This is a genomic window from Bradyrhizobium jicamae (assembly GCF_001440395.1).
Taxonomy (GTDB): Bacteria; Pseudomonadota; Alphaproteobacteria; order Rhizobiales; family Xanthobacteraceae; genus Bradyrhizobium; species Bradyrhizobium jicamae.
This window is the reverse complement of record NZ_LLXZ01000215.1, coordinates 57,672-172,623: the sequence shown is the minus strand read 5'-3', so window position 1 is coordinate 172,623 and position 114,952 is coordinate 57,672. Positions and strand designations below refer to the sequence as shown.

General features: G+C 61.5%; 105 protein-coding genes and 4 pseudogenes (1 of these 109 running past the window's edge). 46 read left to right on the top strand and 63 right to left on the bottom strand.

The features are described 5' to 3' along the window. The 4 genes in view from CQ12_RS37895 to CQ12_RS37880 are tightly spaced (at most 60 nt apart) and all read right to left on the bottom strand, a layout consistent with a single transcriptional unit that may run on beyond the window. Positions 1–604 carry the beginning of a tripartite tricarboxylate transporter permease gene (locus tag CQ12_RS37895; RefSeq protein ID WP_057840312.1) on the bottom strand. 908 nt of this gene lie to the left of the window's left edge, so the window shows 604 of its 1,512 coding nt (coding positions 1–604); its start codon is at positions 602–604; the stop codon falls past the left edge of the window. Between the two features lie 22 nt (positions 605–626). Then, positions 627–1,169, bottom strand: coding sequence for a tripartite tricarboxylate transporter TctB family protein (locus tag CQ12_RS37890; protein WP_057840311.1), 543 nt, complete (start codon positions 1,167–1,169; stop codon positions 627–629). Between the two features lie 60 nt (positions 1,170–1,229). Then, positions 1,230–2,333 (bottom strand): S-methyl-5-thioribose-1-phosphate isomerase, encoded by a 1,104-nt coding sequence (gene mtnA / locus CQ12_RS37885; protein ID WP_057840310.1) that lies wholly within the window; start codon positions 2,331–2,333, stop codon positions 1,230–1,232. Beyond that, a complete protein-coding gene (locus CQ12_RS37880; protein WP_057840309.1) occupies positions 2,330–3,205 on the bottom strand; it encodes an S-methyl-5'-thioadenosine phosphorylase in 876 nt (291 codons plus the stop codon). The genes mtnA and CQ12_RS37880 overlap by 4 nt, the downstream gene beginning before the upstream one ends. Positions 3,206–3,295: 90 nt before the next feature. Between CQ12_RS37880 and CQ12_RS37875 the strand changes: the two genes are divergently transcribed. After that, the gene (locus CQ12_RS37875; protein ID WP_057840308.1) at positions 3,296–3,946 is read left to right on the top strand and encodes a class II aldolase/adducin family protein; all 651 of its coding nucleotides are present in this window, start codon (positions 3,296–3,298) and stop codon (positions 3,944–3,946) included. A gap of 72 nt (positions 3,947–4,018) precedes the next feature. Here the strand turns inward: CQ12_RS37875 and CQ12_RS37870 are convergent, their stop codons facing one another. After that, positions 4,019–4,975 carry a Bug family tripartite tricarboxylate transporter substrate binding protein gene (locus CQ12_RS37870; RefSeq protein WP_245310325.1) on the bottom strand — a complete coding sequence of 319 codons (957 nt, stop codon included), beginning with the start codon at positions 4,973–4,975 and terminating at the stop codon, positions 4,019–4,021. Positions 4,976–6,168: 1,193 nt separating this feature from the next. Here CQ12_RS37870 and CQ12_RS37865 point away from each other — a divergent pair. Then, the gene (locus CQ12_RS37865) at positions 6,169–6,555 is read left to right on the top strand and encodes a hypothetical protein (RefSeq protein ID WP_157088735.1); all 387 of its coding nucleotides are present in this window, start codon (positions 6,169–6,171) and stop codon (positions 6,553–6,555) included. A gap of 409 nt (positions 6,556–6,964) precedes the next feature. Here the strand turns inward: CQ12_RS37865 and CQ12_RS37860 are convergent, their stop codons facing one another. The 3 genes from CQ12_RS37860 to CQ12_RS37850 all read right to left on the bottom strand — a co-directional run bounded on the left by CQ12_RS37860 (position 6,965) and on the right by CQ12_RS37850 (position 10,364). After that, a complete protein-coding gene (locus tag CQ12_RS37860) occupies positions 6,965–7,762 on the bottom strand; it encodes an enoyl-CoA hydratase/isomerase family protein (protein ID WP_057840306.1) in 798 nt (265 codons plus the stop codon). A gap of 35 nt (positions 7,763–7,797) precedes the next feature. Continuing rightward, positions 7,798–9,000, bottom strand: coding sequence for a pyridoxal-phosphate-dependent aminotransferase family protein (locus CQ12_RS37855; protein WP_057840305.1), 1,203 nt, complete (start codon positions 8,998–9,000; stop codon positions 7,798–7,800). A 161-nt stretch (positions 9,001–9,161) separates the two neighbouring features. Further along, positions 9,162–10,364, bottom strand: coding sequence for a pyridoxal-phosphate-dependent aminotransferase family protein (locus tag CQ12_RS37850; protein WP_057840304.1), 1,203 nt, complete (start codon positions 10,362–10,364; stop codon positions 9,162–9,164). 120 nt (positions 10,365–10,484) lie between these two features. Between CQ12_RS37850 and CQ12_RS37845 the strand changes: the two genes are divergently transcribed. The 3 genes and pseudogenes from CQ12_RS37845 (at position 10,485) to CQ12_RS37835 (ending at position 14,737) form a co-directional block, all read left to right on the top strand. Continuing rightward, complete coding sequence (locus tag CQ12_RS37845; RefSeq protein WP_083519655.1) at positions 10,485–11,231, top strand: GntR family transcriptional regulator; 747 nt, start codon at positions 10,485–10,487, stop codon at positions 11,229–11,231. A 105-nt stretch (positions 11,232–11,336) separates the two neighbouring features. Further along, positions 11,337–14,316 (top strand): annotated as a pseudogene (locus CQ12_RS37840) (FAD-binding and (Fe-S)-binding domain-containing protein). Further along, complete coding sequence (locus CQ12_RS37835) at positions 14,309–14,737, top strand: GlcG/HbpS family heme-binding protein (RefSeq protein ID WP_057840302.1); 429 nt, start codon at positions 14,309–14,311, stop codon at positions 14,735–14,737. The pseudogene CQ12_RS37840 and the gene CQ12_RS37835 overlap by 8 nt, the downstream one beginning before the upstream one ends. Positions 14,738–15,188: 451 nt before the next feature. On the opposite strand, the gene CQ12_RS37830 is transcribed toward CQ12_RS37835, so the two are convergent. After that, the gene (locus CQ12_RS37830; RefSeq protein ID WP_057840336.1) at positions 15,189–15,941 is read right to left on the bottom strand and encodes an SDR family NAD(P)-dependent oxidoreductase; all 753 of its coding nucleotides are present in this window, start codon (positions 15,939–15,941) and stop codon (positions 15,189–15,191) included. A 323-nt stretch (positions 15,942–16,264) separates the two neighbouring features. On the opposite strand from CQ12_RS37830, the gene CQ12_RS37825 reads away from it, so the two are divergent. Beyond that, positions 16,265–17,158: a LysR family transcriptional regulator gene (locus CQ12_RS37825; RefSeq protein WP_057840301.1), complete on the top strand. Its 894-nt coding sequence runs from the start codon at positions 16,265–16,267 to the stop codon at positions 17,156–17,158. A 296-nt stretch (positions 17,159–17,454) separates the two neighbouring features. Here CQ12_RS37825 and CQ12_RS37820 read toward each other — a convergent pair. Together CQ12_RS37820 and pabB are read right to left on the bottom strand one after the other, a co-directional pair. Beyond that, positions 17,455–18,023: pseudogene (locus CQ12_RS37820) on the bottom strand (anthranilate synthase component II). Further along, positions 18,020–18,856 (bottom strand): annotated as a pseudogene (pabB, locus tag CQ12_RS37815) (aminodeoxychorismate synthase component I); the annotation flags it as partial. The pseudogenes pabB and CQ12_RS37820, both read right to left, overlap by 4 nt. Here pabB and CQ12_RS37810 point away from each other — a divergent pair. Beyond that, on the top strand, positions 18,856–19,311 hold the full coding sequence (locus tag CQ12_RS37810) for a site-specific integrase (RefSeq protein WP_157088734.1): 456 nt from the start codon (positions 18,856–18,858) through the stop codon (positions 19,309–19,311). The pseudogene pabB and the gene CQ12_RS37810 overlap by 1 nt on opposite strands. Positions 19,312–19,385: 74 nt before the next feature. Here CQ12_RS37810 and CQ12_RS37805 read toward each other — a convergent pair whose 3' ends face one another. The 9 genes and pseudogenes from CQ12_RS37805 to CQ12_RS37765 form a co-directional block, all read right to left on the bottom strand. Then, positions 19,386–20,168 (bottom strand): enoyl-CoA hydratase/isomerase family protein, encoded by a 783-nt coding sequence (locus tag CQ12_RS37805; RefSeq protein ID WP_057840299.1) that lies wholly within the window; start codon positions 20,166–20,168, stop codon positions 19,386–19,388. Positions 20,169–20,239: 71 nt separating this feature from the next. After that, positions 20,240–22,348: a molybdopterin-dependent oxidoreductase gene (locus tag CQ12_RS37800; RefSeq protein WP_057840298.1), complete on the bottom strand. Its 2,109-nt coding sequence runs from the start codon at positions 22,346–22,348 to the stop codon at positions 20,240–20,242. Between the two features lie 84 nt (positions 22,349–22,432). Next, positions 22,433–23,185 carry a 3-oxoacyl-ACP reductase family protein gene (locus tag CQ12_RS37795; protein ID WP_057840297.1) on the bottom strand — a complete coding sequence of 251 codons (753 nt, stop codon included), beginning with the start codon at positions 23,183–23,185 and terminating at the stop codon, positions 22,433–22,435. A 6-nt stretch (positions 23,186–23,191) separates the two neighbouring features. Beyond that, positions 23,192–24,565 (bottom strand): MmgE/PrpD family protein, encoded by a 1,374-nt coding sequence (locus tag CQ12_RS37790; protein WP_057840296.1) that lies wholly within the window; start codon positions 24,563–24,565, stop codon positions 23,192–23,194. Positions 24,566–24,570: 5 nt separating this feature from the next. Beyond that, the gene (locus CQ12_RS37785; RefSeq protein ID WP_057840295.1) at positions 24,571–25,638 is read right to left on the bottom strand and encodes an ABC transporter substrate-binding protein; all 1,068 of its coding nucleotides are present in this window, start codon (positions 25,636–25,638) and stop codon (positions 24,571–24,573) included. A 119-nt stretch (positions 25,639–25,757) separates the two neighbouring features. Beyond that, positions 25,758–26,375 carry an Isoquinoline 1-oxidoreductase subunit gene (locus CQ12_RS37780; protein WP_083519653.1) on the bottom strand — a complete coding sequence of 206 codons (618 nt, stop codon included), beginning with the start codon at positions 26,373–26,375 and terminating at the stop codon, positions 25,758–25,760. A 22-nt stretch (positions 26,376–26,397) separates the two neighbouring features. Further along, on the bottom strand, positions 26,398–26,922 hold the full coding sequence (locus tag CQ12_RS37775; RefSeq protein ID WP_057840294.1) for a (2Fe-2S)-binding protein: 525 nt from the start codon (positions 26,920–26,922) through the stop codon (positions 26,398–26,400). Then, positions 26,919–29,692 (bottom strand): annotated as a pseudogene (locus CQ12_RS37770) (xanthine dehydrogenase family protein molybdopterin-binding subunit). The gene CQ12_RS37775 and the pseudogene CQ12_RS37770 overlap by 4 nt, the downstream one beginning before the upstream one ends. A gap of 21 nt (positions 29,693–29,713) precedes the next feature. Next, the gene (locus CQ12_RS37765) at positions 29,714–30,799 is read right to left on the bottom strand and encodes a hypothetical protein (protein WP_057840293.1); all 1,086 of its coding nucleotides are present in this window, start codon (positions 30,797–30,799) and stop codon (positions 29,714–29,716) included. Positions 30,800–30,956: 157 nt separating this feature from the next. Here CQ12_RS37765 and CQ12_RS37760 point away from each other — a divergent pair, with 157 nt between their 5' ends. From CQ12_RS37760 to CQ12_RS37695, 14 genes are all read left to right on the top strand, one after another. After that, entirely contained in the window at positions 30,957–31,934 is a 978-nt protein-coding gene (locus CQ12_RS37760) for a Bug family tripartite tricarboxylate transporter substrate binding protein (protein ID WP_057840292.1), read from the top strand. Between the two features lie 27 nt (positions 31,935–31,961). Next, a complete protein-coding gene (locus CQ12_RS37755) occupies positions 31,962–32,432 on the top strand; it encodes a (2Fe-2S)-binding protein (protein WP_057840291.1) in 471 nt (156 codons plus the stop codon). Then, complete coding sequence (locus CQ12_RS37750; protein WP_057840290.1) at positions 32,429–34,570, top strand: xanthine dehydrogenase family protein molybdopterin-binding subunit; 2,142 nt, start codon at positions 32,429–32,431, stop codon at positions 34,568–34,570. Before CQ12_RS37755 ends, CQ12_RS37750 begins: the two co-directional genes overlap by 4 nt. Next, on the top strand, positions 34,567–35,265 hold the full coding sequence (locus CQ12_RS37745) for a molybdate ABC transporter substrate-binding protein (RefSeq protein WP_057840289.1): 699 nt from the start codon (positions 34,567–34,569) through the stop codon (positions 35,263–35,265). Before CQ12_RS37750 ends, CQ12_RS37745 begins: the two co-directional genes overlap by 4 nt. A gap of 115 nt (positions 35,266–35,380) precedes the next feature. Continuing rightward, positions 35,381–36,124: a GntR family transcriptional regulator gene (locus CQ12_RS37740; protein WP_057840288.1), complete on the top strand. Its 744-nt coding sequence runs from the start codon at positions 35,381–35,383 to the stop codon at positions 36,122–36,124. A gap of 46 nt (positions 36,125–36,170) precedes the next feature. After that, positions 36,171–37,172: a TRAP transporter substrate-binding protein DctP gene (gene dctP, locus CQ12_RS37735; RefSeq protein WP_057840287.1), complete on the top strand. Its 1,002-nt coding sequence runs from the start codon at positions 36,171–36,173 to the stop codon at positions 37,170–37,172. 96 nt (positions 37,173–37,268) lie between these two features. Next, positions 37,269–37,790: a TRAP transporter small permease gene (locus CQ12_RS37730; protein ID WP_057840286.1), complete on the top strand. Its 522-nt coding sequence runs from the start codon at positions 37,269–37,271 to the stop codon at positions 37,788–37,790. A 5-nt stretch (positions 37,791–37,795) separates the two neighbouring features. After that, a complete protein-coding gene (locus CQ12_RS37725) occupies positions 37,796–39,085 on the top strand; it encodes a TRAP transporter large permease (protein WP_057840285.1) in 1,290 nt (429 codons plus the stop codon). A gap of 37 nt (positions 39,086–39,122) precedes the next feature. Continuing rightward, positions 39,123–39,809, top strand: coding sequence for a cyclase family protein (locus CQ12_RS37720; protein ID WP_057840284.1), 687 nt, complete (start codon positions 39,123–39,125; stop codon positions 39,807–39,809). Between the two features lie 182 nt (positions 39,810–39,991). Then, on the top strand, positions 39,992–41,299 hold the full coding sequence (locus tag CQ12_RS37715; protein ID WP_057840283.1) for an ABC transporter substrate-binding protein: 1,308 nt from the start codon (positions 39,992–39,994) through the stop codon (positions 41,297–41,299). 95 nt (positions 41,300–41,394) lie between these two features. Continuing rightward, complete coding sequence (locus tag CQ12_RS37710) at positions 41,395–42,291, top strand: branched-chain amino acid ABC transporter permease (protein WP_057840282.1); 897 nt, start codon at positions 41,395–41,397, stop codon at positions 42,289–42,291. Beyond that, a complete protein-coding gene (locus CQ12_RS37705; protein WP_057840281.1) occupies positions 42,291–43,283 on the top strand; it encodes a branched-chain amino acid ABC transporter permease in 993 nt (330 codons plus the stop codon). The genes CQ12_RS37710 and CQ12_RS37705 overlap by 1 nt, the downstream gene beginning before the upstream one ends. Further along, entirely contained in the window at positions 43,280–44,026 is a 747-nt protein-coding gene (locus tag CQ12_RS37700; protein WP_057840280.1) for an ABC transporter ATP-binding protein, read from the top strand. The genes CQ12_RS37705 and CQ12_RS37700 overlap by 4 nt, the downstream gene beginning before the upstream one ends. Further along, positions 44,023–44,685, top strand: a complete 663-nt coding sequence (locus CQ12_RS37695; protein WP_057840279.1) for an ATP-binding cassette domain-containing protein — start codon at positions 44,023–44,025, stop codon at positions 44,683–44,685. The genes CQ12_RS37700 and CQ12_RS37695 overlap by 4 nt, the downstream gene beginning before the upstream one ends. 45 nt (positions 44,686–44,730) lie before the next feature. Here the strand turns inward: CQ12_RS37695 and CQ12_RS37690 are convergent, their stop codons facing one another. The 4 genes from CQ12_RS37690 to CQ12_RS37675 form a co-directional block, all read right to left on the bottom strand. Continuing rightward, entirely contained in the window at positions 44,731–45,465 is a 735-nt protein-coding gene (locus CQ12_RS37690; RefSeq protein ID WP_057840278.1) for a Crp/Fnr family transcriptional regulator, read from the bottom strand. A gap of 234 nt (positions 45,466–45,699) precedes the next feature. Further along, positions 45,700–46,119 carry a hypothetical protein gene (locus CQ12_RS37685; protein WP_157088732.1) on the bottom strand — a complete coding sequence of 140 codons (420 nt, stop codon included), beginning with the start codon at positions 46,117–46,119 and terminating at the stop codon, positions 45,700–45,702. Between the two features lie 58 nt (positions 46,120–46,177). Then, a complete protein-coding gene (locus CQ12_RS37680; protein WP_057840276.1) occupies positions 46,178–47,575 on the bottom strand; it encodes an ATP-binding protein in 1,398 nt (465 codons plus the stop codon). Beyond that, complete coding sequence (locus CQ12_RS37675) at positions 47,554–49,374, bottom strand: ATP-binding protein (protein ID WP_083519652.1); 1,821 nt, start codon at positions 49,372–49,374, stop codon at positions 47,554–47,556. Before CQ12_RS37675 ends, CQ12_RS37680 begins: the two co-directional genes overlap by 22 nt. A gap of 347 nt (positions 49,375–49,721) precedes the next feature. Here CQ12_RS37675 and CQ12_RS37670 point away from each other — a divergent pair, with 347 nt between their 5' ends. Further along, a complete protein-coding gene (locus CQ12_RS37670) occupies positions 49,722–49,994 on the top strand; it encodes a hypothetical protein (protein WP_057840274.1) in 273 nt (90 codons plus the stop codon). A 44-nt stretch (positions 49,995–50,038) separates the two neighbouring features. On the opposite strand, the gene CQ12_RS37665 is transcribed toward CQ12_RS37670, so the two are convergent. The 6 genes from CQ12_RS37665 to CQ12_RS37640 form a co-directional block, all read right to left on the bottom strand. Next, on the bottom strand, positions 50,039–50,914 hold the full coding sequence (locus CQ12_RS37665) for a Bug family tripartite tricarboxylate transporter substrate binding protein (RefSeq protein ID WP_083519657.1): 876 nt from the start codon (positions 50,912–50,914) through the stop codon (positions 50,039–50,041). 229 nt (positions 50,915–51,143) lie between these two features. Next, positions 51,144–51,983 (bottom strand): phosphodiesterase, encoded by an 840-nt coding sequence (locus CQ12_RS37660; protein WP_057840273.1) that lies wholly within the window; start codon positions 51,981–51,983, stop codon positions 51,144–51,146. Between the two features lie 8 nt (positions 51,984–51,991). Continuing rightward, entirely contained in the window at positions 51,992–53,053 is a 1,062-nt protein-coding gene (locus CQ12_RS37655; protein WP_057840272.1) for an ABC transporter ATP-binding protein, read from the bottom strand. Further along, on the bottom strand, positions 53,050–53,835 hold the full coding sequence (locus tag CQ12_RS37650) for an ABC transporter permease (RefSeq protein ID WP_057840333.1): 786 nt from the start codon (positions 53,833–53,835) through the stop codon (positions 53,050–53,052). Before CQ12_RS37650 ends, CQ12_RS37655 begins: the two co-directional genes overlap by 4 nt. Positions 53,836–53,839: 4 nt before the next feature. Beyond that, entirely contained in the window at positions 53,840–54,655 is an 816-nt protein-coding gene (locus CQ12_RS37645) for an ABC transporter permease (protein ID WP_057840271.1), read from the bottom strand. A 37-nt stretch (positions 54,656–54,692) separates the two neighbouring features. After that, positions 54,693–55,700, bottom strand: coding sequence for an ABC transporter substrate-binding protein (locus CQ12_RS37640; protein ID WP_057840270.1), 1,008 nt, complete (start codon positions 55,698–55,700; stop codon positions 54,693–54,695). Between the two features lie 181 nt (positions 55,701–55,881). On the opposite strand from CQ12_RS37640, the gene CQ12_RS37635 reads away from it, so the two are divergent. Both CQ12_RS37635 and CQ12_RS47080 read left to right on the top strand, forming a co-directional pair. Further along, positions 55,882–56,781: a zinc-dependent alcohol dehydrogenase gene (locus CQ12_RS37635; RefSeq protein ID WP_245310322.1), complete on the top strand. Its 900-nt coding sequence runs from the start codon at positions 55,882–55,884 to the stop codon at positions 56,779–56,781. Then, on the top strand, positions 56,778–57,035 hold the full coding sequence (locus CQ12_RS47080) for an MDR/zinc-dependent alcohol dehydrogenase-like family protein (protein WP_245310321.1): 258 nt from the start codon (positions 56,778–56,780) through the stop codon (positions 57,033–57,035). The genes CQ12_RS37635 and CQ12_RS47080 overlap by 4 nt, the downstream gene beginning before the upstream one ends. 16 nt (positions 57,036–57,051) lie before the next feature. On the opposite strand, the gene CQ12_RS37630 is transcribed toward CQ12_RS47080, so the two are convergent. The 4 genes from CQ12_RS37630 to CQ12_RS37615 are packed head-to-tail and all read right to left on the bottom strand — an operon-like array spanning position 57,052 to position 61,658. Beyond that, positions 57,052–57,867, bottom strand: a complete 816-nt coding sequence (locus CQ12_RS37630; protein ID WP_057840269.1) for an enoyl-CoA hydratase/isomerase family protein — start codon at positions 57,865–57,867, stop codon at positions 57,052–57,054. Between the two features lie 37 nt (positions 57,868–57,904). Next, positions 57,905–60,298 (bottom strand): xanthine dehydrogenase family protein molybdopterin-binding subunit, encoded by a 2,394-nt coding sequence (locus CQ12_RS37625; RefSeq protein WP_057840268.1) that lies wholly within the window; start codon positions 60,296–60,298, stop codon positions 57,905–57,907. Continuing rightward, positions 60,295–60,780: a (2Fe-2S)-binding protein gene (locus tag CQ12_RS37620; protein WP_057840267.1), complete on the bottom strand. Its 486-nt coding sequence runs from the start codon at positions 60,778–60,780 to the stop codon at positions 60,295–60,297. Before CQ12_RS37620 ends, CQ12_RS37625 begins: the two co-directional genes overlap by 4 nt. Then, complete coding sequence (locus tag CQ12_RS37615; protein ID WP_057840266.1) at positions 60,777–61,658, bottom strand: FAD binding domain-containing protein; 882 nt, start codon at positions 61,656–61,658, stop codon at positions 60,777–60,779. Before CQ12_RS37615 ends, CQ12_RS37620 begins: the two co-directional genes overlap by 4 nt. 170 nt (positions 61,659–61,828) lie before the next feature. Here CQ12_RS37615 and CQ12_RS37610 point away from each other — a divergent pair, with 170 nt between their 5' ends. Both CQ12_RS37610 and CQ12_RS37605 read left to right on the top strand, forming a co-directional pair. Beyond that, positions 61,829–62,935: an LLM class flavin-dependent oxidoreductase gene (locus CQ12_RS37610; protein WP_057840265.1), complete on the top strand. Its 1,107-nt coding sequence runs from the start codon at positions 61,829–61,831 to the stop codon at positions 62,933–62,935. A gap of 19 nt (positions 62,936–62,954) precedes the next feature. Beyond that, positions 62,955–63,830, top strand: a complete 876-nt coding sequence (locus CQ12_RS37605) for a polysaccharide deacetylase family protein (RefSeq protein WP_057840264.1) — start codon at positions 62,955–62,957, stop codon at positions 63,828–63,830. 54 nt (positions 63,831–63,884) lie between these two features. On the opposite strand, the gene CQ12_RS37600 is transcribed toward CQ12_RS37605, so the two are convergent. Together CQ12_RS37600 and CQ12_RS37595 are read right to left on the bottom strand one after the other, a co-directional pair. Continuing rightward, entirely contained in the window at positions 63,885–64,439 is a 555-nt protein-coding gene (locus tag CQ12_RS37600; protein ID WP_057840263.1) for a flavin reductase family protein, read from the bottom strand. A gap of 10 nt (positions 64,440–64,449) precedes the next feature. Next, positions 64,450–65,676, bottom strand: a complete 1,227-nt coding sequence (locus tag CQ12_RS37595; RefSeq protein WP_057840262.1) for an acyl-CoA dehydrogenase family protein — start codon at positions 65,674–65,676, stop codon at positions 64,450–64,452. A 983-nt stretch (positions 65,677–66,659) separates the two neighbouring features. Between CQ12_RS37595 and CQ12_RS37590 the strand changes: the two genes are divergently transcribed. After that, entirely contained in the window at positions 66,660–66,845 is a 186-nt protein-coding gene (locus tag CQ12_RS37590) for a hypothetical protein (protein ID WP_057840332.1), read from the top strand. Positions 66,846–66,925: 80 nt separating this feature from the next. On the opposite strand, the gene CQ12_RS37585 is transcribed toward CQ12_RS37590, so the two are convergent. Beyond that, positions 66,926–67,222, bottom strand: coding sequence for a hypothetical protein (locus CQ12_RS37585; protein WP_245310320.1), 297 nt, complete (start codon positions 67,220–67,222; stop codon positions 66,926–66,928). A gap of 194 nt (positions 67,223–67,416) precedes the next feature. On the opposite strand from CQ12_RS37585, the gene CQ12_RS37580 reads away from it, so the two are divergent. Next, a complete protein-coding gene (locus CQ12_RS37580; RefSeq protein ID WP_057840261.1) occupies positions 67,417–67,638 on the top strand; it encodes a hypothetical protein in 222 nt (73 codons plus the stop codon). A 9-nt stretch (positions 67,639–67,647) separates the two neighbouring features. On the opposite strand, the gene CQ12_RS37575 is transcribed toward CQ12_RS37580, so the two are convergent. The 6 genes from CQ12_RS37575 to mddA all read right to left on the bottom strand — a co-directional run bounded on the left by CQ12_RS37575 (position 67,648) and on the right by mddA (position 72,923). Next, on the bottom strand, positions 67,648–68,001 hold the full coding sequence (locus CQ12_RS37575) for a phasin (protein ID WP_057840260.1): 354 nt from the start codon (positions 67,999–68,001) through the stop codon (positions 67,648–67,650). 459 nt (positions 68,002–68,460) lie between these two features. Further along, the gene (locus CQ12_RS37570) at positions 68,461–68,667 is read right to left on the bottom strand and encodes a hypothetical protein (RefSeq protein WP_057840259.1); all 207 of its coding nucleotides are present in this window, start codon (positions 68,665–68,667) and stop codon (positions 68,461–68,463) included. Positions 68,668–68,827: 160 nt separating this feature from the next. Further along, positions 68,828–69,961 (bottom strand): alpha-hydroxy acid oxidase, encoded by a 1,134-nt coding sequence (locus CQ12_RS37565; protein ID WP_057840258.1) that lies wholly within the window; start codon positions 69,959–69,961, stop codon positions 68,828–68,830. Positions 69,962–70,102: 141 nt separating this feature from the next. After that, on the bottom strand, positions 70,103–71,365 hold the full coding sequence (locus tag CQ12_RS37560) for a CaiB/BaiF CoA transferase family protein (protein WP_057840257.1): 1,263 nt from the start codon (positions 71,363–71,365) through the stop codon (positions 70,103–70,105). Positions 71,366–71,687: 322 nt separating this feature from the next. Next, positions 71,688–72,110: a GFA family protein gene (locus CQ12_RS37555; protein ID WP_057840256.1), complete on the bottom strand. Its 423-nt coding sequence runs from the start codon at positions 72,108–72,110 to the stop codon at positions 71,688–71,690. Positions 72,111–72,146: 36 nt separating this feature from the next. Further along, the gene (mddA, locus tag CQ12_RS37550) at positions 72,147–72,923 is read right to left on the bottom strand and encodes a methanethiol S-methyltransferase (RefSeq protein ID WP_057840255.1); all 777 of its coding nucleotides are present in this window, start codon (positions 72,921–72,923) and stop codon (positions 72,147–72,149) included. A 141-nt stretch (positions 72,924–73,064) separates the two neighbouring features. Here mddA and CQ12_RS37545 point away from each other — a divergent pair, with 141 nt between their 5' ends. Then, positions 73,065–74,621, top strand: coding sequence for a winged helix-turn-helix domain-containing tetratricopeptide repeat protein (locus tag CQ12_RS37545; RefSeq protein WP_057840330.1), 1,557 nt, complete (start codon positions 73,065–73,067; stop codon positions 74,619–74,621). Positions 74,622–74,642: 21 nt separating this feature from the next. Here the strand turns inward: CQ12_RS37545 and CQ12_RS37540 are convergent, their stop codons facing one another. Continuing rightward, positions 74,643–75,695: a hypothetical protein gene (locus tag CQ12_RS37540; RefSeq protein ID WP_057840329.1), complete on the bottom strand. Its 1,053-nt coding sequence runs from the start codon at positions 75,693–75,695 to the stop codon at positions 74,643–74,645. Positions 75,696–76,021: 326 nt separating this feature from the next. On the opposite strand from CQ12_RS37540, the gene bamA reads away from it, so the two are divergent. Beyond that, a complete protein-coding gene (bamA, locus tag CQ12_RS37535; protein WP_057840254.1) occupies positions 76,022–78,286 on the top strand; it encodes an outer membrane protein assembly factor BamA in 2,265 nt (754 codons plus the stop codon). Here the strand turns inward: bamA and CQ12_RS37530 are convergent. Both CQ12_RS37530 and CQ12_RS37525 read right to left on the bottom strand, forming a co-directional pair. Continuing rightward, positions 78,267–78,842 carry a DUF6456 domain-containing protein gene (locus CQ12_RS37530; RefSeq protein WP_057840253.1) on the bottom strand — a complete coding sequence of 192 codons (576 nt, stop codon included), beginning with the start codon at positions 78,840–78,842 and terminating at the stop codon, positions 78,267–78,269. The genes bamA and CQ12_RS37530 overlap by 20 nt on opposite strands. Positions 78,843–78,889: 47 nt before the next feature. After that, positions 78,890–79,591: a GcrA family cell cycle regulator gene (locus CQ12_RS37525; protein WP_057840252.1), complete on the bottom strand. Its 702-nt coding sequence runs from the start codon at positions 79,589–79,591 to the stop codon at positions 78,890–78,892. Positions 79,592–79,722: 131 nt separating this feature from the next. Between CQ12_RS37525 and CQ12_RS37520 the strand changes: the two genes are divergently transcribed. The 3 genes from CQ12_RS37520 (at position 79,723) to CQ12_RS37510 (ending at position 82,148) form a co-directional block, all read left to right on the top strand. After that, positions 79,723–80,361 carry a S24 family peptidase gene (locus tag CQ12_RS37520; RefSeq protein WP_057840328.1) on the top strand — a complete coding sequence of 213 codons (639 nt, stop codon included), beginning with the start codon at positions 79,723–79,725 and terminating at the stop codon, positions 80,359–80,361. A gap of 167 nt (positions 80,362–80,528) precedes the next feature. Then, positions 80,529–80,804 (top strand): hypothetical protein, encoded by a 276-nt coding sequence (locus tag CQ12_RS37515; RefSeq protein WP_057840251.1) that lies wholly within the window; start codon positions 80,529–80,531, stop codon positions 80,802–80,804. A 156-nt stretch (positions 80,805–80,960) separates the two neighbouring features. Continuing rightward, a complete protein-coding gene (locus tag CQ12_RS37510) occupies positions 80,961–82,148 on the top strand; it encodes an OpgC domain-containing protein (protein ID WP_057840250.1) in 1,188 nt (395 codons plus the stop codon). 31 nt (positions 82,149–82,179) lie between these two features. On the opposite strand, the gene CQ12_RS37505 is transcribed toward CQ12_RS37510, so the two are convergent. Next, entirely contained in the window at positions 82,180–83,481 is a 1,302-nt protein-coding gene (locus CQ12_RS37505; protein ID WP_057840249.1) for a glycoside hydrolase family 3 N-terminal domain-containing protein, read from the bottom strand. Between the two features lie 296 nt (positions 83,482–83,777). On the opposite strand from CQ12_RS37505, the gene CQ12_RS37500 reads away from it, so the two are divergent. The 3 genes from CQ12_RS37500 to CQ12_RS37490 are packed head-to-tail and all read left to right on the top strand — an operon-like array spanning position 83,778 to position 87,596. After that, a complete protein-coding gene (locus CQ12_RS37500; protein ID WP_057840248.1) occupies positions 83,778–85,268 on the top strand; it encodes a DUF4153 domain-containing protein in 1,491 nt (496 codons plus the stop codon). Between the two features lie 34 nt (positions 85,269–85,302). Continuing rightward, positions 85,303–86,007 carry a response regulator transcription factor gene (locus CQ12_RS37495; protein WP_057840247.1) on the top strand — a complete coding sequence of 235 codons (705 nt, stop codon included), beginning with the start codon at positions 85,303–85,305 and terminating at the stop codon, positions 86,005–86,007. Further along, positions 86,007–87,596 (top strand): ATP-binding protein, encoded by a 1,590-nt coding sequence (locus tag CQ12_RS37490; protein WP_057840327.1) that lies wholly within the window; start codon positions 86,007–86,009, stop codon positions 87,594–87,596. The genes CQ12_RS37495 and CQ12_RS37490 overlap by 1 nt, the downstream gene beginning before the upstream one ends. A 7-nt stretch (positions 87,597–87,603) precedes the next feature. Here CQ12_RS37490 and CQ12_RS37485 read toward each other — a convergent pair whose 3' ends face one another. From CQ12_RS37485 to CQ12_RS37440, 10 genes are all read right to left on the bottom strand, one after another. Beyond that, a complete protein-coding gene (locus CQ12_RS37485; RefSeq protein WP_057840326.1) occupies positions 87,604–88,836 on the bottom strand; it encodes an acetyl-CoA C-acetyltransferase in 1,233 nt (410 codons plus the stop codon). A 148-nt stretch (positions 88,837–88,984) separates the two neighbouring features. Then, positions 88,985–89,842, bottom strand: a complete 858-nt coding sequence (locus CQ12_RS37480) for an HpcH/HpaI aldolase/citrate lyase family protein (protein ID WP_057840246.1) — start codon at positions 89,840–89,842, stop codon at positions 88,985–88,987. 4 nt (positions 89,843–89,846) lie between these two features. Continuing rightward, on the bottom strand, positions 89,847–90,302 hold the full coding sequence (locus CQ12_RS37475; RefSeq protein ID WP_057840245.1) for a MaoC family dehydratase: 456 nt from the start codon (positions 90,300–90,302) through the stop codon (positions 89,847–89,849). Further along, positions 90,302–91,078 carry an enoyl-CoA hydratase/isomerase family protein gene (locus CQ12_RS37470; RefSeq protein WP_057840244.1) on the bottom strand — a complete coding sequence of 259 codons (777 nt, stop codon included), beginning with the start codon at positions 91,076–91,078 and terminating at the stop codon, positions 90,302–90,304. Before CQ12_RS37470 ends, CQ12_RS37475 begins: the two co-directional genes overlap by 1 nt. Beyond that, on the bottom strand, positions 91,075–92,289 hold the full coding sequence (locus CQ12_RS37465) for a CaiB/BaiF CoA transferase family protein (protein WP_057840243.1): 1,215 nt from the start codon (positions 92,287–92,289) through the stop codon (positions 91,075–91,077). Before CQ12_RS37465 ends, CQ12_RS37470 begins: the two co-directional genes overlap by 4 nt. A 25-nt stretch (positions 92,290–92,314) precedes the next feature. After that, the gene (locus CQ12_RS37460) at positions 92,315–93,031 is read right to left on the bottom strand and encodes an ABC transporter ATP-binding protein (RefSeq protein ID WP_057840242.1); all 717 of its coding nucleotides are present in this window, start codon (positions 93,029–93,031) and stop codon (positions 92,315–92,317) included. Further along, positions 93,028–93,786 (bottom strand): ABC transporter ATP-binding protein, encoded by a 759-nt coding sequence (locus CQ12_RS37455; protein WP_057840241.1) that lies wholly within the window; start codon positions 93,784–93,786, stop codon positions 93,028–93,030. Before CQ12_RS37455 ends, CQ12_RS37460 begins: the two co-directional genes overlap by 4 nt. A gap of 2 nt (positions 93,787–93,788) precedes the next feature. After that, positions 93,789–94,808: a branched-chain amino acid ABC transporter permease gene (locus CQ12_RS37450; RefSeq protein WP_057840240.1), complete on the bottom strand. Its 1,020-nt coding sequence runs from the start codon at positions 94,806–94,808 to the stop codon at positions 93,789–93,791. Next, complete coding sequence (locus tag CQ12_RS37445; protein WP_057840325.1) at positions 94,805–95,707, bottom strand: branched-chain amino acid ABC transporter permease; 903 nt, start codon at positions 95,705–95,707, stop codon at positions 94,805–94,807. The genes CQ12_RS37450 and CQ12_RS37445 overlap by 4 nt, the downstream gene beginning before the upstream one ends. Positions 95,708–95,806: 99 nt before the next feature. Next, the gene (locus CQ12_RS37440; RefSeq protein ID WP_057840239.1) at positions 95,807–97,066 is read right to left on the bottom strand and encodes an ABC transporter substrate-binding protein; all 1,260 of its coding nucleotides are present in this window, start codon (positions 97,064–97,066) and stop codon (positions 95,807–95,809) included. Positions 97,067–97,235: 169 nt separating this feature from the next. On the opposite strand from CQ12_RS37440, the gene CQ12_RS37435 reads away from it, so the two are divergent. The 7 genes from CQ12_RS37435 to CQ12_RS37405 all read left to right on the top strand — a co-directional run bounded on the left by CQ12_RS37435 (position 97,236) and on the right by CQ12_RS37405 (position 105,381). Further along, on the top strand, positions 97,236–98,732 hold the full coding sequence (locus CQ12_RS37435; RefSeq protein WP_057840238.1) for an AMP-binding protein: 1,497 nt from the start codon (positions 97,236–97,238) through the stop codon (positions 98,730–98,732). Further along, positions 98,729–99,385, top strand: a complete 657-nt coding sequence (locus tag CQ12_RS37430; RefSeq protein WP_057840237.1) for a TetR/AcrR family transcriptional regulator — start codon at positions 98,729–98,731, stop codon at positions 99,383–99,385. The genes CQ12_RS37435 and CQ12_RS37430 overlap by 4 nt, the downstream gene beginning before the upstream one ends. Next, positions 99,375–100,148, top strand: coding sequence for an SDR family NAD(P)-dependent oxidoreductase (locus CQ12_RS37425; RefSeq protein WP_057840236.1), 774 nt, complete (start codon positions 99,375–99,377; stop codon positions 100,146–100,148). Before CQ12_RS37430 ends, CQ12_RS37425 begins: the two co-directional genes overlap by 11 nt. Positions 100,149–100,162: 14 nt before the next feature. Next, on the top strand, positions 100,163–102,067 hold the full coding sequence (locus CQ12_RS37420) for a flavin-containing monooxygenase (protein ID WP_057840235.1): 1,905 nt from the start codon (positions 100,163–100,165) through the stop codon (positions 102,065–102,067). Positions 102,068–102,597: 530 nt separating this feature from the next. Continuing rightward, positions 102,598–103,227, top strand: a complete 630-nt coding sequence (locus tag CQ12_RS37415; protein WP_057840324.1) for a 2-hydroxychromene-2-carboxylate isomerase — start codon at positions 102,598–102,600, stop codon at positions 103,225–103,227. Positions 103,228–103,526: 299 nt separating this feature from the next. Beyond that, a complete protein-coding gene (locus tag CQ12_RS37410; protein ID WP_057840234.1) occupies positions 103,527–104,321 on the top strand; it encodes a class II aldolase/adducin family protein in 795 nt (264 codons plus the stop codon). 118 nt (positions 104,322–104,439) lie between these two features. Further along, positions 104,440–105,381 (top strand): GAF domain-containing protein, encoded by a 942-nt coding sequence (locus CQ12_RS37405; protein WP_057840233.1) that lies wholly within the window; start codon positions 104,440–104,442, stop codon positions 105,379–105,381. Between the two features lie 25 nt (positions 105,382–105,406). On the opposite strand, the gene CQ12_RS37400 is transcribed toward CQ12_RS37405, so the two are convergent. Then, on the bottom strand, positions 105,407–106,564 hold the full coding sequence (locus CQ12_RS37400) for an epoxide hydrolase family protein (RefSeq protein WP_057840232.1): 1,158 nt from the start codon (positions 106,562–106,564) through the stop codon (positions 105,407–105,409). A 238-nt stretch (positions 106,565–106,802) separates the two neighbouring features. Between CQ12_RS37400 and CQ12_RS44670 the strand changes: the two genes are divergently transcribed. Beyond that, the gene (locus CQ12_RS44670) at positions 106,803–107,228 is read left to right on the top strand and encodes a hypothetical protein (protein WP_157088730.1); all 426 of its coding nucleotides are present in this window, start codon (positions 106,803–106,805) and stop codon (positions 107,226–107,228) included. Positions 107,229–107,672: 444 nt separating this feature from the next. Here CQ12_RS44670 and CQ12_RS37390 read toward each other — a convergent pair whose 3' ends face one another. Next, entirely contained in the window at positions 107,673–107,948 is a 276-nt protein-coding gene (locus CQ12_RS37390) for a hypothetical protein (RefSeq protein ID WP_057840230.1), read from the bottom strand. A gap of 153 nt (positions 107,949–108,101) precedes the next feature. Here CQ12_RS37390 and CQ12_RS44665 point away from each other — a divergent pair, with 153 nt between their 5' ends. Beyond that, complete coding sequence (locus CQ12_RS44665; protein ID WP_157088729.1) at positions 108,102–108,248, top strand: hypothetical protein; 147 nt, start codon at positions 108,102–108,104, stop codon at positions 108,246–108,248. A 517-nt stretch (positions 108,249–108,765) separates the two neighbouring features. Beyond that, a complete protein-coding gene (locus CQ12_RS37385) occupies positions 108,766–111,372 on the top strand; it encodes a bacteriophage N4 adsorption protein A (RefSeq protein WP_057840229.1) in 2,607 nt (868 codons plus the stop codon). A gap of 126 nt (positions 111,373–111,498) precedes the next feature. Here the strand turns inward: CQ12_RS37385 and CQ12_RS37380 are convergent, their stop codons facing one another. The 4 genes from CQ12_RS37380 to CQ12_RS37370 all read right to left on the bottom strand — a co-directional run bounded on the left by CQ12_RS37380 (position 111,499) and on the right by CQ12_RS37370 (position 114,295). Continuing rightward, positions 111,499–112,335, bottom strand: a complete 837-nt coding sequence (locus CQ12_RS37380; protein WP_057840228.1) for a PEP-CTERM sorting domain-containing protein — start codon at positions 112,333–112,335, stop codon at positions 111,499–111,501. Positions 112,336–112,754: 419 nt separating this feature from the next. Then, positions 112,755–113,066, bottom strand: a complete 312-nt coding sequence (locus tag CQ12_RS37375; protein WP_057840227.1) for a hypothetical protein — start codon at positions 113,064–113,066, stop codon at positions 112,755–112,757. Between the two features lie 47 nt (positions 113,067–113,113). Continuing rightward, positions 113,114–113,290 (bottom strand): hypothetical protein, encoded by a 177-nt coding sequence (locus tag CQ12_RS44660; RefSeq protein WP_157088728.1) that lies wholly within the window; start codon positions 113,288–113,290, stop codon positions 113,114–113,116. Positions 113,291–113,620: 330 nt separating this feature from the next. Further along, the gene (locus tag CQ12_RS37370; protein ID WP_057840226.1) at positions 113,621–114,295 is read right to left on the bottom strand and encodes a choice-of-anchor C family protein; all 675 of its coding nucleotides are present in this window, start codon (positions 114,293–114,295) and stop codon (positions 113,621–113,623) included. Between the last annotated feature and the right edge of the window lie 657 nt (positions 114,296–114,952).

The window sequence follows — 114,952 nt, the reverse complement described above, 5'->3', positions numbered from 1 at the left end:
GGAGCAGCTCGGCCGAACCGAACGTCATGCGCAACTGGCCCGACACGGTGTCCATGCCGATGCCGGCCAGCAGCAGGCCGAGCGACATCGAAATGACCGTCTTGTGCTTGGCCTCACGGCCAAGCCCCACGAAAGAGCAGAAGGTAAGCAGATAGACCGCGAAGAACTCCGGTGGTCCGAACTTGAGCGCGAACGAGGAGATCATCGGCGCCAGGAAGGTGATCAGCATCACCGCGACCAGCGAACCGATGAAGGACGAAGTGAAGGCCGCCGTCAGCGCTTCCGCCGCCCTGCCCTGTTGCGCCATCGGATAGCCGTCGAAGGTGGTCGCGACCGACCAGGCCTCGCCGGGGATATTGAACAGGATCGAGGTGATGGCGCCACCGAACAGCGCGCCCCAATAGATGCAGGACAGCATCACGATGGCCGAGGTCGGATCCATCGTAAACGTCAGCGGCAACAGGATCGCGACGCCATTGGGGCCGCCGAGCCCCGGCAACACGCCGACGAAGATGCCGAGCACCAGCCCGGTCATCATCAAGAGCAGCGTCTTCCAGGTCAGCAGCACGGCAAAACCGTGCATCAAGAGGCCGATGGCTTCCATGGCGTTAGTCCCACCGAACCTGTTAGCGGCCGAGCGCCGCTTCGAGCGGGCCCTTTGGCATGATGACATCGAAGGCGACGTCGAAGGTCACGAACATCGCGGCGGTGAAAATGAAGGCGGTGAGCAGCGACTTCCACAGCGCGATCTTGCCGACCAGGCGCATGAAGCCGGAGATCAGAAGGAAGCTCGCGACATAGAGCCCCAGAAATTGCGTGGCGAGGCAGAACAGCACCGTCGGCACAAACACCGCCATGACGCGGCGAAGCTGCGCCCGCGTTACGAAGGTTTCAGTGGCCTCCGTGCGCGACAGGAAAGCGGCGACCAACCCGTAGAGACTGGCGCCACCGAGGATGATCGAGAGGTAGAACGGGAAGTAGCCGGGTTGCGGACCGGTGGATTCCCAGCCGGCGCCAGCGCGCCAGTTATCAAGACCGAGCGTGATTGCAAGTGCGAGCAGCAGCAGCGAGACGACGACGTCGACGACGCGAACGCTCACCACTTGAGGCGAGTTGGCCTCCGGCGCGGTCGGATCCTCGACGACGATTTCGATGTCGGTGTTGGACATGGAGACGGTGAACCCCGATACGACAGACGCAAACGGGGATACGTGCCGACGCCGCTGGCGTCAATGTCCGGCGCTGCGCTCCGGGAATGCGCTCGCAAGTGCAGCACGATCGGGCCGCAGCAGGCCACGCTCCGTGATCAATCCCGTGACCAGCCGCGCCGGCGTGACGTCGAACGCGTAGTTGGCCACCGGTGAGCCGTCGGGAACCACGCGCACGGTCTCGACACGCCCGTCCGCGGTGCGGCCGGACATGGTCGCCACTTCGTCGGCGCTGCGCTGCTCGATCGGGATCTGCCTAAGACCGTCATCGATACTAAAGTCGATGGTCGGCGACGGCAGTGCAACATAGAACGGCACGCCATTGTCGTGCGCGGCCAGCGCCTTCAAGTAGGTACCGATCTTGTTGCAGACGTCGCCATTGGCCGCCACCCGATCGGTGCCGACGATGGCGAGATCGACCATGCGGTGCTGCATCAGATGGCCACCAGTGTTGTCGGGGATTACCGTGTGCGGGACGCCGTGGTGGCCGAGTTCCCATGCGGTCAGCGAAGCACCCTGATTGCGCGGCCGGGTCTCGTCGACCCAGACATGTACCTTCACGCCGCGATCATGGGCGAGATAGATCGGCGCCGTCGCCGTGCCCCAATCCACTGTGGCGAGCCAACCGGCGTTGCAATGCGTCAGGACGTTGACCACCTCACCCGGCTTCTTCCCCGCCGCGATCTGCTCGATCAGCGCCAGACCGTGCCGGCCGATCCCCTGGTTGAGCGCGACGTCCTCGTTCGCGATTTCGACCGCGCGCCGGTAGGCCGCGGCAACCCGCTCCGACGCCAGCAACGGCCGGAGCAGACGCGCCATCTCGTCGAGCGCCCATTTCAGGTTGATCGCCGTCGGCCGGGCCGCCAGCAGCAGGGCATAGGCGCGATCGAGCGCTGCATCAGAAGCGTCGGTGCGCATCGCGAGCGCCATGCCAAAAGCCGCGGTAGCGCCGATCAGCGGGGCGCCGCGCACCAGCATGGAGCGGATGGCCTCGGTCGCATCCTCGGCGGTGGTGATACGCGCCACCACGAATTCATGCGGCAACCGGCGCTGGTCGATCGCGCCGACGGTCCAGCCGTCGCCCTCGAGCCAGATACTGCGAAAATGCCGGCCGTCGACCTTCATGACTTTAGTACCCTGCCCGCGACAGCATCGAGCTTGGCGAGCAATTTTGCGTCGCGCGCTTCCGGCGCCGTGATCATGGCGGTGTCGAGCGCCTTGTCCGAACCGATCGGACACGGCTCATGCTCGCGGGGAAAATCCCTGGCGAGGCGTGCGACCAGTGCCTTGGCCTTGCCGGCATTCGAGTTCAGCACGCGAATGATATCCTGCACGGTGACGGCGTCATGATGCGGATGCCAGCAATCGTAATCGGTGACCATCGCCACGCTGGCGTAGCAGATCTCGGCCTCGCGCGCGAGCTTGGCCTCGGGCATGTTGGTCATGCCGATCACGGCATAGCCCTGCGCCTTGTAGGTCAGGCTCTCGGCGAGGCTGGAGAATTGCGGGCCCTCCATGCAGACATAGGTACCGCCCTGCACCGGCGCGATGCCTTCAGCCTTGGCGGCGGCGGCGAGATGCACGTGCAACCGCGGCGACACCGGATGGGCCATCGAGACGTGGGCGACGCAGCCCTTGCCGAAGAACGAAGTCTCGCGCTTGTAGGTGCGGTCGACGAACTGATCGACCAGCACGAAGGCACCGGGCGACAGTTCCTCCTTGAACGAACCGCAGGCCGAGAGCGAAACCAGGTCGGTCACCCCCGCCCGCTTCAGCACGTCGATATTGGCGCGGTAGTTGATGTCGGAAGGCGACAGCGCATGCCCCTTGCCGTGCCGCGGCAGGAACACGATCGGCAAGCCGGCGATCACGCCGCGCGTCAGCGGCGCGGACGGCTCGCCCCAGGGGCTCTCGATGATCTCCTCGCGGACGTCTTCCAGCCCCGGCAGGTCATAGATGCCGGATCCACCGATGATGCCAAGCACGGCGCGCGTCATGAGTTCTCCACTCAGCTATTCCAGAGACATGTTCGACTATACTGCGCCGCAATAATCAAGCATTGTCCATCCCCTTCAAGAGGGCTTGACATGCCGAGCACCAAGGACCGGGACAAACGCCAGTCGATCATCGACGCCTGCCTGCGCATGAATGCGCTCGGCATCAACCAGGGGACGTCAGGCAATATCAGCCTGCGCCATGGCGATGGCATGCTGATCACGCCGACCAGCACGCCCTACGAGGCGATGAAGCCCGACCAGATCGTCTACATGCATCTCGACGGCAACCACGATCCCTCGCAGCGGCCGTCGAGCGAATGGCGATTTCACCGCGACATCCTCAAGGCCCGTCCGGAGGTGCAGGCGATTGTGCACACCCATCCGCCCTACTCGACCATGCTGGCGATCATGGGTATGGAGATTCCGCCCGTGCATTACATGGTCGCCGTTGCCGGCGGCGACACCATTCGCTGCGCACCTTACGCAACCTTCGGCACCCAGGAACTGTCAGAACATGCCGTAAAGGCGCTGGAGGGACGGCTGGCCTGCCTGCTCGAGCATCACGGCATGATCGCGGTCGGGCCTTCGCTGTCGAAGGCAATGTGGCTAGCAGTCGAGGTCGAGACGCTGGCACGGCAATATCACGGCTGCCTGCAGATCGGCACGCCGCCACTCCTCTCAAAGGAGGAAATCGAGAAGGTCCGTCTCCGCATGGCCGGGTATGGCCACGCGGAGGAGTAGCGACGTAGCGTTTTCGAGCGAAGTGGACGCCGGTTCGCGTGAAGAAAACGCGTTAAAAAAGAACCTGGCGCGTTATTTCGCGACGAAGCCCGCTTCGTTCATGAGCTGCGAGTTCAGCTTGTCGTCCTCTTCGAGGAACTTCAGCATGTCCTTGCCGGTGAGGAAGATCGGCTTCAGCGCCTGCTTCTCCATATAGTCCTTGTACTCAGGCGTCTGCGTCACCTTCTGGAACAGGTCGACATAGAACGCCTGCTGGTCCGGCGTCACCTTGCCGGGCAGGAACATCGCGCGCAGCATCAGATACTGCACGTCGAGCCCCTCCTCCTTGCAGGTCGGGATGTCGTTCCAGGATTGCGTTTCCGTGACCTTGGTCTTGTAGGAGATGCGCTCCTTGTCGAACACGCAAAGCGCGCGAACCTGACCGGCGCGCCAGACCTCGAGATTCTCGGAAGGATTATTGACGTTGGATTCGGTGTGCTTGCCGACCAGCTGCGTCGCCGCCTCGCCGCCGGACTTGTACGGCAGATAGGAGAATTTCGCGCCGGTCTTCTGCTCCATGAACACGGTGAGCACGTGGTCCTCGCGCTTGGAGCCGGTGCCGCCCATCTTGAACGGCGAACTCGCCGCTTTGGCGGCGGCGATAAAATCCTTCACCGTCTTGGGACCCTCGGCGTTGTCCCACAGCACGAATTGATCGAGGGCAACGACCGACACCGGCGTCAGATCGCGCCAGTTGAACGGGATCTTCGCCGACAGCGGCAGCATGTAGATCAGCGAATAGGCGATCAGCACCTTGTTGGCGTCGCCGTCGCTGGACTTCATGTACATCAGCGCCTCGGCGCCGGACGCACCGCCCTTCAGCGACACCACCATCGGCTGCTTCATCAGATTGTTCTTCTGGATCGCCGCCTGCATCATCCGCGCCATCTGGTCCGACGCACCGCCCGCGCCGGCTGCGACCACGATTTCGACCGGCTTGGTCGGCTCCCAGGCGGCAAGCGCTGGAGTGGTTGCGATCATGACCGTCATGGCGGCCGCGGCTTTGAGGATATGTCCCACGAGTTTCATCCCTATGTGATTGTTGTATTTAGAAAAATTATCATTGCCCGCTACGCCATTGTGCGGGCGAACCGGCGACAGTTCAAGCTGCACTGCAAGGTGCTGCCTATGACTTTCGCATGAGGTGCAAACCCTTGCGGCAACAGACTCGTAACTGGAAGCCGCTTCAAGCCCGCGGCTTTTTCGTTGCATGGCTGCGAGTGGGCCCATCTAATGCACGTTACAAGGACAATGAGGAGGACCAACGGAATGAGAAGGATTTTGATAACTGCCCTCATGGGCGCGACGGTGACCCTCGCCGGGTGTGGACGGGATCCAGGACCGAAAGGGGATGCCGGCCCGCAAGGACCAGCCGGCCCGCAAGGCGCGCAGGGCCTGCAAGGCGTGCCCGGCGCCCAAGGGCAGCAGGGCGCTCAAGGGCCACAGGGTCCCCAAGGGCCACAAGGACCGCAGGGGGCGCCCGGCGCAAAGGGCGATCCGGGACCGGCAGCCGCTTCCATCAGGTCGGTTCAGGCCAACGGCGAGGTCAGCTGCGATGCAAGTGAAAACCTAGTGTCAGTGTTCTGTCCGTCTGGCGGTGCAGCCGACGGCGCCAAGTGCGGCAGCGGTCTGGCCATTGGTCTTTGTCTCAAAAAGTAGCCGTCCTACTGCGCTACGATCCAACACATGAGGGTCTGGACCAACCGCAAAAAGAATGCGGTCGTCAAAGGAAGCTTTGAATCCTGGCTGATTGGATTCATCAGCGGCCTGAACATCAACGGCGAGCGGGACATGGTTGGTGGCGGCGACCTCGACGCGATCATCACGTGGATGGATCGCCGCTGCCTCGCCCCTCAGACAGGCAAGCAGGCTGCGCTCGATCCAGGTCCGCCACCCACCGCTTGTTGGAGGGCGCTCCACTCGCGCTCGCCTACCATCGCAGCCGTCCTTCGCCGTCGTCTTCCTACCCGGTCGCTTCGCTTTCTCGGCCGGTTTCCGCTTTGTCGCGGTAGTTCTCGTGGCCATGTTACCTCTCCGGTTGGCAGGCAAATCACCCCGCTGCAGGGAGAGAATCACGACGGGTTCGGTCAAATCCTAATGTCCGGGAATGGGCCGTTATCGGACACCAGTCTTATCCAAGCGCGACGGACCGACTAAGATACCGTCTGTGCAGGGAACTGGTCATGTTCGAAGCGATCAGGACATATTGGGCCGAAGCTAGACGAGGAGTTGTCATCTCCCGGCAGGTCAACAATATCCTGAGCCGGTATCGGCGCATGAACGACGGCAACAAGTATTGGGTCCGTTCCGCTTTCGTTACGGTTCGCGACGACCTTGAAAACCAGTTCGGCTCAATCGGAGAATGGCCGATTGATCGGAAAAAGACCATCGCGGGCCAGATAATGAAAGCTGCCAAGACTGCGGGCAACAACCTAGCGGCCGAAACCACACGCATCGGTGCTAATGGCAGCGCACTGCTTTCGCTCTATCTGGAGGCGAAAGCATTGCCCGGAGCAAAGGCGCTCGAGGCAGCTGAGGCCGTAGAACAGTGGCTGGCGGATGAAAGCTAAGTGCATCCGTGAATCCAGCGCTATCATCGAACCAGTGGCGATCGTAGATCTTCAGCTGTATCCACCTTTTCAAGACCATCGCAGACCTGAAGGATTTCACCCCGGTTTGATGAAATCTACTTGCGCGCGCCGTCGGCGCGGAACAGCATCGGCATGGCCGAACTCGGACTGAAGACGAAGAAGTGAAACGCTGGAAGATAGCGATTTCTTGCCGCCATGGCAGCCCGCACCGCCAATTGTACAAAGTCCACATGGTCGGACGCCGAAATAGACAAGCTAATATGCACGAGCGTGCTGAATGATTTCCGCGCCGGCAGTCGCTATGAAAGTGGCGATCGGATTACATGGCGCTACATTGGCAAGAACCTCGTGCTTGTCGCAGGCGGGTTCGTTCTGGTCTTCTGTTGCCCTACTTGCCCTTCCAGTTCGGCGAGCGCTTGTTGAGGAACGCGTCCATTCCCTCGCGGAAATCCTCGCTCATATAGGCGCGCAGGATCAGGTCCTCGCCTTCGTCGCGCGTCAGGGTCCGCCTGATACGGCGCACCGCTTCCTTGGTGACCTCGAGCGTGATCGGCGCGTGGCTGGCAACGAGTTTTGCGGTCTCGTCGGCGCGGCGCTGCAGGGCCTCGACATCGGGCACGACTTCGTTGAGCAAACCCAGCGCCAGCGCTTCCGGCGCCTCGACCAGTCTCGCCCTAAAGATCAGGTCCTTGGTCCGCGCCGGACCGACCAGCGAAACTAGCCTGGAGATGTTGGACATGGACAAGCAGTTGCCGAGCGTGCGCGCGATCGGAAAACCCATCCGCGTCGTTTCGGTGCCGATACGGATGTCGCAGCACGCCGCGATGCCGGCGCCGCCACCGGTGCACGCGCCGGCAATCGCCGCGATCGTCGGCACCCGGCACGCTTCCAGCGCGCCGAGCACGCGGTCGATGCGGGCCTCGTAGTCGAGCGCATCCTGTGCGGTCTTGAAGGCGCGGAACTGCGAGATATCGGTGCCCGACGCGAACGCCTTGTCGCCCGCGCCGGTCAGGATCATCGCCTTGATCGAGCGGTCGTTGTTGATGGTCTCGCAGATCGCCGCCATCTGCTCGTACATGGCAAAGGTCAGCGCGTTGCGCGCTTGCGGACGGTTGAACGTCAGCCGGGCAATCCCGTCCTCGACGGAATAGATCAGGTCTTCAGTCGATGTTACCGGCGCGTTCATCGCGGCTCTCTCTTGTTGTTTTCGATCAAGCAGGCTCAGGCGAGGGCAGCAGCCTTCGGCATCGCCACGACGTCGCGTCCCTTCAGCACTTCCATCGCCGCCAGCACGCCGCCGCTGCGATGCGGCACCTTGGCGAGGTCGAGTCCCATCTCGACGCCCGACAGCGTGCCCATCAGCATCAGGTCGTTGAAGTGGCCGATATGGCCGATCCGGAACACCTTGCCCTTGATCTTGTTGAGGCCAGTGCCGAGCGACATGTCGAAATTTTCCAGCACGACCTTGCGGAAGTTGTCGGCATCATGGCCTTCCGCCATGACGACGCCGGTCAGCGCGGGCGAATGCGCGCCCTGCTCCTGACATTGCGTATCCAGGCCCCAGACCTTGATGGCCGCGCGCGTCGCGGCGCTGTGGCGCTTGTGGCGGGCGAAGACGTTCTCCAGCCCCTCCTCCTCGAGCATCTTGACCGCTTCGCGCAAGCCGAACAGCAGGTTGGTTGCCGGCGTATACGGCCAGGTGCCGGCCTTGTTGATGGCGATGACTTCCTGCCAGTCCCAATAGGAGCGCATCGCCGGATTGGCCTTCGCCACCGCGAGCGCCTTCTCCGAGATGGCATTGAAGCCGAGACCCGGCGGCAGCATCAGGCCCTTCTGCGAGCCCGCGACCGAGACGTCGATGCCCCAGGCGTCGTGCTCATATTCGAGCGATCCGAGACCGGAGATGGTGTCGACCATCAGCAGCGCGGGATGATTGACGCGATCGAGAATCTTGCGGACGTCCTGCGGATGGGTGACGCAGCCCGTGGACGTCTCGTTGTGAACCACGCACACGGCCTTGATCTTGTGCGCCTTGTCGGCCGACAGCCGGGCCTCGATCTGCTCGAGGTCGGCGCCGTGGCGCCAGTCGCCAGGCAGGAAATCCACTTCGAGCTTGAACTTGTCGGCGATACCGCGCCACAGCACTGCGAACTGGCCGGTCTCCGCCATCAGCACCTTGTCGCCGGGCTGCAGCGTGTTGACGATGGCCGCCTCCCAGGCGCCGGTGCCCGACGACGGGTAGATGATCACCGGCTGCTTGGTGCGAAACACCCGCTGCATGGCCGCCAGCGCGGCGTACCCGACCTCGGCAAATTCCGGACCCCGGTGGTCCATGGTCGGCATATCCATGGCGCGCAGCACCCGGTCCGGCACGTTGGTCGGTCCCGGAATCTGCAGAAAATGCCGTCCAGTATGCACAGTCATGGGCGTCCTTCCCGGTCTAGCCTTAGCGTTTCGAGCCTTAGCGTTTCGAGCCGCTCGAATATCACCATTTGGCGGGCTTGTCGCCCGCCGGACGCAGCCCGTCAATGCATAAGGAGCAGGCTTGGAGCGGCGCGCCCCGTGGGCAAGCGCGAGCTGTCGGCTTAGCTACCGACGACCTTGAGATGCGCCGGGGAATTGCCTTGCGGGCGCTGCTCCAGATACGTCATCGCGGCATCGACGCCGCCGGCCCGGTACGGAATACCGGCGACCGACAGCCCCATCTCCACGCCGGTCAGCGCAGCGAGCAAGGTCAGTTCGTTGCACTCGCCGAGATGACCGATGCGGAATACCTTGCCTGCCACCTTCGACAGCCCGGAGCCGAGCGACATGTTGAAGTTGTCGAGCACCACCTTGCGGAACTGGTCCGCGTCATGCCCCGGCGGCATCAGAACGGCGGTGAGAACAGGTGAGAAGTCCTTTGGCTCCTGGCAGAGCACCTCGAGTCCCCAGTGATTGACGGCCACACGCGTCGCAGCGGCAAGCCGCTGATGGCGCGCGAAGACCTGGTCCAGCCCCTCGTCAAGCAGCATCGCGATGGCCTCGCGCAGGCCGTAGAGCAGATTGGTTGCCGGCGTGTACGGGAAGAAGCCGTTTGCATTCGGCTTCAGCATTTCCTCCCAATCCCAATACGACCGCGGCATTTTGTTGGTCTTGGCGGCAGCGCGGGCCTTCTCCGAGATCGCGTTGAAGCCCAGACCGGGCGGCAGCATGAACCCTTTCTGCGAGCAGCTCACGCTGACGTCGACCTTCCATTCGTCGTGCCGGTAGTCGGCCGATCCCAGCGAGGAGATGGTGTCGACCATCAGCAAGGCCGGATGACCGGCCCGGTCCATCGCGGCGCGGATCTCGCCGATCCGGCTGGTGGCACCGGTCGAGGTTTCGTTGTGAACGACCATCACTGCCTTGAGCGCATGCGATGTGTCGCGCGCCAGCCGCTCTTCGATGACCGCTGGGTCTGCGCCGCGGCGCCAGTCGCCGGGCAGGAAGTCGACGTCAATTCCCCAGCGCGCAACCATCTGGCGCCACAGGGTGGCGAAGTGACCGGTCTCCACCATCAACACCTTGTCGCCCGGCGACAGGGTGTTGACGATCGCAGCTTCCCAGGCGCCGGTGCCCGACGAAGGGAAAATCATGACCGGTCCTGAGGTTTGGAAAACCTTCTGGGCACCCTCCAGGACCGTGCGCCCGAGCTGGCCGAACTCGGCGCTTCGGTGATCGATGACCGGCATGTCCATCGCGCGAAGAATGCGGTCGGGGACAGGGCTCGGGCCCGGAATCTGCAGAAAATGCCGTCCTTGCCGCATGATGACCTCCCGTCGTCGCCCCTCCGATCATTTTGCATTCATTTTTTGGTTTGTAAAATGATATTTTACATGCATTATCGGTCGTCGACGTTGATGGCTCCGCAAACTACCGTTGCAACTATGAAATCAACGATTCCCGAATCCGGGGTGCCAATCGCCAAACCCGCCGACAACGGCGCGGAGCGCACTGAGCCTTCGCTCCACGGCGAAATCCTGTCGCGGCTTCGCGACTACGTGGTCGAAGGCAACATTCCGGACGGCGGGCGCGTTCCCGAGCGGCAGCTCTGCGAAATGTTCGGAATTTCCCGCACCCCCCTGCGCGAAGCCCTCAAGGTACTGGCCGCCGAAGGACTGATCGACCTGCTGCCTAACCGCGGCGCACGCGTGCGCCAGCTTGGCAAGCGCGATCTGGAGGAGCTTTTCGACGTGATGGGCGGCCTGGAGAGCCTCGCTGGGCGGCTCGCATGTGAAACCATTACCGATGAAGAAATCGCCGAGATCGAGCGGCTGCACTACGAAATGTATGGCCACTACCTGCATCGCAACATGCACAATTACTTTCAGGCCAACCAGCGCATCCATGAAAGGATCGTGGCGGCATCCCGCAACGAGACGCTGCGCACCATCTACGCCAACCTGGCCGGCCGGATCCGCCGCGTTCGTTATTCCGCCAACTTCGCGCGCGAACGACAGCGCTGGACCGAGGCGATGCGCGAGCACGAAGCGATCCTGGATGCGTTGCGGCGCCGGGCCGGCAGCGAGCTCGCCGACACCCTGTTCCAGCACCTGCGCAACAAGCGGACTGCGGCGGTCGAACACCTCGGCGGGATGCCGGAGGGGGCGATCGCCGAGACCACAGGGCGCTAGCCCTCCAATACATTATGAATTCACAATTGACGCCGCCCCAAGATAAATTGCATCTGTTTCCTTGAGAGATTGCCGAAACAATCCTCCTGGACGATAGGATTTGGGATGAAGAACGCGTCATCACTTGAGCGCCGGCTACGATCAAATATTACCGGCGACGTCCTGTTCGACCGATTTAGCCGCGGCCGCTACGCGACCGATGCCTCGTTCTACCAGATCCTGCCCCTTGGCGTGGTGGTTCCCAGGACCATGGACGAGGCCCTGCGGGCGCTTTCGATCGCCCGGGACGAGGGACGAATCGTCACCCCGCGCGGCGGCGGTACCTCGCAGTGCGGCCAGACCGTCAACGAGGGGTTAGTCGTCGACTTTTCGAAGCACCTGAACCGGCTGCTCTCGCTCGATGTCGAGAACCGCACCTGTGTGGTCGAACCCGGAATCGTGCTCGACGATCTCAACCGCCAGCTCAGGAAGCACGGGCTGTGGTTTCCGGTCGACGTCTCCACCGCCTCGCGCGCCACCATTGGCGGCATGGCCGGCAACAATTCCTGCGGCGGCCGTTCGCTGCGCTACGGCACCATGCGTGACAACACGCTATCGATGGATGCGGCGCTGGCCGACGGCACGCTGCTCCATTTCGGCGAGGTGCCGCGGGATCTGGCGCGGGTGAACTCGCCGCAGAGTGGGCTCGAACTATTCCGTGACATGCTCGATCTCGGCGAGCGCGAGGCCGCCGAGGTCGCTGAGCGTTTCCCGAAAGTGCAGCGCCGTGTCGGCGGCTACAATCTCGATGCGCTGGTGCCGCGCAATGCACCGAACAATTTGGCGCATCTGCTGGTCGGCTCCGAGGGCACGCTGGCGTTCACGACGCAGGTCGAACTGAAGCTGTGGCCCGTCATCGGCAACAAGGTGCTCGGCGTCTGCCATTTCGGCAGCTTCTATGAGGCGATGGATGCGGCGCAGCATCTGGTGAAGCTGCGGCCGATCGCCGTTGAACTGGTCGACCGCACCATGATCGCGCTCGGGCGCGACATCGCGATGTTCAAGCCCGTGATCGAGGCGACCGTGCGCGGCGATCCGGATGCGCTGCTGATCGTCGAATTTGCGGAAGAGGATCGGGCCGACAATCTGCAAAAGCTGAAGCAGCTTTCCGAATTGATGGCGGACCTCGGCTTCGGCTGGAGCCATCCGCAGCGCAAATGGGGCGGCGTGGTCGACGTCATCGAGCCAGCGACGCAGACGGCCATCGCGGATTTCCGCACCTCCGGCCTCAACGTCATGATGTCGATGAAGCAGGAGGGCAAGCCGGTCTCCTTCGTCGAGGACTGCGCCGTGCCGCTGCCGCATCTCGCCGACTACACCGAGCGGCTCAACGCCATCTTCGCCAGGCACGGCACGCGCGGCACGATGTATGCGCACGCCTCCGAAGGCTGCCTGCACGTTCGGCCCGTTCTCAATTTGAAACTGGAGAAGGACGTCAAGGCGATGCGCGCCATCGCCGAAGAGGCGTTCGAGATGGTGCGCGAATACAAGGGATCGCATTCCGGCGAGCATGGCGACGGGCTGGTTCGCTCCGAGTTTCACGAAGCGATGTTCGGTGCGCGCATCGTCGCGGATTTCCGCGAGGTCAAGCAGCGCTTCGACCCTGACAATCTGCTCAATCCCGGCAAGATCGTCGACCCGCCCAAAATGGACGACCGCAGCCTGTTCCGCTATCGGCCGGATTATCGCATCGGTGAACTGAAGACCGTGCTCGACTGGTCGGCCTATCCCGGCGCCGGCGGCGGCTTTCAGGGCGCGGTCGAGATGTGCAACAACAACGGCGCCTGCCGGAAGCTCGAGGGCGGCGTGATGTGCCCGTCCTATCGCGCCACCCGCAATGAGAAGGACGTCACGCGCGGCCGCGCCAATACCCTGCGGCTGGCGATCTCGGGTCAGCTCGGGCCGCACGCCCTGGCTTCGGATGAGATGATGGAGACGCTGAAACTCTGCGTATCCTGCAAGGCCTGTCGCCATGAATGCCCGACTGGCGTCGACATGGCCAAGATGAAGATCGAGGTGCTGGCCGCTCGCGCGGAGAAGCATGGCCTTTCGCTACGCGACCGGCTGGTCGGCTATCTCCCACGCTATGCGAACCTCGCATCACGCTTCGCGCCGCTCGCCAACTGGCGCAACAGCAGCCCGTTGCTGCGTGCACTGTTCGAGAAATTTGCCGGCATCAGCGCCAAACGAGCCCTGCCCGCGTTCCGTCGCGACGTGTTCAGACCCGATGCCGAGACGTACGGCCCGTCGGATGGCCGCGAAGTCGTGCTGTTCGCCGATACGTTCAATCGCGCCTATGAGCGTGAAAATCTCGACGCCGCCCTGCGGGTGCTGGTCGAGGCTGGATATCGCGTCCACATCCCGCGGCCTGCGGATCGCGCCCGGCCGCTGTGTTGCGGGCGGACGTTCCTCTCGGCGGGACTGGTCGACCAGGCCCGCAGCGAATTGAACCGGCTGGTCACCACCTATGCACCGTTCGCTGCGCGCGGGGTGCCGATCATCGGGCTGGAGCCAAGCTGTCTTCTCACGCTGCGCGACGAGCTGCCGTCGCTGCGCTCGGATAATGAGGCGAAGAGCATCAGCGCACATGCTCTGCTGTTCGAGGAATTCCTGGTTCGCGAGGCGGAGGCCGGACGGCTGAAGCTGCCGCTCGGTGCGATGCCTGGGAAAGCTCTAATTCACGGCCACTGCCATCAAAAATCCTTCGGCGCGTTCAAGCCGGTCGAAAAGGCGCTTCGCCTCATTCCCGAGCTCAGCGTCGAAACGATCGAATCCAGTTGCTGCGGCATGGCCGGCGCGTTCGGCTACGGCGCCGACACGTACGAGGCCTCAATGGAGATGGCCGAGCTGTCGCTGCTGCCGGCGGTGCGCCGCGCCGAAACCGCCACGCTGATCGTGGCTGACGGCACCTCGTGCCGGCATCAGATCAAGGACGGCACGAACCGTGCGGCGCTGCATGTCGCCCGCGTGCTCGCGATGAGCCTCGACAGCGCGCAAGTGAAGCATTAATCCCCACTCAATCGCAAAGGAATCTATTCATGGCTGAACTAACCCTCGACGTCGCCCGCAAGATTCTCGATGCCGCCCTCGCCATGGGCGTCGAGAAGAAGTTGAAGCCGCTGGTCATCACCATTCTGGATGCGCGCGGCTGCGTGAAGGTCACGGCCGCACAGGACGGCACCAGCCTGATGCGCGCCGAGATCGCGCATGGCAAGGCCTACGGCGCGCTTGCGATGGGTATGGGTTCGCGGGCGCTGTTCCAGCGCGCCCAGGAGCAGGCCTATTTCGTCAGCGCCGTGAATGCGCTGGCGCAGGGACGCCTGGTGCCGGTGCCGGGCGGCGTGCTGATCCAGGGTGATGACGGCCTGCTCGGCGCCGTCGGTGTCAGCGGCGACACGTCAGACAATGACGAGGTCTGCGCCGTCGCCGGCATCGAAGCTGCCGGACTGAAGGCGAATGCGGGATAATGATCGCTTAAGCCCTACTTGCAGTTGGCTCGCCGGAATGCCTTCCGACGAGCTGTGTCGAGACCTGCGGCGCCCAGTGAAGACCGGCGGCCGAGAAATACAAGTTGACCTTACTGAGTTTGTTTACCGGGATCAGCCAGGATCACCCTGTGCTGGCGAAAACAATTGGATTTCGGTTCCGGATTGCCAAGCAATCTGCCGAATCGGTACCGGCGAAATTCAAGCATTATCACGTTGCGTGTTCTGCGGATCGTAGTAGCTGTCGCCAACAAAAACTGCGAGGAGGCAATCGCTTTGCCGTGGGCCTCTTCGGTTCTTGGTCGGCGCAACGACTGAAGCGTCCGTCTGCGAGCGTCTCGGTCGCTAGAGCGGCCTTCGCCTGCTCGCACGGCCGGTCACAGGTCCCACCAACGCTGAGCTAACCTACCTCAGCAAAGGAATGGAGTGTCCATCAGTGGATTCCGCCCGAAACGGCAACGCGTTCCCCGGTTAGCCAAGCTGCGTGATCGGAGGCAAGGAAGACGACCACAGGAGCGATCTCTTCCGGCCGTCCCAGACGCGCTCCAAGCGGCGTCGCCGCGACCAGCATTTCAGCTGCAGCGCTACCCACGAACCCGATCCGCCGGTTCCCCTCGGTATCAGTATAACCAGGAGCCACAGCGTTTACACGGATTTGACGTTGGCCGAGCTCCCTCGCCAGCGCCACGGTCAGTGTATCGATCGCTCCCTTGGACGCCGCATAAAGACTGGTATTTGGATTTGCGATCTCGCTCGCGATCGAACTTATGTTGATGATGCTGCCTCCCTCTTGGGGGAAATGCCTCACCGCCTGCCGAACAGCAAGCATCGTCCCGAGTACGTTAATGTTGAAATGACGGTGAAACTGCTCCTCGGAGATGTCCTCGATAGGACCAAATTCAAAAACGCCCGCATTATTTACTAGAATGCTGGGTTGACCCAAGGCAGTTCTCGTTACCTCGAACAAGCGCTCAACCTCAGCTGCCTTAGACATGTCGGCCCTAACCGCGACCGCCCTGCCACCCTTTTCGACGATCTCCTTGACCACTCTGTCGGCCCCGTCAATGTCGGAAGCACAGTTCACGGCCACAGCCGCGCCGGCCTCGGCAAGGCTCTTGGCGATTGCGGCGCCGATGCCCTTCGACGCGCCGGTCACAACTGCATTCTTGTACTTCAAGCTATTCATCCTTGACTCCATCAACGAGCGGAGCCGATGTCGTTGCGACGTTGGCGCCAGCTCAGTCTGTTCGCGAACCGCGGTCCTACAAGTCCGCCGCACCGGAAGTAGCCGCCTTTGATGCGCCGAGTTTGCGGTGGTGGGAGACGAAGTGCCCAATGCCCCCGTCACACAAGCGATTAAGACGTACGGTCTCGACGTTTCTTACAAACACTTGATATTTTATCCCGAAATACAACACCCCTCCCATCTCTTGTCCGAGAGACTAACTCATGCCTTCCCAAAACGTGTAGATAGGACGCAGCGATATCTTGCATTCTCGCGAGGAATAAATGGACCGTCTAGCTGCGATGCACACCTTTGTGAAGGTCATTGAGACCGGCTCGTTCTCGGCTGCCGCACGCCAGCTGCGTGTCGGTCAGCCCTCCATTTCCAAAACCGTTGCGCAGCTTGAGCAGAGACTCGGAGTTTCACTCCTTTTGCGTTCCTCGCGCAGCTTGAGCACTACCGAAGCTGGTCAGATTTTCTACGAGCGCGCAAAGCTCACGATCGCAGAGGCCGACGAAGCAGAGCTTGCGGCCCGCGGCGCTGGCGCCGCCCTCCACGGCCGGCTGCGAGTCAGCGCAGCGGTCACTCTGACGCGGCTCAAGATCGCGCCCAAGCTCGGCCGATTTCTTGCTCAACATCCGAAACTCGAGATCGAACTCATCCTCGATGATCGCGACGTCGATCTTGTTGGTGAAGGCATCGACGTCGCCTTGCGTATGGGTGCGCTCAAAGACTCAACGCTGACGGCTCGCAAGATTTCCGATGTTCGCCGACGCGTCGTTGGCACCCCCGTCTACTTTGCGGACTCCGGCGTTCCTCTAAGGCCACACGATCTCGACCAACACGAGGCGATCATATACACACAACGAGGCGGTGGCGTGACCTGGACCTTCGTCAAGGACGCAAATGAAGAGAACGTTTCACTCAACGGTCGCATTCGCTCGACAGCCGCAGAAGCGGTGCGCGAGGCCGTGCTCGCGAACCTCGGACTTGCCGTCGTAAGCGACTGCATGCTCGGCGACGAACTTAAGAGCGGTGCGGTACGTGAGGTCTTAGCCGACTGGCGGCTTCCCTCAATTGACATTTGGGCCGTATTCCCAACCGGTCGTCGTGCAAGTGCCAAAGCACGAGCCTTCGCGGAGTTCGTACAGCTAGAGTTGACCGGGGCGGCAGCATGAATGATCGTCTGCTCAAGAGCCCGATTTGCTACATCAAAGAGCCCCACGTCGAAACTCTGCTTGCAGATAATTCCTGGTGCGGCCGCGCGCCGTGGCGTTCGAGACCAGCAAGGTCGACGTCCTGCTGGACCACCCGATCGAAACTTCTGAGGAGCCTTCTCCTTCGAAGCTGAAGAAGGTTTGAATCACTGGGGCTAGCTGGAAATTCTTCAGTCGCCATCTATCGGCGAATCACTTTTGCTTGACGTTTAGCATAACATTCGTGAATTGAACGCCAGATTTTTCGGTTACGCAGGTCACGCGTCCACGATTCGGAGGAAGTTACCGAGCAACTGGTGTCCGCACTCTGACAGTATCGATTCCGGATGGAACTGTACACCGTAGGTAGGTTGAGCGATGACCAAGAGCCATGATCTCGCCCTCCTCCGAGCGCGCCGCTACCACTAGATGCGACGGGCTCTGATCCAACTCGACAACAAGTGAATGGTACCGCCCGACGCGGAGCGGCGACGGGAGTCCTTCAAACAAGCCATGACCATCATGCGTGATATGCTGCTCGCCCGTGCATGGGACGGTGTGCACGCATCACGTGTCCCCCGAAAACGCTCCCTATGCACTGATGTCCAAGGCAGATGCCCAGAATTGGGATGCGACCGGAAAGCTGGTGAACAATCGCTCTGGATATCCCGGCCTCAATTGGGGTGCAGGGGCCTGGTGAGATCACCACTCCGCGAGGACTCAGGCGAACCAGATCGGCGACACTGATCGCGTCGTTCCGGATAACTTCCACCCCCTCCCCAAGCTCCCGGAAATAGCGGGCGATGTTGAAGACAAATGAATCGTAGTTGTCGATGACTGCAATCATAACACACGAGATGCGTTGACCCAAAACGCCTCGAAGATGCGCTGCGCCTTGGCGAGTGTTTCCTCATACTCGGCATCTGGCTCCGACATCGACGTGACCCCACCTCCAGCATGAAAGGACGCAAGGCCATCCTTGATCGCTACAGTGCGAATCGCAACGTTGGTGTCCATGCGCCCGTTGAAGCCGATGAAACCGATTGCCCCACAATAGACCTCTCGCGCCACTTGCTCGATTTCAGTGATAATTTCCATCGCTCGGACCTTCGGCACTCCTGTGATAGATCCGCCGGGAAAGCAAGCTTGCAACAGGGTGATGGCATCGTGATCCGCCGCAAGTGTTCCCGTCACGACTGATACGAGGTGATGCACCGAAGCATAGGATTCGAGGCCGCAGAGCACGGGAACCTCCACCGAATGTTCGGTGCAAACGCGTGACAGATCGTTGCGCAGAAGATCGACGATCATAATGTTCTCGGCACGATCCTTCTCGGAGGCACGCAGAAATGCAGCGCGGCGCAGGTCTTCCGTCGGGTCAGCGGAACGCGCGATCGTGCCCTTGATTGGCCGCGTTTCAACCTGTCGTCCGCCAAGCTTGAGAAACCGTTCGGGCGAGCTCGATGCAATTGTCAGCTTGTCGTAGCGCAGTAGGGCCGCAAAGGGCGCCGGGTTCAGGGAGCGAAGCCGACAGTAGAAGGCAACCGGGTCGAACGCGGCGGATAACCGAGCGGTAAAGCGCTGCGCAATGTTGGCCTGGAAGATGTCCCCCGCCAGAATCAAATCTATGACGCCCTGTACTGCCGCGACATAGCGCTCGCGGCTGAAGTTCGAATGCCATGTTATTGTTATGTTGCGGGGTTCATTCTCCAGCGATTTTGGACGACACCGGTGAGCCTCTTTTCCCCGAACTCATGGCGGAGCTCGACGCAATCAAGGACGCAATCGTCTCAGGGCTGATGATTCGGCGCGACCATGGGCACCGCAGGTCGAGTACTCAGCTCCCTTGGATCACAGAACGCAAAGATCTTCGCTATCTGCGGCGCGTCGTAAAAAAGATCGTTGCAGCTGCTGGAATTCGAACTGAATTATCATTTACCTCGTTCCGTCACGGCGGCTTTACGGAAGGCGCCGACAGCGACCTTACAGATGCCGAGTTACGGGCCGCCGCCCGTCATCGATCGACACGCCCGCTGCCAGCCTATGCCAAGCGCACGCGCAAACAGCTGATTTCAGGCTCCAAGAAGCGCCGTGAGGAACGGACAAAACCCGCACCGGTCCCGACGCCGGAATGACACCTCACAAGCATCATGAGCCACTAGATTTTGCTTGTAGGGCTTCCAAAAGTTCATCTACGACCGCAACCAAACTATTTTCCCGTCCATGACGGCTTGCGCTTTTCGCCGAAAGCCTTGAGGCCTTCCTTGGCGTCTTCCGTCATCGCCAGCAGCGCGATCTGGCTTTCGGTATAGGCGATGCTTTCGTCGAACGACATCGAGGCGATCGCCCGCATGGCATATTTGCCACGGCGGATCGCGGTCGGCGACTTGTCGACGATGCGGCTGACCAGCCATTCGACCTTGGCGTCGAGTTCGGCGGCCGGCACCACATAATTCAGGAGGCCGGCTTCCTTGGCGGTGCGAGCGTCAAACGGCTCGCCGGTCAGCGCCCACTCGCTGACCAGCCGCTTCGGCGCGATCGATTGCAACAGGCTCAGCACCTGCATCGGGAACACGCCGACCTTCACCTCGGGCAAACCCAAAATCACGTGATCGGCGGCGACCGCCATGTCCGTCATGCACAACAGCCCCATGCCACCGGCCATGCAGACGCCGGCCACACGGGCGATCGCTGGCTTGGTGGCGTTCTGCGACAGCCGCAAGAGATCGGCGTAGTCGACATTCGGCCTGGAAAAATCCATCGCAAAGGCGGCACCGCTGTTCTGCAGGTCGGCGCCGGCGCAAAACGCCTTATCGCCCGCCCCCGTCAGCACGATGACGCGGACGTCCTTGTCATCATGGGCTTCGCGATAACCGCGGACGATGCCGGCGACGACATCGGCATTGATGGCGTTGCGCTTGTCCGGCCGGTTGATGGTAATCCAGAACGCCTGCCCGCGCTTCTCGCGTATCACGCTGCTTGAATCGGTCATTGTCCTGCTCGCTTTTTTGTCAAATGCTGGCAAGCATTTGCGGCAGGACGACGGTGGACTGCAAGGGCGTTTTAACTCTTGCGCGGAGTGGCTGGCGCCGCTTTTTTGACCCAGACCTTGTTGTCATGGAACGCCGCGCCGCCGATCGGCGCGATCGTTTCGGCGCCCGTCAGCATATTGATGCCGCGGCCGCCGATATGAGCCTTGTTCGGATGGATGGATTCGGCGATCAGGACGCCACGGCGTACACCGTCAAACAGCTTTACGGTCAGCGTGGTTTCGCCGCGCATGTTGCCGAGCGTCACGGCGTCGCCATCCATGATGGAGAGAGCTGAGGCGTCTTCGGGGTGCATCATCACCGTCGGCACGCCCTCGCGGGCCTGCGATCCCGGCGTCTCGTTGAAACTGGTGTTGAGATAGCCCCGCGACGGTGACGTGGCGAGGCGGAACGGATGTTTCTCGTCCGCTTCCTCGATGATGGTCCAGTGGTCCGGCAGCGAGGGCATCTCGGCCCAAGGACCCAGGCCTGGATTGCCAACCGGCGGATTCGCCCAATCGGCCTTGAAGTGGAACTTCTTGTCCGCATGCGCGAAGCCGTCGAGGTAATGCGACGTGCGAAAATCCGGCTGGACGTCGCGCCACAGATCCGCTTCCAGCGCTTCGATATCGCCATGGCCGCTCTTTTTCAGCGTCGCGTCGATCAGTTCGCGCGGCGTCATCTCAAACCCGGGATGCACAACATTGAGGCGCCGGCCGAGGCCCTGCAGCACTTCGTGGTTGGAGCGGCACTCGCCGGGCGGATCGATCAGCTTCGCGCCCACCGAAATATGCTGGTGACCGCCTCCGTAATAGAGATCGTCATGCTCCATGAACATGGTTGCCGGCAGCACGATGTCGGCCATGGCAGCCGTCTCGGTCATGAACTGCTCATGCACCGCCACGAACAGGTCTTCGCGGGCAAAGCCCTTTCGCACGAGCGCCTGTTCAGGCGCTACCGTCACCGGGTTGGTATTCTGGATCAGCATCGCCTTGACCGGCGGTCCGCCCTTCAAGGCTTCGGCGTCGCCGGTCAGGATACGCCCGACCTGCGACTGATCGAGCCAGCGCGTCGTGCGGTCAATCGCGTCATGCCCCTCGATGATGGATTCGTCGAACTTCCAGATCGAAGCATTGTTGAAGAAGGCGCCGCCGCCTTCATATTGCCAGGCACCGGTCACGGCCGGGATGCACAGCGCCGCATGCATCTGCGCCGCGCCGTTGCGGCTGCGGGTAAAGCCGTAGCCGAGGCGGAAGAACGAACGCTTGGTCTGGCCGACCAGGCGCGCGAACGCCTCGATCTCCTCGACCGGTACGCCCGAGATCTTCGAGGCCCATTCCGGCGTACGGGTCTTAAGATGCGCCTCGAGTTCATCCGGGCAATCGGTATAGCGATCCATATAAGCGCGATCCGCGTATCCCTCGCGGAACAGCTCATGCATGACGCCGCAGGCAAACGCGCCATCGGTACCCGGCCGGAGCAGGATCTTGATATCGGCCTGCTTCATGGTGTCGTTGTTGTAGATGTCGATCGCCGCGATTTTGGCGCCGCGCTCCTTGCGGGCGCGCGAGGCGTGCGTCATCACGTTGACCTGGGTATTCACCGGATTGGTGCCCCAGATCACGACGAGATCGGAGACACCCATCTCGCGCGGGTCGACGCCGGCGATCTTGCCGGTGCCGATGGCAAACCCGATCCGCGCGACGGTCGCACAGATGGTGCCGTAGAAGCGCGAATACTTCTTTACATGCGACAGGCGATTGATGCCGTCGCGCATGACGAGCCCCATCGTGCCGGCGTAGTAATAGGGCCAGACAGACTGAGCACCGAATTCCCGCTCGGCCTGGTCGAACCGCGCGGCAATTTCGTCCAGCGCCTCATCCCAGGAAATCCGCGCGAACTGGCCCGAGCCCTTCGGCCCGGTGCGGCGCATCGGATGGAGCACCCGGTCAGGATGGTGAATGCGCTCGGCGTAACGCGCAACCTTGGCGCAAACGACGCCCGCCGTATAGGTCTGCACCTTGGAGCCGCGGACCCGGCCGATCGATCGGCCGTCAATCACCTCGACGTCGAGCGCGCAGGCCGACGGACAATCATGCGGACAGGTGGAATGGCGGATCTCGACCTTGGCGTGCTGGTTCATGCGTTTCTAGGTAACATCAAAGATCGCGGTCGCCGAGAGGCTTTGTCCGGCAATTCACCCACAAAAACGGCCGTTAGCCATGCGTCAGGCGCCCAGATAGGCGCCGCCATTGGCGTGGATCGCCTGCCCGTTGATGTAGCGCGCCCCGGGGCCGCACAGGAACCGCACGGTTGCGGCGACGTCTTCCGGCCGGCCCCGGTCTCCGGTGATGGTCTGATGGGTCAGATGATGCGCCGGCTCCGGCTTGTCCTTCGGTCGTGGCGTGCCGATCAGCCCCGGTACGACGCAGTTCACGGTGATGCCATCGTCGGCGAGGTCGTGGGCCAGCGCCCGGGTGAAGCCGATGATACCCGCTTTCGCCGTCACCACGTGCGCGCGGTTCTTCGCGCCCGTGTGTGCGCTGAGGCCGCCGATATTGACGATGGTTCCCGCGCCGGACTTGCGCAGCGCCGGCAGGCAGGCCTTTACGCAGAGGAACGTGCCGTCGAGCGTAACGTCGAGGATTTCACGCCACGCCGCATAGCTCATCTCAGCGAACGGCTTTTCGCGCCGCAGCGCAGCGTTATTGACAAGGATATCGATCCGGCCGAACTGCTTCACGGCGGCATCCGTCATCGCCTGCACCGCCACGGCGTCGGCAACGTCGCCGATATGGACCAACGCCTTGCCGCCGGCAGTCTCGATCTCGCGCGCGACGGCTTCCGCCTCAGTGCGATTGCTGCGCGCATTCACCACCACGGACGCACCGCCTTCCGCCAGCGTCAGGGCGATCGCGCGGCCGATATTGCGGCCTGCGCCGGTGACGATAGCGACCTTGCCGGAGAGTTCCTTGGACATGAGCTGCTACCCGCGCAATGAGGAGAGATCGATGCGGCCATCAAACAGTCTGGCCATCAGTTTCAACGTGGCATCGCCTTGTGCAGCACTCCAGCCGCCATGCTCCGCGTTGAGCAGAAATTTGTCGATGACATCCTGCCGCGTCAACGGCTCCTGCGCGCCACCCCGCAGATGGGGCTGCCGGTCTTCGACCACGCTGCCATCCGCGAGAGTGGCGCGGATGTGGCCGGTATAGTTGCTCGGATAAGGATTGTCCGGATCGATCACGAATTTCACCTTGGCAGCGAGCGCCAGCACGCGCGGATCGCCGATCGCATCTTCCGTGAACGCGCCGAGGCCGACGCCGCCATGCACGAAGCCGGTGGCCAACAGATAGGGCACGGCGAATTTGGCGGCATAGCCGTTGGGCGGGCGCTGCTTGTCGGCGAGCGGCTCCCAGAGACGGTGCACCGTCCCCTCCGCCACCTCGCAGACGATCTCGGTGACATCCTCGGGCTGGATACCGCGCGCGGCCAGCCGGCGCGCGCAATCGATATAGGGCTGCGCCATCGTCCCGCACGGATAAGGCTTGAACGCCAGCGTGTCGGTTACCCAGCGCGTGCCGAAATCGCCGGTTAGCGCGTCGTAGTCACCGTTCGTGGTGTGCGCAAAGCCGTGGAACAGGCCGTGCACGCCCTCGAACACCGTGCGCGGACCAACAAACCCTCCCCGCGCCAACAGCGCTGCACGGATGCCCGATTGTGCCGCCCACCCGGCATGCAGTCGCTTGGTCCAGGCGCCCTCGGCGAGATATTCGATGATGCCGCCGGCCATGCTGCCGGCGATGCCGAGCGCATCGACGATCTGCCTGGCGTTGAGGCCGAGCGCCGCGCCGACCCCGGCGGCGGCACCCATCGCGCCGAAAATCGCGGTCGGATGAAAGCCGGCCTTGTGAACCGCCTTCGGCACCACGAGGCTCAACCGGCACAGCACTTCAGTGCCTGCCGCGATCCCGATCAGCGCCATGCGGCCGTCGGGATTGTGCCGTTCGCAGGCGGCGAGCACCGCCGGCACGATCACCGCGCCGGCATGGACCGGGCCGCCCTCGAACGTGTCGTCGAAGTCCTCGCCATGCGCGGCAGTGCCATTGACGAAGGCTGCACCTGCCGCGTTCAGGGTGCGCTTGTGGCCGATCGCTGTACAGGGACCGTCATCGTCGCAACCTGCCAACGCGCTTTCGACGTAGTCCCGGTTGCGTGCAGTGACGCATAGGCCGACCACGTCGATCAGCAGATCATCGCATTTGCGCATGGTCGCCGCCGGCAATGCGCCGGGGCCGAGCGTGACGATCTTTTCGGCCAGCGTTTCGGCAACCGAAACCTTGGGCAGTCTGGAGGCCATGCCGGTCAAATGCGGAAGATCTTGGTGTAGCGCGCCTTGATGGCTTCGCTTTCCTTCTCCACTGCCGCCGCGTCATCCTTCATGGTTTTGATATCCTTGAGCGACGTGCGGCCCGCCTTCTCGACCGTTTGAGAGTGCACCGAGCGGAGACCGCCGACATCAATGATGAGCTGCTGGGCCTCCCGGCTGAGACTGAACTGCTGAAACAATCTTGCTGCGTTGGGATTGGGCGCATTCTTGAAGACGCCGTTCGGCCCGATGATCAGCGGAGAGCCTTCCGTGGCATAGACCGGCTCGACCGGGCGGCCCGCCTCCTTCATCTGGAAGATGTTGTATTCATTGCCGTCGGCCATCACCGCGCGCTCGCCGAGATCGAGCTTCTTCGGCGGATCGGCCGATGACTGCACCTGCATGATGTTCTGCTTGGCGAGTTTTTCAAAGAAGCTCCAGCCGAGATCGCGCTGCATCTGGTAGGTCGCGGTCATGATGGTGCCGCTGTAGCCCGGATGCGCCTTGACGATCTTGCCTTTCCATTTGGGATCGAGCAGATCGGCAAAACTTTTCGGCGCGTCTTCCGCTTTCACCATGTTGGTGTTGTAAGCGATGATGCTGAGCCAGACGCGGAAGCTGGCAAACTGGCCGTCCGGGTCCTTGTGCTCGGCCGGATAGAATTTGGCGACGTCTTCCGTCACGTAAGGCGCCAGGATGCCGTCGCGCTTCCAGACGATGAAATGCGCGGCGTCCGACGAGTTCACCACATCGACGGCGTGGATGTTGCTCGCGTATTCCTGGCCGATACGCTGAAACACGCGCTCGGCGCCAGTGCGCTCGACGCGTACCGCAATGCCCGGATATTTCGCCTCGAAGGCCTTGGCCAGTTTCTCCGCGACCGGCAGATCGGTCGAGGTGTAGTAGATGACCTTGCCTTCCTTCTTCGCGGCGTCGATCAGCGCCGGCGTCACCGTCTCAGGTGGCGGTGCGGCAGCCATCACGCGCGTGGAAAATGCTGCGCCTGCGAGAACGGCGCCCGTGCCCGCCAGCATATCGCGGCGCGAAATCCCTGGGTGTTTCATGTTTTCGTTCCCCGCGCTGTTGGCGAAGTTAGGTACACCTGAACCCTATGCATTATTCCTATGGATCGTCGGCTGTCCATCGCCGACGGTGCTTTGCTGTCGCAGCTACGGCCCAATTACTACTGCGCGGGACAGGCCGCGCCGGTCTTCACCCAGGCCTCGACCAAGGCACCGGCCTGTTTTTGCGTGCCGGGCACGGGGCTGCGGTTTCCGCCCGGAGCCCAGGCCCAACCGACCAGCGTATCTTCGCCGATATGATGGATGAGTTCCTCGAGCTTGCGCCCGCCATTGCGCGCGGGATCCTTGAGCTGGGCGCAGATTTCGGCAACGGTCTTGCCTTCCCACGCCATTTCGCGCGGCGCCAGGTGCCATTCCGGATGGCCCGGCATGCGGCCGGGTTCGAAGTTCGCATGCTTGTGGCAACTTGAGCAGCGCATGGCGGCGAGGCCATGGCCGTCCGCACCGCGGGTCACCGGCGGCTGATGCAGCCGTCCTTCGTCGCCTTGCCGTGGCCGGTCGGTCGCGGGATGGCAATTGGTGCAGCGCGGATGCGTGAGCACCTTGCCCAGCTCGGTAAACATGGCCGCCGACCGCGCATTTGTGTCAGTGATCGAAGCAAAGCTATCCGGGCTTGCCAGCGCGGGCGGCGCAGTCTGGGAAACGGCGTAACCCGCGCACATGCTCGTCGCGACCGCGACGACGGCGACCGTAAGCTGAAACCGCAATTCCGATTTCATGCCCCATTCCCCTTGCACGCGCTCATTGCTTAGCCACGATATAGCGCTTGGAATCCGCGAGGATCACGTCGCGCACGGCTTCGTGGTATTTGATGTAGCCGGTGCAGCGGCAGATGTGACCATCGAGCGCTTCCGCGATGGTGCTTTCAAGATCGGCGCGCTTGACAGGCGCTTTGGCCAGACGCTCCAGCAGAACCTGCCCCTCGTTGAGGAAGCCCGCGGTGCAATAGCCGCACTGGAAGGCGAAGTGCGCAATGAACGCCTTCTGCAGCGCCGAGAGTTCGCCATCCCTGGCATGGCCCTCGATCGTGCGAATGGTCTTGCCGTCAAAGCTGACCGCCGAGGCCACGCAGGTCGGGCTGGTGTAGCTGGTGCCATCGGGGTCATCGACGATCACGGCGCAGCTCAGGCACTGCGCGGCGCCGCAGCCGAACTTGGTGCCGGTCATGCCGAGATATTCGCGCAGGAAATCGTTCATCGAGAGTTCGTCGCGAACATCCACCGGCCCGAGCGCGCGGCCGTTGATCGTGAGGCTCAATTTGGTCACGCCAAAACTCCCTTGAGCAGGCTTGCGGTCACCGGCAGCGATTGGAAACGGCGGCCGGTCGCATCGAAAATCGCGTTCAGGATGGCGGGCACGACCGGGACCATGACGACTTCCGCCATGCCCTTCGGCGGCTCGTCCGGCGTGAGCGGCGGCAGCATCTCGATTTCGAGATCGTGCAACGGCAGATCCGATCCGCGCGCGACGAGGTATTGTCCGAGATTCCACTGGCCGTTGCCGGGGCCGCCTTCGAAAGGCGGCAACGTCTCGAGCAAGGCATAGCCGACGCCCATGGCGAAACCGCCCTGCGCCTGCCCCATCACCACCTCGGGCACCAAGGCCTGGCCGCACTCGAACACGCTGTAAGCTTTGGCGATACGGAGCGCGCCGGACGCACGATCGATCTCGATGCGGACCAAGGTGCCGCACATCGAGGTATAGCTGGTGCCGATCCGGTTATTGTCCGTCGGCGGAAATTTGACGCTGAGGCGGTTAATGCGTTCGAACTTGCCGTCACCCCGGCGCACGGCCAGCGCATCGATCTCGGCGCTGTACTGTTCGCCAAGAAGAGGAAAGCGGGCGCGCGACCATTCCCAGCGGGAGAAGCTGTGCGCCAGCGCTCCGGTCACGAGATTGCGCGCATGGGCTGTTGCGGCCAGCGCCGGCAGCGGCAGCGGCGCAAGGCCTGCCAGGACGAGGTGCCCGTCCTTCCATTGAGCCTTGGACCATTCCTTGGCGCGGCGGTCATTCGGCGCGATGCCCCATAGCTGCAGCGCCGCCGGCCACAGGCCGAACCGAAAGATGACGCGCGCCGCCTCGGCGGCCGCGTGGGTGCCGACATGCGCGCCGATCGAGGCGCTGGTCGCCGAGCTGATCGCAGGCACCCAGCGCGGATTCTTTTCGGCGGCGTCCTGCGTCTTCTGATCCATCGTGTAGGGATCGCCTGACGTAACCAGTCCGAGGGCGTCGTAGGTGTCGACCCGCGCCACCGAGACTTCGTCGGCAACGGCGCCGAGATGGAGGGCAACACGGTTGGCAAGCGCGGTGCCGATGCCGTTGCCCATCTCGGTATGATCGCAATAGATCGTGACCTTGCCATCGGGAGACAGTTCGATCCGCCCCAGCGAACAGTCGGCGCCGGTGCCATAGTCCTTGGTGACGCACGCAACGCCGGTGCCGACGAGGGTGCCCTGCGGCGCGGCCGATTTGTGCCGCGCGCGCTGCTGCCAGATCGGATGCTTTTCGAGCTTGTCGAGAATTTCCGGCGTGCGAACCGAAACGCCGTAGGGATTGCCGGTCATGGTCCGGCCTTTTGCCCCGAGCGCGTTGCGCCGCCGGAACTCGATCGGGTCGAGCGGCAAGACGGTCGCGACTTCGTCGACGAGCACTTCCAGCGCGGTCATCGTCTGCAGCGTGCCATAGCCGCGCATCGATCCCGCGGTCACCCCGCGCGAATGCAGCGCCACCGTGGTGACGTCGACTTTCGGAACATCATAGATGCCGATCGCGGCGGTCGCGCCGACGGTCGCCACATTGGGTGAGAAATTCGCCAGCCCGCCGCCGTCGAGAACGTGGTCGGCGGCGAAGGCCTGGATCTTGCCGGTCGCGCGGTCGACCCCGATCTTCGATCGCATCTTGAAGGGATGGCGCTTGATGCCGCCCTGAAACTGCTGATAGCGGTCATGCGCCAGCCGGACCGGATGGCCGGGGAAGAACATCGCCGCCAGCGCCACGTACAGCACGAACGGCGTGTGATCGCGGCCGCCGAAGCCGCCGCCCATATAGGTGAACTGGGTGTTGATACGCGACGGCTTGAAAGGCGCGCGGGCCTCGCCGAGCAGATGCGCGATCGAATCCGCCGCCTCATAGGGCGACTGCACGCCCAGCACCAGTTCGAGGCCGCCGCTCCTGCCGTCGTACCAGGCGAGCCCGGATTCCGGTTCGAGAAACATCGGATCGACCGACTGCGTCTCGAATTCGCGGTCGAGCACCAGCAGGTTCGGATTCCTGGCCGCAAGTTCGCCGCGGATCCGTTCGCCATGAACGGCGGCTTTGGCATAGGCCGCCTCGGTATCCTTCGCAGCGGGCGACCAGATCGGCAGCGGCGAGCTCTGCGAGCGTCCCGGGCTGACCCAGCCGGCCATGACAGGCGAATAAATGTCGGGCGCGTCCGGTGTCGCACCGGCCACGCGGGTGAAGCGATAGGCGGCGTAGGCGGGCATCGCGACCGGACCGGTCTCCTCGCCGAACTCCACGAACGTTCCGTCGCGCAAGGCAAGGCGCGCCTGATCGAAGGCGTCGAAGGTCTCGAAGATCAGAAGCCCGACCGGTTGCCCGAGATAGAGCGGCGTCTTGCCGAGCGGGCAGAACAGATCACCGGTGTAGAATTCGGGAACGCGGGCGCCGATCCGGGCCAGATCGGCCGCGGTGACCACCACCGACGGCTTGAGCGCGCCGGTAAGCCGCCCAAGGTCCATTCCGAGATAGACGTGCGTGGCATCCGGCGCGCGGATCAGCATCGCGTGCGACGTCTTGGCTGGCCAGCCCGGAAGATCGCTCGCCCGGAAATCGGATGCATAGAGCTTGGCGCCGATGACCTTGGCGACGCCGTCGACGCGGCCCGCGCCATTGCGGCCGGATTCCAGTTCGCGCGCCCCGGCAGAGACGCGCGCGGCGGCAAGCCGGCGGCTTCCGCCGAAGCCAGAGGCGATAGGCTGATCGCAATGCCGCCCGCCGATACCCAATTGAGAAAGTCGCGCCGCGACGGCCGCATGCTCTCAGCCATTTGCCGGAACTACTTCAGATCGGCGATGGTCGCGGGTCCCGAGCCCGGCGTAACCAGTGTCGGCCACTGCTTCGAGCCGAAGGGAACGGCAGGCGGCAGGAACGGCGTCATGCCGCGCTTGCCGGTCTCGGCGATGATCGCGGCGCGCGCGTCGCCCCCCATCAGCTCGTAGTCCATCAGACGGTAGTTGCCGAAGAACAGCGCACCGATTGAACGATCGGCGATGATACGGGTCAATGATTCCAGCATATCGGCCGGCGTGGTCGTGAAGGAAATCGTCTCGATCAGCAACAGGCGGGTATTGATCGCCTCGGGCCCGAAGAACTGCGCCAGCACGCTGAACAGCACGTTGTTCTGGCGCGCGACGTAGATCGTGTTGCTGGCGGCATAGGTCTTGTCCCAGTCGGCGCCGAGCTGCGCCTTCCACTCGGCCAGCACCGTCATCCAGTGCGCGACCTGCGTCTGCGCCGCCCATGCGACGTTCTTGGCCAGATAAGGCGCCTGCTTCTTGCCGAAAGCTTCCAGCGTAGCGAAGGGAATGACGCCCTTGGCGATGCATTCGTCCATGAAGGCGATGTTGTTCTGCAGGATGGTGCGGTTGTTGTCGCGCCAGCCCGCCTCCATCGGAGTCGCATCGAGGCCGTCGAGCGCCGACTGCATCCGGCTGCGATAGGCGAGCATCGAGCCGCGCCAGGACTTGTTATCGGGATTGTCGACATAGGGGCCGACGACCTGCACCAGTGCCATCGTGCTGTGGCCAACCGACTTGAGCAATTGATAGACGATCGGCACCTGCGGCGCGTCCATCGGCGCCATGCCCGGCCGGTACAGGATCATTCGGCCGCCCGCGCCCGAGAACAGGCCGAGGATCACCGGATGCTTGCTCAGGATGTTCTTCTGGAAAATCTTTCCTGCATCGCCGTAGAGCTCGAACATGCCGGTGTTGAGCGCCAGCATGTCCTTGGTGGCGACGTCAGAAGATGTGGTGGTGGCCTTTCCGGAGATTGGCGCCATGTAGGCGGGCAACGTCTGGGCGTTGGCGACGGTCCCGGTCGAGAGCAATGCCGCAACGGCCAGACTGGGAGAGAGCCTCATGTCACCTTCCTTATAATTGCCCTGAAATTGTATGCCGACGAATATCTGATTCTGGGACTAGCGATCGGTCCGCGGATAGCTAGACTTGGACGGCTACACTTGGCACGAGGCCGGTAAACGGGCCCTTTCAAAAAAAGACAGAGTTCGGGAGGTTGACATGACGCGCTTGGGAACGGCGCTCGCGCTGGCGGCAATGCTGGCGGGGCCATCTCTGCTGGCGACGCCGGGCCTGGCGCAGGACTATCCGTCGCGTCCGGTGAAGGTGATTGTTCCCTTCGGTGCCGGGGGACCTGCCGATGTCACCGCCCGTCAGATCGGGAACATTCTGCAGGAAACGCTCGGCCAGCCCTTCGTAGTCGAAAACCGCACCGGCGCCGGTGGCGTGATCGGCACGCAGGAAGCCATCAAGTCACCGGCGGACGGCTACACGCTATTGATGATGTCGAACACGCAGACTGCGAATGAGTCGCTGGTTCCGCAACGCAAATACGAACTGATGCGCGATCTCGCGCCGATCGCCCCGGTCAACTATTCCGACCTCGTCATCGTCGTTCATCCTTCGGTACAGGCAAAGACGCTGCAGGAATTCATTGCGCTCGCCAAATCGCAGCCCGGCAAACTGAACTACGCCTCGTCAGGCCAGGGCACGCCGTATCACATGGCGGGTGAGCTGTTCAAAGCCATGGCCGGCATCGACCTCGTGCATGTGCCCTACCGCAACAGCGGCGAGGCACGCAGCGGCGTGATCGGCGGCCAGGTTCAGATGATGATCGACGCGGTTCCGGCGATGGCGCCCAACGTTGCGGAGAATCAGGTGCGTGCGCTGGCCACGACGGGCCAGACGCGCTCGACCGTGCTGCCCAACGCGCCGACGGCGATCGAGGCCGGCATTCCCGGCTATGAGGCCACCATCTGGCTCGGCTTGATGGCGCCCGCGGGTACGCCCAAGCCGATCATCGACAAGATCAACGGGGCCGTGAACGACATCGTGAAGCGACCTGACATGATAAAACTATGGTCCCAGCAGGGCGTCGTCCCTATGTCAATGACGTCAGGCGAATTCGACAAATTCCTCCGCGGCGATATCGTGAAGTGGGCGGAGGTGGTCAAGAAGTTCGACAAGCCACCGCAATAAGAAGCCGCGAGCGAAGGTCTTCCCTCGATGCCAAGCGTTCGATTTCGCCTCAACGGCGTCGAGCTGGATGTTGACGCCGATCCCGACCGGTCGCTGCTGGATATTTTGCGCGGGCAGCTCGGCGTGACCGGACCGCATTTTGGTTGCGGCGCTGGTGAATGCGGCGCTTGCAATGTGATTGTCGGAGATCGCGCGGTAACCGCCTGCGATACGCCGCTGTGGTCGGTGGCGGACAAGGATGTCACGACCATCGAAGGGCTTGGAACGAGCGAACGGCCGCATCCGCTGCAGCGCGCCTTCATCGCCGAGCAGGCGCTGCAATGCGGCTATTGCGTCTCCGGCATTTTGATGAGTGCTGCGGCGCTGCTGAGGCGAAATCCGTCACCGACCAGCCGGGAGGTGAAGGAGGCGCTCGATCGCAACCTCTGCCGTTGCGGTTCGCATCAGCGCATGGTGCGCGCGGTGTTGCGTGCGGCGGAAGAAATGGCGGCAGGATGAACCGGCCGGCCCCCGCTCCGTCTCAGCCCGCACTACCGGCAAGCCTCGCGGCCAATCCGAAACTGTCGTCGTGGCTGAAATTCTCGAGCGCCGGACAAGTAACCGTCTCGCCTGGCAAGGTGGAGATCGGGCAAGGCATCGTGACGGCGCTGGCGCAGATCGCCGCCGACGAGCTCGATGTCGACCTGTCGCGCGTGCAGATGGTCCGCGCGTCGACTGTCGCCAGCCCTAACGAGGGCGTCACCTCGGGCAGCCTCTCCATCCAGCAATCGGGGCGCGCGCTGCGCCATGCCTGCGCCGAGGTGCGCCGGATATTTCTCCAACAAGCGGCCGAGCGGCTGGGTGTCGACATCGACGCGCTCGAAATCGAGGATGGCACCATTTCGGGCCCCGGCAATGTCAGGACTAGCTATTGGGAACTGGCCGACGAGGTCTCGCTCGATCGCGACGCCACGCCGGGCGCAACACCAAAGATCGCAACACGGCGGGCGCTGGCTGGCCATTCCGTCCAGCGGATCGACATTCCCGACAAGGTATTCGGCCGGCCGCGCTTCATCCACGACCAGGCGTCGGTGGGAATGCTGCACGGCCGCGTGCTGCGGCCGGAGAATGCGCGCGCAAAGCTTTCGGAATTGAGCGAGGATGGTGCCCGCGCGGTGGCCGGTCTCGTCGCCATCGTGCGCGATGGCAGTTTTGCGGGCGTCGTCAGCGAAACCGAGCATGGCGCGGAACTGGCCCTTCGAGCCCTGCGCAAGGGCGCTGTCTGGTCCGACGGCGAACCCCTCCCCGATGAAAATGATCTGGCCTCGTTCCTGAAGGCGCAGCCATCGGAATTGACGGTCATCGACGAGAGAACGGCGACGCCGGCCGCTACAGCGGCGCGAACCATCCGGCGGCAATACACCCGCCCCTACATCGCCCATGCATCGATCGCACCGTCCTGTGCGATGGCGCAGTGGGACGGCGACCGCGTTCATGTCTGGACCCACAGCCAGGGCGTCTATCTCCTGCGTGCGGATCTGGCGCTGGTCCTCAAAATGCCGGCCGAGAACATCACCGTCGACCATCTGGAAGGCGCCGGCTGCTACGGGCACAACGCTGCCGATGACGTCGCGCTCGACGCCGTGCTACTCGCCAGGGCCGCCGGCGGCCGCCCGGTGCGGGTTCAGTGGTCGCGGCAGGGCGAGATGTCGGATGCGCCCTTTGGCGCGGCGATGGCGATCGAAATCGAGGCCGATCTCGATGCGCAGGGTGAAATCATCGATTGGCGACACTCGATCTGGGGCAACGGTCACGTCGCGCGCCCGGGGCGTGCGGCGCTGCCCGCCCTGCTGGCCGGATTCGAACTGGCGGAGCCGTTTCCGCGCATGGTCTCGACCAATCCGCCGCAGGCCAATGGCGGCGGCAGCGATCGCAACTCGGTCCCGCTTTACGATTTTCCATCCTGGCGCATCGAAAGCCATCGCCTGACGACGATGCCGATCCGCACCTCGGCGCTGCGGACGCTTGGTGGGCAGGGCAACGTGTTTGCGATTGAATCGATCCTCGATGAAATCGCCGCCGAGCGCGGCGAAGATCCGGTCGCGTACCGGCTGCGTCACTTGCGGGATGAGCGGGCCCGGGACGTCATTCGGGCTGTGGCCAGACGCGCGCAGTGGAAGCCGGAGAAGCAGCCCGGCATCGGGCACGGCATCGGCTTTGGCCGCTACAAGAACACCGGCGCCTATTGCGCCGCGATCGCCGAGATCGAGGGCGCCGAGGAGATTACCGTCAGGAAGCTGACATTGGCGGTCGATGTCGGCGAGGCCATCAATCCGGACGGCGTGATCAACCAGATCGAGGGCGGTGCCATTCAAGCCACGAGCTGGGTGCTGAAGGAGCGCGTGCGCTTCGACCGGGAACGCATCACCAGCACGGGTTGGACGGAATATCCGATCCTGCGCTTCAGCGAGGTGCCCGATGTTGAGGTCGAACTGATCCAACGTCTTGATATCGATCCGGTCGGCGCAGGCGAAGCCGCCCACGGCCCCGTCACGGCCGCCATCGCCAACGCGGTGTTCGATGCGCTCGGCGTGCGGGTGCGCGATCTGCCGATCACGCGCGATAGGATCATCGCCGCGATGGAATTGACCTCATGAACAGCCTGAACATTCTGAGCGGCGGCGCGGCGCAGGGCCTTGTCGGGAGCTTGACGCAGGCTTTCAAAGCGCAAACCGGATTCGATATCGCGGGTGAGTTCGGGGCGGTCGGCCTCATGGCCGACAAATTGCGCAAGGGTGCGTCGGCTGACATCGTCATCTTGACCGCGGCGCTGCTCGCTAGACTGGCGGAGGAGAAGCTGGTTGTCGCCGCTTCGATCGCCGATGTCGGGCTGGTCGAAACCGCCCTCGCCGTCCGCGCTGGCGATCCTCCCGTCACGGTCAGGGATGCCGTCGGCTTGCGCGAGGCCATTCTGGCGTCTGATGCGGTCTTCGTGCCGGATACCAAGGCCTCGACGGCCGGAATTCACGTTGCAAATGTCTTGCAGCAGCTCGGTATCAGCGATCAGGCTGCCGATCGCCTCAGGATTTTCCCGAATGGCGCGACGGCGATGCGCGAACTGGCGGCCTCGGACGCGAGACGTCCGATCGGGTGCACGCAGTCAACCGAGATCATTAGCACCAAGGGCGTAACCCTGTCCGGCTCGCTGCCGCCGGGCTGCGAACTCGCAACCATGTACACCGCGGGCATCACGACCGCAGCGGCCCACCCCCAACAGGCCCAGGAGCTGATCGGCTTGTTGACCGGCGCTGACCAGCGTGAACAGCGAAAGCGCGCTGGCTTCGTCAGCTAGACCCTCGTCCTCAACTCGTGACTCTCAGCAGGCGTGCGGAAACAAACCCCGCGCATGACGATTTCTGGTTGCCACCGCAAATTCATATACTAATATATCAATTGAGAGAGCAGCCATGCCCGCCCGTGCACCGAAAAAGACGGATCCAACGGTTCGCCGAATTGCCGCCGGCACGCGCCGCAGTGGCAGACCGCGTGCGGCGACGGCAGCATCTAGAATCTATTCCGACCTTCGCGGCGAACTGGTGTCGCTGCAGCGCCGCCCCGGCGAAGCGATTTCCGAGGCGCAGATCGCCGTCTCCTACGGGGTGAGCCGCACCCCCGTTCGCGAGGCGATTCTCAAATTATCGGACGAAGGCCTGCTGGATATCTATCCGCAGTCCGGCATCTTCGTCTCGCGCATTCCGGTGGCAGCGCTTCCCGAAGCCATCATCATCCGTAAGGCGCTGGAGGAGACCACCGCGCGAATGGCCGCAGAGCGTGCGACTTCGAGCCAGATCCTGGCGCTGCAATCGATCCTGGAACGCCAGCGCGAGGCCAGCGCGGCCGGAGACAGCGACACGTTCCATCAGGCCGACGAAATGTTTCATGCTACAGTCGCCGAGGTCGCCGGCTATCCCGGAATCTGGAAATATATCCAGCAGGTGAAGGTTCACGTCGATCGCTATCGCCGGCTGACCCTGCCCCAGCGCGGGCGGATCGCAAAGGTGATCGTCGAACACGAGGCCGTCCTGACTGCGATCGAGGCGCATGACGCAGAGGGCGCAAGGCGGGCGATGGAAATCCACCTCGAAAGCCTGATCGAGAACATCTCGGCTACCCAGCATATCAATCCGGAGTACTTCGACGAGCGACCCTAGAATTCGAAAAGTCCATAAAACGATAAACAACATCAGGAGGAACGACATGAAACGCCGCGACTTCATCAAGTTGAGCGCAGGGCTCGGGGCAGCGATGGCAACCACGGCGCCGCTGTCATCCGCCTTTGCTCAAACCAAAATGGTGCTGAAGGCCTCCGACGTTCATCCGCTCGGCTATCCGACGGTCGAAGCCGTCGTTCGAATGGGCAAGAAGCTGGAAGCCGCCACCAATGGCCGGCTCACGATCCAGATGTTCCCCTCGATGCAGCTTGGCGGCGAAAAGGAGATGATCGAGCAGGCCCAGCTCGGCGCGCTGCAGATCGCCCGCATTTCGGTAGGCGCCGTCGGCCCCGTGGTGGATGACGTCAACGTCTTCAATATGCCGTTCGTCTTCCGCAATTCCAAGCATATGGAGAAAGTGATCGACGGCGAGATCGGCGACGAATTGCTGGCGAAGATTTCCTCAGCCGAAAAGACCGGCCTGATCGCACTGTGCTGGATGAACGCCGGCTCGCGCAACGTCTACAACAACAAGCGGCCGATCCGGACCATTGCCGACCTCAAGGGCCTCAAGGTTCGCATGATGGGCAATCCGCTGTTCGTCGATACCATGAACGCGCTGGGCGGCAACGGCGTCGCGCTCGGCTTCGATCAGGTGTTCAGCTCGATGCAAACGGGCGTGGTCGATGGCGCTGAGAACAATCCACCGTCGTTCATAGCGCAGAACCATAATCAGGTGGCCAAGTATTTCACGATGACCGAACACCTGATCATTCCGGAGCTTTTGGTGTTCTCGCGCATTTCCTGGCAGAAGCTGTCGCCGGAAGATCAGGCGCTGATCAAGAAGTTTTCAAAGGAAGCGCAGGCCGAGCAGCGTGTGCTCTGGTATGAAGCGGAGAACGCGGCCATCGAAAAAATGAAGGCGTCCGGAACCGAAATCATCACCGACATCGACAAGAAGCCGTTCCAGGATGCCGTCAAACCGGTTTGGGACAAGTACGGCGCGAAGTATGCGGCCATGGTCAAGCGTATCGAAGCGGTGCAGTAGCGCACGGCTTGCTATCGCGAGTGGCCGGAGGTTCGTTCCGGCCGCTCCGCCGAGTTGCCGACGCGATTGAGGCGCCGTTATTCTTCGAGGTCAAAAATGTCCAACTCTGCGGCCGGAATTTTCCGGCGTGTGAACGATGCCGTTTACTGGACCGGCGCCACGATCGCGTGCGTGGCGCTCGTCCTGGTCTCTGCGGTTATTCCGTGGGCCGTCTATACCCGCTACGTCCTGAACAGCGCCTCGTCATGGCCCGAGCCGATGGCTGTGCTGCTGACCGTCGGCATCACCTTCATCGGCTCGGCCAACTGTTATCGCCAGCGCATCCACATGAACATGACGGTAGGCACCGATCTGCTGCCACCGTTGCTGCGGCGCGCCTCGCTGTTCCTCAGCGAGATATTGATGGGCGTGATCGCCATCTTCATGGTCGTCTGGGGATGGCGGCTCGTTCAGACCACCTGGGATAATTCGGTGGATGAATTTCCCTGGCTTTCCGTAGGCATCACCTATCTTCCGATCGTGGTCAGCGGCGCGATGATGCTCCTGTTCGTCGTCGAACGGCTGACCATTGGCCCGCCCCCGCGCGACGGCGCTGACGCTCACGTACCGGTCGAGTAACTCCCATGGATATCGCGGTTCTGCTTCTCAGCATGTGCCTCTTCTTCGCAATCGGCATGCCGATTGCCTACGCGCTGGCACTGTCCGCGCTCGTCGGCGCACTCTGGATCGATTTGCCCGTCGGCGCCGTCATGCAGCAATTTGCCAGCGGCGTCGGCAAGGTCTCGATGCTGACCATCCCGTTCTTCGTGCTGGCCGGCGCCATCATGGCCGAGGGCGGCATGGCCCGGCGGCTGGTCGACTTTGCGGCCGTTGTCGTCGGTTTCACGCGCATCCGGGGCGGCCTCTCACAGGTCAATATCCTCGCAACCACGATCATGAGCGGCATTTCCGGGTCGTCGGTCGCCGACACCTCCGCGATCGGCTCGGTCATGATCCCGCAGATGGCCGCCAAGGGCTATCCGCGGGTGTTCGCAACCAACGTGACCATCAGCGCCTCGCTGCAGGCGATCATCGTTCCGCCAAGCCACAATTCGGTGATCTATTCGCTGGCAACCGGCGGCGTGGTGTCGATCACGAGCCTTTTCCTCGCCGGCGTGATTCCTGGATTGCTGCTGGGCTTCTCGCTGATGCTGCTTTGCCTGTTCTATGCCTATCGCGACAAGCATCCCAAAGGAGAGCCGGTCCCGATCCGGCAGGCGCTCAAGATGCTCGGCGACGCCGTATGGGGGATCATAACGCTGGTCATCGTTCTCGGCGGCATTCTCACGGGCGTCTTCACGCCGATCGAGGCCGGTGCGGTCGCCTGCGTCTGGGCGTTCTTTGTCACGATGTTCATCTATCGGGACTATAAATGGTCCGAGCTGCCGCTGTTGGTCTACAAAACACTGCAGACGGTCGCGATGGTGCTGACGCTGGTCGCGACCGCGTCGTGCTTCGGCTATGTCGCCGCCCTGATGCAGATGCCGGCGAAGATGACCGAATTCTTCGTTGCGATATCGAGCAACAAGTATGTGCTGCTGATGTGGTTGAACATCATGCTGCTGGTTCTGGGGACGGCGCTCGATCTCGCGCCTCTCTTGCTGATCTGCACCCCGATCCTGCTGCCGGTGGTCAAGAGCTTCGGCATCGACCCCGTACATTTCGGCATCGTCATGCTGCTCAATCTCGGCATCGGCCTGCTGACGCCGCCGGTGGGGACGACGCTGTTCGTCGGCTGCGCCATTGGCAAGGTTTCCGTCGACGAGGTGATGCGCGGGATCTGGCCATTCTACTACGTGATGTTTACGGTGCTGATGATCGTGACCTACGTGCCGTGGCTGTCGCTGGCGCTGCCGAGGGCGTTCGGGTTCTAGATCAGGCGCTGCGGTTTGCGGGCAGAGGAGATACCGCGTGAAGATCGTTGACCTCAGTCGAGAGCTTTATCACCGCACGCCGAGTTATCCCGGCCACCCGCCGGTGGTGCACGGCGTCTGGAAAACGCACGAGGAATCCTTTGCCGAGTCCGGCAATGTGCACGGGCTGGCCTCGATGTTCATCTCGATGGTGGATCACGCCGGTACCCATATCGACGCACCCCGGCATTTCGGCGAGAGCGGCATATCCATCGACCAATATCCGCTGGAGAAATGCATCGTGCCGGGCATCTGCATCGACCTGCGCCACATCGCACCGCGCGCCGAGATTTCGCCGGCCGACCTCGAGGCGGCGGTGGCGAAAGCCGGTGTGGCGGTGCCGAAGGGTGGCACCGTGCTGCTCTGCACCGGTCACCACGAACGGACATTCCCCCGCAAGGAATATTCCAGCGATAATTCGGGCGTGAACATCGCCGCCACCGAATGGCTGGCGCAGCAAGGCGTCGTGCATTTCGGTATCGATTCGATGCGGCCAGGCCCCGAGGGCAAGGTGAATGCACTCGTCCACAAGGCCTGCCTCGACCTCGACATCACCCATATCGAGAGCCTGTGCAATCTCGAAGCGCTGCTCGGCCGCGGCCAGTTCACCTTCATCGGCCTGCCGATGAAGTGGCGCGGCGGGACGGCTTCGCCAATTCGCGCGGTGGCGGTGTTTGATATGTAACGGAGCCTGCCGCACTGGCGGCACAGCGGCGCCAAAGGCGGCATCAGGCCGCTCCCCTTCTGTACGTCGCGTGTATGGACGCGCCGCAAAAGCTTGCCTAAACTCATCCCAAAGAAAACCGACGCCTGATTAAAGGTGCGGACGATCGGGCGGGCACACCCGCCGACATCAGGGAGGAGTTCATGAATCATTTTTGGCGCGCCAACCGCGCACTTATAGTTGCATCCGTCGCTGCGATGTCGCTTCCCGTGGCGGCACCGGCATCTGCGCAAGAAACCTTCAAGCTCGGTATTGTAACGTTTCTCTCCGGGCCGGCAGCCGACAGCTTCGGCGTTCCCGCACGCAACGGCGCGCAGTTCGTCATCGACCAGCTGAATAAGGGTTCGGTGCCCTCACCTTACGAGAAGGTCGGATTTGGCGGCATGAAAATAGAGCCCGTCATCATCGACGAGAATGGCGGCGCCACCAAGCAGGTGCAGGAGCTGCGTAACCTCTACCAGCGCGACAATGTCGACGTCGTCCTCGGCTACATCAGCTCGGGCGACTGCCTGGCAGTGGCGCCGATCGCCGAAGAATTGAAGAAGATGCTGGTGCTGATGGATTGCGGCACGCCACGTATCTTCGAGGAAGCCAAGTACAACTACGTCTTCCGCACTGCCGCACATGCCACGATGGATAATGTCGGCCTCGTCAGATACATGAAGGCCAAGAACATCAAGATGGACACGCTGTCGGCGATCAACCAGGACTACGCCTGGGGCCAGGACAGCCGGGCCGACTTCGTCGCCGCTGCCCAGCAGCTCTATCCTAACGTCAAGGTTCAGACGGACTTGTTGCCCAAGTTCGGTGCAGGCCAATACGGTACCGAAATCTCTGCGCTGGTGGGCGCTGGCTCCGACGTGGTCTATTCAAGCTTGTGGGGCGGCGATTTGCAGGCCTTCGTTCTGCAGTCGGCTCCGCGCGGGCTGCCCAAGCGTAGCCAGCTCGTGTTCAGCGCCGCCGATCATGTGCTGCCGCCGCTCGGCGACAAGATGCCCGACGGCACCATCATCGGCGCGCGGGGCTCCTATGGTCTGATGTCGCAGAAGTCCCCGCTGAACGATTGGCTCTTTAGGGGGTACGAGGCGGCCAATGGCGTCTATCCCGTTCAGGCCGCCTATCGCATTACGCAATCGATTCTCGGATTGAAGGCCGCGGTCGAAAAGGCCATGAGCAAGAACGGCGGAAAGAAGCCTTCGACCGATGAAATGGTCGCAGCCATGACCGGCCTGGAGTGGCCGTCGCCTGGCGGACTGATCCAGATGAAGCTCGCCGACGGCCATCAGGCGATTCAGCCGATCGCCTTCAGCCGCACCAAATATAATCCGGATCTCAAGCGGGTCGATCTGATTGATATCCAGTACTTTGCCGCCGAATGCGTCAACCCGCCCCCGGGCGTGAAGTCGATCGAGTGGATCAAGGGCGGGATGCAAGGCGCCAAGTGCAATTAGGTCGCACCGGCATCCAGTGATGTACGTCGGCGGCGCGTGATCGTACTCCGCGCCGCCTTTCTCTATCCACCGACCACCCGCGCGACGCCACCGCCATGAACTTCTTTCTGACGATCATTCTCGATGGCCTGATTCAGGCCTCGTGGCTGTTCATCGTCGCCCTTGGGCTAACGCTGGTTTTCGGCGTATTGAAGATCCTCAACATCGCCCATGGCAGCTTCTACGCCCTCGGCGCCTATATCGCGGCAACCGTCGTAACCATGGTGGCCGCGCGCAGCCTCCCCCCAAGCGTTGGGTTCGTCGCCATGCTGATCTCGGTGGCGTTGATCGCGTCCGCCGTCGGGCTTCTGCTGGAACGCGGCCTCCTGAAAATGTTCTATGGCCGGGACGAAGTGGTGTTGCTGCTGGTGACCTATGCTGTGTTTCTGATCCTTGAAGATGTCACCAAGCTGATCTGGGGTGTCAATCCGATCTATGCGACACAGCCATACGAACTGTTCGGCAATCTCGAGTTCGCGGGGCTTTACTACGTCGGCTACGATCTGGTGCTGATACCGATTTCAGCCGTGATCGGCTTTGCGATCTGGTTCGGCCTCAATCGCACCGTGATCGGAAAGATCGTGCTTGCCGTCATACATAACGAGGAAATGAGCGTGAGCATGGGCGTACGCGTCAACCGCGTCTACGCCGTCGCATTCGCGTTCGGCGTCCTGCTCGCCGCCCTCGCCGGCGCCCTGACCGCGCCGAAAATATCGATGCAGCCGGGCCTCAGTTCTGATGTCATCATCCTGAGCTTTGCAATCGTCGTGATCGGGGGGCTGGGCAGCGTCGAGGGCGCAGCGGTCGGCGCGATTCTGGTTGGGCTGGCGCGCGCCGCTTCTGTGCATCTGATGCCGCAAGCCGAACTGTTCATGATCTATTTGATCATGGCGGCAGTGCTGATGTTTCGCCCCGAGGGCCTGTTCAAGCGCGAAACGGCAAGGCGGATTTGATGAAGAAAGGGCTACATCCTCTGGTCATGATCGCCCTTGTCGCCATGGTGACGCTGGCCGGCCGCGCGCTACCGACCTGGACCCTGTCGCTGGCGACGATTGCTGCCTCCAATGCGCTGATCGCCCTTGGCATCGTCGTGCTGGCGCGCACCGGCAACGTGTCGTTCGGCCAAGGCCTGTTCTTTGCCGCCGGCGGCTATGGCGTGGCGCTGATCGCCAATACCTGGGGTCTCACCGACGCGGTGGCGCAGGTGATCGTCGGCGCTGCTTGCGGCGGCCTGCTCGGTCTGGTCATCGGGCCGTTGATCGCGCGCTACAGCGGGATCTTCTTTGGCATGCTGACACTGGCCCTATCGATGGTGTTCTACGGCGCGCTGGTGAAATCGACCGCGCTTGGCGGCTCCGACGGGTTCAATGTTGGACGGCCAAGCCTGTTTGGCATGAGCTTCACCGATCCGCGCGAGGCCGACTTCATGCTGTATGCCGTCTCGGTCATCGTGACCGGATTTGCCGGCATCGCCGCGACCATCCTGTTCCGGTCCGAATTCGGTCTCGCCAGTCTTGCGGTGCGCGAAAACAATCTGCGAGTGGAATATCTCGGGCTTTCGGCCAACCGGATCATATCGATCAACTTCCTGATCGCCGCGATCTTCGCCGGCGCCAGCGGCGCCTTTGCCCTGATGGCGCAGCGGCATATCGATCCACAATTCGCATACTGGACCACATCGGGCGAATTCGTCTTTGTGGCGGTGCTTGCCGGCAACCAGAGCGTGGCCGCCGTCTTTGTCGCCTCGATGGCGCTGGAACTGGTCCGTTCGTTCTCGAATCTCTATTTGCCCAATACCTGGCAGCTCGTGCTCGGCGTCTTCCTTCTGGGCGTCATTCTGTTTCTGCCGCGCGGCATCGGTTCGCTCTGGATCAGGGATCGGCACAGGCGGCGGCACATTTCGGCAACGCCTCCCCTCACTGCCGAACGAGGAGCCGCACCGTGAACCCGGTTCTTTCGGTAAGCAGGCTTGAGAAGCGCTTTGGCGCGGTGGTTGCGGCCGATGCGCTTACGCTCGATATTCCGGCCGGTCAGAAAATCAGCCTGATCGGCGCCAACGGCGCCGGCAAGACTACCTTCGTCAACATGGTCACGGGCTATCTCAAACCCGATAGCGGAACCATTCTGCTCGACGGAATGGACATCGGCAGACGCTCGCCGCGAAGCGTGGCCCGGCTTGGGATCTCCCGCTCCTTCCAGATTCCGCAACTGTTTGTCGAGCTTACCGCCGCCGAGAATCTCACCGTGGCGATTTCCGGCATCGGCACACGGATGTCACTCCGAGCGCCGGCGGAGGCCCAAGGCCGCCGAGACAAGGCCGTCGAGTTGCTGCAACGCTTTGGTCTTGCCGATCTGGCTGATCGCCCGATCTCGGAGCTTGCGGGGGGCGTGCGCAAACTGATCGACATCGCCATGGCATTGGTGCGCCGCCCAAAACTGCTGCTGCTGGATGAGCCGACCTCCGGTGTATCGGCGGAAGAAAAATTCACGACCATGGACCGCGTCATCCACGCCGTCGCGCCCGACGCAGCGACCATCGTATTTGTGGAGCACGACATGGAAATCGTCAGCCGCTACGCCGATCGCGTGGTGGCGTTCTATCAGGGCCGGATTCTGGCCGACGGATTGCCCGCCGACGTACTGAATAATCTGGAAGTCCGCCGCTATGTCACCGGAGGCGTGCGATGAACAACGCGGCGCCATTGCTTGCAATCGACAGTCTTGTCGTCGAGATCCAGTCGATGCCGGCATTGCGCGGTTTTACAATGCATGTCGCGAAAGGCGCGATGGTCAGTCTGGTGGGTCGCAATGGCGCCGGCAAGACGACGCTGATGCGTTCAATCATGGGGCACCTCACGCCGGCCAGAGGCATGGTGCGGTTCGAAGACAGCGACCTCTCGTCCCGTCCGCGCCATGCGCGCGCAGCACTTGGAATCGGCTATATGCCGGAAGATCGCTGCCTGGTTCCTCAGTTGACGGTCGAGGAAAACATCATGTTGCCGTTGTGGGTCGCGAGACATCTCGACCGCAAGGCCCGACTCGACTTCGTCTATGAGGTGATCGGTGAACTCACCGAGATGCGGCAGCGTAAGGCGCTACTGCTGAGCGGCGGACAGCAAAAGCTGGTCGCGCTCGGCCGTGCGCTTGCCATTGGCACCAAATGCTTGTTGCTTGACGAGCCGTTCGAAGGTATCGCACCAGCGCTTTCGGAACGGCTCTCGGAGGTGCTTGCATCTCTCAAGGGCAAGGATCTGACCTTGCTGATGTCGCAATCGGACCTGAATCACTCGCGAGGCCTGATTGACATGGAATTCACGATCGAGCGTGGCGCCAATCCCGTACCCTAGTGAACCCTGAGCGTGCGGACCTCGCTGGCCAGCTTCGCGATGCGGTCATTCGCCATCGTGTCCGGACCCCGCTTCGGCGAGATCGCGAAGCTTCTCGGCATTCAACACAACGATGGCACCATGCTCGAGGCGCACCCAATCGCGGGTCGCCCAGGCGCGCAACTGCTTGTTGATGCTCTCCCGGGTCATGCCGACCATCTCGCTGATCTCCTGCTGGGTGATCGCGATGGTTCGGCCTTGCGGCTCGGATTTGTGCTTTTCGGACAGGCGAAGCAGCGCGCTGGCCAGCCGTCCCGGCAGATTCTGCAGGATGATCTGCTCGACCTGATCGCTGGTCGATCGCAAACGCTCGCAGAGCAATTCGATGAACTTCATCGCCAGCGCCGGTTGCCCATTCACGAAGGGGATGAATTCGCGCCGGTCGATGACGAAGAGTTCGCAATTACTGTTAGCAATGGCGTCGGCAGAGCGGGCTCTTCCGTCGAGCAGTGCGATTTCGCCAAAAATTTCGCCAGGCCCAACGATATTGAGAATGGCATTGCGTCCATCCGGTGATGAAATGCTCATCTTCACCGTGCCTGAAATGACCGCGTAGAGGCTGTTGCCGGGGTCCCCCTTGGAGAACAACGTGGCTCCCCGCTTCAGCGTGATGTGTTTGGCGTAACGGCACAACTGCTCGAAAGCCTCAGGCTCGAGATCGGCAAAAGCCGGATGCTTGCGCAAAACCGACGTTTTGCTGCTCGAGATTCCGTGAGCTTCACCCGTCCTTTGTTGAGGCACGCCAGTCAAACTCCAGGGGAAAAACGGGATTGTAGTCCTTCCGTAATCAACGCAGGCAGGCATTTCAACCGGAAAGCGCGCCTCCGCGTCGATTTGGCGGCCCGTAAGACAGCCCATGCCTTAGCGGCAGAACCATGGCTGGACCGCACGCCGTTCCGGCGGGCGGGATATTTGCAGCAAAAAGCCAGCAAAACTCAATGGTCTTGCTGGCTAATTCCATTCCACGCGATCAGGCTATTTCAGCGAAGAATTCGGGCAAAGCATGTGAAGCCCAATATGCATGTGGCCATTATGGGCAAAGATCCGAACCTTCAGGTCATGCGTGCCATCGACATTCTCGCCGACCTTCAGCACCAGCGGCATGGGATTGGGCGATCTGAGATTGGTCGCAATGACTTCGGTAATCTTGTCGCGGATCGCCTTTGGAATTGCTCCCGAGTGCTTTTCCCACTTGTCATGCCCCTCGGTCGATCCGGATTCGCCGGCCCAGTTTTCCTTCTTCGGCACGAGGAATTTCGTGAATTTACCGAATGCATAAGCACCGTTCTTCTTCTCGTACTCTTTGAACTTCTTCGCGGTTTTGTTGATATTCTGCGGGCTATACAATTCATTGATGTGTTCTTCAAATTTTCCGCTGTAGACTAATCCACCCATTTCTTGCTCCTTGAATAGCGGCGCCAGTTGCCGTGGCCGCAACTTTGGCCACAATATGTCAAATATCAGAGAAATTGGAGAGTTCAGCCTTAGCACGTTCTAGATGTACAGTCATTTTTGATTGGTCGAAGAGCGTGATCGCCTGGACCAGCTCCTCTCTCGCTTCGTCTGTCCGCCCCGAAGCCGCCAGGAGCCGGGACAGTAGTCCCTTGGCCGTTCCCAGGAAGGGTAGCGCTCCGAGCTTGGCAGTGAATTCGATCGTCCGTTGGAGGCAGTCCATGGCCTCCTCAAGCATGTGCCCGCCCTGGGACGCCAGAATGTTCGCCTCCGCACTCGCCGCCAGCGCTTCGATACCCGCATATCCCTTCTGCCTCGCGCTGGCCTGGCAGGCGTGCAAGAGAGACAGTGCGTGCTGGACTTCCCCCAGCTGGCCATAGGCTGCGCCCAGATACGCCGAAACGGCGACTTTGCTGGTTTCATGACCAAGCTTGTCGGCTTCATCCTTCGCCCGCAACAAGATCTCTGTCGCGCGCACGGCATATCCCTGCTGCGAGTAAAGGCTTCCGAGCGCGCTCATGATGAGGGGCTGAAATAGACGCGCTTCACTTTCGCGCGAAACACGAAGGGCCTGATCGAGGGCGCTTTCTGCCTCTTCAAAATCGCCGCGCATCAGCTGCACGACCCCGCGTCCATAGTCGGCCGCGATCATGTCGTAAGGACGGTCGTTCGTTTCCGCCAGGATACTCGCTTCCTCGGAGCAATGTTCGGCCTCGTCGAATTCGCCGAGCCACGCATGAACGATGGCGCTCATCATGCGGCAGAGCACCAGGAGGCTGGATCCCGTTGTCCCCGGAGGGACGTTATTCGGCGCACTCGCAAGCAATGCAGTTGCCTTTGCGAGATGCCGTTGTGCATCCCGAAATCGTCCGGCCAGAAAATACGATTGGCCCAGGCCATATTCGACAAAGCAAAGCCAGGGAGAGTTGTTCATCTGGTTGGCCAGCGTGACAGCCTCTTCCGCCACCGCGATTGCTTCGTAGGGCGTCCCGTAAAAATTCAGCGCCGCGGCCCTGATCGCGATAGATGCCAGCCGGCGCTTTTCATCGCCGATCTTCCTGGACCGCGCCTCGCTGTCCTGACCAAGGCTGAACCATTCCTCGATGCTTCCAAACGACACGAACGAGAGCCGCGCTTCGATGCGCAGATCGATCGCCCGTTGTTCACGCGCCGTCGATTCCGGCTGCTTGTCCACCGCATCCATGGCGGCCTTGAAATATTCCGTAGCGTCGCGGAACGCCGATCTGGCAAAGGCCTTCCTCGCAGCCAAATGGCCATATCGGTCAACCTTGCTCCAGTCCTGCGCCTTGATCGCGTGATGGCAAAGCGCTTCAGCAACATCCTCCTCGCGTCCGGCCGAGGTTGCTTCAAGAGCTGTCAGTATCCGGCGGTGCAGCACCTCGCGCTGCGAGCGGAGAATAGACTCGTAGGCAACCTCGCGAATAAGGTCGTGGGCAAACACGTATTCGACAGATGGGACCGACCGCACCTCCTCGAGAAAACCTCCAGCGACCAAAGCCGGCTTTGCAACTGCGCCGTCGGCATGTCGGTGACAGCGGCGAGCAGATTTGGCGACACGCGCGGTCCGAGAACCGAAGCGAGTTGCAGAAGCGCCTTGTCTTCTTTCGGCAAACGATCGATGCGCGATGCAATTACCCCCTGGACAGTGGGGGGAATTTCGAGAGTGTCCCAGGACGCGTCGGCGTCTCCGGTCTCCCCAGCGACGCGCCGGCTGATGAACTGCCGGGCAACCTCCTCGATGAAGAGTGGGATCTGTCCGGTGTGGCGGAGGATACGGGCCTTGAGCGCATCGAGATCGGGAGCAGTTCCCAGCAAATTGTCGAGCAACATGTTTGCCGAGGCAGCGTCGAGCGATCGAAGCCAGATCCGCAGCACGTCGAGGTGCTCAAGCCATTCCGGCGTATGTTCGGTCCGCCACGTCAGCAGCACCAGCAACGGGCGGGTTGCCGCAAGCGACATCAGAGCCTCAACGACGGTCTCGCTTTGGCCGTCGATCCAATGCAAATCCTCCAACAACAACACCGTGGGCCGCGACGAGATCACCCGATCCAGCATATTGCGAACGGCATCAATAATTACGCGCCGTCGCAGCAGCGGTTCAAGATCGCGCCAGCGCGGATCCGCGACGGGCTGATCGAGAACAGAATTGAGTGCCGCGGGCCAAAGCTCAGCGTCAGCCGACGCAAGGGCTTCGCCTGAGCCTGCTTGATCGGCGACGACGGGCTTCTCTGGCTGCAGCGCGCTTTGAAGAAGCTTCTTTAGCAGGGCATAGGGAACTGCTTGTTCGAGCGGATTGCCCTCGGCTTCGATCACCTGCCAATCACGTTGCCGCAACGCATCCACGAATTCGTGGACTACGCGGGACTTCCCTATTCCGGCCGTTCCCACTACGGCAGCGATCTTCCCGGAAGGGCCGACTAGCTGTGCCGCGCGCTCCAATTGCGAAATCTGCTCGTTCCGGCCAACGAAGGATGAAAGACCACTCGTCGACCGGGCTCGCCAGCGGCTGAGACCACTGATCTCGACGACCTCGTAACAAGGTACCAGTGCAGGAAATCCCTCCAGCCGTTTCGGCGGCAGGGCCTTGAAGGTCACGATTCCGGTCGCCAGACTCTGGCAGGACTCCGAAGCAAGGATCTGCCCGGCATTCGCCGTGCTCTCGAACCGCTTCACCAGATGGACCGCCGGCCCGCCCGCTTCATAGATTGACGAGAAATCCGCTTCGATCACATGCGCGACGACATAGCCGGAATGGACGCCGACCCGAACGTGAAGCTCCGGATCGTTCAGCAGCTTGATACGCCTGACGAGCTCGAGGGCTGCATGACAGGCCAGGACGGCGTGATTGTCGTCCGCGTGCGGTGCGCCGAACAAGGCAATCAGCCCGTCACCACCTTCCTTGCTGACGATGCCGCGGCTGCGGCGAACCGCCGTGCGCATGGCGATCAGGGCCGGTTCGAGGCGAGAAATCGCCTCTTCGGGGTCGAGCTCCGAAATCAGATCGGTCGAACGCTGCAGATCGGAGCAAAGCACGGTGAGGAATTTCCGCTCGCCGGCAATACGGCCACGCGCTTCGGAAACAGACGGGCTCACCGGATGGTTGGGCGCGGCCGCGCCGCATGCAGAGCAAAACAGGTCGCCAGCTCTCAGCGTCGACGAACAGACCTGGCAAGACACCCTCAGCTTCCTCCATCCACCTTGTTCAGACTAGCGAAAGATCGTTGGCGAACAAGCCTTTACGTCGGCAGTCGGGATCGGTGGGCGTTCGGACGGGCAAGCCATGGTGCACTGGATCTCGGAGGGATCTGAAGACAATTGATTCAAACATAACCGGGGTTCTCCTAGCAGATAACATGCCATGCAACTAGGGGATGCCGGACAACCCGCCATGTCGCACATGGCTCCCTGAACCTTTCCTCCATGCGCGGCACTAACGGCTCAGATTGACCGTTGTACCCGCCCGCGCACGGGACCGAATAGGCCTGAGCCGGCGCCCTTTGATCTGTCTTTTAAGGAGAATATCCATGACCAAATTTGCTTTGCTGGGCGTTGCCGCCCTCTTATCCGCTGCGGTCGCAGCGCCAGCTGCCGCGCAGGAGGTCGTCTACAATCCCGGCTACTGCGCGCAGTTCTATCCGAACGCTAACTGCCAGAACAAGGGAGCCAACAGCCCCTATACCGGCGACTACCAGCGGCGCAACCAGATTCGCGGAGCTTATGCGTGGGGGGTCAGTCCCTGTGCGATGGGCGCTGATTACTATGTCGGCCGCGGCGGACGCCGTTACGCCTGCTATTGATTACGAGACTGGCTGCTGGCGCCTGTCGCACCATGCGCCGGCGGCTATTCCTTGGCGATTCCCGTTTCCTTGATCACGCGCTCATACTTCGCGAGTTGATCGCGCGTCATGGCGCGCAGCTCCTCGGCTGAACTGCCGCGCACCGCGAATCCCAGCTCTTCAAGCTTCCGGCGCACATCCTGATCAACGACGGCCTTCAGCACCTCGGCGTTCAGCCGGGCAATAATATTCTTCGGGGTGCCAGCAGGGGCAAGAATCGCAAACCATGAATTGAAGAAGAAGCCGGGCAAACCAGATTCCGAGACGGTCGGCACGTCGGGGAATTGCGCCAATCTCTTTTCGGTGGTTACCCCGATCAGCTTGAGCTGGCCGCCGCGCACCAGCGTTGCGACGGTGCCGAGCCCCTGGAAACCGACGGGAATCTGGCCTGCGGCAATGTCGGTTGCAGCCTGGGTGGCCCCTTTGTAAGGCACATGCGTCAACGAGATGCCGGCAGCCGACGCGAACATCGCCATCGCCAGATGCTGCGGGCTTCCCGGTCCACCGGAGCCATAATCGATCTTGCCGGGCGCCGCCTTCGCAGCCGCGATCAGATCCGCTGCACTCTTGAAGCTGGACTGATTGTTGGCAATCAGCCCCCACTCCACCGTCGCGACCAACGACACCGGTTCAAAGTCCTTCAGAATATCCCAGCGCATCTTGGACTGAAGGTTCGGCACCATGGTCATGATGCTGTCGTTGAACCCGCCGATCGTATAGCCATCCGGTTCAGCCCGAGCGACGGCCTCCGCGCCAATCAACCCTGATGCACCGGGCTGATTCAGGATCACGATTTGCTGACCCATATTGTCGGCCATTTTCTGGGTCACAATCCGCGCAGCGACATCGACCGCGCTCGCCGCGGCGAGCGGCACGATCATCTTGATCGGGCGGTCCGGATAGTTCGCTTGAGCGATCGCCTGGTGGCTCGAAAACAGCGCGAGCGCTGGAATCAGAAAATGGATCAAACGCATTTGTGTCCCCCAAACCTTATCCGCGGCGAATTTGCATAATCGAAGCCGCGATTTTCTTGGGGGAAAGTGTGCGCGCGAACGCCTCGTTTTGCAATCGGCCCAGAAGCGAAATGGCCCAGCCGGCAAGACGCAGGAGCTAAAGCAACTTTCCATCAGCCCCAAAAAACGGATGCGGACCGTCGAAACTCCCGATCGGGACCTGGTGGGTGACGATAGCGCCGCCCTCCTCACCTGGAAACCAGCTGTGGAGATGGAAGGCCGGCGGCTCGACCTTGAAGGAAGGCTCGCGCAGCTCGCCAAGATCAAGGTCGACCGCATGATTCGGAGCCGGACAGATTGTAGTCGGCACGCCCGCAAACATGGTCAGCGCCGCGCGGTGCACATGCCCGGTTGCGATCAGTTGCACGCGCGCATGGCGGCGCACGATCGGCGCGAGGTCGCTTGCGTTGAGGAGATTCTGGCGGTCCATGTGCCAAATGCCTGCCTTGAACGGCGGGTGGTGCAGAAACAGCAGGGCCGGCCGGTCGGGCGACGAAGCCAGGGTCGCGTCAAGCCATTGCAGTGTTGCCTCTTCGAGTTCACCATGCGGCTTGCGGTCTACGCTTGAATCCAGCAACAGCAGATCGAGCCCCGCCACTTCGATCTTCTGGTTGAGTGGTCCGGATACGAAGGCGTACGAAGCGGAAGGGAACGCCGCGCGCATCAACTCGCGCGAATCGTGATTGCCGGGGATAGCTGCGAATGGAAGTTTGAGCGGCGCCAGCAGCCGCTCGAGGTACTGATATTCCTCTGCCGTCGGCGTATCAGCCAGATCGCCGGAAATCACGACGAAATCGGGTGCTGGCTCGAACTCGTTCAGGGCGGCGACACAGCGTTCGAGCGCCTTTGCCGTATCCACTCGGCCATAGGCGAGCGATCCCGGCGGCTTGATATGCAGGTCGGAAATCTGGACAATATGAATCGGCTGTGGCGACATCGGCCTTCTCAGTACTCGGGCGGCAGCAGACGGACAGCATCCGGCGAAATCGATAGTCCGATCCGTTCACCCGGCCTAGCTTGAACCGTATTCGGTGCGTCGACCGTGAGCAACCTGTTGGACGCGCCGCTGACGACCAGCCTTTGCCTGTCACCGATGAAACTGACGCTGTCGATCGTGCCCGAGAGCGACGCATCTTTGGCCGCCGCCACGCGGATGGTTTCCGGGCGGATCATCGCAACGGCCGCCGACATGTCACCATCGCAGTGAACCGGCTGCCGCCCGCCTGGTAACACGAGATGACCGTCCTCGATGGCCGCCTCGACGATATTCGCGGCACCGATGAATTCGGCGACGAAGCGACTTCGCGGCGTGAAGTAGATTTCGCGCGGCGTGCCGATCTGGGCAATCGTTCCCTTCTGCATGACGACAACGCGATCGCCGAGTTCCATGGCCTCGGACTGATCATGCGTCACGTAAATCGTCGTGATACCCAGCGCGCGCAGCAAGCGATTCAACTCTCCGCGCAGCCGGTCGCGCAACGCAGCATCGAGCGCGGTCAAAGGCTCGTCCAGCAACAGGATACCTGGCCGGATCGCGACCGCACGCGCCAGCGCCACGCGCTGACGCTGGCCACCGGAAAGCTGGTCAATGCGGCGGTTCTCAAGGCCGGAAATGTTGGTCAGCGCCACCAGTTCGGCAACGCGTGCCGCTCGCTCCTTGTCCGGCATCCCGCGAATCTTCAAGCCATAGCCGATATTGTCTGCCACGGTCATGTTGGGGAAAAGCGCGTAGGACTGAAACACCATGCCGACATTGCGCCGCTCGATCGGCACCGCCGTCATATCCTTGCTATCGAACAGCACCCTGCCGCCGGGATCGGGCGCTTCGAGCCCCGCGATGATACGCAACATGGTGGTCTTGCCGCAGCCGGAGGGGCCGAGCAGCACCAGCGTTTCGCCACGGGCGATGTCGAGCGTTGCAGGTTCGAGCGCGCGCGTTCCGTCGACAAACGTCTTGCCGCAGGCCTCGATACGCACCGAGGCGCCGTGTCCGGCCTCCGCACTCATTTCTTCAAATCCTTCTCGGCGAACAACTGCATCGCAACCAGCAGCGGAATGATCATCACGAAGAAGATCAGTGTATAGGCGGAAGCGACCTCAAGCCGCATCGAGGCATAGCTGTCGGCAAGCCCGATCGGCAACGTCTTGGTCAAGGGCGTATGCAGCATCCAGGTCAGGTTGAACTCGCCGAGCGACAGCGTCACCACCATCAGGCTGCCCGCCAATATTCCGGGCAGAGCATTGGGCACAATCACGTCGCGGAAGCGCCGCCACGGCGATGCGCCAAGCGATGCCGCGCCCTCATCCAGCGTTTTGATGTCAACGGTCGCGAAGACAGCCATGACCGATCGCACCATGAAGGGCATGGTGAAGATGACGTGGCCTACGAGAATGAACAACCAGGAGCGGCGAAAATTGCCAAAGCCTCCGTAAGTCAGGAGCAGTGCCAGTGCGATGGCAAGGCCTGGAATCGCCAACGGCAGGGTGATAATTTCCTCGACGATCCGAGACAGCCGCCCTCCCCGCACATGCAGGGCATAGGCGGCTGGAACGCCGACAGCGAGCGTCACGGCAAGGGTCGCAAAGGCGATCAGAAACGACAGCAGGATGGTGCCGGCATAAAGCTCCCACACCTGCATCACCCATTGCAGGGTCACACCGGACTGGATACCGCGAAAGTAGTTCACCGTGACGCCGGCGGAGATCGACAGGATCGCGGGCACCACCAGAAAGGAGGCGACCAGCAGCGTGAAGACGAGTTGGCCGGTGAAGATCAGGCGGTCGCGCATGATTTCATCCGGCAGCCGCGACGGCGCTTCCGCTGAAGGAACGGGCAAGCGCAAGAATGAACCAGGTGATGATGCCAAGACCGACCGACAGCGCGGCCGAAATCGACAAATTCGCAGCCAGCGTGAACTCGGTATAGATCAGCATCGGCAGCACGTCGATATTGGTCGCCAGCGTGAACGCCGTACCGAACGCGCCCATCGCGGTCGCAAACGCAATCGCACCGGAGGCGACGAAGGCTGGCGCCAGCGCCGGCAGAACGACGTCGCGCTGCACCGCCCACGGGCCCGCGCCGAGCGAACGCGCGGCTTCCTCCAGGCCGACATCGAGCTTCTGCACCGCTGCCATGACCGTGAGAATGACGCGCGGGATGGAGAAATAGAGATAACCGAGAAACAGGCCGTAGATCGAATAGGCAAAGACCAGCTTTTCACCGAACAGGCGGTTGGAGAAATCGCCGATCAACCCCTGTCGGCCGGCGAGGAGAATGATCATGAAGCCGACCACGACGCCGGGAAACGCCAGCGGAAAGGTCAGCATCGCAATCAGAACGGCGCGGCCGGGGAAACGATGCCGCTGCAGGAACATCCCGGCGATCGTCGCCACGACCAGGGTTACGATGGTGGTCGCGGTGGCGAGCAGGACCGTGTTGACGAGGGTCGCGCGGTAACGCGGCTCGACCAGGATCGCGAGATATCCCGCGAGCCCCTGCGGTCCCCCTGCCCCGGTTACGACCAGCCGCACCATGGGCAACAGGAAAAATGCCGCTGTCACTACCGCAAGCGGCAGCAGGCATAACCAGACAAAGGACCTATGTGACATCAGAAGTCAGCGCCCCGGCGAGAGGCGCCATATTGCCTTAGCGAACCTCAGCGAGATAGCGGTCGACGAAGCCTTTTTGCACGTTTTCCATCTGTCCCCAGTCGACATTCTTCGCGCGCGCGTAATCGCTGTCAGGCAGGAACTTCTTCTTTACGGCTTCGGGCAGCTCGATCGGTCGCGCCGGTCGGAGATAGGCGTTGGTCCAGATCGCCTGGCCCTTGTCGGACAGGAGATAGTCCAGCACCTTCTTGGCCTTCTCCTTGTTGGGCGCGTTCTTGACGAGGCCGACGACATACGGAAACACCACCGATCCCTCGCAGGGGATCACGAACTCAAAGTTTCCCTTCTCCGAGTATTTCGCGCGATAGGCGTTGAAATCATAGTCGAAGAGGATAGGCATCTCGCCGGAGACGACGCGGGCATAGGAAGTCTGCTTGGGAACGATCGGATCGTTCTTGCGCAGATCCTTGAAGAAGTTGATGGCAGGATCGAAGTTTGCTTCGGACCCCCCGAGCGCCAAATTGATCGCGACCGCGCCGACATAGCCGACCGCAGCCGACGACGGATCGAGATAGCCGACCATGCCCTTGTAATCGGGCTTCAGGAGATCCTTCCAACAGGCCGGTACCGGCTTGCCGCCGAGCGCGTCCTTGTTCACGAACAGGCCCAGCGTGCCGGAATGAATCGTGGTCCAGTAACCATCGGCATCCTTCAGGCCGGCGGAGACCTGATCCGATTTAGCCGGCTTGTAGGGCTCGAGTGCGTCCTGCGCCTTGGCCTTCATGCCGAAGGTGACGCCGAAATAGCCGATATCGCCGACCGGGTTGTTTTTCTCGGCGAGAATCTGCGCCAGCGCCTGGCCGGAATTCTTGTTGTCGTGCGGGATATCGTAGTTGAGGTCGGCCTTGATCGCCTTGAGCATGGAAGCCCAGTCCGCCCATTCCGGCGGACAATTGTAGCAAATGACGTCGGCCGCTTTGGCGGACTGCACGGGCGCGATCAGCGACAGCGACAGCAAGGCAAGAACAAAGCGAACGGTCTTCATGGATCACTCCGGCTTCAAAGATGAGGATTTCAACACCAACCGGGCAGCAAGTATAGGCCGCGTATGAAGGTTTTGCGACGAAGCGTTTTGCTATGCAGCAAACGTAGGACCGCGTTGTCGCGATCCGGCAATTTCGCCGGCTGGAGATTTCCGGTAGCATCCGGTGAGAGAGGAGACGCTCATGTATCAACCTTCAGGCGTGAAAACCTCGCCGGACTTTCCCATTCCCGATCGGATGACAGCCTGGGTATTGGGCGATCCGGATCAACTTGAGCTGCGGGAAAAGCCGGTACCCGTTCCCGCGCACGCCGAAGTGCTGGTCCGGATTGATGCCGTTGCGATATGTGCCACCGACCTCGAAATCATTCATTCCGGCTCGCCGGCGAGCATCCAGGGTGGTCTGCCCTTCAACAAGAATTTCACGCCTGGGCATGAGTACATGGGGACCGTCGCCGCGCTCGGACCCGACGTCGACGAATTCCAGATTGGGGAGCGGATCAGCGTGGAGATCCACGCCGGCTGCGGCCAGTGCAAGCGCTGCCGCCAGGGCATGTACACGTCATGCCTGAACTACGGGAAGCCGGACAAGGGCCATCGCGCGAACGGCTTCACGACGGACGGCGGCTTTGCCGAATACGCCATCAATCACATCAACACGCTGGCGCGGGTGCCCGATACCATGAGCGATGCCGAGGCAACGCTGGTGGTTACCGCAGGCACCTCGATGTACGGGCTGACAGAGTTGGGGGGATTGGTTGCCGGTGAGAGCGTCGTGGTGATCGGCCCGGGGCCGATCGGACTACTCGCAGTGGCCGTCGCAAAGGCGCTGGGCGCCAGCCCGGTCATCCTGACCGGAACGCGCGATAAACGGCTCGCGATCGGCCGCGAACTCGGGGCCGACCGCGTCATCAATATCAACGACGAAGACGCGGTTGCGGTTGTCAAACAACTCACCGGCGGCATCGGCGCAGACTATGTGGTCGAATGTGCCGGCAACGAGGCGACAATCAACCAGGCCATTCACATGACCAATCGCGGCGGGAAAATATGTCTCGCGCATTTCCACACGATCCGGTCGTGATGGATCTCGCACATCTCGTGAAGAACAATATCTATGCCTACGGAATCCGCGGCGAAGGCCGCAGCGCCACCCGCCGCGCCATGGCGCTGATGGCAGAAAAGCGCTTCGACGCGACGAAGATCCACACCCACACATTTCCGCTGCTCGACCTGCCGACCGCGCTGCGATATGCCCGCGAGCGCGTCGAAGATGCGATCAAGGTGGTTGTCACCAATCGGAAGGCGGACGCCATCACGAGGACGGCAGCCGAATAGCACGGAGCGACAGCACTCACCGTCCTTCGAACTTCGGTTCTCGCTTTTCCATGAACGCCTTGATGCCCTCCTGCATGTCCTGCGTCTTGAATAGCGGCAGGAGTTGCAGATAGACATGGTGCACATGATCGGGGAACGTTTCGTTGAGCCCCATTCGCATCATCCGCTTGGCGGCCTGAACCGCCAGTGGCGCGTTGGCAGCGATCTCGCGTGCTATCTCGCGCGCCCGTCCCATCAGCTCAGCGTCCGGCACGACCTCATTGGCAAGGCCCCATGCGAGCGATTCCCGTGCTGAGAGCGTGCGGCCGGTAAAGATCAGTTCCGACGCCTTGGCCCAGCCGATCATCCGCGGCAGAAACCAGGTTCCTCCCGATTCCGGTACCACACCGCGTTTGACGAATGCCGCGGCCAGCTTCGCAGATTCAGCCATGATACGAATGTCGCAGCCGAGCGCCGTGTCCATGCCGTAGCCCGCAGCGCCGCCGTTCACCGCACAAATCGTCGGCTTGTCCATCGCCTGCAGAACGGTCGGCGGCGTATTGCGCAAATCAAGCGAAGTCGCGGAGGAAGCCGCGCTGAGGCCGTCACCGCTGCGCTCCTTCCGCAAATCCAGACCGGCGCAAAAGGCGCGCCCGTTCCCGGTGAGGATCACACAACGAACGTCGCGGTCCTCGTTTGCCCTGACGAGGAGCCGCGTCAGGTCATTCAGCATGGGACCCGAAATCGTATTCATGCGCTCCGGTGCGTTGAGCGTAATAACCGCGATATGGTCCGCCACATCATAAAGAACTTCGTTGGATTCGGTTTGCATCGTGCGCTGGGTTCGGTCCATGGGGCGTCCTGTTCTGCTGAATCCTATCGCGCTCGCATCAGATTCGTCCCAGGGCGGTCAGGATAATCTGGGGCGTCAAGGGGATTTCCGTGATGATCGCCCCAAATGGCTTGAGTGCGTCGTTGACCGCATTTGTGACGGCAGCGGCCGCGCCTGCCGTGCCGGCCTCCCCTGCGCCCTTCGCGCCCAGCTCCGATTCCAAGGTCGGCGAAACCACATGCCCGACATCGATATCCGGCATCTCACCGGACATCGGAACCAGATAGTCGGCCATATTGGCGTTGGTTAGCTGGCCGCGTTCGTCATAGACGCATTTCTCGAACAACGCCGCGCCAAGCCCCTGCACCACACCACCCCTGATCTGCTCATCGACCAGCTGTGGATTGATGATGGTGCCGCAATCCTCGACCACCCAGTGCTTCAGCAACTTCACAAAGCCGGTGTCGATATCAACATCAAGCCACGAAGCCTGAACGCCGTTGGTAAACGCGAAGGGATATTCGCGCGGGACAAAGTGCCTTGTGGCCATCAGCTCGGGCTGAATGCCCGGTGGCAGCGTGTCCGGGCGGAAATAGACGATGCGGGCAAGCTCGCTCAACTCGATCCGCGGCGCGCCATCGACCACCGTCACCACCACGTTGTTGACGATGTCGAGCTCACCCGCCGTAGACTGGAGGATGGCGGCTGCGACGTCGAGTATGTTCTTGCGCAGCACCTTGGTGGCCTGCAGCGCAGCCTCGCCGCCGATGCCGGCACCGCGCGAAGCCCAGGTGCCCCCGCCATAGGGCGTATTGTCGGTGTCGCCCAAAATCACCCGAACGCGATCCATCGAGACGCCGAGTACGCTGCCAACGATCTGCGCCGTGAGCGATTCAGATCCTTGACCCTGCTCAGTGATGCTCGTTTGGCAGATGACGGAGCCCTGCGCATCCAGTCGTACCGCGACACCGTCCTGGGAGGATATTTTCGCACCACCAACACCGTAGAACGCAGCGCTGGGATTGGTGACCTCGATGAAGCTGGCGATGCCTATACCCCGATGGATGTTTCTTGCCCGCAGGGCGGACTGCTCGGCGCGCAACGCGTCATAGTCCATCATCCGGACAAGCTTGGCGAGAGCTGCGTGGTGCGACAATTGCTCGAACCGCAGGCCCGACGGTGAGGCGCAGGGATATGCATCATCCGCAATCAGATTGCGGCGGCGGATCTCGATCGGATCCATGCCGATCTTCATGGCCGCCAGATCGACCAATCCTTCCGTCACCGAGCAGGCGATCGGATGGCCGACGGCGCGGTACTGGCACATCACGTTCTTGTTCTGGAACACGACGCGGGCCCGGGCGCGGTAGTTTCTGGTCACATAGGGCCCACCGACAAGATTGACGACCTGATTGGCTTCGATCGCGCTGGTGCGCGGATACATCGAGTAGGGCCCGATGCCCGTAAGGTCGTCGATCTCGAATGCCGTGATGGTGCCGTCCCGCTTGACGCCGATCTTTCCCTTGCAGCGATGATCGCGGGCATGAATATCGGTATTGAAGCTCTCGACCCGGTCCGCCACGAACTTGACCGGACGCCGCAACAGCTTGGACAGCGCGTAGGCCGCCATCTCATCGGCATAGATATGGACCTTGATGCCGAAGGAACCGCCGACGTCCTTGCAGACGACTCGCACCTGCGATTCCTTCAGGCCAAGATGAAGCGCCGCGATATTCTGCACCATATGTGGCGCCTGCGAGCCTTGATAGATGGTCAGTCGCGCTTCCGCGGCGTTCCAGTCTGCTACCACCGCGCGCGGCTCCAGCGTCACGCCGGTGTGGCGCCCGAAAATGAACTCTGCTTCGATCACCTCGTCGGATTCGGCAAGAGCCTGATCGACCGTGCCCGCATCGTGATTGCGCTCAAAAGCCAGATTGTCACCAAGCGAAGCATGGATCACGGCTGTCGTTGGATCGAGCGCGGTGCGCATATCCGTGACGGCATCGAGCTCCTGATAGTCGACTGAAACAAGCTCCGCTGCGTCCTCGCCCTGAGCACGACTATTCGCCACGACGGCCGCAACCGCTTCGCCCTGCCAGCACACCCGGTCAATCGCGATCGCATTTTGCGGAGCGGATTTCATACCCTTCAAATGCGAGAGCACGCCGACCCACGGCGTGATGACGGCCGCGAGCTCCCCGCCTGAGACGATGGCAATCACTCCTGGCATCTGTTTGGCTGCAGACGCATCAATGCCAATGATCTTCGCATGCGCGTGCGGCGATCGTACGAACACGACATGTACCATGCGCGGCAGTTCGATATCGCTGACATAGAGTCCGCGCCCCTGCATCAGACGATCGAGATTTGGCCGCGGCACCGTCTTGCCGATATAGGAATTCGGACGGTCCAGCGCAGAAAGCGTTTCGGGATTTGCCGATGTCGACGTCATGGCGAGCGCCCGGCGCGCGCCCGCGCTGTGGTCTCGATGGCATCGACGATCGCCTGGTACCCTGTGCAGCGGCAATAATTACCGGAAAGATGCTCGCGGATCTGCTCTCGATCCGGAGTTGGCGATTGTTGCAGCAGATCCTGCGCCGCCATCAGCATTCCCGGTGTACAGAAGCCGCATTGCAGCGCGTTACGCTCCCGGAATGCGGATTGCAAATCGGCGATCTCTCCGCTGTCGGAAACCCCCTCGATTGTCTCGACCTTTGCATTGTGCATCTGCACCGCAAGCATCAGGCAGGAACGGATGATGTCGCCATTGACGCGGACCGTGCATGCGCCGCACACGCCGTGCTCGCATCCGACATGCGTTCCGGTCAGCTTGAGATGCTCACGGAGAAAATCCGCCAAATTCAGACGCGGTAGTACACTCGCTTCAACAAGCTCGCCATTGACACTCAGCGAAATCGCAACCGCAGCCGTCACGCCGATACTCCCGTGCAGAGATCAGGGCGGGAAAGCAGCGAGGATACGCAACGCATCAGCAGCACCTTCGCCAGATGGCGGCGCATGGCCGGCGTCGCCTGTTGATCCTCGAGCGGACTAAGCTCCTCATCCAGCGCGGAGGACGCCTCGGCCAAGACTGCAGGCGTGACGGCCACGTCAATCAGTTCGCCGGCAGACCTGGCCAATAACGGGCGGTCGCCCACTGCAAAGAAACCGAGGCGAAGATCCGCGAACCGTCCATCCCTGACCAAAGCCTGGGCGGCTAGGCCGACGATCGCGTAGTCGCCATGCCGGCGGGCGAACTCGTGAAAGTAATGCGTCGAGTCTTTTGGCTGCACCGGCAATTCAACTGCGATCAGCAGCTCCTGCGGCGCAAGCGCGGTTTCGTAGATTCCGGCGAAGAACTCATCAGCCGCAATTCTCCGCTCACCGCGCGGCCCTCGCGCAATGATGGTGGCATCAAGCGCCAGCATACAGGCCGGCAGCTCCGATGCCGGATCTGCCTGGGCAAGGCTTCCGCCGATGGTGCCGCGGTTGCGGATCGCGGGATGGGCAACATGGGCGACCGCGTCCCTCAGCAAGGGAGCATGAGCCGCTATTTCCGGGGATTTCAGGAGATCGGCATGGCGTGTCAACGCGCCGATGGTGAGGACGTCGCCCTTCACCGTCACTCCACGCAATTCGGCGAGCTCGCCGATATCGACAATGAACTCCGGTGCCATCAAGCGCAGATTCATCGCCGGGAGCAGGCTCTGGCCACCCGCCAACACCTTGGCCCTTTCGCCATGCGCGGTAAGCAATTCCAGCGCATGTGCGACGCTGGTCGCGCGGGCGTAATCGAAAGCCGAGGCTTTCATTTTTGGCGTGACCTCCTCGGCCAACTATCGGCGTTTTCACGGGATTAGACGGCTCGGATCGGCAAAGGTCAAGTTATCGGGCGATTATTTTCGAGTTTACGCTTGTTTTCGAACGACGAACGACGCAGGTTCTGTGCAAACAAAAAGCCTGCCTTTGGGGAAGAGCGATCATGAAGCTTGGCTTCTTTACGATGCCCATCCATCCCGTCGACAAGGATTGGCGGCTTTCGCTCAAGGAGGATCGCGAGGCTTTCCTGCTGGCCGATGAACTCGGATACACCGAGGGTTATGTGGGCGAGCACACCACCGACAGAGCTGAGAACATCACGTCCTGCGTCGCTTTTATCGCATGGCTTGCGGCGGCAACCAGGCAGATCAAGCTCGGGACCGGCACCGTCAACATGCCGAATGCCCATCCTGCGGCGATTGCAGCCGAGATCGCGATGCTCGATCATATGCTCGACGGGCGCCTGATCTTCGGCATTAGCCCCGGCGGCCTGTTATCGGACGCGGAAGTATTCGGCAACCTCGACGCGGACAGGAACGCCATGTTCCTGGAGGCGATCAATCAGGTGCTTCAGATCTGGGCCAGTGAGCCTCCCTACAATCTTCGAGGCCAATTCTGGAACATATCGATTCAGAAGACTCTGATCGAGGATATCGGCCAGGGCTTCATCCCGCGTCCCCTGCAACGGCCGCACCCGCCGATCGTGGTGACCGCGGTGGCACCGTTCTCAAAAGGCGTGACGGAAGCCGCCGCTCGCGGCTGGGATCCGATCTCGGCAAACTTCCTGATGCCGGCCTGGGTGAAAAGCCATTGGCCGAAATATGTCGAGGGTTGCGAACGCGCCGGACGTCCCGCGGATCCGGCGAATTGGCGCGTTGCCAAGAGTGTCTTCGTTGCCAAGGACGCAGCTACCGCAAAGGCCTATGCCACCGATCCGAACGGGCCCTATGTCTACTACTATCGCTCGCTGTTCACCAAGCTGAAGCGCAGCGGTCGCGTCGAACTGTTCAAGACGCGCCGCGATCAGCCCGACGACGAAGTAACGCTGGAATCGATCTGCGACAAGCTGATCATTCATGGCACGCCGGAGAGCGTGGCGGATCAGTTGCTGGCTTTTCAGGAAGAGACCGGACCGTTCGGCACATTGCTCTATGCGGGCAAGGACTGGAAGGATCGCGAACTGGGGCGTCAGTCCATGATCCTGATGGCCGAACAGGTCATGCCGAGGCTCAATGCCGGGGCCTCCAGCGACTCCAAAGCCGCTGAATGATCCGAGAGGTATTCTTGCCGTGGCGCTGAGTGATCGCATCCCCTATCAGGCACAGGTCGACCGGCCCAAGCTGACGCTGCCTGGCGGCAAGAAGCTCGCGGTATGGGTCATCCTCAATGTCGAGGAGTGGAGGATCGAGAGCGCGATGCCTCGCACGGTGCTGAGCCCACCGATGGGCCAACCGCTGCTGCCCGACGTGCCGAACTGGTCCTGGCATGAGTACGGAATGCGCGCCGGCTTCTGGCGACAGTTCAAGGCACTGACCGACCGCAGAATGCCCGTGACATTGGCGCTCAACGCCAACGTTTGCAACACCTACCCGCGCGTCACCTCCGCTGCGCTCGAAGCCGGATTTGAATTCATGGGCCACGGTTTCGTGCAGAGCCCAATGCACAAGGTCGAAAACCAGGCGGATGCCATCAAACGATCGGTCGAGACGATTTCGAAATTTACTGGAAAGGCGCCACGGTCGTGGGAGAGCCCCGGCCTAACGGAGACCGAGGAAACCCTCGATCTGCTGCGCCTCAACGGCATCGAGTATGTCGCGGACTGGGTCATCGACGATCTCCCGCAGGATATCGCCACCCCTCACGGCACCGTGACGACGATCCCCTACTCGGTCGAAACCAACGACATCGTCATCCATGCGCTGCAGCACCTGCCCTCCGAGCAATTCCTGAAACGCTGCACCGATCAGTTCGACCGGCTGTATCTTGAAGGCGCATCGAACGCGCGGATCATGGCGATCTCGATCCACCCCTATATTACAGGCGTGCCGCACCGCATCAGATATCTGGAGACACTGCTCGATTATGTCCTCGGTCACGACGGCGTGGCGCTGATGACGGCGAGCGAGATTGGCGACTGGTACCGCGCAGAGATGACGAAGACCTAGAGTTGCGCCCTATCGCGCGGCCGCGATAGCTTCAACGAGAGGTCGGCGGTCCGCTCACGAGGGTTTGTTGCCATCTCCGGCAAGAAACCGACCGAAGCCACCGCGCGCAAATAGCAAGGGCTCCTGCCGATTATAGGCGTAGGATTCGACCGCGCCGAGGAAGATGATGTGGTCGCCGCCGTAATACCGATTGGCCGCGCGGCATTGGAAATTCGCGACGCTGTCGGTCAACACCGGCGCGTTGCCAAGCCCCGGTGTCCAACTCACACCGGCGAACTTGTCCTCCGACGATTTTGCAAACTGCGACGCCAGCGCCTGTTGGGAAGCTCCGAGAACATTGACCGTGAAATGGCTGGCGTTCTGGAAGATCGTAAGCCCTTGCGAAAACATCCCCAGGCTCCACAACACCAGCGGCGGATTGAGCGAGACCGAAGCAAAGGAATTGCAGGTCACGCCATAGGGCCTTCCATCCGCGGCCATCGCGGTGACGATGGTGACGCCCGTGGCGAACGTGCCAAGCGCATTGCGAAAATCGCGTGGGTCGATCGCCGAGTTGTCGCTAGCAAGCTCGTTGGCGGGATCGGCCGGATGTTTGGGTGCGTCAGACATCCACCAGGCCTCAGAGCGTCAGATTTTCGGACGGCAGGCCAAGCGCCACGCGTCCATAGTTGGTTCCCGCCGCATCGAAATTGAATGCGAGGTGCGAATTCACCGCGTGCGCGTCGCGGAACTGCCGCTGCAGCGCTCCTGACGTGAACAGGCTGCGCGCGCCGCTTGCCGCAAACAACAGCGAAACTGCTTCGGTGCAGAGGTTCACCGCGAAGGCGCCATCCCGCCGCAGTGTGGTCTTTCCCGCCAGATCGGGGATATAGCCCCGCCTCGCGTCAGCCATCGCATCGATGCAGTTCGTGCGCATGACGAGGCGGGCCGCGTCGATCTTGGCGGATGCCTCCGCGATCTTGATTTGGGTCGTCTGCAAATCGCTGAGCTTGGCTCGGTTGTAAGTCGACGCCCGATGTCGTGCGAGTTCGACATAGTCATTCAGACAGGCCTGGGCGTTGCCCAAACCGACACCCGACAACACGTAAGGAAAGAGAGAGAAGACCGGCAGCGCATACAGCGCGTTTGGATTGACGACACTTCCCGGCGTCGGCCCGCCGGTCAGATCGCTGACCGCGACCGTCATGTTCTCCGCAACAAAGACATCCTCGACCCATACGTCGTTCGACCCGGTACCGCATAACCCCGTCGCGTTCCAGGTGTCGTTGATCCTGTACTGGCTCCTATTGAGCAGGAATAGTCGATACTCGATGCCATCGGCCTCATCGTCCGAAGCCACCACGCCCGCAAGCATGTTCCAGTCACAAGACTCGACGCCCGATGAGAACGGCCAATGACCGCGCAGGACATATCCTCCATCCGCCTTCCTCGCGCGGCCGGCCGGAAAGATAAAGGACGACGCGATCAACGCATCGGCATTCCTGTCCCAGACCGCATCCTGCGCCTGTTTGTCAAACATGCCGAGCATCCAGTGATGGCTGGCAAGATTGGCGAAATTCCACGAGACGGAAGCATCCGCCTGCCCCAGCGCGTCGGCGCAATCAACCAGAGCAACATAGTCCAGCTCCGCGCCCCCGACGCGCTTGGGCTGCACGATCCGGAACAAGCCGGCATCATGCAGATCGCGTTCAGTCTCCGGCGGCAGGCGCCGCAGCTCTTCTGTTCTTGAAGCGCGATCGCGCAGCTCTGGAATCAGGGCCTTGGCTCGCGCGACCATGGCGGCATAGCCGGCCGTACCCGGTGCTCCGGGCGAACCTGCATCCGGCCTGACGCTGTGTTCCGCCATATGTTTCCTCGCCAACTCCGCTGCTTTTCGTCGCCCGGGCTCTGCTAGTCTACCGGTTGACCGTTAATGATCAAGGCACGGCGAGCATGGCTAATTCGCCATAAAGCACTACCCCCAAACGCAAAAAAGCCCGGTGGCTAATAAGCCACTTCAGCAGCCGAGCGGGAGTTTCTGTTGAAAGAAGCCTTGCGCGATATTTGCGACCGCCCCCGCAAGCGACAAATCGATACGCTAACACGTGTCGTTGATCGTCGGACAGTGAGCTACCGCTGGCTGACAGATCTTCCGGGACGCCATGGTGCTTCTCGACACACCTAGTGATACTTAGATTGAGCAAAGCGAATAAAGCCATCCGGGCGTCTTAGCCGCTTCGGGAAGAACCAGGCAGTACGTAAGGCTTTCCGACGCGACGTTGGGCTGTCAAACGCAGTGCACTTCGATAGCCTGGACAGAGAGATCAAGGCGAGGATGATAGCGGCCAATTATGCCGCGCCAGCCAAGCCAACGCGCCCGAACAAGCGAGGTAAACTAGGCCGGCCCAAAACCAGGAACGGCCGCGCGCGGCACTAACAGAGCGTAGATAGAGGAACGCGCCGATCAGCTTGCCGTAATTTTTTCTGAACTCGCCATTGAGCTTCGATATCTCGACAAGCTCAGAAGATTGGTCGAACATTGCAGCGCCTCCTGGAAAGAAGAACCAGGTGCTCCATAGACAACTGATTTGGGAGAAAAGTCAACTTAATTTCTGATTTTCCGAAATGAAGCTAATCCTGCTTTCGTGAAACGGCCCAGCTTGTTTCGTCGTTGCGAAAGAGCGTCATGGCAACCCGGGTGCCAATTGGAAAGGTTTTTGCGTCTTCGACGGCTACTTGCCCGGTCGTGCTTTGCAACAGAATCAGATAGAGCGCAGCGACATCGAAACGAAATTGTTGGGCCGTGGATGGCGCAACCTGCGGCCCAATAGAGCGCAAGGAGGCTGTCAGATGTTTTTCGTTGCTGCCGTGCTCACAATTCTATCGGGCTTGTTCTACGCGGCCGGCCGTCACGAGATCGGCTCGCTGGGTGTCGCGATGTGCCAATACGGCAGTCCGTTCTGCGACAATCCACTGCTTGTACTGGTCGCCGCAGGATTGGCTGCGTGCTGGGGCGCATTTGTCAGCGTGCGCTGACGCGCTCGCTGAGGGGCCTGCGAAGTCGTGTGATGATGCCGTTGTGCCGGTGATTTGCCCGACGTGTCAAACGGCGCGCTCTACTGCGGCGGCGGGTTCACCGGGTGAACGGGCTTTGGCACTGGTGGACTAGGCTCGACCTGCAGCTTCGGCTCGGTCGGAATGACATCCGCACCGGCTGCCCGGGCAGCCTCGCCAGTGGTGCTGTAGTTCGCAATCACGGGGTGCTGCATCTTCGGCTTATTCCATGGCCCATGGTCGAAGATCAGCATGCCGAGCACGCCGAGAACTGCGACCGCAATCGCAACCTTCAGCGGCGCGCCGCCGCGCCGGGTCGACTGATCCTCGGTCAATTCCCTCGTCATCGGAAAATCCATGTTGTCCTCCTCAGACAAAATCAAATCCCGGCGACGACGAAGGTTCCGCCTGATCCATCAAGGAAGCGATAATCCACTGGAACAAACGTCTTGTCAGCGCGTTGTCGACACATTAGCCCCGTCCCGGCAATTGCCAGGCGATCGAGTGAGTTGATAACGTGGAAATCGAAAACTCAGGGCCATCGCAACCCGGGATGGCAGAACGCGCAATCGACACCGCGACCGATGTGTCACGCACGCTGACGGAAGTGTCCGCCGCGCTGCAAACCGCGGTCGGGCGTCTCAGCGACGCGATCACCGCAGCACGGAAGCCCGGCATGCCGCTCGCAACCATCAGCGCAATTACCCGCGAAGCGCCGCTGGCCAGCCTGTTCGTCGCCTTTCTGTTCGGCGTCGCGATTGCGCGACGCCGCTAGCGAGCCTTCTCAGAACTTGCCTTTCGCCGAATCCTTTGCGGCTGACATGACGCCGCCGGTGATCTGTCGCATATGTTCACCGGCGTTGGTGAACTGGCTGCGCAGGAATTCGGACTGGATCCGCATCGCCTCCTGAAGGTCGGTCGCGTGGACCAGCTTGCGGGCATGCTCGAACGCAGCCTTCATGTTCTGCTCGGTAAACGACAGCGCCTGCCTGGAAATTTCCGTACCCGCGCCGGGCATCGACGTCATGGACTTGCCGGCGGCGTCGAAGAACATGCCGAACGCCTTTTCCGCCTGATCGATGGTTTTCTCGGCCAGATCACGCAGTTCGGCCGGGACTTCGAGTTTCGGTTCAGTCATGGTCGCTTCTCCAGTGTCGACGTTGGCAGGTTAGCACAATTCCCGTCTGCGTCTGCGTCGTATTGACCGGCCTTCGCCGGTCATGGACCTCCGCGTCGGCATCAGCCCCCTGATCCCAGCCAATAGTCAAAGGAATGATTTCCTTAAGCTGCGGCCCGTAACCGTACGGAGGTGACGCAGGATTCCAATGGTGGCAACAGTGTGGCATAGTGATTCGGGTTAGGTGGCGTTGCGTCTCTGGTTTTTAAGTCTCTCTTGGGACATGGGGATACGATGCTGCAAACGTTTCGACCGACACCCACCTGCACGCGATTTCAGACCAGCATAGAAATGCCCTGCATGAAATGCGGCGCGCAGATGAGACTGGCCACGATCGAGCCGCGCGACCAGCATTACGACGTGTTGACCTACCGTTGCACGCCCTGCGACTCCGGCGAGAGCTTCCTCAAGGCGCGCTGACTACGGCCCGTTCACGACGGCCGTTCCGGCCGGCGTCAGCACAAGGCCCTCCTCGCGCGCTTCGACCAGGCCGAGGTCCGTCAACGTTCGCAGATCTTCATCGCTGACCGGCGACAATTTCAGTCGGCGAGCTTGAATATCCCGCAACGTCCAGCGGAGACCGATCGCCTTCTCGAGGCTGAATTGAGCGAAAGGATTTTCCGTCATTCGCTTAAGACTACAAGACCTTGGAAATCAGATTTGTGTTTCACGGCGCCGTCCGCGGCGCAGCTGATAAATGCACAGACGTCCCGCCAGGTTCCCTGGCGAGGACCAATTCCGGGAACAACAGGGCTGTCAGGTCAAAGACCTGGCGCAGCCGTCCTTCTCAATAGCGATAGGGCTCGATGTCCAGCAGCGGAAAGGCGCTGAACACGCCAGGCGGATTGGTCGCGGTCGCCGCATGCAGATAGGATTTATCGAGTTCTGCAAAGCGGGTGACGCCGAGTAATCCCAGGCAACGGATAACCTCGTCTTCGAGAAGCTCCAGCATCCGCACGATGCCGGCCTCGCCCGCGGCCGCCAGCGCCCAGCATTGCAGCCGGCCAATGCCGACCAGATCGGCGCCGGAGGCGATTGCCTTCACGATGTCCGTGCCACGGCTGAACGAGCCATCGACCATGATCCTGGCGCGACCGGCGACCGCGTCGACGATTTCCGGCAGGACGTGCATTGCGCCGCGTCCATGGTCGAGCTGGCGGCCGCCATGGTTCGACACATAGATCCAGTCCACGCCATGGTCGAGCGCGATGGCGGCGTCTTCCGCCGTGGCGATGCCCTTGATGACCAGCGGAATTTTATACTTGTCCTTGATCAGCTTCACCGTGCGCCAATCCAGCCCCTTCTGGAAGTCGCCGCCGGTGGCGCGGATGCGGCTTTCGCGAACATAGCGCTTGGCGATATCGCGCTCGCGCCGGCTGTAATGCGCCGTGTCGACGGTCAGGCAGAACGCGGTGTAGCCATTATCGATGGTGCGGCTGACAACATCCTCGACAAAGGCATCATCACCGCGGACATAGAGCTGATAGATGCGCAACGCATCGGGTGCAGCCTTGGCGGTCGCCTCTAGCCCCGGCTCGGACACCGAGCTCAGCATGTGAGAGGCACCGAACTGCCCTGCTCCGCGCGCGACGGCGGCGCCTGAATCAGGATCGAAAATCTCGAGCGCGCCGACCGGCGCAATCATCACAGGCAATCGCAGCCGGCGTCCGAAGACCTCGGTGGAAGCATCGACGCTAGCGACGTTGCGCAACACCCGCGGCCGGAATGCGATCTCGTCGAGCGCCATCCGGTTGCGGCGCATCGTGGTCTCGGTCTCGGAAGCGCCGACGATATAGTCCCATGCGTTCTGGTTCAGCCGGGCGCGGGCCTTTCGAATGAATTCGTGGAGATTCTGGAATTCCTCGCCGCTGGCGCCGAGTTCGACATTCCTCGCCGGACGCGTGGGGGTGCCGTCATTCATGCTGTTCCTCTCCCATCACCTTGGCTGCACCTTAGCCGCAGACAAGCGGAAAAAGCTACCGCCTTGAACAGGTTAGGCGTCATGCAAACGCAGGGATGTTATTCGTTTGCGAGATGCGGCGGTGCGGAAGGCCAGCACCGCTCAGGCCATATTGCCCACCTTCCCGAAAGCCCCCGCCTCGGCCAGTTCAGCCATACGTCGCTCATCATAGCCGAGGGTCTTTCGGAGCACTTCCCTGGTATGCTCGCCGAGCAGCGGCGCCGCCACCGGATCGATGGTTGGCGTCAAGCTCATCTGCAGCGGCGTTTCAATATTGGGGACCGCGCCCGCGGTCGGATGCGGAATCCGGCTGAGACGATGGCGGTCGCGCACTTCCGGCGCGTTGAAGCCTTCCTCGACGGTGCGCAGATAGCCGACCGGTATGTTGGCCTTCTTCATCTTCGCCATCCAGTGCTCAAGGCTGTCGCTGGCAAAAACGCCGGCGATGATGGCGCGCAGCTTTTCCTTGTTGGCGGTTCGGTCTTTCCGGTGCGCGAACCGGGGATCGGTGACGAGATCCGGCCGATCGAGCACATCGACCACGAGCCGGCGATACAGCCGGTCATTGGCGCAGGCCATGTAGAGCGGCCCATCGGATGCTTGGTAGAGGCCGACGGTGGGCGAGCCGTTCGGTGAATTTCCGAAGCGGCCCGGATTCGCGCCACTGATCAGATAGGCCATGCCGTAAAAGCCGGTCATCGACACGGCTGTATCGATCAGCGCCACTTCGACCTGCTGGCCGCGGCCCAGTCGGTCGCGGGCGATCAGCGCCAGCAGGATCGCGTTGCATGCCGACATCCCCGTCGCCATGTCGACGATCGGCGGACCGGTTCGCACCGGCTCGCCGTCCGGAAACCCGTTCAGCGACATGAAGCCGCTTTCGGCCTGCGTGATCGGATCGAAGCCCGGGCGCAAGGCGAAGTCGCCCTTGCGGCCATAGGCGGAGATCGAGCAATAGATCAGCCGAGGATTGGTCGGCGCGACGGAAGCATAATCGAGACCGAATTTCTTCATCACGCCGCCGGAGAAATTCTCCACGACGACATCCGCTTTCGCGATCAGTTCGCGGGCGACTTCAAGCGCCGCCGGATTGTTGAAGTCGAGCGCAATGCCACGCTTGTTGCGATTGAGGCTGAGGAAGGCCGCGCTCTCGCCGCCGATTTCCGCATGCTCATAGTGGCGGGTATCGTCGCCGCCGTCGGGGTTCTCGACCTTGATCACTTCAGCGCCGAAATCGGCCAGCGTCTGCGTGCAGGCCGGACCTGCCACGACCCGGGTGAAATCGACGACCAATAGACCATCCAGGGCAGTCGGCTGTCCCTTGGCGCGCGGCATTCGCTCCGGCAATTGCGGCTTGGCAGTCATTTCCGGCGTTTCCCCTTGTTATTCTGCCTGGCGAAACAAAGGCTTTTCGCCGCGACTTCAAGGCTTTCTTACCGGAACCGGGCGGGCAACGCCAAACCCCGATTTTGCAGGGCGGGACCTTCCGCTGACATAGCTCTGAAGACGGTGCACGAGCCCGCAGCAGTGCCCTCGCAGCCATGCTGCAGGGTGGGGCCGGACCGTCGATTCATCAAAGGACCGCCGCCCGACCCCGGGCTGGTCCGGGAGTCGAGCGGCGGCTTGGCGAGGAACGCGCCGCGAGCGGCGTTCGCTGCGTCGTTACCTCAGTCGAAGCTTGTTTTCCCTATTCAGTAATCATCTCACCGGAGCCGCCAAGCTCGGCAGGAAAATCCTTGAGCTTGGGCAACCCGTCCCGCATCGGCAGCACTGTCTCGGCGTAGTTGACGTGCACGCCGGGCGTGAAAGGAAGTGTCGGGAGAGTTGCGGCGAAGACGTCGACCAGCCCGAGCGTTGGATGATTGGTCATCAGATGACCACCGCACTCCTTGCAGTACTTGCGCTGACTCATCGGCGTCTTCTCGAAGGTTGCAACGTGTTGCGCTCCTGCCGTGACTCGTACCGCCTCCGGCTTCCACAGGGTGAACGCGTTCACCGGCCCGCCGGACCACGAACGGCAGGAACGGCAATGGCAATAACCCATGCCTTCCGGCGCACCGGTGACCTCTACCTCGACCGCGCCGCAAAAACAGCTTCCAGTGTGTTTCATGATTCTTCCCTCTCCTTGCAGGCAAGTACGAAGTGATCAGGTCAGCTTGCGCCAGGGGAACAGCATTGAAACGCGCTCCCGGTAACGGCGATACTCGTCGCCGAACATGTCAACGAGATCGCGCTCTTCCAACATGATGCCGATGAAGATGTAGGCCGTGGTCACAATGGCGAACAACAGATGACCCGCGCTCATCGTCGGCGTCGCCCAGAAGGCGATGATGAAACCGAGATAGATCGGGTGCCGCACAAAGCGGTATAGGAACGGCGTCCGGAAGACCGGCGCCGGCATCTCGCGGCCTGCGAGATTGTTGGCGACCTGGTGCAATCCGAACAGCTCGAAATGATTGATCAGGAACGTGCTCGTGAACACGATCACCCAACCGACAAACGACAATGTCGCGATCACCACGGCCAAGTCGGGCTCCTGGACGCTCCAGATCAGATCCGGCATTGGACGCCATTGCCAGAACAGCAACAACAGCGTCAGGCTTGCACAAAGCACATAGGTACTGCGCTCCACCGACTGCGGAATAAACTGCGTCCACCAGTGTTTGAATGATTTACGCGCCATGACGCTATGTTGGATGGCAAATAACGCCATCAGTGCGAGATTGACGACAATTGCCTCGAATACCCCCGATTTCGGGCCGGTATCGATCGCCTTCGGCACGGCGAAGCCCGATATGAACCCGATGGCGTACATAATCGTGAACAGAAATGTGAGATAGGCCACACCTCCGAACAGAAATGCAGTGAATCTTAGCGCTCCGTTGCCCGGCATCGCCGGGCGGATGACTTGAGCTTCCGTCATGAAATTGGCTCCGCTACAGGCAATGAATCGCAACTCCTGATTCTTTCAGGATGCCGCAAAAGCGGCCACGAAACTTTGCCTTACGCTTCAGCTCTTCATTAGACGGACTTGATTGTTTCTTTAGGAAAGATGATGGGGCAAGTGAAATTCAACTTCGATAATCACATCCTGGATACTGATCGCCGTGAGCTGCGCCGTGGCAGTGATCTGGTTGCGATGCAGCCCCAGGTATTCGACTTGCTGGTTCACCTGCTGAAGCACCGACATCGCGTGGTCAGCCGCGACGATCTCATTGCGCTGGTGTGGGGTGGACGGATCGTCTCGGACTCCACGCTGGACAGCCGGATCAACGCTGCCCGCAGCGCGATCGGCGACAACGGCAAGGAGCAGAGGCTCATCCGCACCATTCCGCGCAAGGGGATTCGCTTCGTCGGCGACGTGAAGAGCCCATGCGACGCGCGTCCCGCATCGTCTTCAGAAGCAGAACAGCCCCGTGCGGCGCTCGCGCTTCCTGACCGTCCGGCGATAGCCGTGCTGCCGTTCGACAACATGAGCGGCGACCGGGAGCAGGAGTATTTCTCCGACGGAATCAGCGAAGACATCATCACCGCGCTGTCAAAACTGCGCTGGTTCTTCGTGATCGCGCGCAATTCGTCATTCACCTACAAGGGCAAGCCTGTGCACATGAGGCAAGTCGCCGCCGAGCTTGGCGTGCGCTACGTGGTCGAAGGCAGCGTGCGAAGGAGCGGCGATCGCGTCCGCATCACCGCGCAGCTCAACGACACCGCGACCGGCAGCCACATCTGGGCGGAGCATTACGACCGCGAGCTGACGGACGTCTTCGCCGTGCAGGACGAAATCACCGACGCCATCGTCACCGCCATCGAGCCGCAGATCTACGCCGCCGAGAATTTTCGCAGCCGGCGCAAGCCGCCCAACAGCGTCGATGCATGGGATTTGGTGATGCGGGCGTTGTCCCACCATTGGCGGGTGACGCGGCCCGACAGCCTCGCCGCGCAGGAGCTGCTGGAAAAAGCAATTGCGATCGATCCGAACTACGGTCAGGCGCTGGCCCTGTTCGCAACCAATCACATGTTCGGCGTGCATCTGGGCTGGAGGGATATTGCAACCGCGGCGCCCATTGCGGAGCAAGCGGCATTGGCGGCGATTGGCGCCGACAGCGAGGATGCCTGGGCGCATACCGCCCTCGGCAGCGTGTATTTCTCCACGCGCCGCCTCGATCATTCGCTGGCCGAGTTTGAGTTGGCGCTCCAGCTCAACCCGAACTTCTCGCTGGCGCAGGGATACTATGCCTTGGCCTTGACCTATACCGGGCGGTGGGAGGATGCCTTTGCGGCGACGCAACGCGCCATCCGCCAAAGCCCCCGCGATCCCTCATCCGCGATCTATCACGGCGTTGCGGCCTACGCCCAGTTCGTCGGCAGAAATTATGAGGAAGCGATCGCGCTGGCGCGCGAGGCAACCCGTCAGCGCGGCGATCTCACCGGCGCCTACCGGGTGCTGACGGTCGCGGCCGGAATGACCGGCCAGATCGAACTCGCGCGCTCCGCACTTGCGGAATTGCGCCGGACCCAGCCGAATATTTCCCTCGCCTGGATCGCGACGCAGCTACCCTGGAAGCACGACGCCGATCGCGAGCATTATCTCGAAGGCTTTCGCCGCGCGGGACTGGAATGAACTCCGGCGACCTGACCTGAGTTACTGCTGCTTTTCCCAGAAGGACAGCAGACCCTGTGAGGCCGAGCCGCCAATTACGCAGGGAATGCCGACCGCCACCTGCCCCAGCGCAGCCGCGGAGACACAGCCGAGCGCGACCGCGCCGACGCCGACCTGGCCCCAGAAGCTGAGGTCGCGGCGGCTATCAGAGCCCTTGGTCTTGAGTTCCTCAACGGCGGCCAGCGCATCCTTGCGCAGCGCTGCGATCTGCACCGTGTCCGCCGCTTCGACGACTTCGGCAAGCGGCGCCTTGACCGCCGCCGATTGCCTTGCAAGCTCGCTGCGGAGATATTCGCGCAAACTGGCATCGCGGATGGCGTAGCTTGCCAGCGTATAGCGCGCCATGCTTCCGACCGTCAGCTTGTCGATCGTGTCGCGGCTCTTGCTCCATGGCAGCATCTGCACGATGCGCTGGATCGGTGCATGCGAGCCGGTCGCGAAATAGTAGCCCCAGAGCGTATCCAGCAAATCCTGGTTGCCCGCGAACGTCAGCGTCGTGTTCAGCTTGCGCTCGTCCTTGGCGAAGGGATTCTTCGTGAAGGCTCCGCGCATCTTCTCCATCATGCCGGGCTTTACTTCTTCCAGCGGGATATCGGTCAAGGTCGGCAGCTTGCCGGCCAGGTAGCTGTCGATCATGACCCGCCGGCCCGGCATTCGTGGCGCGACCCGACGCAGCACGTTTCTCCAGTCGGGCAGCCCCGAATAGGCGATGGCGCGGACGATCACCCATTCATCGTCCGGCCGCACGGGGAAGAAACTGGCAATGAGCTGCTCGGCCTTGGCCGGATTGGAGCTGATCGCACCGGCGATAAAGCCGAGATAGATGCCGGCATTCTCCGGCTCCTTGAACGTCTGCGAGTGAAACAGCACACGCACAGCTGCCGGGACATGGGCGTAGTCCGGCTTGGCCCGGTAGTTATAGATCCATTGCTGGACGACCCCGAGCGAGGCGCGCGGATCGACCTCCGGCGTCTTCTCTGCATGTGCTGGTTGAATCAGCATGAGCGCGGCGGCAATGAAGGCGGCATATCGCATGTGATGCTCCTGCGAACGCAGACGCATGCCAAGGTTCCGGCACATGCGCCCAAGCGCTCTCGATGAGGAAGCATGAAGCGCGCATTGCGACAATTCTGAGAAAATCGACCTTAACAAAAGACGTCGAAATTGTGGCACCTCACGAAAAACTCGCCTGCAACTCACCTTATCCCAGACATTTTTTTGCCCCGCGCGGGCAATTCGATCTCAGGCGATCAACAGGAGCCCCGCGGGACGTGGGGATCAGAGCGATTAGACGCATCACGCAACACAACCGATCGTCCCGATCGGGACTGGTCGCTTGTCGAATTGCCGGCGCCCTCGGATTGACTTTCGCGACACCTGTCGTCGCCGAAATCGCGCCGCCACCGCAAGGATCGATCATCGTCGAAGGCAACCGCCGCGTCGATGCCGAGACCGTACGCTCCTACTTCAAGGCGAATCCCGACGGGCGTTTCGATGAGGCCGCGCGTGACACGGCGCTGAAGGCGCTGATTGCAACGGGACTGTTCGAAAAGGTTTCCATCGAGCGCGCCGGCGAGCGGCTCCTGGTGCGCCTGTCCGAAGCACCCGTGCTCGACCGCGTCGCATTCGAAGGCAACAAGAAGGTCAAGGACGCCGACCTTGCCGCCGCCATCGAATCCAAGGCGCGCGGCTCGCTGCAGCGCGCTACCGTGCAGTCCGACGTCGGCCGTATCATCGAGGCCTACCGGCGTGCCGGCCGTTCTGAGGTCCGCGTCGATCCGCAGATCATCGACCGCGGTAACGGCCGGGTCGACCTCGTCTACGCCATAACGGAGGGCGCCAAGACTCCGGTGCGGCAGATCGATTTCACCGGCAACAAGGCTTTTGGCAAACGGCAGCTCAGCGCGGTGATCAAGACCTCCGCCACGCATATGCTGAGTTTCCTGACCGGCGGTAACGTCTACGATCCCGACCGTGTCGCGCAGGACCAGGAACAGCTGCGGCGTTACTACCGCAGCAAGGGTTATGCCGATGTCAGCATCCCCTCGGCCAAGGCCGAGTACGTCCCGGCGGCAAAGGGCTTCACGCTGAACTTCACCATCGACGAAGGCCCGCTCTATCGCTTCCGCGACGTCACCGTCACCTGCAACGTTCCCGGCATGGAATGCGACAAGCTTCGCGCCCTTCCCACCGCCCGCGCGGGCGCGGTATTCGACGGCAATGCCCTGGACAAGACTACCGAACTTCTGGCCATCGAAATGGCAAAGCTCGGCTATCCCTTTGCCGAGGCGACCGCTCGCCTCACCCGCGATGCCGCCACGCAACGCATCGACGTTGCCTTCGTGATCGAACAAGGCCTTCGCGCCTACGTCGAACGGATCGAAATTCGCGGCAACACGCGCACCCGCGACTACGTGATCCGGCGCGAATTCGATATCGCGGAAGGCGATCCTTACAACAAGACGCTGATCGACCGGGCCGAACGGCGCCTGAAGAACTTGAACTACTTCAAGACGGTGAAAATATCGAACCGGCCGGGCTCGGCGCCGGATCATGTCATCCTCGGCGTCGAGGCGGTTGACCAGGCCACCGGCGATTTCAACATCGCCGGCGGTTACTCAACCGTCGACGGCGCGTTGGTCGAGATCAAGCTGGGCGAGCGCAATTTCTACGGCACGGGCACGAACGTGCAATCCGTTTTCACCTACGGCCAATATGCGCGCGGGATCAACCTGGCCGCGTCCGAACCTTATTTCCTCGGCACAAAAGTCGCGGCTGGAATCGAACTCTTCGGCCGCCAAACCGATGCCAGCAGCTACCAGTCCTACGGCAGCACCACCTACGGTGCGAGACTGCAGCTCGGTACACCCATTACCGAGGAACTCGGCGTCCAGTGGCGCTACTCGATCTACAATCAGGACATCACGCTATCGCCGAACAGCTCAGGCCTGACGTCTTCGCTGGCCGTCCGGGAGGCGGCGGCCGCCGGTCCGACCTGGGTCTCCGCTCCCGGCAGCGTGACGACCTACAGCACGCTCGACAACATAAAGAGCCCGACCAGTGGAATCAGGTCGCAGCTCAGCCAGGATCTGGCGGGCCTTGGCGGCGACGTGAAATTCCTCAAGACGACGGAAGACGTGCGCTACTACAGATCGCTCAGCAGCGATCTGGTCGGCATGGTGCGCGCCCAGGGCGGCTACGTCACCGGCTGGGGTGGCCAGCAGGTGCCGCTGATGAACAATTTCTTCGGCGGCCCGACCATGGTGCGCGGCTTTGCCCCGAACGGATTTGGCCCGCGCGACCTGACGCCCGGCACCACGATGGATAATGTCGGCGGCAGCGCCTATTGGGCAACGACCGCCGAATTGCAGAGCGCGATCCCCGGCATACCCAACGAATACGGCCTCAGGGCCACGGCCTTCGTCGATGCCGGCAGCGTATTCCGCTACAGCGGCTCGACGGCAGGGCTTCAGGTTGCCAACAAGAACGTCGTGCGCTCGTCGGTCGGCGCCGGCCTGACCTGGGCCTCGCCATTCGGCAACCTCACCGTCGACTACGCCGTACCGTTGACCAAGGCGGCCTACGACGTCGTGCAACCTCTGCGATTCAGCGCTGGAGGCTTCTGACGGGAACGGGATGCTCCGTCGCGAACCCGTACAACAGCGCCAGCCGGTCGAGGCACTCGCGGAATCGCTTTGAAAAGTAGTCTTTCCAGCGCCCGGTATGCAGACCCCTCCGCTGGCCGACCTGCTCCATGGTCAATCCGTGGACCAGAACGTCGTGCACCAACGCCGAACCATCCGCGCCAAGTTCGCGCTCGGCCCGGTTCAACCGCAGTACCGCCTTGCGCTGGCCCTCGGTGATCGGTTCGCGCCGCTGCCCTCCATCCACATAGTCCCTGCTAGGATCGACCGCGCGTGGTCCGCGCTCGGCCTTCTCCCAATCGCTCTGGAACGCCCTGCCCGCCTGAAACTGGGCCTCATCGATCTGACGATGGGAATGCAGGCGAGCGAGTGGATCGTTGCGGATCGAACGCAGGGCAACGATCTTCTCGCCCGGCTCTAGCGCCAGGGGATTATCGACCTCGACGGTCGCAACTTCCACGTTGCGTAGCAAGTCGCGGGGCCTCCGGTCATGCACCTTGGCGGGATCGTACGGCTTTCGGCGTTTGGCTCTCGGCATCTGATGGACTCCTTGAAAGCAGTGGAATTCGGGCTTGACCGGAAGGTCTATTCGATTGGCGCGTCCGATATCTCGTCGCTTAGTAATTCGGACAGTTTGTGCCTGATGTCGCCGCCCTCCGGCTCAAGCCCGATCAGCGCGCGCAGATGTGCGATCCGATGTCGGCGCGGCAGCCGCTTCAGCCGGTCGGCTACATCAGTGACATCAGCATTCTTCATGCCGCCTCGAACCACCCGCAGCGCGACGGAACTCACCGCGCGTTCGGCTGGCACCACCGGATTCCTGCTCAAATGAAAATGCGGCGTGCAGTAAGCCGAACCCGGGCGGCGCGGATGACCGCAGAAAGTGATGGCCTCGTTCTCTTCGTCGCCGCCGTACGGGTAGCGGCAGTCCTCCCTCTCCAGCTCGATCACTGAGAGGTGCCGCGGCTCGATCTCTACGCAGCGCAGCTTGAGCGGCTTGACCTCCTTGAACAGCGGCACCGGCCAGATGAGCGTAGACGTCCTGGAATCGCTGGCACGAGGCACTGCGATGTCGCGCAGATCTGCCGGTTGGGCGGGCATCGACGGCTGCCGACGATCATCCGCCCCCAGCCCAAGCCGCCTGGCGCGCCCGAGCGCAGCATTGCGAGAATAGGACGTATTGAATCGTGAGTTGATCGCCTGCGCGGCCTCCGAAAAGCTCAAGCCTTTGGCAATAAATTCCCGCAGCGCGTCCGAGTGCTCGGGCGCCCAGTTCGACAGTTCCATTTTTGTTATCCTTGCTCTTGTCAACGCCGCCCGACGCCGGCGAGTAATTTCTGATATTCCGAAATGCAAGTCAAGCTTGATTTCGGATAATCGGAACTGCTATGATTCCTGAAATTCGGAAGGATTCGACCATGCTGGACGTCAGATTGATCGAGCGGGGCCTGGAAAAGCCGGGCAAGACCAAGGGCGGGCTGGCGGCCGCGATGGGCGTTCGTCCTGGCGCGGTTTCCGAGATCCTGTCCGGGATACGCCTGATCAAGGCCTCTGAAATCGCCCCTATCATGGAGTATCTCGAACTGAACTCGGTGCCGATCATGGGCCGGGTCGGCGCCGGCGCCTCGATCGAACCGGAACACGAACAGGTGCCGCCGGAAGGCCTCGGCGAGGTAAAGCTACCCTTCCCGATCGCCGAAGAAACCATCGCCTTCGAGGTATCAGGCGATTCCATGCTGCCGAAGTACGAGAATGGCGATATTATCGTGGTCTATCGCGAGCAGCGCCACCCGCTGTCGAGCTTTTACGGCGAGGAAGCCGCCGTTCGCCTGAAGACGGGTGAGCGCTATCTGAAGACGATCGAGCGCGGAAAATCCCCGACCTCGGTCAACCTCACGAGTTTCAATGCCAAGCCGATCACCGGCGTCAAGCTTGAGTGGATCGGCGAGATCTGCGTCACGCTGCCCCGGGGGCAGATCGAGCGATTGCGTAACAAGGCAGCCGCCCGGGCACGCAAGGCGGCAAGGACGACGGGTGGCCGTACGTCGGAGAAATAGCCACCACGGCTCGCGATTTCCGGATCAAAGCGATATTGGCGGAGCTGCCATCGCCTCGTCGGCGGCGGCACAATTTCTGCTTTTCCGAATTTCGCCTTGACAAACTTCTGATTTTCAGAAATACTACCCGTCGATTTCAGGGGGCGGATTGAGGTCAGATTGCCAGCATGCAGTATTTCGTCGTGATGATCGACTACGGCCGACGCGGCCGCGAGGCCATTGTCGATCCGGAAATCACCAGGCGCGAGGTCATTTCCCGGGTCGCTTCGGGTGAGTACAGGAATATCAGCTTCGTTCATGAAATCGCCGATTGCTCGGTCGAGGACATCACCGCCGAGATTCTCAGCGAGGCGTCCCTGCCCGACATCGCTGCGACCGGCGCCGATCTGCAAGCCAGCCATTTCGATCATCTCCGCGACTTGCGCAAGCATGAGCGCGCCTGAGCTTCGCTATTCCGTCAAAACATTGTGATCGTTGAGCCGCTTCAATCGCCGAGGCCTTGCTTAAATATTCTTCACGCAAAGTCTATTCCGACTGTGCGGACAGTCGCGCTATTGTCGCGATTCGATTCCTCCGACTTGCAAAGTTCTTGATTCACAATGCCTCCGTCAATGAAGACTGAGCTCGCTGCGCGCGACGGCGATCTCCGGCTCTGTCTGCTGCTTGGTATCGCGGCCTGGTTTCTTTTTCTGGATCACGTCCCCCACAATGCGGTCAGCCTGCTGACCATGCGCAATTTCGGCTTCAGCGGCGCTACTGACCTGTTCGTGTTCGTCGGCGGCTACACTGCCGCGGTCCTCTATGGAAGGATGATGCTGGAGCGCGGCTTCATCGTGACGGCTACCCGCATCTTCAAGCGACTGTGGCAGCTCTACGCCGCGTATATCGTCCTGTTCGTGATCTATATCGATCTGATCGGATATGTCGCGCGCAAGTCTCGGGCATCCGAACTCATCGGCGATTTCAACGTCACGGGAATCGTCGACCATACGATCCGGACGCTGATTCATGGCCTGCTGCTGCAGGCCAAGCCGCTCAACCTCGATGTGCTTCAACTGCTCATCGTGTTGATGGCGATCTTCCCGCTCGTTCTGCTCGGTCTGGTCCGCCGGCCGAACGTCACGATGGCGGGGTCGATCGGGCTCTACGCGGCCGCTCGCCAGTTCGACTGGAATCTGTCTTCGTTTCCTGATGGAAAATGGTATCTCAACCCGTTCTGCTGGCAACTCCTGTTTGTGCTCGGCGCCTGGTTTGCCTTAAGCGGAGCGAATCAAATGCGTATGCTGCGTACACTTCAGGAGTTCGCGGCCCTGCGCGCGGCTGCGTGGCTGTATCTGCTCCTTGCGTTAGTGCTAACGGTGGCGGCGAAGTTTCCTCAGGCCGGTCTTATCCCGGACCTTCTGCGCCACGTCCTTCTGCCGGATGACAAGGACAACCTCGCCCCGCACAGGGTGATTCACTTCCTCGCGCTGGCTTTCCTCTTTGCCTATATGGTGCCGCGGGACTGGTCCGGATTCCGATGGCCCGCGTTGCAGCCGATCATCACATGCGGTCAGGAATGGCTGGCGGTGTTCTGCGCCGGTGTGTTTCTTTCGTTTGCCGGGCACCTCGTCCTGATCACGGGCCCGGATTCGCTTCTGATGCAAATCCTGGTCAGCTTCGCCGGAATTTCAATCATGACGGGCGTGGCATATTATGTGTCGTGGTCCAAGCGGCAGGATCAAAAGCCGGCATTTCGAGCTCAGGCAATGACGCGACTATCGGAGGAAGGCCGATTCGCGAAGTAGTTCGGGCCGGCCTGCTCTCCACGTGTCGCCCTCAGTCCACCGGGAAAGCCGCCTTCAACCGCGTCTCACTATCGCGCAGCATGGCCGCATCGAGCCTTCCCGCGGCCGAGGCCGCCATGGCGCAGGTGAAGATGCGGTAAAATTGCGACCCGTCGAACGCGACCAGCAGGAGATCAACACCGGCATTGAGCGCTTCGACCACCGCCGTGCAGACATTGCGTTGGTAGATCGCCCCCATCACGAGGTCGTCGGTTATGACGACGCCTTGATGGTTCCACTTGTTGCGAATGATGCCGTCGACGACCCGCTTGGAATGCGACGCGGGACGGTCCGGATCGACGGAGGTCAGCGCCACATGCCCGATCATCAGTTGCGCTTTCGAGCCGGCCAGCACCTTCCTGAACGGGATCCAGTCCGACGCCTCGAGTTCGTCGAGCGGCGTATCGAGGTCGGCGCTGAAATGATGGGTATCGGTCCGTACGCGGCCGAGCCCCGGAAAATGCTTGACGGTTGCTCCAACGCCGGACGCTTCGAGGCCGCTCACATAAGCTTGCGCGATATCAGCGACGATCGCCGGATCGTCGGAGATCGCGCGGCGGCCGATCAGCGTGTTGAAGTCGAATCGGTTGCGCTTCGCTTCGGGCCGCAAATCCAGCACCGGCGCAAAGTTGAGGTTGACGCCGAGCGCCGCCAACTCCTGCCCGTGAATACGTCCGAACGCCTGCGCCTTCTCGGCGCGAACTTCCGGTGCAAGATCCGCAAGCGTCGATAGCGCTGGCAACTTGGTCAAGGGCGGCGCCAGATGCGAGACGATGCCGCCTTCCTGGTCGGCCGCAACGATCAGGGGTGGCAGGCTGGCAGCGCGCCGCTTCTCCTGCAGCGCCGCGATCTCTTCCTTCAGACGGGCTGCCGTAGATCCCACGACGTTGTGCCTGGTGATGTAGACGCCGGCGATCAGGCCCTTCTCGGCCAGAACGGCCACTTCGGCAAATGATGAGTATCCAACGATAAAGTGGCGCCCAAGGCTTCTTGTCTGCGCGGCATCAACTTGGAGAACCCGCTGCTTGCGCCATTCAAACGAAGCATGTGCACCGAGCATCGATAGCGATGGCAGACACCACAGCAGAAAGAGTGCCTTCCCCGCGATACCCCTCCTCCAGTAACCGCGACGGAAAAGGATCGCGGCAACGATGACGCTCGCCACCGCTAGAACGATGTTCCCGGACCCACGCAGGGAAATCAAATAGGGATCGTTCTTGTTGGCTGCGGCGAAAACGAAGACAGCTCCGGCGAGCCAGAGCAGGATGAGGCCAATACGTTTGAGAATTTTCATGGGAATGGATGGCGGCTTGCGCGAGGAGATCGAACGAGACCATTGCCCGTATCAAACTTGCCTCGCCGGCGCGAGCGCATAACCGCACCTGCACGGAAACTGCATAAGAATCCTGAAGTCTTGCAGACGACGCTCCAAGCAACTGCACAAGCGCACCCGATAGTTCGCCCTGCAAACCAGCAGGCGATCAACGAATGCCTATTCCGACAAGACTAGCGAACGACGGGTGGTGGCTATGCGAGCGCCCCGCGACCGCACTGGTTTGCAATTTTCCCATCCAGGCAGGTAGCGCGATAATGACCGATCTCACCACGCCGGCATCCGATGCTGGCTCCGTTCAGGAAGGCCCCCTTTCCATCAAAGCAGCAATTGTTCTGGCATTGGCTGCGCTGGCCGACTGGCTGTTTTACGGACACGGCATCGGAATATCGGCCGTCATCTTTGCGGTCGCCGTAGCCTGTGGCTCGATACTCGCCAACGTCGCAACTCTAAACCGAAAGCAAGTGCTGCTGGCCGGCGTCCTCCTGCTGTTCGCCCTTGTGCCCGCCATCGAGGATTTCAATGTCGCGTCTCTGACCTTCATGGTGCTGGCCCTCGGCATAGGCCTGCTGCTGACAACCAATCGCGACCGGCACGATCTCGGCGAGCGAGCTGCGGGGTTATGCGATCTCTATCTGGTCGGCCCGTTCAGATTTCTCCGCGATGCCATCAGTGCGTTCAATCTACCGGCACTGAAGACCGGCTTTGCCGTGTGGCTCATTCCCGTAGTGCTCAGCGGCATCTTCTTGTTTCTGCTGGTATCGGCCAATCCACTGCTCGAGAAGTGGATCAGCCTGCTGAATCCGGGTAACACGGCTTCGTATCTGAGCCTCGGGCGCATACTGTTCTGGACTGTGGCGCTGTCGATCGTATGGCCCTTTATCCACGTCCGGTGGAGCAGCAAGCGGGAGATGCCGGCAGCTTTGGCTGAAGCGGCAGCACTGGCGCAGGGAATACCATCGGGCCAGAATCACTTCTTCGGTGTTGCCACGATCCTTCGTTCGCTGATCCTGTTCAATTTGCTGTTCGCCGTTCAGACCGTCCTCGACGCGATCTATCTTTGGGGCAACGTGGCTCTACCTTCCGATATCAGTTACGCTTCATATGCGCATCGAGGCGCCTATCCCCTCATCGTCACGGCGCTGTTGGCGGCAGGCTTCGTCCTGGCCGCCATGAGACCCGGTGGCCCGGCCGAGCAATCGAGGGTGATCCGGCCGCTGGTCTATCTTTGGGTGGCGCAAAACGTCCTGCTGGTGATGTCGTCGATCCTGCGCCTCGATCTCTACGTTCAAATCTATCTACTGACCTGGTGGCGCATCGCGGCGTTCATCTGGATGATACTGGTTGCATTCGGACTCGTCCTCATCGTCGCCCGTATCATTCTGAACCGCTCGAACGCCTGGCTGATCCGCGCCAACCTCATCACCCTGACGGCAACGCTCTACGTCTGTTCGCTGATCAATTTTGCCTCCATCATCGCTGACTACAATGTCAGCCACAGCCGCGAAGCCGGCGGCAAGGGAGTGTGGATCGACATGAACTACCTGTTGTCGCTCGGACCGCAGGCATTGCCGGCCGTCGACCGGGCTATTGCCCTTCGCGGGTTCGATCCGACCCTTGTTTCCCGCCGTGGTTGCCTTGTAGAACAGCAAAAGAAAGAAACGGCTTCCTGGCGCTCCTGGGGTTTTCGGAACTGGCGCCTCCAGCGCGCCCTGGATGCCCAACCAAAGAGTTCGACCACTGGCTAGTCCAACTGCAAGCCGATTGCGCCGGGAGAGACGTTTGACGCACCGCATTCTCATCGTTGACGACGATCTTCACATCCGCGAGGTCATCCGTGTCGCACTGAAGAAGGCCGGAATGGCCATCTTCGAGGCGCGCGACGGCAAGGAAGCCTTGACCCGCTTCGCCGCCGACAAGCCCGATCTGATCATTCTCGATATCGGCATGCCGGAATTCGACGGGCTGGACGTCTGCCGGGAAATTCGAAAATCGTCTGATGTGCCGATCCTGTTCCTCTCCGCGCGCGACGATGAGATCGATCGGGTGCTGGGCCTGGAGATCGGCGGCGACGATTACGTCACCAAGCCCTTCAGCCCGCGCGAACTCGTCGCCCGCGTGAACGTCATCCTGCGCCGCATCGCCTCGCGCGGGCAGGATGCGAAAGCGTCCCAGGCTGCGCTTTCGCAAGGCAGGCTGTCCGTCGATCCGGACCAGCATGTCGCAGAGTTTGCCGGCACGCCGCTTCGGCTGACGGCCATCGAGTTCGGAATCCTCAGGGCTTTCCTGACGCGGCCGACGCTCGTCTTCAGCCGCGAGCAGATCATGAGCGCGGCCTACCAGCTCAACATCCAGGTATCGGATCGCACCATTGACAGCCACATCCGAAATATCCGCGCCAAGCTGTCCGCCGTGAATTGCGACAATGTCATCGAAACCATTCACGGCGTCGGCTTCAAGCTTGGACGATGCGAGCCGCAGGCATGATGCCCCACAGGGCCGAGAAATGGCGACCGTCGGTAGGCCAGGTCATTTTTACCGCGCTCGCCGCTGCGGCGACGCTGCCGCTGGTCGGGCTGTTCTTCTTCCGCCTCTATGACAACCAGCTCATTCACCAAACCCAGGCGGAGCTGATCGCGCAAAGCCGGGTGCTCGCCGCCGTCTATGCGCGGGAAGTGGAATCCCGTCTCGGTGCCGGAATTACGCTCGGCGCTGAAATTCCGCCCGAGGCCCGAGCAGGCCGGGAAGACGAGCTCACGCCGATCCGGCCCGCGCTCGATCTCGCCGCCGGCGCCGACCTGCTTCGGCGGCGGCCCGATGCGCTTCCGGCAAGCGCGCCCGCGTCGCAGCCCTATGTCGAGATCGGCGCGCGGCTGATGCCGATCATCCGGGAAACCCAGAAGGTCACGCTGGCCGGTTTTCGCATCCTCGATCCCCGCGGCGTCGTGATTGCCGGCCGCGACGAGGTCGGCCAATCGCTCGCCCATATCGAGGAGATCGCCACCGCGCTTCAGGGACAATACCGGGCAGCCTTGCGCATTCGCAAACCTGACAAGCCGCCGCCTCCGATCTACTCGATCAGCCGCGGCGTCGGCGTCCACGTATTCTCGGCCATGCCAGTCGTCGTCAACAACCGCGTCGCAGGCGTGGTCTATACGTCGAGGACGCCGAGCAACATCTTCGACCATCTCTATCAGGAGCGCGGCAAGTTTATCCTGGCGGGACTTGCGGTCATTGTCGCGACGATCATCATCGGCCTGGTTTTCTCCCGGACCATCACCCGCCCGATGCGCGAACTGGTCGATCGCGCCGCGCGCATCAGCCGCGGCGACCGCGATGCGTTTAGACCGCTCGCCCATTACGGCACGCGCGAGTTCGCCCAGTTGTCGCACAGCTTCCTCGACATGGCGGAGCAATTGTCGCGGCGGTCGGATTACATCGCGACGTTTTCGTCGCACCTTACCCATGAATTGAAGTCGCCGCTGACGTCGATCAAGGGTGCCGCTGAACTCCTGCTGGATTCCCTGCAAAGCAAGTCCGACACGCTCACGCGGATGGAGCAGAAGAATTTCATATCGAACATTCTAGGTGACACCGGGCGCCTGGAAGCCATGACCCAGCGCTTACGCGAACTGGCGCGCGCCGAAACCGCACCGCAGAATGAGCAAACCGAACTATCTCAAGTGATAGGCGGACTGAAGAGCCGGTTCCCGACCCGGGCGATCGAGGCCACCGGCGACCTCGAGCGCTCGATCGGGATGTCCAGCGAAAAAGCGCTGATCGTGTTGTCGCATCTGACCGACAACGCCATCCGTCACAACGCAAGGAGCGTGCGGCTGGAAGCCGCCGCGGAAAACGCCTCCGTCAGAATGACCGTCAGCAACGACGGCGATCCCATATCCGAAGCGAACCGCGAGAAGATCTTCGACGCCTTCTTCACCACGCGCCGCGATACCGGCGGCACGGGAATGGGGCTCTCGATCGTCCAGGCGATCATGACCAGCCATGGCGGATCGATCCGGCTCCTGCCGTCCGAGAAGGGCGTGGCGTTCGAACTCGAGTTTCCGGCCGCCTAGTCTTCCGTCAGACGCGCTCGATAATGATAGCTGGCGCCATGCCGCCGGCGGCGCACATCGTCACCAGCCCGCGCTTGAGATCGCGCCGCTCCAGCTCGTCGAGCACGGTACCGATCAGGATGGAGCCGGTCGCACCGATGGGATGGCCAAGCGCGATCGAGCCGCCATTGACGTTGACCTTCTCGCGATCAAGCTTGAGGTCGCGGATGAATTTTTCGGCGACGACGGCAAAGGCTTCGTTGATCTCGAACAGGTCGATGTCGTCGAGCGTGAGACCCGCCTTGGCCAACACTTTGCGGGCAGCCGGCACCGGCGCATTCAACATCAGGGTCGGGGAGTCGCCCATGTTCGCCATCGCAACGACGCGGGCCCTCGGTTTCAGGCCATGAGCCTTGGCGTAACCCGGCGACGCCAGCAGGATGGCCGCCGAGCCGTCGACGACGCCGGAGGAATTACCGGCGTGATGCACAAAGTTGATGTCGAGATCGGGATACTTGTCCAGGATGAGCTTGCGATAGGTCGTGCCCTTGTCGTCGAGCGCATAATCCGCAATGGCCGGAAACGCCGGCTTCAGCCCGGCCAGCCCCTCGAGCGTGGTTTGCGGCCGCGGATATTCTTCCCGATCGAGCGCGAGGCTGCCGTCCTCGCGATAAACAGGCACGAGGCTCTTGTCGAAATGCCCGCCTTTGATGGCCGCAGCCGCCCGCTTCTGGCTTTCGAGACCGAGCTCATCGACGTCCTGCCGCGTGATGCCTTCGAGCGTCGCCACCGCATCGGCGCAGACGCCCTGATGCGATTGCGGATGCCGCACACGCAGGCGGAGATTGCCGTTGTCCATCATGAACGGCCCCTCGCCGCGCCGGCCCTCCATCGACATCATCTCGGTGCCGCCGGCGATCACAAGATCCTCCGAACCCGACATGATCGAATTGGCCGCCATGTTGACGCTGGTGATGCCGGAGCCGCAGAACCGGTCCAGCGTCACTGCGCTGGCGCGGTCGTCATAGCCGGCGTCGAGCGCCGACATACGCCCGAGATCGCCGCTCTGCTGGCCACGTTGTGAGCTGGTGCCCCAGACGATGTCGTCGACGTCTGCGGTATTGATGCCGGTCCGATCGGCCAGCGCGCGCAATACCGTTGCGCCGAGCTGCTGCGGATGGATGCCCGACAAGGCGCCCTTGCCGGCTTTGCCGATGCCTCGCGGCGTCCTGCATGCGTCGATGATCAGCGCGTCAACCATGGTATTTTCCTTCTTGTTGCTTTGCCGCATTTGCTGCCGATCAAGCAGCAAAGTCAATCTGGTCAGTGAACTCGTAGCCCGGATGAGCCAACGGGGCGCGCATTCGCGCGACCCGTTGGCTCATCCGGGCTACATCATCATTACGTCACTACCGCCCGCGCAGCGCCAGGATCTTCTCCGCGGCGCGCAGATGCGGCTTGTCGATCATCTTGCCGTCGATCTTCACGACACCCGACGTCGGATTGTCGTTGAACGCTTTGACGACCTTCTCCGACCAGGTGATTTCCTCATCCGTCGGCATGAAGGCGGCATTGACGACGTCGACATGCTTGGGATGGATCACCGCCTTGGCCAGGAACCCGTCCTGCCTTGCCGCGATCGCCTCTTCCCGTACCGCATCCAGATCATTGATATCGGTCGCGATGGTATCGATCGCGACAACGCCGGCCGCAGCCGCGCTGATCAGGCAGAGGTCGCGCGCCAGCAGGAGCGGCCCGTGAAAGCGGCCGGCGGTCCGGTTTCGCGACGCGCCGAGCGAGGCCGCGAGATCCTCGGCGCCCCACATCATGCCCCACAGCCGCGGGCTCATGCTCTCGAAATCGAGCAGCTTGAGCACGGCCCTCGCTGTCTCCGTCGCCACTGTGACTATTCGCGTCGTGCCCTGTTCGATCCCGGCCGCGGCCTCGAAGGCATCGAGATAGAGCGAGAGACGGTTGACGTCGGCGGCGCCGGCGCATTTCGGCAGCACGATCCCGTCCGGTCGGCCGGGCATGACGGCCGCAAGATCGCCAAGCGTCATTCCGGTGTCGAGCGCATTGACGCGGACATACATCTTCTGGTCCGGCTTCCGGACGTCGAGCATCTCGCGCACCGTACGTCGCGCACCGACCTTCTCGTCCGGCGCAATCGAATCCTCGAGGTCGAGGATCAGCGCGTCGGCTGCGGTCTTCTTCGCGCTTTCGAACTTGCGCTGACTGTCGCCGGGAACGAACAGGAACGATCGCATCGCCTCACGCCTTCGGCTTGCAGTGCATCAGGCCGGTGCGGCGGCAGCTTGCCACCACCTCGCCGCGCTGATTGGTCATGGTGTGCTCGAATTCCACGATGCCCTGGTTCGGCCTCGACTTGCTCTCGCGTTTCGAAATGATCCTGGTATGCGCCTTCAGCGTATCGCCGTGGAACACCGGCTTGGGAAACTTGACGTCGGTCATGCCGAGATTGCCGATCGTGGTGCCGAGCGTCGTATCGTAGACGCTCATGCCGATCATGATGCCGAGCGTATAGATACTGTTGAACAGCCGTTGCCCGAACTCGGTGCCTTCAGAAAAATGGGCATCGATATGCAGCGGCTGCGGGTTCATGGTCAGCAGGCTGAACATGGTGTTGTCCATCTCGGTCACCGTGCGGCTGAACTCGTGATGGAATTCCCGGCCGACCTCGAATTCTTCAAAATACAATCCCGCCATCACCGCCCCCTGTAGTTTGGCGTCCGCTTTTCGACAAACGCATTCAGGCCTTCCTGACAATCCTCAGTCGTGGCGACGAGCGCAAAGCTCTCTGCAGCGTTCTCGACCGAGCGGCGGAAATCGGCATCGACGGCCCGCATGAAGGCATCGCGCCCGATTTTCATGACAACGGGTGATTTGGTGGTGAGCTTGCGCGCAATCTCCCGCGCACGCTCAAGCGCGGTGCCCTTCGGCACCACTTCGCTGAGCAGGCCCATGCGAAAAGCGGTCGCGGCATCGAAAGGTTCGCCCAGAAACAGCGGGCCGAACGCCTGGTGCTTGCCGACCAGCCGCGGCAGTTGCACGAAGTGAATGGCCGGAATCAAACCGACATCGATCTCCGGATAGCCAAAGGTACAGGCGTCGCCAGCAATGATCATGTCGCAGGAAATTGCGATCGTCATGCCGCCGGCCCGCACCGCGCCGTCCACGGCGGCGATGGTCGGCTTGCCCATGCGATACTGCGTATCGTTGAGTGCGAAATACAACCGTTCGAGGAATTTCTTGGTCTCGATCCCGGGTTTGCCACGGACGATGTCGAGATCGAGGCCGGCACAAAACACCTTATGCGCACTGCCGATGATGACGGCTCGCACCGCTTCGTCGTCTCTCGCCTTTGCCAGCGCCGCCAGCAGTGCGTCGATCAGGTCCATGCTGAGCGCATTGACCGGCCCTCGATCCAGCATGATCTCGGCAATATTTCCCGAAACGGAATAACGAACGAGATCGATGCTCATGCCTTGCCTCCCCTGGCCTGACGCACTGCGCCGGCCTCAACCAGATCATCGATGGCGCAGCGCTCGAAACCCGCTTCGAGCAGCACCTCGTAACTGTCCTGGCCTATATCAGGTGCGGGGCACAAGTCATCCTCGGAAAAGCTCGCAATGCCCGGCGTCCGCGGTGAGTACACCGCACCCATGCCCGGCGTGTCCTGGCATACCGCTGCCCTCGTCGCCTCGACATGGACGTTGCGGAGCCATTCTCCGGGATTGAGTATCCGTTCGGCAATGAGATCGGCAGCATGCAGCCGGGCAAGCCACGCATCCGTCGGCTCCGTCAAAAACACCCCCCGCAACTGCGGGATCAGTGCATCCACGGCGTCGGCGCGTCGCGCAAAATCGGCAAAGCGCGGATCAGTGGCGAGATCGTCGCGGCCGATCGCCGCGCACAGGCGCTTGTATTGCGGCTCGTTCACCAGCGTGACCATCATCCAGCCGTCGGCCGTCTGGTATGAGCCCGCCGGAACGTTGAGCGCGCGCGGCGCACCGCCTTCCAGAATATGTTCGGCGACCTTGTGGCCCAGCAGCGCGGACGTCGACTGGCAGAGATTGACATCGATCCAGCGCCCGGTGCCGACGGTTGCGCGCGCGAACAGCGTCGTCGCGATCGCCTGGAAGGCATAGACGCCGGTCACGACGTCCGAGATCGTGGTGCCGGCCCGGTGTGGAGTGCCGTCGTTGCCGACGTTGATCGATACAAAGCCGGAGAAGGCCTGCGCCACGGAATCGGAGCCAGGCCGTTTCGAATAGGGACCGCTCTGCCCGAACGCGCTGACCGACAGGTAGATCAGCCCCGGATTGTCGCGCGACAACTCCTCGTAACCGATCCCGAGCCGCGCGGCGACGCCCGGCCGAAAGCCTTCGATCAGCACGTCGCAATCCCTCGCCAGCCTTCGGGCGATGGCAATCCCTTCCTTGTGCTTCATGTCGAGGCAAAGGCTGCGCTTGCCGCGGTTATAGACCGCCGACAGCGTGGTATGGCTTCCATAGGTCGTGCCGAGAAAACGCGACCAGTCGCCCTCCGGTGGCTCAACCTTGATGACATCGGCCCCGTACACGCCAAGCAGCATCGCGCAATAGGGCGAGGCGATGCCCTGCCCGAAATCCAGCACGCGCAGGCCGCGATACGGCGCCTCATGCGTCGGCGATAACTTGCGTTCGATGGCCATTTCGTCCCCCGGGTCGGGCCGAAAGCTACAGCGCGAGATAGCGCTGACGAATGTTTTCGTTGGCTTTCAGCTCTTCGATCCCGGATGTGTAGACGATCTGGCCCTTGTCGATAACCGTCGCGTGGCTCGCAAGGCCAAGGCAAAAATGCATGTTCTGTTCGGCGATCAGCACCGTGGCGCCGGTGCCGCGAAGCTGCCGCAGCAATTCGCCGATCCGCTGCACGATGATCGGCGCCAGTCCCTCGCTCGGCTCATCGAGAAGCAGCAGCGCTGGATTACCCATCAGCGTCCGCGCAATCGCCAGCATCTGCTGTTCGCCGCCGGACAACCGCCCCGCGATCCTGTGGCGCAGCGGTTCCAGCAACGGAAACACGTCATAGATGCGCCGGATCGGCCACTCGTCCTCGCCGTTCGGTCCCTTCTTGGCACCGATGACCAGATTGTCCTCGACCGTATGCTCCGGGAAGATCTGGCGATCCTCAGGCACGAAGCCGAGACCGGCTCGCGCGATGCGATGTGGTTTCAGCCCGGAGACAACCCTGCCCCGCAGGCTGACCGTGCCGCGGCGGGCCGGCGCAAGACCCATGATCGCCTTCATGGTGGTCGACTTGCCGGCGCCGTTGCGGCCGAGCAGCGCCATCGTCTCGCCCTGCCGCACCGACAAACCGACGCCAAACAGGATCTGGCTGGTGCCGTAATAGACGTCGAGGTCCTCGACCTGCACGATTGGCTGCGCACTCATACGGCGGCCCCCGCGTGATGTTCGGTGCCGAGATAGGCCTCGATCACCGCTTCATTGCGCCGGATCGCATCCGGCGTGCCGGTCGCGAGAATGCGCCCGTAACACAACACCACGATCGCAGGCGCGATCTTGAACACGATATCCATGTCGTGCTCGATGAACACCACCGTGATCTTCTGCTTCTCCCAGAGCTCCCTCACCTTGTCGATCATCCGCCAGCGCTCTTCGGTGCCCATCCCGGCGGTCGGCTCGTCGAGCAGCAGCACTTTGGGATCGAGGACCAGCGCCAGCGCGATATCGAGCAGCTTCTGGTCGCCATGCGACAGCGTCGCCGCAGTCCGGTTCCGCTTGCTGGCCAGGCCCAACAGCTCCATCGCATGCTCGGCGCGGTCGCGCGTCTCAGACAAGGGAAAGCGACGATGCAGGACGCTCGCCTTGCGCTGATCGGCGCACACCGCCGCCAGCATCGTCTCCTGCACCGTCAGCGACGGAAAGATGCTTGCAACCTGGAACGCGCGGCCGATGCCGTGGCGCACGATCTCAGGCGGCGTGCGCCCGGCCAGATCGACGCCGTTGAGCAGGATCTGGCCGGCATCAGGCGTCAACGCGCCCGTGATCAGGTTGAAGAACGTGCTCTTGCCGGCGCCATTGGGGCCGATCACGGCGGTAAGCGAACCGTCGGCGAAGTCGAGCGTGACATTGTCCGTCGCCTTGACACCGCCGAATGATTTCGAAAGGGAGCGTATCTCCAGCATGGCTACTTCCCGCGCGCATCGCGGCGTTGCGCGTACCACTCGATGACGAAATCCATCAGGCCCTTCCGCAGGCCGATCGCGAAGAACAGGATCACGATCCCCAGCACGAGCCCGTGATATTCGGTCAGCCGGGTGACGGTGTCGTTGAGGATCAGGAGCAGCACGGTGCCGACCATCGGCCCCAGGAACGTGGTCACGCCGCCGAGCATGTTGATGAAGATGCCCTCGCCCGAAATGGTCCAATAAGCGAATTCCGGATAGGCCCCTGAGACGAACAGCGCCATGATGACCCCGCCGGTCGAGGCGAACAGCGCCGCGAGCACGAAGATCGTCAACTTGGCACGCCAGACGTCGATGCCGATGAAGCTCGCGCGCGTGGCGTTGTCGCGGATCATGCGCAGCGTGTAGCCGAACGGCGACTGCGCGATCTGATGCATCAGGAACAACCCGATCACCAGCAGCGCGCAGCTCGTGACGTAGAGATGCAAATGGTTCGACAGGTCAATGCCCCAAAATGGCGGCCGCGGGATGCCGCCGCGCAATCCCTGATCGCCGCCGGTCAGCGATACCCACGACAGGATGGTCGAGTGGATCAGCATCTGGAACGCCAGCGTCACGAAGGCGAAATAGATTTCCTTCAGCCGCACGCAGATAGCGCCAATGACGAGAGCTGTGACAAACGTGATTGCGAGCGTGGCAACGAAAGCCACCGGGACGGAAACGCCGGTCTTCTGCATCATCAACCCGAAGCCATAGGCGCCGAGGCCGAAGAACATGCCATGGCCGAACGAAGTCAGGCCGGTGTAACCGACCAGAAGGTTGAGGGACGTCGCGAACAGCCCGTAGGCCGCGCAGCGGATCACGAAGTCGAGCAGAAATTTGCTGCTGAAGACCATCGGCAACAGCGCAAGAACGACAAAGGCCGCCAACGCAATCAGAACATCCCGATTGCGCCGGGTCTTGGCGTGGGGCTGGGGGACGTCGAGTGCCTGCGCGCCCTGATCGGCCTGCAGCTCGCTCATGCGACCTCCTTGCCGAACAGGCCGGTCGGCCGCGACACCAGGACGATCACCATGAAGAGATACATCAGCCCTTCGGTAAACAGCGGGAAGCCGAGCGATCCGAACGAGCGGATCATGCCGATCAGCAGCGCCCCGATCAGCGCGCCGAGGATCGAGCCCATGCCGCCGATTACGGTGACGATGAAGGATTCGATCAGGACCGAAAATCCCATGCCCGGCGTCAACGAACGCACCGGCGCGGCGAGCGCCCCGGCCAGGCCCGCCAGCATCCCGCCGAGCGCAAACACGCCGCCATAGATCAGGCCGGTGTTGATGCCGAGCGCGGACACCATGCCCGGATTATGCGCGGCCGCCCGGATCACCTTGCCAATTCGCGTACGCGCCAATCCCAGCCCGAGCACCGCCGCAGCCGCCAGCGCGACACTGATCAGCAGCAGATAATAGGGCGGAACCACCCCGCCGGCGATGAACAGCGGCGCCACCTGGAACGCCGCCGGCATGCCCATCGACTTGAATTCGGGGCCCCAGATCATCCGCACCACATCGTCGAAGATCAGCACGAAGGCGTAGCAGACGAGAAGCTGCATCAGCACGTCTGCGCCGTAGACACGGCTCATGAAACCGCGTTCGAAGACGAGGCCAAGGATGGCCGTGCCGGCTGCCCCGCACAGCATCGCCAGCGCAAAGCTGCCGGTAAGCTGATAGGCCGTCATCGCGAAATAGGCGCCGAACATATAGAAGGCGCCGTGGCTGAAGTTGACGACCTTGAGCACGCCGAAAATCAGCGTCAGCCCGACGGCGACGAGAAACAGCAACATGCCGATGATGAAGCCGCTGGTGGTTTGCGTCACCAGGCAGGCGGAACTGGCAAGACAGCCTGTAAGCGCATCGAGGTCCAAGGGAAGCATCCATTATGGCGCGCCACAATGAACGGCGCGCGAAAAACATTCGGCAGCAAACGGAGGCAGCTTGCGACTGCCTCCGCCTCCGCCGATCGATCAGGTGTAACCCTTGCTCTTCTTCCACTCGGCTTCGAGTTCGAAGATCGTCTTCCAGTCACCCGCCTGCACCTGTGGCACATAGGGCTCCTGCGGGATCGTCGTTCCCCAGCCGATCGCATAGCCGACCAGCGTCTGGTCCTCGGCGCGCATGGTGACAGTGCCGTCGGCGCCGAAGGGGGACTTGATCTTCAGGCCGCGCAGTGCCTCGGCGATCTTCTTGCCGTCGGCCGAATTCGCCTTCTTGGACGCTTCAGCCAGCAGCATGATGGCCGTGGCATTCTCCCACGACCAGTTGGTGGGATATTCGTTATACTTCGCCTTGTAGGCGTCACCCCACGCCGCGTTCTCCGGTGTTGCCGGATAGGTCTTGATGTAGCGGTTGCCGGAATGAATGCCCTTCGGCAGGTTCTTCACCACGGTCAGCGCGGTGTAGTCGGCCATGTTGACCGCAAACACCTCCATCTGGCTGAACAGCGCGTAGATGTTGGCCTGATCGATGTAGGAGGTCAGGTCGCCGCCCCAGAGACAGGAGTACAGCGCCTGCGGCTTGGCCTGCAGGATTTTTGTCACCACCTCGGTGTAATCAGGCTGGAACAGCTTTGGCCAGGACTCGCTGATGATCTCGACATCAGGCGCGAAGCGCTTCAGATAGGTCACATATTCGCCGGTGGTGTCGCGGCCATAGGCATAGTCGGGCGAACAGGTAGCCCACTTCTTCAGGCCCTTGGCTTTCGCGATCGCCGCTGCGTAGCTGCCTCCGACAATCGAGTCGTGCACGCCCTGCCGCGCGGTGCGGAACGCATTGGGAATGTGCTGTTTCGGATCGGCGGTGAGCGACGACGTTTCCGAATTGGTGTGAATGCAGAGCACGCCGAGATCGCGCGCCACCTCGTGCACTGCGAACGCACCCGATGAGGCTTCCGCGTCGATCAGAATTTCGCACCCATCGGTGTTGACGAGTTCGCGCGCGACGCGGGCCGCTTCCTGCGGCTGCCCCTTGGAGTCGCGGATCACCATCTCGATCTGCCGGCCGGCAAGACCGCCGGCGGCATTGACCTTCTCGACTTCCAGCATCACCGCATTGCGCGAGGAAGTGCCAAGCTGCGCGACGCGTCCGGAGAGAATGGTCGGCATGCCGACCTTGATAGTCTTGGCTTGCGCGCGCGCCACCCAGGGCGTCGCGAATGTTACGGCACCGGCGCCCATCATTGCCAACGTCGCACGTCGGCTTACGCCCGGTTTGCGGGTTCTCGTCATTGCTTCCTCCCTATGGGTTGGCGTTCCCAAGTCCCAGCCGGAGATCGTGTCGTCTCCGTACGCCCAAAGAATTTCAGAGCAAAGGGGGTGACGTCAAGCGAAAGATGAATTACGAGTCAGAATTCATAAAACGGGAAAGGGCCTCGGAGTCGGGCCTTTTGAACGGGAAATGATCAATCTTTCGAGCTTCATCGCGTTTCACGCCAGGCGGACGCCGGATCGCTGTGCGCTGAAATATCGCGGCGAGGACATCACCTACGGCCAATTCGACGACCGTATTCGGCGGGTCGGCGGCTGGCTCCTCTCGCGCGGGATCGGCCCCAGCGACGTCGTTGCCGTGCTGATGAAGAACAGCACGGCGTTTCTCGAGCTGGTTTTTGCGACCAGCCATATCGGCGCGGTGTTTCTGCCGATCAATTTTCGTCTCTCCGCCGACGAGGTCGGCTACATCGTCGCCAATTCCGGCGCGCGCATCCTGATTGCGGATGAGGAGCTTGCGGGCATCGCGGCCGGCGGCGCGCCGGTGGTGCTGCTCGATGACGCCGCGCAATCCAACGCAACCCGTCTTGCGCCCGATATCGCCCCTGCCCCTGTTCATGTGAAGCAGCCGCGCGACCTGATGCGGCTGATGTACACCTCAGGCACGACCGACCGTCCCAAGGGCGTGATGCTGAGTTACGAGAACATCTACTGGAAATCGACCGATCAGACGCTCGTGCTCGGATTGAATGCGGAAACGCGATTGCTGGTGGTCGGCCCGCTCTACCATGTCGGCGCGCTCGATCTGCCGGGGATCGCGGTGCTTTGGCACGGCGGCATGCTTTGCATCCACCGCAACTTCGAGCCCGAGCACGCGCTCGCGGCGATCGAAGCGGAGAAACTCAACGCCGCATGGTTTGCCCCTGTCATGACGACAGCGATGCTCACCTGCCCAGCGCGAGACCGCTACGATGTATCGAGCCTTCGGTGGGCCATCGGCGGCGGCGAGAAAACGCCGGAAGTTCGCATCCGCGCCTTCTCCGAATATTTCAAGAATGCCCGCTACATCGACGCCTATGGGCTGACGGAGACCTGCGGCGGCGACACCTTCATGGAAGCCGGCCGCGAGATCGAAAAGATCGGCTCGACCGGCCGCGCCATCGCCCATGTCGAGATCGAGATCCGCGACGATGCCGGCAACCGACTGCCGTCGGGCGAGAACGGTGAAATCTGCCTGCGCGGACCGAAAGTGACGCAAGGCTACTGGAAGGATCCCGAAAAGACCGCAGCAGCCTTTTTCGGTGACTGGTTCCGCACTGGCGACGTCGGCTATCTCGACGAAGACGGCTTCCTCTATCTGACCGACCGCAAGAAGGACATGATCATCTCCGGCGGCGAGAACATCGCCTCCTCCGAGGTCGAGCGCGTCATCTACGAATTGCCGCAGGTGCGTGAAGTCGCCGTCGTTGGCCTACCCGACAAGCGCTGGGGCGAGAAGCCGGTCGCAGTGGTCGTGCTCGGGGATGGCGCCACGCTGAACTTGCCCGATCTCGTCGATCATTGCCGGACGCAGCTCGCCGGCTTCAAGGTGCCGAAACAACTCATCATCCGCGACAGCCTGCCACGCAACCCCTCCGGCAAAGTCCTCAAGCGCGTGCTGCGCGCCGAACTGGAATTCCACGCATGACGCAATCATCGCAGGCCGCATCGGGCAAAGTGACAAAACTCAACCGTGTCGAGCGGAACGCCTGGACCAAGCGCAAGATATTCGACGCCGCCACCAAGGTCGTCGGCAAGTATGGTTACGCCGAAGCCTCGGTCGCCCGCATCACCGAGGAAGCCGGCGTCGCGCAGGGCACGTTCTACAATCATTTCGAGAACCGCCAGGAACTGCTCGATCAATTGCTGCCCAAGATCGGCATCGACATGGTTCATTTCATCCGCGAGCGCACCGGCACTGCGCACGCCGCACGGCAGGAGATCGAGCGTTTCAGCGCCTTCTTCGACTTCATCCGCGAGGTGCCGGAGTTTTTGCGCATCCTCAACGAGGCCGAATATTTCGCGCCGATCGGCTACCAGAAGCATCTCGACAATATCGCGACCGCCTATGTCCGCATCCTCCGGCGTGCCCGTCACGCCGGCGCGATCATCGACTATAGCGACGAGGAGTTCGAAGCCATCGTTCACATGCTGATGGGCGCGCGAGGTTATCTAAGCCGCCGCTATTCCTACGTTGGCGGCAACGTCACGGCAGCCCCCGAGCACGTCATTTCCGCCTACCAGAAACTGGTCACGCGCGGCCTGTTCGTACCGGAGAGGAAGAACGGCCATGACCGCTGAAGGGATCATCCTCGTCACGGGCGGCAGCCGCGGCATTGGCGCCGCGACCGCAACGCTTCTTGCCGAACAAGGCCGCAACGTCGTTATTGTCGACATCTCACCGGAACCGCTGGTGAACACGCAAACGATCCTGTGGCCTGCCCCGTTCGATGTCGCGAGCGAAAGCGCCGTTGTCGGCGGCATCGCCGATATCGAGGCGGCGCACGGCCCGATCACCGGCCTGGTCAACGCCGCCGGCGTGTTCGGCAAGATGCACAGAATCGAACGCGTGCGGATGGATCAATGGGACCGCGAGGTCAATATTGACCTGCGCGGCACCTTTCTGGTCGCCCGCAGCGTCGGCGTGAAGATGGCCGAGCGCCGGCATGGCGCGATCGTCAACGTCGCCTCCGTTGCCGGCATGACGTCAGGTCCCATCCATGCCTATACCGCCGCCAAGGCCGGCGTCATTCAGATCACCCAGACGCTGGCTGCCGAATGGGGCCGCAGCGGTGTGCGCGTCAACGCCGTCTCGCCCGGCTTCACCCGCACCGTCGCGTTGGAGGCTGGCATCGACTCGGGCGCGCTGAACAAGAAGTGGCTTGAAAGCCCAACCGCGATGAACCGGTTGGTCGAGCCGATCGAGGTTGCCCAGGCTATCGCCTGGCTGCTTTCGCCGCTGAGCAGCGGCGTCACCGGCATCAATCTTCCCGTCGATGCCGGCTATATCGCCGGCACCACCTGGGCCGCCTATGGCGGCCTGCCGGAAACATCAGGCGCGTAAACGAGGACATCAGCATGAATATCGAGCTGCCGCGCAAGAAACTCGATCTGTCATCGGCCATCGCCGAGGGCGATATCCGCGTCCTGCTGATGGTCCTGGTGCACATGACCGGCGATGAACGCTGGCTGGAGCAACCTTACAAGCCCAAGCGCGACGTCCGCCTGATTCCGGATCCGCACGCCGGCGTGCCGGAGGAGATCCAGGCTGAGATCCGCGCGGCCGTGCTGAAGCTGTTTGCGAACGGCGAACCGAAGCCGATCATCACCGACCCCGGCAATGAATTGATGCTGAAGATGATGCGCGCGACGCTGGGTGAGAACGTGGCCCCGGAATATGCGCCGCTGATGCGCGAGGAAATGGGCTTCATCCCCCGGGAGGCGCGCTGGACCAAGCCGCCATCAAACGAGGCGCAGCAGCATGTGCTGATCGTCGGCGCCGGCGTCTGCGCGATTGCGCTCGGTGTCGCACTGGGCCGGCTCGGCATTCCCTACACCATCGTCGAGAAGAACGACGAACTCGGCGGCACCTGGTATGTCAATCGCTATCCCGGTTGTGGCGTCGATACGCCGAACCATTCCTATTCGTTCTCGTTCGGAAAACGGAACCCATGGACGCGCTATTTCGCCCAGCGCCAGGAATTGCTCGACTACCTCAAGAAAGTGGCGCTGGAACACGACATCCGGAAGCATCTGCGCCTCAACACCGAACTGACATCGTCACGCTGGGACGAGAGCAAGCGGCGCTGGATTTCGACGCTGCAGACCGCCAGCGGCGAAGAGACGTTTGAATCGACCACGCTGGTCAGCGCGATCGGTCAGCTCAACGACCCCCACCCCGCAAACTTTAAGGGCAAGGAAAGCTTCAAGGGGCTGATGCTGCACTCCGCCCTGTGGTCCGACGACATCAATCTCGACGGCAAGCGCGTTGCCGTGATCGGCACCGGCGCCACTGCCATGCAACTCGTGCCGTCGATCGCCGATCGCGTCGCGTCGGTCACCGTTTACCAGCGCACCGCGCAATGGGCGCGGCCGGTTGCAGGCTATTCCGATCCGATTACCGAGGGCGCGCAGTGGCTGCTCGCGCATTTGCCGTTTTATGTGCAGTGGTATCGCTTCAACATGTTCTGGCGCTATGGCGACGGCTTGCTGCCATTCCTGCGCAAGGACCCGGCGTGGCCGCATCCCGACCGCGCCGTCAACAAGGGCAACGACCGGCATCGCGAGGAACTGACCGAGTTCATCCTGTCGGAGTTGAAGGACCGTCCCGATCTGATCGAGAAATGCGTGCCGACCTACCCGCCCTATGGCAAGCGCATCCTGCTCGACAACAACTGGTTCAAGACGCTGACGAAACCGAATGTCGAACTGGTCACGGACACGATCGACCATTTCGCGACCGACGGCATCGTCGCTGCCGACGGCAAGCTGCGGCCCGCGGATATCATCGTCATCTCCACCGGCTTCAAGGTCACGGAGATGGCGGCACGCCTCAACATCACGGGACGCGATGGAAAAAATCTGAAGACGGCCTGGGCCAACGACAACCCGACCGCCTATCTCGGCCTCACCGTGCCGGACTTTCCAAATCTCTTCGTGATGCTCGGCCCCAATTCAGGCCCGGCGCATGGCGGCAGCGTGATCTTCCAGTCGGAATGCCAGAGCCGCTACATCTCTGCGTGCCTCGTCGAAATGATCGAGCAAGGCATCGCTGCAATCGACGTTCGGCAGGAAGCGCACGATCGATACATCGAGAAAGTAGACACCGAGCATGAGCAATTGATCTGGACGCATCCCGGCATGACGACCTACTACCGCAACAAGCAGGGCCGGGTTTTCTCGGCGATGCCATGGCGTTTCGTAGACTACTGGGCGATGACCCACGATCCTGATTTACAAGATTACCGCCACACAAAAGCCTGACATACCAGCGGGCGCTGGAACCCGGCGGAACAACAAACCTAGGTTTACTTGACACGTGGCTTTATCTGCCGCAGCATTTGCGCCACTGCACCTGCAGGAGTCACGGAGCGTCAGCTCCCCGCTTTGCAGGCATTGGCGCCCCGGTTACATGATCGAGACGACAAGCAGAGAAGGCGGACATAGTCCGTTGGCCAACTCTTGGAGAGGAGCATGACGCCACCGGGTTATCCGGTGACCTTGCTCAGCGCAAGGTCCAGGCGCAGTTGAGGTCATAGCAGCTGCCAGCCTCATTGCGCCTTTCGACAAATCGAACACATACGCGGGACTGGAGCGCCAAGGCCACGCGCTGCCGGATCCTGAGATAAATACTGGTGTCTACCAGAAATCCTTCGCCTATAACGAAGATGTCGGGCCCCGCGATGCTCTAATGCACCGGGGCCCATTCGTTTTTCTGACATCACAATCGCACCGCATGGTTCCATGCTCGGTTTGGATCGAGGATAATGACCTCAATCGAACAGAGACATGCGATGGAAACGCCCCGCGTACGAATCTACACCGATTACAAAAGCCCCTACGCGTTCGTCGCTAACAAGCGGCTGTTCGAGCTCGAGGAAGCTTACGGCATCGAACTGGAATGGCTGCCCTATACGCTGCGCATTCCCGAATTCATGGGGACTGTAGAAGAGCGCACGCCGCATTTCTGGCGCAAGGTACGCTACGCCTATATGGACGCACGCCGTCACGCCAATGCGCAGGGCCTCACCATGAAGGGGCCGCGGCGCATCTACGATGCCTTCTATGCCAGCGCCGGCATGTTGTTCGCACAGCGCCACGGCCTGTTCCGGCCCTATCACGACACGGTGTTCCGGCGGTTCTGGAGCCATGATCTCGAAATCGACGAGCTGTCTGAGATCTCGGGCGTGATCGCATCGATCGGCGGCTCGTCACAACAATTCGAGGCATACGTCCACGGCCCGGCGCGGGCGGAGCACGACCGCATCATCGACGAGGCGGAGGCGCTCGGCGTGTTCGGCGTACCGACCATGGTTTTCAACGGTGAATTGTTCTGGGGCGGCGATCGCATCGACATGCTGATCGAGCGCATTCAGAGTCCGGAATCGATCGCAAAGGCGCTGGGCAGCCGGCATCGGCCGTGAGGCCGCGCTTGGCCGGTGGTCAAATGCTGCGAGCATCCGGTGCGCTCCAACACCGGCCGCAACGTAGTCCGGCTGTCCGCAACCAGTGCTGAAAACCTGTCGCGAAGCAGCGTGAGGCACTTCACCCGATATTTGAACGGCGCCAGCACCCTGCTGCCATAGCGCATTCGATTTTCACCCGCCAGACCTGCAATAACGCCTTCGGTGCTCGCCTTGCCGCGCAGCGAAATGCAGCTATCCTGCCGAACAAAGATCGGCCCCAGCGGGCCGGATAAATTCCTCTCCGCGGAGAAACGTCCATGAATCCCCCCGTCAGTTCGCCTGCCGTCAAGGTCGTGAAATCGGTTCGCGAACAGGTGAGCGCGGAGGAATGGCAGGCGCGGGTCGATCTTGCGGCCTGCTACCGCCTCACCGCGATGTACGGCATGACCGAGATGGTGGCGAACCACATCTCCTGCCGCGTGCCGGGGACGACCGATCAGTTCCTGATCAATCCCTACGGGATGCTCTACGAGGAAATCGACGCATCCAGCCTGATCAAGGTCGATGTCGAAGGCAACACGCTGTTCAACGCCTCCGACTATGACGTCAACGTCGCGGGCTTCGTCATCCACAGCGCGATCCACATGGCCAAGCACGACATGGATTGCGTGGCGCACACCCATACGCCGGCCGGCATGGCGGTCTCGGCGATGGAATGCGGATTGCTGCCGCTGGCGCAGACCTCGATGCGGTTTCTTCACATCGCCTATCACGACTTCGAAGGCATCGCCGATGATGTCGATGAGCGCGCGCGGCTGGTCAGGGATCTCGGTGATCACGAAGCCATGATCCTGCGCAACCACGGCCTGCTCGTCGTCGGCCGCACCGTGCCTGCGGCCTTCAACGTGCTGTTCCGCCTCGAGCGCGCCTGCCAGGTGCAGGTCATGGCGCTGTCGTGCAACACCAAGCTGATCTACCCGCCGCAGAACGTGCTGGAAGAAACCTACGACAAGATGCGGCCGCGGACCGATCGACCCGCTCGGAACGGTGAGCTCGCCTGGCCGGCGCTGTTGCGCAAGCTCGACCGCACTGATCCGTCCTATCGGAACTGAGCTACTGGGCACGCCAGACCTCCGCACGATCTTTGGGCGGAGCCTGCCTGCAATTTGATCGCACCTATCGCCGCTAAATCGCCGATGCTGCTGTCAGGCGTAGCGACAGGTGCGTCCAATGAAGACATTCATTCGCGTGGTTGAATTGTGGGTGCCCGACCGAACCCGCACCCGCCTGGAATTCGGCGGCTGCCTTTGCAGCGACGAATATTCGGAGTTCAAGGCCGTCAGCGAGAACGCGCTGTTCGCCTATGACGAAGGCCTGCCGGGCAAGGCCTGGGCCGCCGGCCATCCCGTCATTCTCACGGAATTCGCAAACTCCTATTTCAAGCGCACGGACGAGGCGGTCGAGGCCGGATTGACCTGCGGCGTCGCGCTGCCGGTCTTTGCCGGCGAATTCCTGATGGCGGTGATGGTGCTGTTCTGCGGCGACGACGAAAAGCACGTCGGCGCCATCGAACTCTGGCACAACGATCCCGAGAAGTCCCATGAGATGGGCCTGGTCGACGGCTATTACGGCACCGCCGATATGTTCGAGTTCAATTCGCGCCACACCAAATTCCCGCGCGGCTTCGGCCTGCCCGGCCGCGCCTGGAAAGCCGGCATGCCGCTGATTATCAAGGATCTGCACAACGCCAAGAGCTTCCTGCGCTGGGAGGAAGCGAGCGAAATCGGAATCAATTGCGGCGTCGGCATTCCCTACACAACGGCTCCGGATCGGACCTGGGTCATGACCTTCCTGTCCGCGCAGGCAACGCCGATTGCGAGACGCTTTGAGATCTGGGTGCCGGACCCGTCGCGAACAGAACTGGTGTTTCAGTCCGGCGACTGCAGCAAGAATGCCGATCTCACCTCGCTTTATGCGTCGAAGACCATACGCAAGGGCGAAGGCTCAATCGGCGGCGCCTGGGCGACGGGCATGCCCGCCATCAACGAGCATCTGAAGGTCGATGAATCGATTGCGGCGCAGCTCGCCCGCGCAGCCGGCATGAACCAGATCGTCGTTCTTCCCGTAATCGAAAACGCGATGCTCAAGGCCGTGCTCGCCTGGTATCTCTAGACAGTGGGCGCGTGGGTCCCACTGATCAGGAAACAGGCGGCTTGCGCAGCGTCCGGAAGTAGTTCCGCACCTCCCGCACGAACAGGTCCGGTTGCTCGAACGCCGCGAAGTGGCCGCCCTTCGGCATTTCGCTCCAGTGCTGGATGTTCGTGTAGCCCGCTTCCATCCACTTTCGCACCGGCGTGACGATCTCCTTGGGGAAGACGGCAACACCGGTCGGCACCGTTACCTTGTGAGGCGTCCGGCGCTTCGGGCCAAAACTTTCCCAATAGAGGCGCGCCGACGAAGCGGCCGTCGCCGTCACCCAATAGAGCATGACATTGTCGAGCAGTTCGTCGCGGCCGAGGATGTTTTCGGGATGTCCGTCGCAATCGGTCCAGGCCCAGAACTTTTCCAGGATCCACGCCGCCTGCCCACTCGGCGAATCCGTCAAGCCGTAACCAAGCGTTTGCGGTCGGGTGGACTGCTGCTTGGAATAGCCGGAATCCCAATCGGCGTAATACTGGATGCCCTTCAAGGCCCGCGCCTCTTCCGGCGTCGGCTGTCCCTCCACATTGGGACGCGCCGACATCGCCAGCGTGATGTGGATGCCGGCGCAGTGTTCCGGGTCCTGCGCGCCGAGCGCGGTGGTGATTGCCGATCCCCAATCACCGCCCTGCGCGCCGTATCGCGCATATCCAAGGCGGTCCATCAGCGCCGCCCAGCTCGACGCAATGCGATCGATGCCCCAGCCGGTTGTCTTCGGCTTCCCTGAAAAGCCGAAGCCGGGCAGCGACGGGCAAATGACGTGAAACGCGTCGGCAGCGTTGCCGCCATGCGCGGTCGGATCAGTCAGCGGTTCGATCACCTTGTGAAATTCGACCACTGAGCCCGGCCAGCCATGCGTGACGACGAGCGGCATCGCTTCCGGGTGCGGCGAGCGCACATGCAGAAAGTGAATATCGAGCCCATCGATTTCGGTAATGAACTGCGCAAAGCGATTGAGCCTAGCCTCGCGCGCGCGCCAATCGTACTCCTCGGCCCAGTAGCGGCAGACGTCCTTGATCCATTTCAGCGGGGCGCCCTGGCTCCAGTCATCGACCAGTTCGGCCTCCGGCCAGCGCGTGTTGCGCAACCGTGACTTGAGGTCGTGGAGGACGTCATCGCCGATGGAAATGCGGTAGGGTTTGATTTCAGCGCTCATGAAGGCCCCTTTCGTATCCCGGCGAGAATTGCCGGGACGGACTTCCCAGCAGAAATCATCGCCGCACACGAGGCTGATATCAAGGGAGGCGCCGGGTGCTGACTTAACGCTCGACTTCACACAAACGTGGAAGCCGTCAGAAGATGCAGCAGGCGATCAATCCGCTCAGATTAGCGTGCTCTATTGCTTGCGGGATCGCGCAGTCGTCGTTCTCGCATCCCTGAAATGGAGGTAAAGCTTGAAGCCGCAAAAAACGCTCATCAGCGCCGGCGGGAACATGATCGTCGCAAGCAGCAAAGGCGACATGCTCGATGAAGGGTCAATCCATCTTTCAAACAACCAAACCAACGCAAGGTCGACGGAAACGACCAGCAAAACGACAGCCAGCAACGGCAGAAAGAGCCCGGTGAATATTGAAAGCCAGTCAGGAGCAGCAGCCGACCAATCGACGCCATCGAATTCCGGTTCGCGCCGTACGGGCTTGGAGATGTCAGCCTGGTCGGGCCTGTCACTTAACCCGACGTTTCGAGGACGCTCAGTCCACGTAACCGCATCATTCATTTTAACGGCCATGATAATTAAACAGCGTGATTATCTTAAAACCGGGATCGCAGACTTACCGCCAGTATCGGCAGCGTTGCGCGATCCTATAGCAGCGATTTGATACGGCTTATAGAGCGAAACCGGCTTTATTTGGGTTCCACGGAAATCCGGATGTGGAGATATAATTGCAATTCGCAGCAAAGCTTCGCTCACGATAGCCGCGACCATGAATGGTGGCGCTAGTTCATGCGAGAACAACTTCCAGGGAGCGCTTCGCTCCTATTGAGAGCCAAGCAAGACCAGCCTTTGCGCTCTGTGATGATGAACAAATTCGAATCTAGAGCGTTATGCCCGACCGATTAGCGATCTGCAGTCGGTCGGGAGCGCGGGGGATGATTCGTATCCTGTTCGTTTCATGGGCCGTTTTGATGCTGGCGTCGCAGCTCATTTGCGGCTGCGCTACATTCCTGCATTGGCTTTCGGCGGGCTAACGGCCCACGCATCTACGAAGTCTGGCAGATCTTCGTCGGCCAGATCTTCGTCTGCCAGAATCTTGGGCCCGCGATCAGTACCAGGGCCACCAGTTATAGCGATAGCGCGGATTGCCGTAGTAGCCGGGTCCAGCGTACGGCCCGTAGAAATTCTTGTCGCCATAGACCCACCGGGCGACCGGCCGGCGCCGATCCGGCCGGTAGCAATTGCCCGCCTCGTCGCAGATCACCTTCGCGGCCGTGATGAGCGAATCCGGAGCAGGCTGCATATGGCTCAGCAACGGCGCCGCACCGGCGTTGGAGGCAATCAAGAAACTGGTCGCCAGCACCGACGCACAGATCGTTCGCATGTCTCGTCCCCCTCGCGAATTAACTAGCTGCTGCTCCGAAAATACGAAGCCCATACAGACAAACAAAAACTGGTTCCTCGCCCGAGCCTATCCGCTTGACCGGATGCTGACTAGGCCTCCCACCCTGATTTTCCAGCAACACCCGGAATTCACATGACAATCGGCGTCCGCGGGTTCGGCGACCACGCTTCCATTATCCCGGACGTTGCCGCTACGCCGGATACCGAAGGCCCGCCTGAATTGACGTATCGCGCAGCGACTGAAGCGTTCCTCTTGGAGAGCCGCACCGGCCGCATTTGAGGATGGAGCATGGATCCGGCTGGGCCTCGACCGGCAACGCAACCGTCAGGCTCCCGCATTGCTCGCAAACCAGCTTGAAGGCTTGCCTGTCTTTCAGAATCACGCCTGTCTCAATATCCATATTAAAAATCCATCGGTCTGGACTTCAGCAAACTGAAATAATGAAAGATTGAAAACGCATCAATTGAGCGCCGCCTGGGCCGCCGCTCGGAACCAGCAAATTCAGAATCCTGCTGGTCTCTGCAACGGGCGATCGCATTTAACCCTAACCCTTGAGCGGCACGCTGCCAATTGGAACGCGCGTATCAAAGGCGCTGTGCCTAACGAGCAAAATGGTTACCCCGCGCCGCGACGGACCTTTCGCAGCAAAAACATCACATTCCCCAAAAAAGTGAGAAAAATGAATAACATCAAGACCCGCCAAGCTGCCGAAATGCCAGTTCTCGGTTCCGCTGAATCGTCGTCTCGGTTACAGTTCAGCGTTAAAATTTAACGGGATTGGCGTAGCACTGGTTGCATGGGCAAGTGGGGCGGAAATTACCTGGGCCAGACGGCTTTGCGGGCGGCGCTGACTGCGCTTTTGCTCCTGGCGGTCCTTTGCTCGGGGGCCAGCGCCCAGGTCGCCGAAAGCGGTCCTCCGCTGGAGGGTGATGCCTATACGGCGGCCGAGACCGCCTACAAGGCATTCGGCCAGGGCGACTACAAGGCTTCCGCAGCAAGCTCCGCAGAAGCTGTGGCCCTCCGTCCTGACCTCCTCCGCTTGCACCTGCTCCTGATCGACTCGCTGATCGCCGCCGGCGACCTCACCAGGGCTGAGCAGGCCACCAAGACCGCATCTGCGGCTTTTACCGGCAGCCAGGAGCTCGAAGGCCGGCAAGCGAATATTCGTCAGCGCCTGGCCCAGCAACCGGCCAGCGAGGGCTACAAGGCGCTCGAAAGGCGGGATGCGAAGGCAGCGGTCCGGGCGGCCCGTAGCGCCGTCGAATACGCGCCGGATTCGATCTCCTACCGCCTGTTGTTGCTGAGTGCCCAGCTCGCTGACAATGATTTGCCGGCGGCGTTGGCGACGGCCACCGAAGCAATTGCGCGCGACCGGGCGAATTATGTTCCGTTGGTATGGCGCGGCTATATCAACCAGCGACTGGGGAAGCGCGCGGATGCCGTCTCCGACTTCAACGCCGCCCTGGCGATCCCAGGCCTGACTGCGACCCAGCAGAAGAACATCCGTCTGATCGCCGCAGATGCGGCCTTGGCGTCAAGCGATTTCAACGCCGCGATCGAATTGTTGGGCAGCTATTCGCGAACCGACCCCAAGGTCATTACCCGCCTCGCCGACGCGGAAGGCGCAAGACAGCAAAGGGGCACGCTTCCGAACAACAGTAATAATATGCCGACGCCGGTGCAGGAATGTTCAACCACCGTCAACGGTGTTGTCTGCGAACTCGAAGCGCCAGCCGTTCTGAGCACATTGATCCCTGGTGCATCGCCGGAAGAAAAGGCAGCAAAGGAAGTCTTTGAAGCGAAGGAACGTGCCTATCGGGCCGAACGGGACAAGGACTACAGCTTGGCCATCGTCGAGGCACGCAAGGCCGTGCAACTTGAGCCCGAAGTCGCCGCAAGCCGGCTCCTGCTGGTCAATATCCTGATGGCTGCCGGCCGCCCCGGGGAAGCTGAGGCCGAAGCGACCAAAGCTATCGAAGCCGGGCACTCAAGCGCCGAAATCCATGCGCAGCGCGGTTATGCGCGCAGCAAGCTCAGGAAATTCAGTGGTGCGATGTCTGACTGGGAAACCGCCCTGAAGCGAGGCCTCCCGCCCACTCAGGCGCACGACGTTCGGCTCGCCCTCGCCGACGCCGCCCTGGCTTCCAACGATCCGATGCGGGCATTGCGCGCGCTTCAGAAATTGTCCGTCAGCTATGAAACCGCAATCCGCAAGGCGTATGCACTCCAGGCGCTCGGGCGAAAGGAAGAATCGCTGGCCGAGTTCAGGACAGCGGAACGGCTCGCAAAGACCGCTATGCAAAGCGACGGCGCGTTACGCGCGCAGATCAACACGCTGGTCGAGTTGGAACGCAAACCCGAAGCCCGCGTCCTGTTCGATCAAGCGATCGCGCAGGGCAGATTGGGTTCCATTCGGGATGCCGACATTGGCTACCTCGCCGTCGCCGTCGGCAATGACGAGATAGCTCTGGCTCGCTTCGATCGCGCGCATGCCCGTGGACAATTGCCGGCTCGGGCCACGATCGACGCGGGATATACCGCGATGCGCCGGTTCGAAAATCCGAAGGCCATTGCGTATCTGATGGAAGGGATCGACGCCAAGGCCGAGGGACGAATCGATATTGACGATCAAAAGCTGTTCGAGACGCGTCGGACGGTCTCAGACCTGGCGCGTGTTTGGGGCATCAACACTTCGGTTTCATACGGCAAGGTCGGTTCGGCGCCCAATCCGTTTCTGACGACGACCGTACCCAGCAGTTACACGTCGCAGCTGGGAACTGAGTTCTACTACCGCCCTGAAGGGATCGGGTACAGGAATGGGGCGATATTCGAGCTGTTCGGCCGTTTGTTCGAAACTCTCTATGACCAGTCCGGCGGACCGACCGGCGCGCGCACGACGCAGGGCATGGTAGGGGCGCGCTGGAAACCGTTCTCGAGCGCCAACCTGGTTTTCGAGGTCGACAAGCTTTTCGCGCTCGGCGATGCGGCTCGCGATGATACGCTGTTGCGCGCGCTTTACTCCTACACAGTCGGGACGGATCTGCGTGTCTTGGATGCCAGCTGGCCGACCTGGTACGTCTATGCAGAAGTGGATCGCTTCCTCGAGAAGCGACAACTGGTGGTAATCACGGAAGGACGTTTCGGACGAAGCTTCCGGCTCGATCCCATCAGCAGCAAACTAGTATTCTTCCCGCACGCCGTGCTGGCCGCAAACTACGACGACTCATTCGCCAACCCTGAGGCCTACTCGGCCGGCGTAGGCGGTTCGTTGCGCTACTGGTTCGGCGAGACAAAATACATGGCCCCCCCGTCGTACTGGGAGCTGACGCTGCAGTATCGCTGGCGCCTGGCGGGCGATCAGCGAGCTCAGGGGATCTTCGCGCAGACGTCGATCAACTATTAAGATCGCCCGAAGCCGACGGATCGCAGCGAAGCTTCGCCTGTCGGCGGACCATGCTTCGCAGATACCGCAATAAAAAGGCCGCCCACACCGGGCGGCCTTTTTATTGGTTTGAGGTAGATCAGATGACTATGCCATCGCGATCGCGGACTGTGTCTTGCGGCGATATGCAACAAAGCCCAGCCCGGCGAAACCGGCAATCATCATGACCCAGGTCGAAGGCTCGGGCACGGCGCTCAGAAACTGGACCTCGCTGACCATCAGCCAAGGCTCGAGATTCGGCTGCCCAGCATTGAGGTAGAACTGCGGATCACCGATGTGATTGGCGGGATTGCCGTTATAGAAATTATTGTAGAATAGCCCATCGTGCAGCAATGGCCCGCGTTTCAGGGTGAGAGCGAAAGTATCTCCCACCACGAGATCCGGAAACAGGATGGTCAATATCTCCGAATTCCCGGTAACGGACGAGGCTACGGGAGTATAGATCGTGCTGGCGCCACCATTGATCGACAGCTCGAACGTCGCCGGCGGCCCAACCAAACCGGATCCCAGCACCACATTGCCATCGACAACATAGGACTGGACGAAAGGCGAAAGTCCGACGGCGATTGAAATCCCCTGGACACCGCTATTCGCCGTCAATTTAAAAGTAATCGTGGGATCGATATATTTCCAACCGACATACTGGCCGGGCGAAACCTGGCTGTAGTTCTGGGTGGCAATCACGCCATCCGTCAACAGGCCTGTTCCGCCGCTCAACATAGCGGCAGGGTTCGCGATGGCCTTGCCGTTGGCATCAAAAATGGTGCCTTCGGCGTTTTTGTTGCCGGAGCCTGAATAGGTTGTATCGTAGTAATTGTACGACCCCCAGTTGGAAGTCCCGCTTCCATTGACCATCGAATAATTTTGAACCTCGATGATCCCAGCGGCCGATTCCGTGGTTCCAGCCACGAACGTCGCCAGCATGAGAACACAGGCCGCTACCGCAACGTGCGACCTAATAGACATCGCTGATGCAGCCGATGAATTTGACCGAAAACCGCTTGAGTCCAATCGCATATCAAACCTCATAGCGAGAACCGCTCGCTCGGAACCTTCTATCGTTAGCGACTAGTTAATGCAACTTCCGTTGAGGTCCTCGCCGGATTATGCAGCCTTAAAGTTAATCTGAAGGTCCGCTTAAATTCACCACTAAGTATCTGAAATAACTTTGATTTCCAAAATTAAAGTGCAGGAGCGGAAGGGAAGATCAAATCGCGAAAGCGAACAGACCCTAGCAACAGTGATGTGCGGCTTAAGTCTGCTTGCGAGATTCGCGCGGTGATTGTAAGCGGGCGGATCCGCTTAGCGAAGCGTGACTGTAAACGCATATCTTATACCCAAATCTACCGAGCCGCCCTGCCACCGGTAATGGGATTAGGTATCGTCGAGAATTCATATGTGTAGCCATCGGGCCCAACGCCTCGAAACACGAAGAAACCGCGATGGGTGACCACGATATCGCCTTTCTGAAGCAGGCTGTCGTTCATTGCTGTTTCGGAAGCAACCCGTTCGAGCTCGGATGCGTCCGGAGACGGCCGTTTGATGCGACCTGTCTCTGCGGAGTACGCGACGTTGGCGGCAAGCACGGACCCGATCAGAGCTAATGAACCGAGGTATCGCATCTGTTGTCCACCGCGGATCGGCAGCCAGACCATTCACGATCCTTGTGCTCAACGGGAAACGCTTACTTTCCTTCGGATGCCTAGACGGTGATTAGGAAACTGAGCGCCGGCAGCTTGTTGTCGCCGGTTTCGAATTCGACCTGGACCGAATCCTTGCCCACGAAATCCTTGCTCGGGGTGTAGAACAACGCAATGCTCGGGACCTTCCGAGCCGGGCAAGCGTCGGTTGCAGCAACGTCAGCCGCGACGATCTGCAAGTCAACGACACCATGCGCAGGCCTTTCGCGGAGTTTTGGCACAGGTACCGGGCCCGGATGCGACCCACAGTTTGCGGTGACGTTCAGGAAATTAGCCAGGACCACCGGCTTGCCCGACTCGGTTTTGATTTCCCTCGGTCCATCTGCGTTGGCATTCGCCCCGCAAAGCTCGATTGCGCCCCCAATCACCGCGGCGATTAGTCGGTTGCTTATTGGATGTACCTTCTGTTGGGCTGCGCAGCCCGTTAGCCCCAATCCACTCTATATCAAACCGACCAAACAAAAAGACCGCCTCAAAGTCGGTCTTATGCAAAGTGTCGCAGCTGAAAATCAGGCTACGCGAATGACGCCCTGGCTACGCCCGCGATAGGCCATAAACCCAACGCCGACGAACCCCAGAATCATCATTGCCCACGTCGACGCTTCCGGAACAGCGGTAACAGAAACATTGTCCAACGCCGGACCATAGGCTGCAAAGTTTTCGTTGCCAGTCGGACCAATAGTCAAGCTCTGGAACGTGATGATCGAGGTGCCAGTTGCGGTGTACAGAAAGCTTTCCGTGATCCAGCCCATATTGCTGTGGGATGTCCCGGTGCTGTCGAACGTAAAGGTCTGGAGCCCAGAATCGCCGATCGAAACTCCGATCGTTTTGATAGTCGGTCCCAGGTCCGGGTTCCCAGCCAGATCGAAGGAGATCAGGTACTGTTGGCCGACAACTGTAGCCAACGTCTGCTGAGCGATCGTCCCCTGACTGAGACCGTTCAAATCGATGCTGCGCGACCCTTCCGAGGCCTGCCAATAAGAACCGATATAATCGATCGAGCCACCCGTAACAGTCCACCCTGAAATGCTGCTCGAATCCGCTGCATTCAAGGTCGTGAAACTGCCAGGATTCACACCATTCTCGAAGCCGCCATTGACGACCAAATTGGCGTGTGCGCTGTGCGCATTAAACAGAATCGTCGCAGCCAAAGTCGATGATAGAATAAAGCTATTAAATTTCATGATTCGCCTCACAATTTCGCCCGAGTATTGCTGGCAAATGGCCCAAGTCAACCAAGTTGTTGCAACTTAGGGCGCCGGTGGTGATTTATCTCGCGGGCTTTGCAATCCGGCCACATTGCAAAGAGACAGTTCGGAGTTTCGGGAAGTCTTAACGCCCACCCGCTCGGAGAGCACGTCGAATTAAATACGAATGTTATCCTATCGGCCTTCTCGAACCCTCGCCATACACGAACTGACGGTCGCAGCGAACCGGTTTTCCGGATCTGGAGGATAGACGGCTACCTGCGTTTGTGCGTCGGCTGCAGCGACTGGTCCGCGGAGGACCGCCTCGATCGACGTCCAATCGCTTTCTTTCACCTCAGCTGCTTCGTTCAGGGCAGTCAGCAAGGCGCTCGTGAATCTGTCCGACATGATCTTAGCTCCCTCGCGGCGACCCCTTGGATACGGCTGCACGACGAGCATCATTGAAAGGGTCACTAGCGATTCGCAAGTTACGCTAAGCCAGCCACAGGGAAACTGCGAATCAGGCGGGGGCCCTGTTGCGCCCTTACCACTGGTCCGTCGTCTAGACTAGTCGCTGCCTGACATCGTCCGAAGACAGCCCCACCGCGGAGCGCCAGCTTGATACAGGCATCTACTGCGCCAATAAAAAAGACC

Coding starts and splice junctions, on each gene's coding strand:
- CQ12_RS37890 (WP_057840311.1), bottom strand. CDS start 1,169: ATGTCCAACACCGACATCGAAATCGTCGTCGAGGATCCGACCGCGCCG.
- mtnA (WP_057840310.1), bottom strand. CDS start 2,333: ATGAAGGTCGACGGCCGGCATTTTCGCAGTATCTGGCTCGAGGGCGAC.
- CQ12_RS37880 (WP_057840309.1), bottom strand. CDS start 3,205: ATGACGCGCGCCGTGCTTGGCATCATCGGTGGATCCGGCATCTATGAC.
- CQ12_RS37875 (WP_057840308.1), top strand. CDS start 3,296: ATGCCGAGCACCAAGGACCGGGACAAACGCCAGTCGATCATCGACGCC.
- CQ12_RS37870 (WP_245310325.1), bottom strand. CDS start 4,975: ATGACGGTCATGATCGCAACCACTCCAGCGCTTGCCGCCTGGGAGCCG.
- CQ12_RS37865 (WP_157088735.1), top strand. CDS start 6,169: ATGTTCGAAGCGATCAGGACATATTGGGCCGAAGCTAGACGAGGAGTT.
- CQ12_RS37860 (WP_057840306.1), bottom strand. CDS start 7,762: ATGAACGCGCCGGTAACATCGACTGAAGACCTGATCTATTCCGTCGAG.
- CQ12_RS37855 (WP_057840305.1), bottom strand. CDS start 9,000: ATGACTGTGCATACTGGACGGCATTTTCTGCAGATTCCGGGACCGACC.
- CQ12_RS37850 (WP_057840304.1), bottom strand. CDS start 10,364: ATGCGGCAAGGACGGCATTTTCTGCAGATTCCGGGCCCGAGCCCTGTC.
- CQ12_RS37845 (WP_083519655.1), top strand. CDS start 10,485: ATGAAATCAACGATTCCCGAATCCGGGGTGCCAATCGCCAAACCCGCC.
- CQ12_RS37835 (WP_057840302.1), top strand. CDS start 14,309: ATGGCTGAACTAACCCTCGACGTCGCCCGCAAGATTCTCGATGCCGCC.
- CQ12_RS37830 (WP_057840336.1), bottom strand. CDS start 15,941: ATGAATAGCTTGAAGTACAAGAATGCAGTTGTGACCGGCGCGTCGAAG.
- CQ12_RS37825 (WP_057840301.1), top strand. CDS start 16,265: ATGGACCGTCTAGCTGCGATGCACACCTTTGTGAAGGTCATTGAGACC.
- CQ12_RS37810 (WP_157088734.1), top strand. CDS start 18,856: ATGTTATTGTTATGTTGCGGGGTTCATTCTCCAGCGATTTTGGACGAC.
- CQ12_RS37805 (WP_057840299.1), bottom strand. CDS start 20,168: ATGACCGATTCAAGCAGCGTGATACGCGAGAAGCGCGGGCAGGCGTTC.
- CQ12_RS37800 (WP_057840298.1), bottom strand. CDS start 22,348: ATGAACCAGCACGCCAAGGTCGAGATCCGCCATTCCACCTGTCCGCAT.
- CQ12_RS37795 (WP_057840297.1), bottom strand. CDS start 23,185: ATGTCCAAGGAACTCTCCGGCAAGGTCGCTATCGTCACCGGCGCAGGC.
- CQ12_RS37790 (WP_057840296.1), bottom strand. CDS start 24,565: ATGGCCTCCAGACTGCCCAAGGTTTCGGTTGCCGAAACGCTGGCCGAA.
- CQ12_RS37785 (WP_057840295.1), bottom strand. CDS start 25,638: ATGAAACACCCAGGGATTTCGCGCCGCGATATGCTGGCGGGCACGGGC.
- CQ12_RS37780 (WP_083519653.1), bottom strand. CDS start 26,375: ATGAAATCGGAATTGCGGTTTCAGCTTACGGTCGCCGTCGTCGCGGTC.
- CQ12_RS37765 (WP_057840293.1), bottom strand. CDS start 30,799: ATGAGGCTCTCTCCCAGTCTGGCCGTTGCGGCATTGCTCTCGACCGGG.
- CQ12_RS37760 (WP_057840292.1), top strand. CDS start 30,957: ATGACGCGCTTGGGAACGGCGCTCGCGCTGGCGGCAATGCTGGCGGGG.
- CQ12_RS37755 (WP_057840291.1), top strand. CDS start 31,962: ATGCCAAGCGTTCGATTTCGCCTCAACGGCGTCGAGCTGGATGTTGAC.
- CQ12_RS37750 (WP_057840290.1), top strand. CDS start 32,429: ATGAACCGGCCGGCCCCCGCTCCGTCTCAGCCCGCACTACCGGCAAGC.
- CQ12_RS37745 (WP_057840289.1), top strand. CDS start 34,567: ATGAACAGCCTGAACATTCTGAGCGGCGGCGCGGCGCAGGGCCTTGTC.
- CQ12_RS37740 (WP_057840288.1), top strand. CDS start 35,381: ATGCCCGCCCGTGCACCGAAAAAGACGGATCCAACGGTTCGCCGAATT.
- dctP (WP_057840287.1), top strand. CDS start 36,171: ATGAAACGCCGCGACTTCATCAAGTTGAGCGCAGGGCTCGGGGCAGCG.
- CQ12_RS37730 (WP_057840286.1), top strand. CDS start 37,269: ATGTCCAACTCTGCGGCCGGAATTTTCCGGCGTGTGAACGATGCCGTT.
- CQ12_RS37725 (WP_057840285.1), top strand. CDS start 37,796: ATGGATATCGCGGTTCTGCTTCTCAGCATGTGCCTCTTCTTCGCAATC.
- CQ12_RS37715 (WP_057840283.1), top strand. CDS start 39,992: ATGAATCATTTTTGGCGCGCCAACCGCGCACTTATAGTTGCATCCGTC.
- CQ12_RS37710 (WP_057840282.1), top strand. CDS start 41,395: ATGAACTTCTTTCTGACGATCATTCTCGATGGCCTGATTCAGGCCTCG.
- CQ12_RS37705 (WP_057840281.1), top strand. CDS start 42,291: ATGAAGAAAGGGCTACATCCTCTGGTCATGATCGCCCTTGTCGCCATG.
- CQ12_RS37695 (WP_057840279.1), top strand. CDS start 44,023: ATGAACAACGCGGCGCCATTGCTTGCAATCGACAGTCTTGTCGTCGAG.
- CQ12_RS37685 (WP_157088732.1), bottom strand. CDS start 46,119: ATGGGTGGATTAGTCTACAGCGGAAAATTTGAAGAACACATCAATGAA.
- CQ12_RS37670 (WP_057840274.1), top strand. CDS start 49,722: ATGACCAAATTTGCTTTGCTGGGCGTTGCCGCCCTCTTATCCGCTGCG.
- CQ12_RS37665 (WP_083519657.1), bottom strand. CDS start 50,914: ATGATCGTGCCGCTCGCCGCGGCGAGCGCGGTCGATGTCGCTGCGCGG.
- CQ12_RS37660 (WP_057840273.1), bottom strand. CDS start 51,983: ATGTCGCCACAGCCGATTCATATTGTCCAGATTTCCGACCTGCATATC.
- CQ12_RS37655 (WP_057840272.1), bottom strand. CDS start 53,053: ATGAGTGCGGAGGCCGGACACGGCGCCTCGGTGCGTATCGAGGCCTGC.
- CQ12_RS37650 (WP_057840333.1), bottom strand. CDS start 53,835: ATGCGCGACCGCCTGATCTTCACCGGCCAACTCGTCTTCACGCTGCTG.
- CQ12_RS37645 (WP_057840271.1), bottom strand. CDS start 54,655: ATGTCACATAGGTCCTTTGTCTGGTTATGCCTGCTGCCGCTTGCGGTA.
- CQ12_RS37640 (WP_057840270.1), bottom strand. CDS start 55,700: ATGAAGACCGTTCGCTTTGTTCTTGCCTTGCTGTCGCTGTCGCTGATC.
- CQ12_RS37635 (WP_245310322.1), top strand. CDS start 55,882: ATGTATCAACCTTCAGGCGTGAAAACCTCGCCGGACTTTCCCATTCCC.
- CQ12_RS37630 (WP_057840269.1), bottom strand. CDS start 57,867: ATGGACCGAACCCAGCGCACGATGCAAACCGAATCCAACGAAGTTCTT.
- CQ12_RS37625 (WP_057840268.1), bottom strand. CDS start 60,298: ATGACGTCGACATCGGCAAATCCCGAAACGCTTTCTGCGCTGGACCGT.
- CQ12_RS37615 (WP_057840266.1), bottom strand. CDS start 61,658: ATGAAAGCCTCGGCTTTCGATTACGCCCGCGCGACCAGCGTCGCACAT.
- CQ12_RS37610 (WP_057840265.1), top strand. CDS start 61,829: ATGAAGCTTGGCTTCTTTACGATGCCCATCCATCCCGTCGACAAGGAT.
- CQ12_RS37600 (WP_057840263.1), bottom strand. CDS start 64,439: ATGTCTGACGCACCCAAACATCCGGCCGATCCCGCCAACGAGCTTGCT.
- CQ12_RS37595 (WP_057840262.1), bottom strand. CDS start 65,676: ATGGCGGAACACAGCGTCAGGCCGGATGCAGGTTCGCCCGGAGCACCG.
- CQ12_RS37590 (WP_057840332.1), top strand. CDS start 66,660: ATGTTTTTCGTTGCTGCCGTGCTCACAATTCTATCGGGCTTGTTCTAC.
- CQ12_RS37585 (WP_245310320.1), bottom strand. CDS start 67,222: ATGGATTTTCCGATGACGAGGGAATTGACCGAGGATCAGTCGACCCGG.
- CQ12_RS37580 (WP_057840261.1), top strand. CDS start 67,417: ATGGCAGAACGCGCAATCGACACCGCGACCGATGTGTCACGCACGCTG.
- CQ12_RS37575 (WP_057840260.1), bottom strand. CDS start 68,001: ATGACTGAACCGAAACTCGAAGTCCCGGCCGAACTGCGTGATCTGGCC.
- CQ12_RS37570 (WP_057840259.1), bottom strand. CDS start 68,667: ATGACGGAAAATCCTTTCGCTCAATTCAGCCTCGAGAAGGCGATCGGT.
- CQ12_RS37565 (WP_057840258.1), bottom strand. CDS start 69,961: ATGAATGACGGCACCCCCACGCGTCCGGCGAGGAATGTCGAACTCGGC.
- CQ12_RS37560 (WP_057840257.1), bottom strand. CDS start 71,365: ATGACTGCCAAGCCGCAATTGCCGGAGCGAATGCCGCGCGCCAAGGGA.
- CQ12_RS37555 (WP_057840256.1), bottom strand. CDS start 72,110: ATGAAACACACTGGAAGCTGTTTTTGCGGCGCGGTCGAGGTAGAGGTC.
- mddA (WP_057840255.1), bottom strand. CDS start 72,923: ATGACGGAAGCTCAAGTCATCCGCCCGGCGATGCCGGGCAACGGAGCG.
- CQ12_RS37540 (WP_057840329.1), bottom strand. CDS start 75,695: ATGCGATATGCCGCCTTCATTGCCGCCGCGCTCATGCTGATTCAACCA.
- CQ12_RS37530 (WP_057840253.1), bottom strand. CDS start 78,842: ATGCCGAGAGCCAAACGCCGAAAGCCGTACGATCCCGCCAAGGTGCAT.
- CQ12_RS37525 (WP_057840252.1), bottom strand. CDS start 79,591: ATGGAACTGTCGAACTGGGCGCCCGAGCACTCGGACGCGCTGCGGGAA.
- CQ12_RS37520 (WP_057840328.1), top strand. CDS start 79,723: ATGCTGGACGTCAGATTGATCGAGCGGGGCCTGGAAAAGCCGGGCAAG.
- CQ12_RS37515 (WP_057840251.1), top strand. CDS start 80,529: ATGCAGTATTTCGTCGTGATGATCGACTACGGCCGACGCGGCCGCGAG.
- CQ12_RS37510 (WP_057840250.1), top strand. CDS start 80,961: ATGCCTCCGTCAATGAAGACTGAGCTCGCTGCGCGCGACGGCGATCTC.
- CQ12_RS37505 (WP_057840249.1), bottom strand. CDS start 83,481: ATGAAAATTCTCAAACGTATTGGCCTCATCCTGCTCTGGCTCGCCGGA.
- CQ12_RS37500 (WP_057840248.1), top strand. CDS start 83,778: ATGACCGATCTCACCACGCCGGCATCCGATGCTGGCTCCGTTCAGGAA.
- CQ12_RS37490 (WP_057840327.1), top strand. CDS start 86,007: ATGCCCCACAGGGCCGAGAAATGGCGACCGTCGGTAGGCCAGGTCATT.
- CQ12_RS37485 (WP_057840326.1), bottom strand. CDS start 88,836: ATGGTTGACGCGCTGATCATCGACGCATGCAGGACGCCGCGAGGCATC.
- CQ12_RS37480 (WP_057840246.1), bottom strand. CDS start 89,842: ATGCGATCGTTCCTGTTCGTTCCCGGCGACAGTCAGCGCAAGTTCGAA.
- CQ12_RS37475 (WP_057840245.1), bottom strand. CDS start 90,302: ATGGCGGGATTGTATTTTGAAGAATTCGAGGTCGGCCGGGAATTCCAT.
- CQ12_RS37470 (WP_057840244.1), bottom strand. CDS start 91,078: ATGAGCATCGATCTCGTTCGTTATTCCGTTTCGGGAAATATTGCCGAG.
- CQ12_RS37465 (WP_057840243.1), bottom strand. CDS start 92,289: ATGGCCATCGAACGCAAGTTATCGCCGACGCATGAGGCGCCGTATCGC.
- CQ12_RS37460 (WP_057840242.1), bottom strand. CDS start 93,031: ATGAGTGCGCAGCCAATCGTGCAGGTCGAGGACCTCGACGTCTATTAC.
- CQ12_RS37455 (WP_057840241.1), bottom strand. CDS start 93,786: ATGCTGGAGATACGCTCCCTTTCGAAATCATTCGGCGGTGTCAAGGCG.
- CQ12_RS37450 (WP_057840240.1), bottom strand. CDS start 94,808: ATGAGCGAGCTGCAGGCCGATCAGGGCGCGCAGGCACTCGACGTCCCC.
- CQ12_RS37440 (WP_057840239.1), bottom strand. CDS start 97,066: ATGACGAGAACCCGCAAACCGGGCGTAAGCCGACGTGCGACGTTGGCA.
- CQ12_RS37435 (WP_057840238.1), top strand. CDS start 97,236: ATGATCAATCTTTCGAGCTTCATCGCGTTTCACGCCAGGCGGACGCCG.
- CQ12_RS37430 (WP_057840237.1), top strand. CDS start 98,729: ATGACGCAATCATCGCAGGCCGCATCGGGCAAAGTGACAAAACTCAAC.
- CQ12_RS37425 (WP_057840236.1), top strand. CDS start 99,375: ATGACCGCTGAAGGGATCATCCTCGTCACGGGCGGCAGCCGCGGCATT.
- CQ12_RS37420 (WP_057840235.1), top strand. CDS start 100,163: ATGAATATCGAGCTGCCGCGCAAGAAACTCGATCTGTCATCGGCCATC.
- CQ12_RS37415 (WP_057840324.1), top strand. CDS start 102,598: ATGGAAACGCCCCGCGTACGAATCTACACCGATTACAAAAGCCCCTAC.
- CQ12_RS37410 (WP_057840234.1), top strand. CDS start 103,527: ATGAATCCCCCCGTCAGTTCGCCTGCCGTCAAGGTCGTGAAATCGGTT.
- CQ12_RS37405 (WP_057840233.1), top strand. CDS start 104,440: ATGAAGACATTCATTCGCGTGGTTGAATTGTGGGTGCCCGACCGAACC.
- CQ12_RS37400 (WP_057840232.1), bottom strand. CDS start 106,564: ATGAGCGCTGAAATCAAACCCTACCGCATTTCCATCGGCGATGACGTC.
- CQ12_RS37390 (WP_057840230.1), bottom strand. CDS start 107,948: ATGCGAACGATCTGTGCGTCGGTGCTGGCGACCAGTTTCTTGATTGCC.
- CQ12_RS44665 (WP_157088729.1), top strand. CDS start 108,102: ATGACAATCGGCGTCCGCGGGTTCGGCGACCACGCTTCCATTATCCCG.
- CQ12_RS37385 (WP_057840229.1), top strand. CDS start 108,766: ATGGGCAAGTGGGGCGGAAATTACCTGGGCCAGACGGCTTTGCGGGCG.
- CQ12_RS37380 (WP_057840228.1), bottom strand. CDS start 112,335: ATGCTGGCGACGTTCGTGGCTGGAACCACGGAATCGGCCGCTGGGATC.
- CQ12_RS37375 (WP_057840227.1), bottom strand. CDS start 113,066: ATGGTCTGGCTGCCGATCCGCGGTGGACAACAGATGCGATACCTCGGT.
- CQ12_RS37370 (WP_057840226.1), bottom strand. CDS start 114,295: ATGAAATTTAATAGCTTTATTCTATCATCGACTTTGGCTGCGACGATT.